118 protein-coding genes, 2 tRNA genes and 1 riboswitch (2 of these 121 running past the window's edge) are annotated in these 110,531 nt (G+C 58.3%); of the genes, 62 read left to right on the top strand and 58 right to left on the bottom strand.

Annotation, left to right across the window (positions count from 1 at the left end):
• A protein-coding gene (locus tag GOV53_RS03625) for a capsule biosynthesis protein (protein ID WP_170464325.1) crosses the window boundary here: on the bottom strand, positions 1-290 show its 5' end (the start). Its footprint begins 1,009 nt before the window's first position; only the first 290 of its 1,299 coding nucleotides appear in the window; the start codon lies at positions 288-290; the stop codon falls past the left edge of the window.
• A 141-nt stretch (positions 291-431) separates the two neighbouring features.
• Here GOV53_RS03625 and GOV53_RS03620 point away from each other — a divergent pair, with 141 nt between their 5' ends.
• The 4 genes from GOV53_RS03620 (at position 432) to nusB (ending at position 3,284) form a co-directional block, all read left to right on the top strand.
• On the top strand, positions 432-1,019 hold the full coding sequence (locus GOV53_RS03620; protein WP_170464324.1) for a riboflavin synthase: 588 nt from the start codon (positions 432-434) through the stop codon (positions 1,017-1,019).
• A 110-nt stretch (positions 1,020-1,129) separates the two neighbouring features.
• A complete protein-coding gene (gene ribB, locus GOV53_RS03615) occupies positions 1,130-2,251 on the top strand; it encodes a 3,4-dihydroxy-2-butanone-4-phosphate synthase (protein WP_170464323.1) in 1,122 nt (373 codons plus the stop codon).
• 2 nt (positions 2,252-2,253) lie between these two features.
• The gene (locus tag GOV53_RS03610; protein ID WP_170464322.1) at positions 2,254-2,805 is read left to right on the top strand and encodes a 6,7-dimethyl-8-ribityllumazine synthase; all 552 of its coding nucleotides are present in this window, start codon (positions 2,254-2,256) and stop codon (positions 2,803-2,805) included.
• Positions 2,802-3,284 carry a transcription antitermination factor NusB gene (gene nusB, locus GOV53_RS03605; protein ID WP_170464321.1) on the top strand — a complete coding sequence of 161 codons (483 nt, stop codon included), beginning with the start codon at positions 2,802-2,804 and terminating at the stop codon, positions 3,282-3,284. Before GOV53_RS03610 ends, nusB begins: the two co-directional genes overlap by 4 nt.
• A 155-nt stretch (positions 3,285-3,439) precedes the next feature.
• On the opposite strand, the gene GOV53_RS03600 is transcribed toward nusB, so the two are convergent.
• Both GOV53_RS03600 and GOV53_RS03595 read right to left on the bottom strand, forming a co-directional pair.
• The gene (locus tag GOV53_RS03600; RefSeq protein ID WP_170464320.1) at positions 3,440-3,775 is read right to left on the bottom strand and encodes a response regulator transcription factor; all 336 of its coding nucleotides are present in this window, start codon (positions 3,773-3,775) and stop codon (positions 3,440-3,442) included.
• Positions 3,776-3,793: 18 nt separating this feature from the next.
• Entirely contained in the window at positions 3,794-4,219 is a 426-nt protein-coding gene (locus GOV53_RS03595) for an autoinducer binding domain-containing protein (RefSeq protein ID WP_170464319.1), read from the bottom strand.
• 92 nt (positions 4,220-4,311) lie between these two features.
• Between GOV53_RS03595 and GOV53_RS03590 the strand changes: the two genes are divergently transcribed.
• Positions 4,312-4,626: a hypothetical protein gene (locus tag GOV53_RS03590; RefSeq protein WP_170464318.1), complete on the top strand. Its 315-nt coding sequence runs from the start codon at positions 4,312-4,314 to the stop codon at positions 4,624-4,626.
• Between the two features lie 16 nt (positions 4,627-4,642).
• On the opposite strand, the gene GOV53_RS03585 is transcribed toward GOV53_RS03590, so the two are convergent.
• Positions 4,643-5,596 carry a hypothetical protein gene (locus tag GOV53_RS03585; protein ID WP_170464317.1) on the bottom strand — a complete coding sequence of 318 codons (954 nt, stop codon included), beginning with the start codon at positions 5,594-5,596 and terminating at the stop codon, positions 4,643-4,645.
• A gap of 361 nt (positions 5,597-5,957) precedes the next feature.
• Between GOV53_RS03585 and GOV53_RS03580 the strand changes: the two genes are divergently transcribed.
• Positions 5,958-6,389, top strand: a complete 432-nt coding sequence (locus GOV53_RS03580; RefSeq protein ID WP_170464316.1) for an MmcB family DNA repair protein — start codon at positions 5,958-5,960, stop codon at positions 6,387-6,389.
• A 3-nt stretch (positions 6,390-6,392) separates the two neighbouring features.
• Here GOV53_RS03580 and GOV53_RS03575 read toward each other — a convergent pair whose 3' ends face one another.
• Entirely contained in the window at positions 6,393-6,581 is a 189-nt protein-coding gene (locus GOV53_RS03575) for a DUF6324 family protein (RefSeq protein WP_170464315.1), read from the bottom strand.
• 77 nt (positions 6,582-6,658) lie between these two features.
• Here GOV53_RS03575 and GOV53_RS03570 point away from each other — a divergent pair, with 77 nt between their 5' ends.
• Positions 6,659-7,141, top strand: coding sequence for a GNAT family N-acetyltransferase (locus GOV53_RS03570; protein ID WP_170464314.1), 483 nt, complete (start codon positions 6,659-6,661; stop codon positions 7,139-7,141).
• A gap of 47 nt (positions 7,142-7,188) precedes the next feature.
• Positions 7,189-7,265, top strand: a tRNA-His gene (locus tag GOV53_RS03565).
• Positions 7,266-7,368: 103 nt separating this feature from the next.
• On the opposite strand, the gene GOV53_RS03560 is transcribed toward GOV53_RS03565, so the two are convergent.
• The 11 genes from GOV53_RS03560 to secG form a co-directional block, all read right to left on the bottom strand.
• Positions 7,369-8,175, bottom strand: coding sequence for an ABC transporter permease (locus GOV53_RS03560; RefSeq protein WP_170464313.1), 807 nt, complete (start codon positions 8,173-8,175; stop codon positions 7,369-7,371).
• Positions 8,172-9,059, bottom strand: coding sequence for an ABC transporter permease (locus tag GOV53_RS03555; RefSeq protein ID WP_170464527.1), 888 nt, complete (start codon positions 9,057-9,059; stop codon positions 8,172-8,174). Before GOV53_RS03555 ends, GOV53_RS03560 begins: the two co-directional genes overlap by 4 nt.
• A 72-nt stretch (positions 9,060-9,131) precedes the next feature.
• Positions 9,132-9,845 carry a transporter substrate-binding domain-containing protein gene (locus GOV53_RS03550; RefSeq protein ID WP_170422028.1) on the bottom strand — a complete coding sequence of 238 codons (714 nt, stop codon included), beginning with the start codon at positions 9,843-9,845 and terminating at the stop codon, positions 9,132-9,134.
• Between the two features lie 32 nt (positions 9,846-9,877).
• Complete coding sequence (locus GOV53_RS03545; protein WP_170422024.1) at positions 9,878-10,654, bottom strand: ABC transporter ATP-binding protein; 777 nt, start codon at positions 10,652-10,654, stop codon at positions 9,878-9,880.
• A 125-nt stretch (positions 10,655-10,779) separates the two neighbouring features.
• Positions 10,780-11,532, bottom strand: a complete 753-nt coding sequence (locus GOV53_RS03540) for a phosphate/phosphite/phosphonate ABC transporter substrate-binding protein (protein WP_170464312.1) — start codon at positions 11,530-11,532, stop codon at positions 10,780-10,782.
• Positions 11,529-11,966, bottom strand: a complete 438-nt coding sequence (locus tag GOV53_RS03535) for a TerB family tellurite resistance protein (RefSeq protein ID WP_170422018.1) — start codon at positions 11,964-11,966, stop codon at positions 11,529-11,531. The genes GOV53_RS03540 and GOV53_RS03535 overlap by 4 nt, the downstream gene beginning before the upstream one ends.
• 20 nt (positions 11,967-11,986) lie before the next feature.
• Positions 11,987-12,436, bottom strand: a complete 450-nt coding sequence (locus GOV53_RS03530) for a TerB family tellurite resistance protein (RefSeq protein ID WP_170464311.1) — start codon at positions 12,434-12,436, stop codon at positions 11,987-11,989.
• Between the two features lie 92 nt (positions 12,437-12,528).
• A complete protein-coding gene (locus GOV53_RS03525; RefSeq protein WP_170464310.1) occupies positions 12,529-13,305 on the bottom strand; it encodes an isocitrate lyase/PEP mutase family protein in 777 nt (258 codons plus the stop codon).
• Positions 13,306-13,462: 157 nt separating this feature from the next.
• Positions 13,463-13,945 (bottom strand): bacterioferritin, encoded by a 483-nt coding sequence (locus tag GOV53_RS03520; RefSeq protein ID WP_170464309.1) that lies wholly within the window; start codon positions 13,943-13,945, stop codon positions 13,463-13,465.
• A 122-nt stretch (positions 13,946-14,067) separates the two neighbouring features.
• On the bottom strand, positions 14,068-15,711 hold the full coding sequence (locus GOV53_RS03515; RefSeq protein WP_170422006.1) for a CTP synthase: 1,644 nt from the start codon (positions 15,709-15,711) through the stop codon (positions 14,068-14,070).
• 158 nt (positions 15,712-15,869) lie between these two features.
• Positions 15,870-16,235, bottom strand: coding sequence for a preprotein translocase subunit SecG (gene secG / locus GOV53_RS03510; RefSeq protein ID WP_170464308.1), 366 nt, complete (start codon positions 16,233-16,235; stop codon positions 15,870-15,872).
• 150 nt (positions 16,236-16,385) lie between these two features.
• Between secG and nthA the strand changes: the two genes are divergently transcribed.
• The 5 genes from nthA to GOV53_RS03485 all read left to right on the top strand — a co-directional run bounded on the left by nthA (position 16,386) and on the right by GOV53_RS03485 (position 19,755).
• Complete coding sequence (gene nthA / locus GOV53_RS03505; protein WP_170464307.1) at positions 16,386-17,000, top strand: nitrile hydratase subunit alpha; 615 nt, start codon at positions 16,386-16,388, stop codon at positions 16,998-17,000.
• Entirely contained in the window at positions 16,997-17,674 is a 678-nt protein-coding gene (gene nthB, locus GOV53_RS03500; RefSeq protein ID WP_170464306.1) for a nitrile hydratase subunit beta, read from the top strand. The genes nthA and nthB overlap by 4 nt, the downstream gene beginning before the upstream one ends.
• Positions 17,671-18,006 carry a nitrile hydratase accessory protein gene (locus tag GOV53_RS03495; RefSeq protein ID WP_170464305.1) on the top strand — a complete coding sequence of 112 codons (336 nt, stop codon included), beginning with the start codon at positions 17,671-17,673 and terminating at the stop codon, positions 18,004-18,006. Before nthB ends, GOV53_RS03495 begins: the two co-directional genes overlap by 4 nt.
• 211 nt (positions 18,007-18,217) lie before the next feature.
• Positions 18,218-19,513, top strand: a complete 1,296-nt coding sequence (locus GOV53_RS03490; RefSeq protein WP_170464304.1) for an adenylosuccinate synthase — start codon at positions 18,218-18,220, stop codon at positions 19,511-19,513.
• Positions 19,513-19,755 (top strand): DUF2842 domain-containing protein, encoded by a 243-nt coding sequence (locus GOV53_RS03485; protein ID WP_170421992.1) that lies wholly within the window; start codon positions 19,513-19,515, stop codon positions 19,753-19,755. Before GOV53_RS03490 ends, GOV53_RS03485 begins: the two co-directional genes overlap by 1 nt.
• A gap of 6 nt (positions 19,756-19,761) precedes the next feature.
• Here GOV53_RS03485 and GOV53_RS03480 read toward each other — a convergent pair whose 3' ends face one another.
• Together GOV53_RS03480 and GOV53_RS03475 are read right to left on the bottom strand one after the other, a co-directional pair.
• A complete protein-coding gene (locus GOV53_RS03480; RefSeq protein ID WP_170464303.1) occupies positions 19,762-20,325 on the bottom strand; it encodes a GNAT family N-acetyltransferase in 564 nt (187 codons plus the stop codon).
• Between the two features lie 184 nt (positions 20,326-20,509).
• A complete protein-coding gene (locus GOV53_RS03475) occupies positions 20,510-22,141 on the bottom strand; it encodes a hypothetical protein (protein ID WP_170464302.1) in 1,632 nt (543 codons plus the stop codon).
• A gap of 101 nt (positions 22,142-22,242) precedes the next feature.
• On the opposite strand from GOV53_RS03475, the gene GOV53_RS03470 reads away from it, so the two are divergent.
• Entirely contained in the window at positions 22,243-22,971 is a 729-nt protein-coding gene (locus GOV53_RS03470) for a thiamine diphosphokinase (protein WP_367648745.1), read from the top strand.
• Here the strand turns inward: GOV53_RS03470 and GOV53_RS03465 are convergent.
• The 4 genes from GOV53_RS03465 to GOV53_RS03450 are packed head-to-tail and all read right to left on the bottom strand — an operon-like array spanning position 22,916 to position 26,381.
• Positions 22,916-23,830: a DMT family transporter gene (locus GOV53_RS03465; protein ID WP_170464300.1), complete on the bottom strand. Its 915-nt coding sequence runs from the start codon at positions 23,828-23,830 to the stop codon at positions 22,916-22,918. The genes GOV53_RS03470 and GOV53_RS03465 overlap by 56 nt on opposite strands.
• 39 nt (positions 23,831-23,869) lie before the next feature.
• The gene (locus GOV53_RS03460; RefSeq protein WP_170421978.1) at positions 23,870-24,280 is read right to left on the bottom strand and encodes a GFA family protein; all 411 of its coding nucleotides are present in this window, start codon (positions 24,278-24,280) and stop codon (positions 23,870-23,872) included.
• A 24-nt stretch (positions 24,281-24,304) separates the two neighbouring features.
• Complete coding sequence (locus GOV53_RS03455; RefSeq protein ID WP_170464299.1) at positions 24,305-25,678, bottom strand: L-serine ammonia-lyase; 1,374 nt, start codon at positions 25,676-25,678, stop codon at positions 24,305-24,307.
• Position 25,679: 1 nt separating this feature from the next.
• On the bottom strand, positions 25,680-26,381 hold the full coding sequence (locus tag GOV53_RS03450) for a glutathione S-transferase family protein (protein WP_170464526.1): 702 nt from the start codon (positions 26,379-26,381) through the stop codon (positions 25,680-25,682).
• 167 nt (positions 26,382-26,548) lie between these two features.
• Here GOV53_RS03450 and rpiA point away from each other — a divergent pair, with 167 nt between their 5' ends.
• From rpiA to GOV53_RS03420, 6 genes are all read left to right on the top strand, one after another.
• The gene (gene rpiA / locus GOV53_RS03445; RefSeq protein WP_170464298.1) at positions 26,549-27,334 is read left to right on the top strand and encodes a ribose-5-phosphate isomerase RpiA; all 786 of its coding nucleotides are present in this window, start codon (positions 26,549-26,551) and stop codon (positions 27,332-27,334) included.
• 275 nt (positions 27,335-27,609) lie between these two features.
• Positions 27,610-28,968, top strand: a complete 1,359-nt coding sequence (gene gor, locus GOV53_RS03440) for a glutathione-disulfide reductase (protein ID WP_170421969.1) — start codon at positions 27,610-27,612, stop codon at positions 28,966-28,968.
• A 72-nt stretch (positions 28,969-29,040) separates the two neighbouring features.
• The gene (gene hflK, locus GOV53_RS03435; protein ID WP_170421965.1) at positions 29,041-30,186 is read left to right on the top strand and encodes an FtsH protease activity modulator HflK; all 1,146 of its coding nucleotides are present in this window, start codon (positions 29,041-29,043) and stop codon (positions 30,184-30,186) included.
• Positions 30,186-31,064 carry a protease modulator HflC gene (gene hflC / locus GOV53_RS03430; protein ID WP_170421963.1) on the top strand — a complete coding sequence of 293 codons (879 nt, stop codon included), beginning with the start codon at positions 30,186-30,188 and terminating at the stop codon, positions 31,062-31,064. The genes hflK and hflC overlap by 1 nt, the downstream gene beginning before the upstream one ends.
• Positions 31,064-31,258, top strand: coding sequence for a DUF2065 domain-containing protein (locus GOV53_RS03425; protein WP_170464297.1), 195 nt, complete (start codon positions 31,064-31,066; stop codon positions 31,256-31,258). The genes hflC and GOV53_RS03425 overlap by 1 nt, the downstream gene beginning before the upstream one ends.
• Before the next feature lie 185 nt (positions 31,259-31,443).
• Positions 31,444-32,883 (top strand): Do family serine endopeptidase, encoded by a 1,440-nt coding sequence (locus GOV53_RS03420; RefSeq protein ID WP_174823347.1) that lies wholly within the window; start codon positions 31,444-31,446, stop codon positions 32,881-32,883.
• A gap of 221 nt (positions 32,884-33,104) precedes the next feature.
• Here GOV53_RS03420 and GOV53_RS03415 read toward each other — a convergent pair whose 3' ends face one another.
• From GOV53_RS03415 to GOV53_RS03395, 5 genes are all read right to left on the bottom strand, one after another.
• Complete coding sequence (locus GOV53_RS03415; protein ID WP_170421954.1) at positions 33,105-33,773, bottom strand: Crp/Fnr family transcriptional regulator; 669 nt, start codon at positions 33,771-33,773, stop codon at positions 33,105-33,107.
• A gap of 159 nt (positions 33,774-33,932) precedes the next feature.
• Entirely contained in the window at positions 33,933-34,538 is a 606-nt protein-coding gene (locus tag GOV53_RS03410) for an inner membrane-spanning protein YciB (protein ID WP_170464295.1), read from the bottom strand.
• A gap of 16 nt (positions 34,539-34,554) precedes the next feature.
• Positions 34,555-35,457: an EamA family transporter gene (locus GOV53_RS03405; protein ID WP_170464294.1), complete on the bottom strand. Its 903-nt coding sequence runs from the start codon at positions 35,455-35,457 to the stop codon at positions 34,555-34,557.
• An 87-nt stretch (positions 35,458-35,544) separates the two neighbouring features.
• Positions 35,545-36,702 (bottom strand): signal recognition particle-docking protein FtsY, encoded by a 1,158-nt coding sequence (ftsY, locus tag GOV53_RS03400; RefSeq protein ID WP_170464293.1) that lies wholly within the window; start codon positions 36,700-36,702, stop codon positions 35,545-35,547.
• Between the two features lie 58 nt (positions 36,703-36,760).
• Positions 36,761-37,399, bottom strand: coding sequence for a lysoplasmalogenase (locus tag GOV53_RS03395; protein WP_170464292.1), 639 nt, complete (start codon positions 37,397-37,399; stop codon positions 36,761-36,763).
• Between the two features lie 126 nt (positions 37,400-37,525).
• Here GOV53_RS03395 and GOV53_RS03390 point away from each other — a divergent pair, with 126 nt between their 5' ends.
• Positions 37,526-37,915 carry a hypothetical protein gene (locus GOV53_RS03390; protein ID WP_437436789.1) on the top strand — a complete coding sequence of 130 codons (390 nt, stop codon included), beginning with the start codon at positions 37,526-37,528 and terminating at the stop codon, positions 37,913-37,915.
• 12 nt (positions 37,916-37,927) lie between these two features.
• Here the strand turns inward: GOV53_RS03390 and xseA are convergent, their stop codons facing one another.
• On the bottom strand, positions 37,928-39,421 hold the full coding sequence (xseA, locus tag GOV53_RS03385) for an exodeoxyribonuclease VII large subunit (protein WP_170464290.1): 1,494 nt from the start codon (positions 39,419-39,421) through the stop codon (positions 37,928-37,930).
• A gap of 74 nt (positions 39,422-39,495) precedes the next feature.
• Here xseA and purD point away from each other — a divergent pair, with 74 nt between their 5' ends.
• Positions 39,496-40,758, top strand: coding sequence for a phosphoribosylamine--glycine ligase (purD, locus tag GOV53_RS03380; RefSeq protein WP_170421936.1), 1,263 nt, complete (start codon positions 39,496-39,498; stop codon positions 40,756-40,758).
• A gap of 80 nt (positions 40,759-40,838) precedes the next feature.
• Here purD and GOV53_RS03375 read toward each other — a convergent pair whose 3' ends face one another.
• Together GOV53_RS03375 and GOV53_RS03370 are read right to left on the bottom strand one after the other, a co-directional pair.
• Positions 40,839-41,624, bottom strand: coding sequence for an FG-GAP repeat domain-containing protein (locus tag GOV53_RS03375; RefSeq protein ID WP_170464289.1), 786 nt, complete (start codon positions 41,622-41,624; stop codon positions 40,839-40,841).
• Positions 41,624-41,947, bottom strand: a complete 324-nt coding sequence (locus GOV53_RS03370; RefSeq protein ID WP_170464288.1) for a 2Fe-2S iron-sulfur cluster-binding protein — start codon at positions 41,945-41,947, stop codon at positions 41,624-41,626. The genes GOV53_RS03375 and GOV53_RS03370 overlap by 1 nt, the downstream gene beginning before the upstream one ends.
• A gap of 127 nt (positions 41,948-42,074) precedes the next feature.
• Between GOV53_RS03370 and GOV53_RS03365 the strand changes: the two genes are divergently transcribed.
• The gene (locus GOV53_RS03365; protein WP_170464287.1) at positions 42,075-42,455 is read left to right on the top strand and encodes an OB-fold nucleic acid binding domain-containing protein; all 381 of its coding nucleotides are present in this window, start codon (positions 42,075-42,077) and stop codon (positions 42,453-42,455) included.
• A gap of 44 nt (positions 42,456-42,499) precedes the next feature.
• Here the strand turns inward: GOV53_RS03365 and GOV53_RS21230 are convergent, their stop codons facing one another.
• From GOV53_RS21230 to GOV53_RS03350, 3 genes are all read right to left on the bottom strand, one after another.
• Positions 42,500-43,057: an ankyrin repeat domain-containing protein gene (locus GOV53_RS21230; protein WP_254439150.1), complete on the bottom strand. Its 558-nt coding sequence runs from the start codon at positions 43,055-43,057 to the stop codon at positions 42,500-42,502.
• Positions 43,058-43,177: 120 nt separating this feature from the next.
• Positions 43,178-43,867 carry a glutathione S-transferase N-terminal domain-containing protein gene (locus GOV53_RS03355; protein ID WP_170464286.1) on the bottom strand — a complete coding sequence of 230 codons (690 nt, stop codon included), beginning with the start codon at positions 43,865-43,867 and terminating at the stop codon, positions 43,178-43,180.
• Positions 43,868-43,890: 23 nt separating this feature from the next.
• Positions 43,891-44,826, bottom strand: coding sequence for an alpha/beta fold hydrolase (locus GOV53_RS03350; protein WP_170464285.1), 936 nt, complete (start codon positions 44,824-44,826; stop codon positions 43,891-43,893).
• A 131-nt stretch (positions 44,827-44,957) separates the two neighbouring features.
• A riboswitch (SAM riboswitch) is annotated at positions 44,958-45,035 on the top strand.
• 65 nt (positions 45,036-45,100) lie between these two features.
• Here GOV53_RS03350 and metZ point away from each other — a divergent pair.
• On the top strand, positions 45,101-46,291 hold the full coding sequence (gene metZ / locus GOV53_RS03345; protein WP_170464284.1) for an O-succinylhomoserine sulfhydrylase: 1,191 nt from the start codon (positions 45,101-45,103) through the stop codon (positions 46,289-46,291).
• A 40-nt stretch (positions 46,292-46,331) separates the two neighbouring features.
• Here the strand turns inward: metZ and GOV53_RS03340 are convergent, their stop codons facing one another.
• Entirely contained in the window at positions 46,332-47,114 is a 783-nt protein-coding gene (locus tag GOV53_RS03340) for a HalD/BesD family halogenase (RefSeq protein WP_170464283.1), read from the bottom strand.
• A gap of 244 nt (positions 47,115-47,358) precedes the next feature.
• Between GOV53_RS03340 and folE2 the strand changes: the two genes are divergently transcribed.
• On the top strand, positions 47,359-48,462 hold the full coding sequence (gene folE2 / locus GOV53_RS03335) for a GTP cyclohydrolase FolE2 (protein WP_170464282.1): 1,104 nt from the start codon (positions 47,359-47,361) through the stop codon (positions 48,460-48,462).
• Between the two features lie 336 nt (positions 48,463-48,798).
• On the opposite strand, the gene GOV53_RS03330 is transcribed toward folE2, so the two are convergent.
• Complete coding sequence (locus GOV53_RS03330) at positions 48,799-49,545, bottom strand: hypothetical protein (RefSeq protein WP_170464281.1); 747 nt, start codon at positions 49,543-49,545, stop codon at positions 48,799-48,801.
• Positions 49,546-49,591: 46 nt separating this feature from the next.
• Here GOV53_RS03330 and GOV53_RS03325 point away from each other — a divergent pair, with 46 nt between their 5' ends.
• The gene (locus tag GOV53_RS03325; protein WP_170464280.1) at positions 49,592-51,040 is read left to right on the top strand and encodes a TrkH family potassium uptake protein; all 1,449 of its coding nucleotides are present in this window, start codon (positions 49,592-49,594) and stop codon (positions 51,038-51,040) included.
• Complete coding sequence (locus tag GOV53_RS03320) at positions 51,040-52,614, top strand: thiamine pyrophosphate-binding protein (protein ID WP_170464279.1); 1,575 nt, start codon at positions 51,040-51,042, stop codon at positions 52,612-52,614. The genes GOV53_RS03325 and GOV53_RS03320 overlap by 1 nt, the downstream gene beginning before the upstream one ends.
• A gap of 52 nt (positions 52,615-52,666) precedes the next feature.
• Here the strand turns inward: GOV53_RS03320 and GOV53_RS03315 are convergent, their stop codons facing one another.
• Entirely contained in the window at positions 52,667-54,400 is a 1,734-nt protein-coding gene (locus GOV53_RS03315; protein ID WP_170464278.1) for a serine protease, read from the bottom strand.
• Between the two features lie 205 nt (positions 54,401-54,605).
• Between GOV53_RS03315 and GOV53_RS03310 the strand changes: the two genes are divergently transcribed.
• Positions 54,606-55,535, top strand: a complete 930-nt coding sequence (locus tag GOV53_RS03310) for a glycine--tRNA ligase subunit alpha (RefSeq protein WP_170421899.1) — start codon at positions 54,606-54,608, stop codon at positions 55,533-55,535.
• A gap of 8 nt (positions 55,536-55,543) precedes the next feature.
• Here the strand turns inward: GOV53_RS03310 and GOV53_RS03305 are convergent, their stop codons facing one another.
• On the bottom strand, positions 55,544-56,176 hold the full coding sequence (locus GOV53_RS03305; protein ID WP_170464277.1) for a MarC family protein: 633 nt from the start codon (positions 56,174-56,176) through the stop codon (positions 55,544-55,546).
• A gap of 91 nt (positions 56,177-56,267) precedes the next feature.
• Between GOV53_RS03305 and GOV53_RS03300 the strand changes: the two genes are divergently transcribed.
• The 9 genes from GOV53_RS03300 (at position 56,268) to glmM (ending at position 68,517) form a co-directional block, all read left to right on the top strand.
• The gene (locus GOV53_RS03300) at positions 56,268-56,792 is read left to right on the top strand and encodes a DUF6446 family protein (RefSeq protein WP_170421893.1); all 525 of its coding nucleotides are present in this window, start codon (positions 56,268-56,270) and stop codon (positions 56,790-56,792) included.
• A 10-nt stretch (positions 56,793-56,802) separates the two neighbouring features.
• Complete coding sequence (gene gltS, locus GOV53_RS03295) at positions 56,803-58,011, top strand: sodium/glutamate symporter (RefSeq protein WP_170464276.1); 1,209 nt, start codon at positions 56,803-56,805, stop codon at positions 58,009-58,011.
• Between the two features lie 9 nt (positions 58,012-58,020).
• A complete protein-coding gene (gene glyS, locus GOV53_RS03290; RefSeq protein ID WP_170464275.1) occupies positions 58,021-60,240 on the top strand; it encodes a glycine--tRNA ligase subunit beta in 2,220 nt (739 codons plus the stop codon).
• Between the two features lie 64 nt (positions 60,241-60,304).
• A complete protein-coding gene (locus GOV53_RS03285; RefSeq protein ID WP_170464274.1) occupies positions 60,305-62,845 on the top strand; it encodes a putative PEP-binding protein in 2,541 nt (846 codons plus the stop codon).
• Between the two features lie 186 nt (positions 62,846-63,031).
• The gene (locus GOV53_RS03280; protein WP_170464273.1) at positions 63,032-63,673 is read left to right on the top strand and encodes a cell wall hydrolase; all 642 of its coding nucleotides are present in this window, start codon (positions 63,032-63,034) and stop codon (positions 63,671-63,673) included.
• A 73-nt stretch (positions 63,674-63,746) separates the two neighbouring features.
• Entirely contained in the window at positions 63,747-65,120 is a 1,374-nt protein-coding gene (locus GOV53_RS03275) for a multicopper oxidase family protein (protein ID WP_170464272.1), read from the top strand.
• A 103-nt stretch (positions 65,121-65,223) separates the two neighbouring features.
• Complete coding sequence (locus GOV53_RS03270; RefSeq protein WP_170464271.1) at positions 65,224-66,144, top strand: dihydroneopterin aldolase; 921 nt, start codon at positions 65,224-65,226, stop codon at positions 66,142-66,144.
• A complete protein-coding gene (gene folP, locus GOV53_RS03265) occupies positions 66,141-67,139 on the top strand; it encodes a dihydropteroate synthase (protein ID WP_170464270.1) in 999 nt (332 codons plus the stop codon). Before GOV53_RS03270 ends, folP begins: the two co-directional genes overlap by 4 nt.
• A 34-nt stretch (positions 67,140-67,173) precedes the next feature.
• Positions 67,174-68,517 (top strand): phosphoglucosamine mutase, encoded by a 1,344-nt coding sequence (gene glmM / locus GOV53_RS03260; protein ID WP_170464269.1) that lies wholly within the window; start codon positions 67,174-67,176, stop codon positions 68,515-68,517.
• Here the strand turns inward: glmM and GOV53_RS03255 are convergent.
• Together GOV53_RS03255 and ilvC are read right to left on the bottom strand one after the other, a co-directional pair.
• Entirely contained in the window at positions 68,514-69,416 is a 903-nt protein-coding gene (locus GOV53_RS03255; protein WP_170464268.1) for a DMT family transporter, read from the bottom strand. The two genes, glmM and GOV53_RS03255, sit on opposite strands and share 4 nt — an antisense overlap.
• 72 nt (positions 69,417-69,488) lie before the next feature.
• Complete coding sequence (gene ilvC, locus GOV53_RS03250; RefSeq protein WP_170421863.1) at positions 69,489-70,511, bottom strand: ketol-acid reductoisomerase; 1,023 nt, start codon at positions 70,509-70,511, stop codon at positions 69,489-69,491.
• Positions 70,512-70,643: 132 nt separating this feature from the next.
• Here ilvC and GOV53_RS03245 point away from each other — a divergent pair, with 132 nt between their 5' ends.
• Both GOV53_RS03245 and GOV53_RS03240 read left to right on the top strand, forming a co-directional pair.
• The gene (locus GOV53_RS03245; RefSeq protein ID WP_170464267.1) at positions 70,644-71,099 is read left to right on the top strand and encodes an Lrp/AsnC family transcriptional regulator; all 456 of its coding nucleotides are present in this window, start codon (positions 70,644-70,646) and stop codon (positions 71,097-71,099) included.
• Positions 71,096-71,554, top strand: a complete 459-nt coding sequence (locus tag GOV53_RS03240; protein WP_170421857.1) for an Lrp/AsnC family transcriptional regulator — start codon at positions 71,096-71,098, stop codon at positions 71,552-71,554. The genes GOV53_RS03245 and GOV53_RS03240 overlap by 4 nt, the downstream gene beginning before the upstream one ends.
• 6 nt (positions 71,555-71,560) lie before the next feature.
• Here the strand turns inward: GOV53_RS03240 and GOV53_RS03235 are convergent, their stop codons facing one another.
• Positions 71,561-72,262 (bottom strand): GntR family transcriptional regulator, encoded by a 702-nt coding sequence (locus tag GOV53_RS03235; protein ID WP_170464266.1) that lies wholly within the window; start codon positions 72,260-72,262, stop codon positions 71,561-71,563.
• A 232-nt stretch (positions 72,263-72,494) separates the two neighbouring features.
• Here GOV53_RS03235 and GOV53_RS03230 point away from each other — a divergent pair, with 232 nt between their 5' ends.
• On the top strand, positions 72,495-73,622 hold the full coding sequence (locus GOV53_RS03230) for an aminotransferase class V-fold PLP-dependent enzyme (RefSeq protein ID WP_170464265.1): 1,128 nt from the start codon (positions 72,495-72,497) through the stop codon (positions 73,620-73,622).
• A 10-nt stretch (positions 73,623-73,632) separates the two neighbouring features.
• Here the strand turns inward: GOV53_RS03230 and GOV53_RS03225 are convergent, their stop codons facing one another.
• From GOV53_RS03225 to GOV53_RS03215, 3 genes are all read right to left on the bottom strand, one after another.
• Entirely contained in the window at positions 73,633-74,829 is a 1,197-nt protein-coding gene (locus GOV53_RS03225) for a UbiH/UbiF family hydroxylase (protein ID WP_170464264.1), read from the bottom strand.
• Positions 74,830-74,905: 76 nt separating this feature from the next.
• Positions 74,906-75,154 carry a hypothetical protein gene (locus tag GOV53_RS03220; protein WP_170421843.1) on the bottom strand — a complete coding sequence of 83 codons (249 nt, stop codon included), beginning with the start codon at positions 75,152-75,154 and terminating at the stop codon, positions 74,906-74,908.
• 86 nt (positions 75,155-75,240) lie between these two features.
• Complete coding sequence (locus GOV53_RS03215) at positions 75,241-75,885, bottom strand: pyrimidine 5'-nucleotidase (RefSeq protein ID WP_170421840.1); 645 nt, start codon at positions 75,883-75,885, stop codon at positions 75,241-75,243.
• 100 nt (positions 75,886-75,985) lie between these two features.
• Between GOV53_RS03215 and GOV53_RS03210 the strand changes: the two genes are divergently transcribed.
• Positions 75,986-76,633: a GntR family transcriptional regulator gene (locus tag GOV53_RS03210; RefSeq protein WP_170421837.1), complete on the top strand. Its 648-nt coding sequence runs from the start codon at positions 75,986-75,988 to the stop codon at positions 76,631-76,633.
• Positions 76,634-76,636: 3 nt separating this feature from the next.
• Here the strand turns inward: GOV53_RS03210 and GOV53_RS03205 are convergent, their stop codons facing one another.
• Together GOV53_RS03205 and carA are read right to left on the bottom strand one after the other, a co-directional pair.
• Positions 76,637-78,505, bottom strand: a complete 1,869-nt coding sequence (locus tag GOV53_RS03205) for a glycosyltransferase (protein ID WP_170464263.1) — start codon at positions 78,503-78,505, stop codon at positions 76,637-76,639.
• 81 nt (positions 78,506-78,586) lie between these two features.
• Positions 78,587-79,753 carry a glutamine-hydrolyzing carbamoyl-phosphate synthase small subunit gene (carA, locus tag GOV53_RS03200; RefSeq protein ID WP_170464262.1) on the bottom strand — a complete coding sequence of 389 codons (1,167 nt, stop codon included), beginning with the start codon at positions 79,751-79,753 and terminating at the stop codon, positions 78,587-78,589.
• Between the two features lie 183 nt (positions 79,754-79,936).
• Between carA and GOV53_RS03195 the strand changes: the two genes are divergently transcribed.
• Positions 79,937-80,422, top strand: coding sequence for a GatB/YqeY domain-containing protein (locus GOV53_RS03195; RefSeq protein WP_170421829.1), 486 nt, complete (start codon positions 79,937-79,939; stop codon positions 80,420-80,422).
• A gap of 20 nt (positions 80,423-80,442) precedes the next feature.
• Here the strand turns inward: GOV53_RS03195 and GOV53_RS03190 are convergent, their stop codons facing one another.
• The 3 genes from GOV53_RS03190 to ctaD all read right to left on the bottom strand — a co-directional run bounded on the left by GOV53_RS03190 (position 80,443) and on the right by ctaD (position 83,404).
• Positions 80,443-80,937: a DUF2244 domain-containing protein gene (locus tag GOV53_RS03190; RefSeq protein ID WP_170464261.1), complete on the bottom strand. Its 495-nt coding sequence runs from the start codon at positions 80,935-80,937 to the stop codon at positions 80,443-80,445.
• A 44-nt stretch (positions 80,938-80,981) separates the two neighbouring features.
• Positions 80,982-81,581: a 2-hydroxychromene-2-carboxylate isomerase gene (locus GOV53_RS03185; protein WP_170421823.1), complete on the bottom strand. Its 600-nt coding sequence runs from the start codon at positions 81,579-81,581 to the stop codon at positions 80,982-80,984.
• A gap of 164 nt (positions 81,582-81,745) precedes the next feature.
• The gene (gene ctaD / locus GOV53_RS03180; RefSeq protein ID WP_170421821.1) at positions 81,746-83,404 is read right to left on the bottom strand and encodes a cytochrome c oxidase subunit I; all 1,659 of its coding nucleotides are present in this window, start codon (positions 83,402-83,404) and stop codon (positions 81,746-81,748) included.
• Between the two features lie 290 nt (positions 83,405-83,694).
• On the opposite strand from ctaD, the gene GOV53_RS03175 reads away from it, so the two are divergent.
• Positions 83,695-84,114, top strand: coding sequence for an HIT family protein (locus GOV53_RS03175; protein ID WP_170464260.1), 420 nt, complete (start codon positions 83,695-83,697; stop codon positions 84,112-84,114).
• 11 nt (positions 84,115-84,125) lie between these two features.
• Here the strand turns inward: GOV53_RS03175 and GOV53_RS03170 are convergent, their stop codons facing one another.
• Positions 84,126-84,551, bottom strand: a complete 426-nt coding sequence (locus GOV53_RS03170; protein WP_170464259.1) for a MerR family transcriptional regulator — start codon at positions 84,549-84,551, stop codon at positions 84,126-84,128.
• A 279-nt stretch (positions 84,552-84,830) separates the two neighbouring features.
• Between GOV53_RS03170 and GOV53_RS03165 the strand changes: the two genes are divergently transcribed.
• Entirely contained in the window at positions 84,831-85,772 is a 942-nt protein-coding gene (locus tag GOV53_RS03165) for a cation diffusion facilitator family transporter (RefSeq protein ID WP_170464258.1), read from the top strand.
• 306 nt (positions 85,773-86,078) lie between these two features.
• On the opposite strand, the gene lipB is transcribed toward GOV53_RS03165, so the two are convergent.
• Both lipB and GOV53_RS03155 read right to left on the bottom strand, forming a co-directional pair.
• Complete coding sequence (lipB, locus tag GOV53_RS03160; RefSeq protein ID WP_170464257.1) at positions 86,079-86,735, bottom strand: lipoyl(octanoyl) transferase LipB; 657 nt, start codon at positions 86,733-86,735, stop codon at positions 86,079-86,081.
• A gap of 39 nt (positions 86,736-86,774) precedes the next feature.
• Positions 86,775-87,434 (bottom strand): DsbA family oxidoreductase, encoded by a 660-nt coding sequence (locus GOV53_RS03155; protein ID WP_170464256.1) that lies wholly within the window; start codon positions 87,432-87,434, stop codon positions 86,775-86,777.
• 142 nt (positions 87,435-87,576) lie between these two features.
• On the opposite strand from GOV53_RS03155, the gene GOV53_RS03150 reads away from it, so the two are divergent.
• The 6 genes from GOV53_RS03150 (at position 87,577) to GOV53_RS03125 (ending at position 93,879) form a co-directional block, all read left to right on the top strand.
• A tRNA-Leu gene (locus GOV53_RS03150) sits at positions 87,577-87,663 on the top strand.
• A 149-nt stretch (positions 87,664-87,812) separates the two neighbouring features.
• Positions 87,813-88,796, top strand: a complete 984-nt coding sequence (locus tag GOV53_RS03145; protein ID WP_170464255.1) for a glycosyltransferase family 2 protein — start codon at positions 87,813-87,815, stop codon at positions 88,794-88,796.
• A gap of 5 nt (positions 88,797-88,801) precedes the next feature.
• A complete protein-coding gene (locus tag GOV53_RS03140; RefSeq protein ID WP_170464254.1) occupies positions 88,802-89,746 on the top strand; it encodes a hypothetical protein in 945 nt (314 codons plus the stop codon).
• 41 nt (positions 89,747-89,787) lie between these two features.
• On the top strand, positions 89,788-91,758 hold the full coding sequence (locus tag GOV53_RS03135) for a hypothetical protein (protein WP_254439148.1): 1,971 nt from the start codon (positions 89,788-89,790) through the stop codon (positions 91,756-91,758).
• A 107-nt stretch (positions 91,759-91,865) separates the two neighbouring features.
• Positions 91,866-92,864: a glycosyltransferase family 2 protein gene (locus tag GOV53_RS03130; protein WP_170464252.1), complete on the top strand. Its 999-nt coding sequence runs from the start codon at positions 91,866-91,868 to the stop codon at positions 92,862-92,864.
• A 31-nt stretch (positions 92,865-92,895) separates the two neighbouring features.
• On the top strand, positions 92,896-93,879 hold the full coding sequence (locus GOV53_RS03125) for a hypothetical protein (RefSeq protein WP_170464251.1): 984 nt from the start codon (positions 92,896-92,898) through the stop codon (positions 93,877-93,879).
• Between the two features lie 3 nt (positions 93,880-93,882).
• Here the strand turns inward: GOV53_RS03125 and GOV53_RS03120 are convergent, their stop codons facing one another.
• Positions 93,883-94,188: a DUF6476 family protein gene (locus GOV53_RS03120; protein WP_170464250.1), complete on the bottom strand. Its 306-nt coding sequence runs from the start codon at positions 94,186-94,188 to the stop codon at positions 93,883-93,885.
• Here GOV53_RS03120 and GOV53_RS03115 point away from each other — a divergent pair.
• The gene (locus tag GOV53_RS03115; protein ID WP_170464249.1) at positions 94,187-95,221 is read left to right on the top strand and encodes an RluA family pseudouridine synthase; all 1,035 of its coding nucleotides are present in this window, start codon (positions 94,187-94,189) and stop codon (positions 95,219-95,221) included. The genes GOV53_RS03120 and GOV53_RS03115 overlap by 2 nt on opposite strands.
• A 146-nt stretch (positions 95,222-95,367) precedes the next feature.
• Positions 95,368-96,264, top strand: a complete 897-nt coding sequence (gene rpoH / locus GOV53_RS03110; protein ID WP_170421709.1) for an RNA polymerase sigma factor RpoH — start codon at positions 95,368-95,370, stop codon at positions 96,262-96,264.
• A 20-nt stretch (positions 96,265-96,284) separates the two neighbouring features.
• Here rpoH and GOV53_RS03105 read toward each other — a convergent pair whose 3' ends face one another.
• Positions 96,285-96,425, bottom strand: coding sequence for a hypothetical protein (locus tag GOV53_RS03105; protein ID WP_170464247.1), 141 nt, complete (start codon positions 96,423-96,425; stop codon positions 96,285-96,287).
• Positions 96,426-96,528: 103 nt separating this feature from the next.
• Here GOV53_RS03105 and GOV53_RS03100 point away from each other — a divergent pair, with 103 nt between their 5' ends.
• The 3 genes from GOV53_RS03100 to GOV53_RS03090 are packed head-to-tail and all read left to right on the top strand — an operon-like array spanning position 96,529 to position 98,734.
• Positions 96,529-97,503, top strand: a complete 975-nt coding sequence (locus GOV53_RS03100; RefSeq protein ID WP_170464245.1) for a Gfo/Idh/MocA family protein — start codon at positions 96,529-96,531, stop codon at positions 97,501-97,503.
• Positions 97,504-97,560: 57 nt separating this feature from the next.
• On the top strand, positions 97,561-97,830 hold the full coding sequence (locus GOV53_RS03095; protein WP_170421703.1) for a DksA/TraR family C4-type zinc finger protein: 270 nt from the start codon (positions 97,561-97,563) through the stop codon (positions 97,828-97,830).
• A 13-nt stretch (positions 97,831-97,843) separates the two neighbouring features.
• Positions 97,844-98,734, top strand: a complete 891-nt coding sequence (locus GOV53_RS03090; RefSeq protein ID WP_170421700.1) for a DMT family transporter — start codon at positions 97,844-97,846, stop codon at positions 98,732-98,734.
• Here GOV53_RS03090 and GOV53_RS03085 read toward each other — a convergent pair.
• From GOV53_RS03085 to GOV53_RS03075, 3 genes are all read right to left on the bottom strand, one after another.
• Positions 98,731-100,551 (bottom strand): M3 family oligoendopeptidase, encoded by a 1,821-nt coding sequence (locus GOV53_RS03085; protein WP_170464243.1) that lies wholly within the window; start codon positions 100,549-100,551, stop codon positions 98,731-98,733. The two genes, GOV53_RS03090 and GOV53_RS03085, sit on opposite strands and share 4 nt — an antisense overlap.
• A 70-nt stretch (positions 100,552-100,621) precedes the next feature.
• Positions 100,622-101,599 (bottom strand): alpha/beta fold hydrolase, encoded by a 978-nt coding sequence (locus tag GOV53_RS03080; RefSeq protein WP_170464241.1) that lies wholly within the window; start codon positions 101,597-101,599, stop codon positions 100,622-100,624.
• The gene (locus GOV53_RS03075) at positions 101,599-101,889 is read right to left on the bottom strand and encodes an SCP2 sterol-binding domain-containing protein (RefSeq protein ID WP_170421691.1); all 291 of its coding nucleotides are present in this window, start codon (positions 101,887-101,889) and stop codon (positions 101,599-101,601) included. The genes GOV53_RS03080 and GOV53_RS03075 overlap by 1 nt, the downstream gene beginning before the upstream one ends.
• A 70-nt stretch (positions 101,890-101,959) precedes the next feature.
• Between GOV53_RS03075 and GOV53_RS03070 the strand changes: the two genes are divergently transcribed.
• The 6 genes from GOV53_RS03070 (at position 101,960) to GOV53_RS03045 (ending at position 107,833) form a co-directional block, all read left to right on the top strand.
• Positions 101,960-102,529, top strand: a complete 570-nt coding sequence (locus tag GOV53_RS03070; RefSeq protein ID WP_254439147.1) for a tetratricopeptide repeat protein — start codon at positions 101,960-101,962, stop codon at positions 102,527-102,529.
• A 22-nt stretch (positions 102,530-102,551) separates the two neighbouring features.
• Positions 102,552-105,371, top strand: coding sequence for a helicase-related protein (locus GOV53_RS03065; RefSeq protein WP_170464239.1), 2,820 nt, complete (start codon positions 102,552-102,554; stop codon positions 105,369-105,371).
• Between the two features lie 6 nt (positions 105,372-105,377).
• A complete protein-coding gene (locus GOV53_RS03060) occupies positions 105,378-105,743 on the top strand; it encodes an RNA-binding S4 domain-containing protein (protein ID WP_170464237.1) in 366 nt (121 codons plus the stop codon).
• A 66-nt stretch (positions 105,744-105,809) separates the two neighbouring features.
• Positions 105,810-106,148, top strand: coding sequence for a ferredoxin FdxA (gene fdxA, locus GOV53_RS03055; protein ID WP_170464235.1), 339 nt, complete (start codon positions 105,810-105,812; stop codon positions 106,146-106,148).
• Positions 106,149-106,432: 284 nt separating this feature from the next.
• A complete protein-coding gene (locus tag GOV53_RS03050) occupies positions 106,433-106,948 on the top strand; it encodes a CarD family transcriptional regulator (RefSeq protein ID WP_170348382.1) in 516 nt (171 codons plus the stop codon).
• Between the two features lie 114 nt (positions 106,949-107,062).
• A complete protein-coding gene (locus tag GOV53_RS03045) occupies positions 107,063-107,833 on the top strand; it encodes a potassium channel family protein (protein ID WP_170464233.1) in 771 nt (256 codons plus the stop codon).
• Here the strand turns inward: GOV53_RS03045 and cobS are convergent.
• Positions 107,830-108,594 carry an adenosylcobinamide-GDP ribazoletransferase gene (cobS, locus tag GOV53_RS03040; RefSeq protein WP_170464231.1) on the bottom strand — a complete coding sequence of 255 codons (765 nt, stop codon included), beginning with the start codon at positions 108,592-108,594 and terminating at the stop codon, positions 107,830-107,832. The genes GOV53_RS03045 and cobS overlap by 4 nt on opposite strands.
• Before the next feature lie 79 nt (positions 108,595-108,673).
• On the opposite strand from cobS, the gene cobT reads away from it, so the two are divergent.
• The gene (gene cobT, locus GOV53_RS03035; RefSeq protein ID WP_170464229.1) at positions 108,674-109,687 is read left to right on the top strand and encodes a nicotinate-nucleotide--dimethylbenzimidazole phosphoribosyltransferase; all 1,014 of its coding nucleotides are present in this window, start codon (positions 108,674-108,676) and stop codon (positions 109,685-109,687) included.
• A gap of 25 nt (positions 109,688-109,712) precedes the next feature.
• On the opposite strand, the gene GOV53_RS03030 is transcribed toward cobT, so the two are convergent.
• A protein-coding gene (locus tag GOV53_RS03030; protein WP_170464227.1) for a monovalent cation:proton antiporter-2 (CPA2) family protein crosses the window boundary here: on the bottom strand, positions 109,713-110,531 show its 3' end. The gene runs 1,065 nt beyond the window's last position; only the last 819 of its 1,884 coding nucleotides appear in the window; its start codon lies beyond the right edge, outside the window; the stop codon is at positions 109,713-109,715.

The raw sequence follows: 110,531 nt of genomic DNA, 5'->3' as shown, positions 1-110,531 counted from the left end.
ATTGCCCGAGCGTGATTTGGGCGGGTATCCCCGTACAACACGATGTCCGTCACGCCGCGCGACCGGATCAACTCTTGCAGCGTGTTCGGCCATGTCTCGGGATCTTTTAAAAACGGGATAAAGCTGCGCCGATCGAACCAAAAAGCCTGATCACCCGCATTGAAGCCCACACGCAAAACGTCAGCTCCGGCCGCGCGCAATGCGCGCGCCAACGCACTGAAGAAAGGGCCGTGCGGTCCTTGCAGAAACAGGAACAAGCGGCGATGCGGGCCTGCGGTGAGTGATGGCATCCGTGCTGCTCTTTTTTTGTTTGGTTCTGAAATTATGCCCTTTTGCGCCAATCCCGGCAAGGCAGGGCTTGCCCGCAGGGCTGCATGGGCTTACCTCGATGTGGAAAACTAGGCACAGGTTAAAGACAAAGGGTAAAGGCAATGTTCACAGGGATCATCACCGATGTCGGAACGGTCACCGAGTTGGACCAGCAGGGCGATTTGCGGGCTCGGATCAAAACGGATTATGACACTGCGGGTATCGACATTGGCGCATCCATTGCCAGCGACGGTGTATGCCTGACCGTGATCGCCCTGGGCGATGATTGGTATGACGTGCAGATCAGCGCCGAGACGGTTTCGAAAACCAATCTGGACAGCTGGGCGGTCGGCAAACGTGTCAATCTTGAGCGTGCCCTGAAGGTCGGGGATGAGTTGGGTGGCCATATTGTGTCGGGCCATGTCGACGGCGTGGCCGATGTGGTCGCGGTTAAGGATGAAGGCGACAGCACTCGCGTGACCCTGAAGGCACCCGAAGACCTCGCGCGGTTCATCGCCCCCAAGGGGTCCGTTGCACTGAACGGCACGTCTTTGACCGTCAACGACGTCGACGGCCGCGATTTCGGCATCAACTTCATTCCACACACCAAAGAAGTGACGACCTGGGGCGATGTCTCGGTCGGTGATCGGGTGAACCTCGAGATTGATACTCTGGCCCGCTATGTCGCGCGCCTGAACGAGATGGCCTGACCGCAAGTTTCGACGCCGCGTTTTGGCAATCCGCCCCACCAAGTGCTCTGGCTTTTGAGCGCTTGGTGGTCTATCAGCCCTTCAAACATGCTCTTTCGAAAGGCTGCTCTATGAGCTTTGAAACACCCGGCCCGGTCGAGGCCCAGCTGCGCGATGCGATCAGCCCGATTGAAGATATCATTGAAGAGGCGCGCCAGGGCCGGATGTATATTCTGGTCGACCACGAAGACCGTGAGAACGAAGGCGATCTGGTTATCGCCGCCGAGTTCGCGGATGCGGCTGCGATCAACTTCATGGCCACCTACGGGCGCGGCTTGATCTGCCTGCCGATGACCGCAGAACGCGTCGAAGCGCTTGGCCTGCCGATGATGGCCGTCAACAACTCTTCACGTCACGAAACCGCGTTCACCGTGTCGATCGAGGCACGCGAAGGTGTGTCGACCGGGATCTCTGCCGAAGACCGTGCGCTGACCGTGGCCACTGCGATCAACGAACAGAACACCATGGCTCAAATCGCGACGCCGGGCCATGTTTTCCCCCTTCGCGCAAAACGGGGCGGGGTGCTGGTACGCGCCGGTCATACCGAGGCAGCCGTGGATATCTCTCGTTTGGCTGGGCTGAATCCGGCGGGTGTGATCTGCGAGATCATGAAGCCTGACGGAACCATGGCCCGCCTGCCTGATCTGGTCGAGTTCGCCAAAGAGCACGACATGAAAATCGGCACGATCAGCGACTTAATCGCCTACCGGTCGCGAAATGACAATCTGGTCGTCGAAACCTCGCGCCAGACAGTGACTTCAGAATATGGTGGCGTGTGGGAGATGCGCCTGTTCACCGATCAGACCCATGGGATCGAGCATGTCGTTCTGGTGAAGGGAGACATCACCACGCCCGAGCCGGTCCTGACCCGCACCCATGCATTGCACGAAGCCCCTGACATTCTGGGACTCGGCCCGAAATCACCGATGGAATTGCCGTGGGCGATGAAAAAGATCGCTGCGGAAGGGCGCGGGGTCGTCTGCCTGTTCCGCGAACCGCGCAATGCGCTGTATGCGGCCGAGGACGAAGGTCCCCGGACCATCAAGCAAACTGGTCTGGGCGCGCAGATCTTGTCCAAGATGGGCATTCAGGAACTGGTTTTGCTGACCAATACACCGGAAACGAAATACCTGGGGCTGGACGCATATGGTCTGTCCATCGTCGGTACCCGTTCGATACTTGAGGACAAATAATCGTGGCTGAACAAGACAAACACGGCGTATTGCCGACCCCGACCTTCGACAAGCCGGTTAAACTGCTGATCGTGGTGGCTCCGTTCTATCGCGCGATCGCGGATAACCTTGTCGCGGGGGCCAAGGCCGAGATCGAGGGCGCAGGTGGAACCTGTGAGGTCGTCGAGGTCCCGGGCGCGCTTGAGGTTCCCACGGCCATCGCAATGGCAGATCGTCAGTGCAACTTTGATGGCTATGTCGCGCTGGGTTGCGTTATCCGGGGTGAGACCACGCATTACGAAACGGTGTGCAACGATTCCAGCCGGGCCATCCAGTTGATGGGCCTGCAGGGCCTTTGCATCGGAAATGGCATCCTGACTGTCGAAAACGACGATCAGGCAGAAGTTCGCGCAAATCCCGAAAAGATGAATAAAGGTGGCGGAGCGGCCGCTGCGGCCTTGCATCTGATCGCGCTCAGCCGTAAGTGGGGCTCTTCCAAAAAGGGCGTCGGATTCAAGCCGCCGTCCGAGTCCATCCTTGTGGCGGGCGACAGCAACGGACCCACGACAGCATGACCCAGACCGACGCGCCGAAACCGGCCAACCAGAAACGCCTGATGAAATCCGCCGCCCGGCTTTATGCCGTGCAGGCGCTGTTCCAGATGGAGCAATCGGGCCAGACGACCGAACAGGTTGTGAACGAGTTTCTGGATCACCGGTTCGGCGCTGTCTATGAGGGCGAGGAAATGCTGGACGGCGACATTCTCCTGTTCCGCAAGCTGGTCGAAGATGCGGTGAACTATCAGGCCCCCATCGACCAGATGACCGACCGCGCGCTGGTGGCCAAATGGCCCATCGCACGGATCGACCCGACCTTGCGTGCTGTATTCCGTGCTGCCGGGGCTGAACTGACCCAAAGCGACACGCCGCCCAAGGTCGTGATCAACGAATTCGTCGACGTGGCCCGCGCATTTTTCCCGGAAGGCAAAGAGCCGAAATTCGTCAACGCTGTTCTGGATCACATGGCGCGTGAGGCCCAGCCAGAGGCGTTCTGATCAATTCAGTCAGGCGAGTTGAATAAGGCTCAGTCTCAAATTGAGCTGCGCCTGAACTTTAGCAATAAACGTTTACAAACAAGCCTTCGGCCTCCACTACTCACAGTTTTATCCCAAGACACCAGAAGTCTAACGAAACGCCAAGCGGGTGCCAGCTATCGATTCCGATAACCCGGCGGGTTGATCAGCCCAAGTTGCATGGCACGCACAAGTGCCGACTCGCGGGTTGGGGCCCGCAGTTTGTCGCGTGCGTTCTTCAAATGCGTACGCACGGTAATTTCAGACAGGTTCAACAATTCGGCAATCTTGTCATTGCGGTGCCCAAGTGCCAGCAGGTTCATGACCTGTAATTCCCGCGGAGTCAGGTCCGGTGCGGCGGGCGCGATACTGGCGATGTCGTAAACCCGGCCATGGTTGCTGGGAATATCCGCCCCCAGAATTGTCGCCAACACGGTGGCTAAAACGCGCATCTCGCGTTGCCGGTCTGTCATCTGGACCTGTGCGTCCGGTTAGTTCGATGACAACACAACCAGCTTGGCTTCGTTGTTGGGGCAGTGCACCACCAACGAGTAGAGGTGAATGTACCCGGCTTTCTCAAGGTCATAGTTCAGACCCAGCGCCTTGTCCGAATGGCCATCTGCCGGGTTCAGGCTGGCGGCCTGCACGTACAAGCTTTCCTTCCCATTCTGAACCTGCGCAAGCATTGGGTCCGCTTCGGCGTAACCTTCGGAGTCGTACCGGTTCAGCCACCCCTTGGACATCGAGCTGCGTACCCAATGGATCGTTCCGGTGTCAGGCGTAAAGCACAGCATGTTCAGGGCGTTAAATCCGATCTCTGCCAACCGGTCTAACGTGAACTCCCACCGTTCCTGATCATCGTGGCGTAGCGAAAGCTGTTCGAGAAGATCAAGTGTGAACAGGCTGAGGGCATTCATAAAACTCCGAAAAAAATGTCGCACCCGGGGGGCTGCGGTTTACTCTGAAAGACCATGCGCTATCATGATCGTATCAGACAAGGAGCTTTGTCATGCCCAAACTGATCCGTCTCTACATTACGCAAGTTGCCTGGGGCTTTGTGATCTCAGCCGTGTTCGTCGGTGTGCTGCTAGGTCTGAATGTGGCCAACCTGCGCGGTCTGATTCTGGGATCGGAAATCGGCTTAATTGCACTTGTTATGATCTGGTTCATGAACGGGATTGTCTTTGCGGGTGTACAATTTGCCTATGCGATCATGAGCATGGCTGAGAAACCCAAGGGCCCACGTGGTGGAACACCGATTGCGCATGGTTTCCAGGCAGCGTTGGTTCAGCAGGAAGTCAAAAAGAAAAGCCGTGCGGTTTGACCCCAGCAAAGCGTCTTCAGAACACGGATCTGAACCGCTCAGGGATTACAAATGTGTTCTGACCGCTGAATTTTGCGTGTCTCCAGATTTGGCGTCTCTCTTCCAATCTCCATTTCCGCCTCATTAGCTTGCGCAAACGATCAAACGAAAAACCATCTTGTTCCGGTGGGCCAAATTTCGCGAAGCCTTGAAGTTCCGCGTCTACCTGCTCGACAGGCTGCATCCAGCCTGCACCCGCCACCCCTCTGACAATGTCTGAGTCCGTGTTGGTAACGTGCAGATAGCGTTGTTTTTGGCGCTCTAGGAGGGTGTCGCGATCAAAGAACCGCAAGTGAAACAAAAAGAGGTCCGAGGATAAATTCAGACGGGGATAGTCTGAGTAGTGTTGACCAAGGCTCCAACGTAAGGGCCTTCGGGTGATGCACGGTTTACAATAGACTGCATTGGCCCGCCCGTGAATGCGTTGTTCCAAAACAGGGCGACTAGGGTCTAGCGCGGGTTCCAGATCGACGCGGTGTATGACTTCTATAGCGAATGGGGTAATCACCTCTTCGCTGGTACGCTGTTGGATGTATTCCACCGGATTGTCACCAACCAGCGGGTCCAGAACGACTAATTCATCGACGTCCCCGCCCATGACCACATCAAAGCGGTAGGTCAGAGAGCTGACGAAGTGAGAAAGAAAACTCCAGCGCCTTTTGTCCCATCCTCGACCGGGCTGGCTTTTGGGTAACGTGACCACCTGACAGCCTTGTAGACAATCGGGCAATGAACTGTCCGCGCCGTCGACCAAAATAAACAGGTTTTCACGCGGTACGAACCGCTCATAATAGGCGACCCAAAGTGCGAGAAAGAACTCTTCATTTCGGACCATCGTCCAGATCGCTACGTTTTGGGGCACGATTTTCCGTTCGAATTCAAACCACTTCCTATGGGGTTTTAAGTACATGACAGGGATATTTTGGTCCACCCAAGTCTGCATTTAGGGTGGTTTGGTCCGTGTGGGAAATGTGGCGGGACCACCAGTCAACCGTGCGGTGTGATTCCCGAGGACCTGTATGTACAGGTGGGCGCCAGGTAATCAGGCCAGGACCTGAACAGAGCCAGCCCCCTCGGAATTGCTTAAGGCCACCAGAATGCTACCAATCACAAGAAGGGCAGAACCCGCCAAGGGCTTAACTAGGGTGCGTCGGGGCTTTGCGCAAGGGGGCTGGCCCTACAGTTTCCATTCAATCCGGCGACGATGTTGTATTGCGCGCTAGTTGAACCTTGGATTTTGTGGAACTCTTGTTCCGCTTGCTTTTTGTTCATGAATTGTTCACATTTCCCATATGACACTGGATCTGCAACCCGGACAGAGGCTCGCGCGCGGGGTCTCGCGCCACCTATTAACGCATGGCTTTGTATCTGTTGAGGAATTTGTCCCGGCACGCGGTTTGCGCGTGGATGTGATGGGCCTGGGGCCAAAGGGCGAGCTTTGGGTGATCGAGTGTAAATCAAGCCGGGCCGATTATCTGTCGGATTCCAAGTGGCAGGGCTATTTGGAGTGGTGTGACCGTTTTTTTTGGGCGGTCGATACCGAGTTCCCGACCGAGCTGCTGCCGACGGAAACCGGCCTTATCATTGCCGATGCATATGACGCGGAAATTGTCCGCATGGCGCCCGAGGACAAGGTTGCTCCGGCGCGGCGGAAGAAGATGATCCAGAAGTTCGCAATAGACACCGCTCGCAGGCTGCAGGCGTTGCGCGATCCCAGACTGTAAGGGTCAGCTTTTGACGGCCCGAGCAGCTTGCGCGGCAGCGCGGATTTCGTCCGCAATCTCTTCGGCTTCTTCGGGGTCGAAATCCATCGGTATCTCGATATTTTCGGCCTCGATGAACAGGCGCACCATTCCATGATCGGTCGGGCCGATCTGCAGGTTTGCCTGAATGTCACGTTCGGTGTTGATGCCCATGTTCGCCTCCGGGACTGAGCGTTCGTGCTAGCGCGCAAAAGGTTGAGAATCAAGCCGCCTTTGCGGTCTGCTATGGCATGGAAGAGATTCGGATCAGAGCTTTCCGCGCGACAGATGCACCTTGGCTGGTTGAACAGCATGGCCGCCTGTACCAAAGGGACGAGGGGTTTGATGACACCTTTGCGCCTCTGGTGGAGCGGATCCTGGCCGAGTTCGTAGCCTCGCATGACCCACAGCGTGAACGCGGATGGATTGCCGAACAGGCAGGTGCGCGGCTGGGCAGTATATTCTGCGTTGCGCTGGACGATCACACCGCGAAACTGAGGTTGTTTCTGCTGCTGCCCGAGGCGCGAGGGCAGGGGCTGGGCAAATGGTTGTTGCAGACCTGCATGGCGTTTGCGCGCAGCGTGGGATACCAGGAAATGGCGCTCTGGACCCATGAAAGCCACCGGGCGGCGTGTGGGTTGTACAGGGCGTCTGGCTGGCAGCTAACGGGCAGCAAAAAGGTTCACTCGTTCGGGGTCGATCTTGTCGAACAAAGCTGGAAAATTCGTCTTTAATCCTCTTGCATTCCCCTGGCGCGTTCGGTACATCGCCCCTCACGAGTGCCGCCTTAGCTCAGTTGGTTAGAGCGCTGGATTGTGGATCCAGAGGTCCCCTGTTCAAGCCAGGGAGGCGGTACCATCTCCCTCAAATCGTCAGCGTGTTTCGGACTTTGACCAAGCCGATTTTTGCGCAAAAAAACCGGACCCAAAGGCCCGGTTTAGAAAAGACGTGAGTGCCGTTCTTAACGTGCCAGGTTCAGACGGAACCGCATCTTGGCTTTTCTGGCTGTGGGTAGGTGCCGGTTCAGCCGTTTGTTGATCAGCCCAAACACACCAACGATCACCAGCGTCAACAGGATGAAGTAGAAGGCGAGAATCGGGTAAGGGATGAACGGATTGAAGGTCTTGTCCGCGAAATAGCTGGCATAGTACAGCGCGTCACCACGCTGTTGCCAAGCCGGGAACGCCGAGAAGAACACCAGCGTGGTGGCGTGGAACAGGAAGATTGCCTCGTTCGTGTAGGCAGGCCACGCAAGGCGCAGCATCGTGGGCCAGATGATCCGGCGGAACCGCGACCAACCGGACATGCCATAGGCATCAGCGGCCTCGATATCGCCTTTGGGGATCGATCGTAGTGCGCCATAGAAGATCTCGCCCGAATAGGCCGCGGTGTTCAGGAACAGAACGATCAGCGCCCCCAGCCAGGCCGACGTCAGCGCGTCGAACATGGGGTAGGACTTCTTCAGCGACAGGAAGAAGAAGTAGGCAAAGAAGAACTGGATGAACAGCGGCGAGCCGCGGAAGATAAAGATGAACCACTCGGACGGCTTGCGTAGCCATTTGTTGGTGGATGCTTTGCCCAAGGCCACGGCGGTGGCCAGAAAGAACCCGGTCGCCAGCGCCATGATGCCGAAATAGATATTCCAGATCATGCCTGACCCGATCAGGGTGAACTGCTCACACAGAGTGAAATCATTGCGCGGTAGCAGACGTTCGCCGAGGCCGATGGAGCGCAGCCCATAGTCCTGGATGGTTTGGATGCAGCTCATGCGGTTGTCTCCTTACGCAGAAGCTCTCCACCCGATGTGGCCTGACCGTGAGACAAGCGACGCATCAGCTTTTCAAGTCCGATTTCCGAGACACGGGTCATACCAAGATAGAAGATCAACAGCGCCAGGAAGTACCACATGCGCCAGTCGCCATGGGGGTATTGCGTGAATTTCGAGGTCTTTGTGCCGCCCAATTCCCGGGCCCAATAGACGATGTCTTCGATACCCAGTAGGAACAACAAGGGCGTGGCTTTGATCAGCACCATCCACAGGTTCGACAGGCCGGGCAGGGCATAGACCCACATCTGCGGCACAAGAATGCGCCAGAAAGTCTGGCGCGGGGACAAGCCATAGGCGGCGGCCGTTTCCAACTGTGCATGCGGTACTGCCCGCATACCGCCAAATAGCACATTGGCCGCAAAGGCTCCGAACACGATCGAGAATGTGATTACCGCCAGGAAAAACCCATAGGTTTCATGCACCCATTCCGGTGCTGTGCTCAGCGGCAGTTTTGCCGATTGGCAGACGATAAAGTCATTGCCCTGACGGATCGGGTCCGTCCAGTCGGGGCAAAGAACCTTGTGACGCATCCATTCAAAGGCCTGATCCAGGGCGATCACAAAGAACATGAAGAAGGCGATGTCTGGCACGCCGCGCACGATGGCGATGTAACCTTTACCCAGCCAACTGACAGGCGGGATATGTGATCGGGCGGCCATCGCACCCACGAACCCGAACCCCAGCGCAACAGGCGCCGTGACGGCCAGCAACAGCAAGACCTTCAGGAACGAAAGGTAAAACGACCAGTGGACGCCGTTGGTCAGATAGCAGGAAAACCAACGTAACGTTCCCAGCGTATCGGGATCAGTGCAGAACGAGAAAATGGCGGGCCTCTTGAGGTGCTAAGGCTCAGGGGCGGCGCGCCCCGATATTGGGGGCGCGCAACCTGGTTCAAATCAGAAGGTCGAGGACACTTCCCACTTGGTGATCAGCTCGTTCAGGCTGCCGTCGTCCTTCATGGACTGGATAGCCGTGTTGAACTTTTCTTTCAGCTCGCCATCCGACTCGCGGACACCAATGCCGACACCACCGCCCAGCGGAACGTCTTCGGCAACAAAGCGCAGGTCTGCGTCTTCATCGGCGATCGGAGCCAGGAACGACTTGTCGGCCAGTACAGCGTCGGCTTCGCCATTGCGAACAGCCGCGATGGTTTCCTCGGGGCTTGCGAACTCGACCAGAGTTGCACCCGATTCCGCGATGTATGCGGCCTGAATGGTGCCGGTCTGCGCAGCGACAACGCCGTTGGCGACGTCAACATCGTCCGAAACGGCGACGTAAGCGGACGGATCCGGCGGCGTGTAGTTCTGGGTGAAGTCGATCACCTCGTCGCGCTCGTCGGTGATAGACATGCCCGCGATGATGACGTCATAGTTGCCCGAGACCAGGTTCGGAATGATCGAATCCCAGTCATTCTTGACCCATTCGCATTCCAGGTTGGCGCGCTTGCACAGCTCATCGCCCAGCTCACGCTCGAAACCGTCGATCTCGCCGGCGTCATTGATGAAGTTCCACGGAGGGTAGGCGCCCTCGGTGCCCATGCGGACGGTATCGGCCATCGCCATACCAGCGCTCAGCGCCAGTGCAGCTGTGGTCAGAACTAGTTTTTTCATTGGATACTCCCCTAGTTAATTCTGTCCTGATTTTATGCCGCCTTGGTGGCGGATAGGAAGCCCTGAAGTCGCGCAGATTCAGGGGTCGTGAAGATGTCTTCCGGCAGGCCTTCCTCTTCGATCAGGCCCTGGTGCAGGAACACCACGTGGCTTGAAATATCGGCGGCCATTTTCATGTCATGCGTCACGATGATCATGGTGCGGCCTTCGGCAGCCAGATCCTTGATCACCTTGATAACTTCCTGTTCCAGCTCAGGGTCCAGCGCCGAGGTCGGTTCGTCGAACAAAAGCGCCTCAGGCTCCATGCACAGGCCGCGCGCAATCGCGGCTCGCTGCTGCTGACCGCCAGAAAGTTGCGCCGGGTAGACGTCGCATTTGTCACCGATGCCGACCTTTTCCAGATACCTGCGCGCGCTGTCCTCAACCTCGGCCTTGTCGCGGCCCATGACGGTCACCGGGGCCTCCATCACGTTCTGAAGGATGGTCATGTGGGCCCACAGGTTGAACTGCTGAAACACCATCGACAGGTTGGTGCGGATGCGCAGAACTTGTTTCGGATCGGCTGGGCGACGGTTGTGCGCGTTTCCGGTCCAGCGGACCGGTTCGCCCTTAAACAGGATCTCGCCCTGTTGGCTGTCTTCCAGCAGGTTGCAGCATCGCAGCAACGTCGATTTACCCGACCCCGACGAGCCGATCAACGATACGACATCGCCGCGTCTGGCGGTGATATCCACACCTTTGAGCACCTCAAGATTGCCAAAGCTCTTGTGTAGGTTCTTGATCTCGATGACCGGAGTGGAATCTGTCACGGGTGGTCCAGCTGTTGTTGGTGTTGGTGCGGTACTAGGGCTTAAAAATCAGCGCAATGCAATGCGCAAATGACAGAGAACGGGCTATTAACTGTCAAATTGACCAGACGTTCTGATCAAATTGGCTAGGGATCAAGCAATCTGTCTGCGTCGGGTGCAGGATTGGGAACCGCAAGGTAGCGTTCAGCTGGAATTTCGATCAGGTCACGCACACGCAGCAGGCCTTGATCTGCGGGGGAAAGATCTTGAATGGCGGCCCGAACCGCCCTTGCGATTTCTGCTGCGTCCTGGCCCTTGGCGGTGATATAGGGCAGGGTCGGGGTCGGTTCGGTGGCTGCGACCTCTCTCAGCGTCTCGCCAAGCTTCGAATGGTCTTTCAGAAGTTCCCAGGTCAGCGCATCCAGCGCTGCATAGTCTGCCGGTCCGTCCGCGACGGCGGCGGCCGAAGCCGCATGGCCGCCGGTTTCCAGCACTTCCTTTGGCAGGCGGCTGTGGCGTGACAAATGAACTATCGGAGCAGCCCAACCGGACTGAGACAGGCGCTCATTGTATGCAAAGGTGCCCTCGGCCAACTGATTCAGGTCGCGGGAATCATCTTTTCTGGCCACGAATATGGATCGATAAAAGCCCGGCGGGCACCCGGCCAAGCCGTAATCCGGCGTGCCCACAAGATGAACTTTGCCGTGCAAACAGGTGCGATAGGGCATGCCGCAGGTTTGCGAAAAGACAAGATCGGGGCTGTTCCAAACTTCCCAGACATCCGCCCCTCGGGTGAGGTGCGAAGGGCCAAAGCCCAGATGAGCCCGAATCAATGACCAAAATCGGTCATTGGCGGGCTGCAGCGCGGGCATGTCATACATGCCCAGCGTTGCGATCACGATTTGGCCGCCTTTTGGCGTGCCAGTGCCGAATCCACGTCGCTGACCCCCAGAAGGCTAACCACCAGACGCAGCAGCGAATCTTCTTCGCCCGTGCGGTGTCCATCGGCGAGGGCAACCGACCACATCGCCTGAACGACCGCCAAGCGATCATCATAGGGGACGGCCTCTTTGATCGCGCGGGTAAAGCGAACGGTATCAGGGGCCTCGGCCTCAAGGTCTTCGGCGCGGGCGCGCAGGCCTGCTGCTTCGAAAGGGGATAGACCATAACGTTCGCCAGAAATCCGGTCGATTCGTGCCATCTCGCTGTCGGCATAGTCATTGTCGGATCGGGCGATGCGCACAAGAAGGGCCGTCAGGGCCAAGCGAGCGTCATCATCGGCAAGTGGATCGGGCTGAGGCTGCGTGAGCCGGGACAGAAAATCGCTAAACATGAGCTAGATATAGAAGCGGATTAGGTCTGTTCCAAGCGCGATTGCACCCGCTCGCGCGCTTGCTGGCTGTCGTTAAAACTCAGCCCCATCGCGATGCGGGCTTCCTCTACGATCTTCATCTCACCCTCGTCCGAGTTGCCATCCGCCAGGACGACCTCCCACAGCGCATCCAGCGCGGCCAGACGCTCTTGCAAGTCGGTGGTCTCGCGGATCAGCTTGCCGAATGTGTCGGTCTCGGGCGCGGCGGCATGCAGTTTTTCGCAGGTTGCGCGAACCTTTGCGGCTTCGATCGCGTTATGCTGATAAAGCCGCGCAAGAATGCGGTCGATCAGGCTGATTTCCTCTAGCTTATAGTCCCGATCTGCCTGCGCGACGCGCACCATCAGGGCACCCAATGCCAATTCGGCATCCGGATCGGGCAATTGGTTGTGTTGGGGCGGGCGGAAAGCCTGAAGAAATTTTTTTAACATGGCACGAGGTTATTCCATATTTTGTAGTCCGCCAAGCGCTGACTACCCGTCATAGCCTTGAATGGTCGCTTCCTTGCCGTTAACCGCGCAGATCACGAGCCCTGTTGCAGGGCCAGTTTGGCCTGTTCTTGCAGCCATGCCAGCATATGGCGATAGGGAACAGGCCCGTAGCTGATCCGGGCTACGCCCAATGACGCAAGGGTTGCGGTATCCGGTGTTCCGGGCAGGGCGATGATATTCACGGGCAAATCGGTCGAATCGCATAGCTTTGCGATCATGCCTTCATCCTTTAGCCCCGGCGCAAAGAACCCGCTGGCACCTGCATCTGCGTAGGCTTCGGCGCGGGCCATGGCATCATCCAGCATCGCCGTATCATGCGTTTCGGGAGCAGCCTTCAGGAAAATGTCAGTGCGCGCATTGATGAACGCCGGGATGCCTGCCACATCGCACCCTTCGCGCAGGGCAGCAACGCGAGCGGCCTGCGTCTCGATGTCATACAAATCTTTGCTGCCAACAATCTGATCTTCGAAGTTAAAGCCGACCACGCCGGTCTGCAGCGCGGCTTGGGCGTTGGCGATTATGCCCATGGGGCTTTCGGCATAGCCCCCTTCGAAATCCAGCGAAACGGGCAGGTCAACGGCACCAACGATCCTGCCGGCATTGTCCAGGGCGACCTCCATCGGGATGTTCTGACCGTCTGCAAAGCCCTGCGCCATTGCAACAGGGGCACTGCCGGTTGCCAAGGCCTTGGCGCCTGCGTCCCGCACGGCCCCGGCGCTGCCTGCGTCCCATATATTGTAAAGGATGACCGGATCGCCTTTCTTGTGAAGGCTGGCAAAGGTTTCCACGCGCTGGATTTGATCGGTCATTTGTGAGGCTCCTGTCGTGATCTGCCCAACATTAACCACCACGGGGCAAACCCGCGTAGCGTTTTTTGACCTAGCAACGTCACTTTGAGGTGACGAACGGAAAAGGGCCAGCGGTTGCTGGCCCTGCTATAGCGACTTTTCCATGTTGGCTGAATACTCAGCCCTCGTTGGCCGTGCCAGAAACATACCGGGCACTGAATGCTGACTCGCCCAACCGCTTGAGCAGCGACAGCTCGGTCTCCAACCACGCCTTGTGGCCTTCTTCCTCAAGCAAGATGCGCTCGAAAAGAGTGCGGGAGCCAACATCACCGACCTCGGCCGCTTGTGCCGCAGCTTTGGTATAGAAGTCGATTGCTTCCATCTCGTCTTTCAGGTCGGTGGAAAACATCTCTTCCAGATTGTCCGCAGCTTTGGGACTTTTCTGTAGCTCAAGCTCGGGCGTGCCGCTGAGAAACAGGATGCGTTCGATAAAGGCATCCGAATGGCCCAGCTCTTCCTGCATCTCGCCGCGCATCTTTTCGGCCAGAATATCCAAACCCCAGTCGTTCAGCACATGCGCGTGCAACTGGTACTGATGCGCCGCAGTCATTTCCATATGAAGCGCTTGTTGAAGGTTCGTGATCGTTGTCGCGTTGCTCATCGGAAAAACTCCTGAATCTTTGAACTGCATTCAATCTGCATGGCAGGTGGCCTGCCTGTTCAAATAGTTAGGAGGTTACACCCCGCAACACAATGCGGGGTGACAGTCCGACACAGACAACCTCAGACGAGGCGCGAGGTGTCTTTCGCCGCGCGCACAAAGTCGCGGAACAGGGGGTGCGGATCAAACGGTTTGGATTTCAGTTCCGGGTGATACTGAACGCCGATGAACCACGGATGATCCGACCATTCAACGATTTCCGGCAAGCGGCCATCGGGCGACATGCCCGAGAAGTTGAGACCGGCTTTTTCAAGCTGCTCGCGGTATTTGATATCCACCTCATAGCGGTGACGGTGACGTTCTTCGATATTGGTGCCGCCATAGACTTCGGCCACTTTCGACCCTTCGGCCAGCACCGCATCATAGGCACCCAAACGCATGGTGCCGCCTTTGTCGTCGCCGACTTTACGTTCGACCTTGTGGTTGCCCTGTACCCATTCCTTCAGGTGATAAACAACGGGCTCGAAGCGTTTTTTACCGGCTTCGTGATCGAATTCTTCAGACCCGGCCTCTTTGATTCCAGCCGCATTTCGAGCCGCTTCGATCACGGCCATCTGCATGCCGAGACAAATACCCAGATATGGCACCTTATGCTCGCGCGCATATTGCGCGGCCTTGATCTTGCCTTCGGTGCCACGTTCGCCAAAGCCGCCGGGAACGAGGATCGCATGGAACCCTTCCAGATGCGGGGCCGCGTCTTCGGTGTCGAATACTTCGGCATCAACCCATTCGACTTTGACCTTGACCCGGTTGGCCATGCCGCCATGGGTCAGGGCCTCGGCAATCGACTTATAGGCGTCTTCCAACTGGGTGTATTTGCCGACAATGGCGACTTTGACTTCGCCTTCGGCGTTGTGAATCCGGTCGCTGACATCTTCCCACTTGGCCAGATCGGGTTTGGGGGCAGGGCTGATCTGGAACGCATCCAGAACCGCCTGATCCAGACCTTCGCGGTGATAGGCCAGAGGGGCGTCGTAGATTGTAGACAGGTCCTGAGCCGCGATCACGCTGTCGGGGCGCACGTTGCAGAATAGTGCCAGTTTTTCACGTTCTTTAGCCGGGATCGGACCTTCGGACCGACAGACCAGAATGTCGGGGGCCAAACCAATCGAACGAAGTTCCTTCACAGAGTGCTGGGTCGGCTTGGTTTTCAGTTCGCCCGAGGCCTTAATGTAGGGCAGCAGCGTCAGGTGCATGAAAATACACTGACCGCGTGGCTTGTCCTGGCTGAATTGGCGAATAGCCTCAAAGAAGGGCAGGCCTTCGATATCGCCTACGGTGCCGCCGATCTCACACAGCATGAAATCAACCTCATCCTCGCCGATGGAGATGAAGTCTTTAATTTCGTTGGTGACGTGCGGGATCACCTGAATGGTCTTGCCGAGGTAATCCCCACGGCGTTCCTTCTCGAGCACGTTGGAATAAATCCGGCCCGAGCTGACCGAGTCGGTCTTGCGTGCAGCCACTCCGGTGAAGCGCTCATAATGGCCGAGGTCCAGATCAGTTTCAGCCCCGTCATCGGTCACGAACACTTCGCCATGTTCAAACGGCGACATCGTACCCGGATCGACGTTCAGATAGGGGTCCAGCTTACGCAGACGCACCGAATATCCCCGAGCCTGCAACAGCGCGCCCAACGCCGCCGAAGCCAGTCCTTTGCCCAAGGATGAAACCACACCACCAGTGATGAAAATAAAACGCGCCATGTTTTCGGCTGCTCCCGTGAGACGTCAAAATCAGCTGCCCGACGGTTCCGAAAAACCGCTGCATCACGGGACTTCACGTATAAAGGATTCGCGCCAATAGCGCAAGAGAACCGCAAGATGCTGTTGCAGTCCTCTTTCAGGTTTCTAGGTTTTGTGGATCAGTTGGCCTGCGGGATCAGCGGCGCGTTGTCGCCCTGTGCCGGAGGCAACAGATCATCAGCCGACGGAACCGCCGGTGTGCTTTCTTCGGTCGGAGCCGGGGCCGGAACGCCCAAACGGTCAATCACGGAGCTGCCCGAAGATTTCTGAGCGGCCAGAATGGTCAGCGTGATCGAGGTCACGATAAAACAAGCGGCCAGAATCCACGTTACCTTGCCCAAAGCGGTCGCTGCAGCGCGTCCGGTCATGGCACCGCCGCCACCGCCGCCCATGCCAAGGCCACCGCCTTCGGACCGCTGCATCAGAACAACGGCAATCAGGCCAAGGGCCAAGAGGAGGTGGATGATGAGAACGACGTTTTCCATGGTCTTCCTGTGCGGCGTGACGTGTATCGCGTGGTACTTATGCAAGTTTGGTTCCGGGGGCAAGGGAGGAGTTGGCATCAAGATTGGTGATGCGTCAGATCACGTCAAAGGGACTGGACAGAAAGGCCGCGCCTCGCGCAGGCTGCGGCCATGCCACATGACGATCACGACCACCCGCACGCCCTTTTGCCGCCTGAACCCGCCTTGCGCGTCAAAGCCCTGGAAACGATTCTGACCCGCAAAGGGCTGATCGATCCGGCTGCTTTGGATGAGATCATTGATACCTATCAGAACAAGATCGGTCCGCAGAACGGCGCGCGGGTCGTTGCCAAGGCCTGGCGCGACCCTGATTTCAAATCTGCGCTGCTCAAAGACGCGACATCGGTTGTAGCCGATCTGTGTTATTACGGTCGGCAGGGCGAGCATATGGTTGTTGTCGAGAATACACCCGAGCAACACAACATGGTCGTCTGCACACTGTGCAGCTGTTACCCGTGGCCCCTGCTGGGCATCCCGCCCGGTTGGTACAAGTCCGACGCCTATCGCGCCCGAGCCGTTCGGGAACCGCGCAAGGTTCTGGCCGAGTTTGGGGTCAGTTTGCCTGCAACGAGCTCTGTTCGCGTGTGGGATTCGACGGCCGAGATTCGGTACCTCGTTCTGCCTATGCGTCCGGACGGAACAGATGGTCTGTCGGAAGATGAACTGGCAGCGTTGGTGACCCGGGACAGCATGATTGGCACCGGACTGCCAAAGGTGCCATCATGACCCGCGTACACGACATGGGGGGGCGGTTCGGTGATGGGCCCGTGCACCCTGACCCCGACGACGCCCCGGTTTTCGCCGAAGAGTGGCACGGTCGGGCACTGGCGGTGACTCTGGCCGCTGGATCGCTTGGTCAGTGGAACATTGACATATCCCGCCATGCACGCGAGCGCCTGTCTCCAAAGGATTATTCTCGGTTTTCCTATTATGAGAAATGGATTTCGGCTTTGGCCGACCTGTTGGTCGAAACCGGGGTGCTCTCCGAAGAGGACTTGCGCGGCCAAACGAGTGACGAAGCGCACCCATTGGCAAACCGAGCGCTGAAGGCCGAGGCTGTTGCAGGCGTTTTGGCCAATGGCGGGCCAGCGGATCGCCCGTCGAACGTCCCTGTCAAATTTGAGATCGGGCAAGAGGTGGTGACCGCCCGCCCCGCTGCAAACCGCCTTGTTGATGGCGGGCATACACGGTTGCCAATCTACGCTGCAGGGGCCAAAGGGCGCATCCTCATGGTGCATGGTACACACGTGCTGCCCGATTCAAGCGCACATCAACTGGGCGAAGCCCCGGAACCGCTTTATGCCGTAGTCTTTCCCGCGTCCCAGCTTTGGGCGAACCCGGAGCATCCGGAAGATGAGGTGGTTCTGGACCTCTGGCAAAGTTACCTGGAGCCGCTATGAGCGAATGCCTATCGTACGATGCCCCGGAACCAGTCTTTGCCGAGCCCTGGCACGCTCAGGTATTTGCTGTGACAGTCGCTTTGAACGAAGCTGGGCGATTTGCCTGGTCAGATTGGGCCGCGCGCTTCTCCGCCACTCTGAAACGCAACGGACTGCACCGTGAATTGAATGGCGGCGATGACTACTTTGGCGCATGGCTCGAAACGCTCGAGGCGCTTTTGGTCGAGCAGGGATCCGCAGCCCTTGGTGACGTGAGCCAATTGCGCGACAAGTGGGAAGAGGCTTACCTGACCACGCCCCACGGGCAGCCGGTGCGGTTGGCAGGCGAGTAGGGGGCTCTGCCCCCGCCGCCCTTCGGGCGACTCCCCCGAGGTATTTTCAGCCAAATGAACAAGGGATCCGAGGCTTCATCTGGCTAAAAATACCTCCGCCGGAGGCATCGTGCAGAGCACGATTGCTGCATGCGTCGAATTACCGGTTTCCCTACAGCTTGCGCGCCGCTATATGAGCCGAGTTTGATAACTCAGCGCAAAAGGACCGGATATGGCCAACGTGGTTGTTGTCGGCGCCCAATGGGGTGACGAAGGAAAAGGCAAGATCGTCGACTGGCTCAGCGAGCGGGCAGACGTGATTGCACGTTTTCAGGGCGGACATAACGCCGGCCATACACTGGTCATCGATGGCGAGGTCTACAAGCTGCACGCGTTGCCTTCGGGCGTGGTGCGCGGCGGCAAGCTGAGCGTTATTGGCAACGGTGTAGTTCTGGACCCTTGGCACCTGATCAAAGAGATCGCAACGATCCGGGCGCAGGGCGTCGATATCTCGCCTGAGACGCTGATGATTGCGGAAAACACACCCCTGATCCTGCCGATTCATGGCGAGCTTGACCGTGCGCGTGAAGAAGCCGCAAGCAAAGGCACCAAGATCGGAACCACTGGTCGTGGCATCGGCCCGGCTTATGAAGACAAGGTTGGTCGCCGTTCGGTCCGCGTTGCCGATCTGGCGGACGAAGCGACGCTGGAGGCGCGCGTCGATCGGGCGCTGCAGCACCACGACCCGCTGCGTAAGGGCCTGGGGATCGAGCCGGTCGACCGGGATGCGCTGATCGCTCAGCTGAAAGAAATCGCCGGGGAAATCCTGCCGTTTGCCGCCCCTGTATGGAAGGTCCTGAACGAAAAGCGCAAGGCCGGTAAGCGCATCCTTTTCGAGGGTGCTCAGGGTGCGCTGCTGGACATCGACTTTGGCACCTATCCCTTTGTGACGTCATCGAACGTGATCGCGGGCCAAGCGGCCACTGGGGTTGGTATCGGTCCGGGGTCGATCGACTTCGTTCTGGGCATTGTGAAGGCTTACACAACCCGCGTGGGTGAGGGGCCGTTCCCGACTGAACTTGACGATGACGACGGTCAGCGTCTGGGTGAGCGCGGTCATGAGTTCGGTACGACCACGGGCCGCAAGCGCCGCTGTGGTTGGTTTGACGCCTGCCTGGTGCGCCAGACCTGCGCGACCAGCGGTGTGAACGGTATTTCCTTGACCAAGTTGGACGTACTGGACGGGTTCGAGACCCTGAAGATTTGCGTAGGTTACGAACTGGATGGCGAACGTCTGGACTATCTGCCCACAGCTGCGGATCAGCAGGCACGTTGCGCGCCGATCTACGAAGAAATGCCGGGTTGGAGCGAATCCACCGAGGGCGCGCGCAGCTGGGCGGATCTGCCTGCCAATGCGATCAAATATGTGCGCCGGGTGGAAGAGCTGATCGAATGCCCTGTCGCCCTTCTGTCCACCAGCCCGGAGCGGGACGACACCATTCTGGTGACCGACCCGTTTGCTGACTGATGGCTGAAGAGCAAAAAAAGGGCCTGAGCTACAAGGCGCGCCGCCGCTGGTCTCTGGTGCTGTTGCTGGTTGGGCTGCCGCTTTACATCGTGGCGGTTGTGACGGTTGTAAACTGGTTGGACCGGCCGCCAATCTGGCTTGAGCTGCTGGTCTATATCGGCCTCGGTATCGTTTGGGCCTTGCCCTTTAAGTTCGTGTTCAAGGGCGTTGGGCAAGCCGACCCGGACCAGTCGCAGGACTGACCCAGTTTATCCGGCGTCTCGTTCCTGATCGAGGGGCCAACTGAGTATCGCGCGCGCGATCGCGTGATACTCGCCAGATATCTCCTCGGCCAGGCTGAACGGAGTTGGCCAAGGCGCGGCCAAGGTGGCCTCGACCTGTCCGGTGATCAGGTTCAAATCCGCTTTGTGTTTCATCGCCAGACGGCGCATTTTTTGGTTCGTCGCGAGACACAGCATGTGTACCTCGCGAATGCCACGGTTGCGGGCGGCGGTGATGATCCGGGACAACAGAGCATCCCCTACACCCAAGTCCTGCCAGGCTGGTTCAACTGTAAAAGCAGCTTCCGCCACATAGTTCTGGCTTTCCGGGACGATGTGCAGCTCTGCAACGCCGCGTAGCTGGGAATCCGGAAAGGCACCAAAGACCAGGGCGGCGGTATCAAACAGTTCGGCCAGATAGCGCTCGATGAATTCTGCACTGACCGGGGCACTGAACCGCGATCTGAGAGTGTCGCTGTCCAGGCTGTTGAAATGACTGACAACCTTGGCTTTGTCGTAAATTCGTAGACGTCGGATCGGTAGTTCATACATGGCGCAGCCTCTGTTTGAACAAGTGACGGGCAAGATCGTCCCCTTGTGATCCTAGCATCTTTCTGCGCTGCAGCATAGCTGCGGTTTGAACCGATCTAATGTCGCGTCTGTTATTCGTGCGCTACGCACAAAAAAGGGGCCGAAGACTACCTTCGGCCCCTTTAACTTAGAGTGACGTGTGCGTTTATCCTGCGGCGCGCTCGTCATCGGGGCGGAACCCGATCTGGTTCGATGCCGCGAAACGTCCACCACCTGCTTTTTCGATTTTTCCGTCGCGCAGCAACTGACCGAACGACCGCAGGCTTTCTTCGCGGTTGAATTCATCCTGCTTGAGCGAGCGGATCTTGTTCATCAACTGCGGACGCGAGAACTGCTCCTGGCCTTCGATGAACGAGAGGTAGGCTGCGGCGGCTTCCAGCAAGTCGGGCAGCGACTGCGCGCCTTGCTCTTGCGCGAACAGGGCAAAGCCGCCTTCTTCGTTGTTCTCGTCCTCAGATTGCGCGGTCACGCGGCGAGGGGTAACCGGTCCGGCTTCCTGATCCAGCGTGTCGATACGCTGTTCCGCGACCAGCTTGAGCGGTGCCGAAGTGTCCGACTGCGGGCGCATGCTGGTGACCTGAATCTCGGGGCGGCGTGGGCTAACGACCGAAGTCAGGTCGCCGCGGTAACCGCTTTCTTCGGATTCTTCGTCCTTGGACTGACTCGCGCGTTCCGCTTCGGTTGCCGCAACGGCTGTGCGCAAATGCGAATAGGTCTCGCGCTGCGTGCTGGTTGCCGGATCGTCCATCTGGCTGTCCGCCTTGTCCATCAGGCGCGACATGTCCTGATCCAGCGCAGTCTCATCCGGCGCGTCGCCCGACATAATGGCTTCGACTTTCGAGATCTCGCTCAGCACGTTCGCTTCGTCTGCTGCGGTCAGATAGCCTTCTTTGGCTTCATCGGCCTGATCTTCTTCGGCCTCTTCACCCAGGATATTGACCGGTTCGTCCGCTTCGGCAGTGTCCTCAAGATCAGTAAACAGGGCCGATGGCGCAGGCGCTTCTTCCTCGTCTTCGTACTCTTGATCCAGCGAGAGGGGCTGGGCCTGTTCTTCAGCTTCCTCTGCGTCTGTCTCTGCGACGGCGGTTTCTTCCGAGCTATCCTCGGTGAACTCTGCAGGGGTCTCCTCGACCTTTTCTGCGTCGGTTTCAACAGGCGCGGCTTCTTCTGCGGTTTCCGGTTCGACCTTCTCGGCCAGATCCGTCTCGTTCAACGAACCTGCTTCGAACGCAGCCGCTACCGCATCCATAGGGCCAGCTGACTGGTTCATCAGGCTGGTGTCTTCATCCTCGGCATACACAACCGAGTTCTCTTCGGAATGAGAAACAACGGCGCGAATGCGCTGCAGCTTGGCCGCGATGCTGTCTGCCGCCGGGGCGGGGGTCTCGTCGACCGGTTCGGCATCAGCGAAGAACGCTTCAGAGCTTTGGGCAGGAGGCGTGGTATTCAGCGGCGATTGCGCAGGTTCAGCTGCGGACGGTGTCGATGCGGCGACGGCAGCAGGTGCCGGTGCTTCGGCTTGCTGGGTTGCGCGCAGCAGCAGGCCGGATTCGTTCTGGCTGGCCTCTACATGTCTGGAAGCGTCGCGTTTGGCGATCCGCGCCAACATCTCAGCGTCAGGTTGTGGTGGTTCAGAACCGAAGTACCGATCATCGGCAGCAAGATCGCGGAAGTATTCTGCGATTGCTTTCATCGTTTCGAATGAATCGTCAAACCCTTCCAAAGTGCAGGAGAAGGTTCCATAAGAAACGGTCAATACCTTGTTGTTCTGTACCATCAGACGCACGTCCTCTACAAACTACGAGAGCCAACCAGAAATGTGCAGGCACACCCATTGGCTCGGAACTCTCTGCATGAACCTATCATTTTGTGGTCTCAATGTGTCCAAATCCGGGAAAAATGATCAATCTTCGAAAAAACCGCCCAATTGTACGGTCATTTGAGCCAATTGCGTTGGTCGGAGGGGGGCAAATTGGCCCGGACGACCTGAATCTGATGTTGATTCGCGCCAAAACGGTTGTGGCGGCCGACGGTGGCGCTGCGCCCTTGCTGGAATCAGGTCGTATCCCGGACGCGGTGATCGGCGATTTTGATTCGTTGCACAGCCGGTACAAAGACATGATCCCTGAAGATCGTTTGTATCCCATACGAGAACAAAACAGTACGGATTTTGACAAAGCGCTGCGCAGTATCGATGCACCCTTGGTTTTGGGTGCCGGATTTTTGGGGGGACGGCTGGACCATCAGCTTGCTGTGCTTAACGCTTTGGTTCAGCGGCAGGATCGCCCCTGTATTCTGATCGGAGAAACGGAGGTCGTCTTTCATGCGCCCCCCCGGATATCGTTCAGCCTGACTGCTGGCGATGTGGTTTCATTGTTTCCCTTTCAGCACGTCACGGGCACCAGCAAGGGGTTGGAATGGCCCATCGATGACCTTGTTCTGGAACCGGGCGCGCAGGTGGGTACGTCAAACCGCGCGCTTGCGGATCTGGAGCTTTCGGTGGACGGGCCGGGTCTGCTGGTGATGGTGCCCCGTTATGCGCTGGATCAGGTCATGCAGGCGTTTCTGTCGGAGCAGACCGGGCGCTGGCCCGCTCGCGTAGAATGACGTAAAGTCCCGCTGCGACGGTGATGGCGATGCCCGCTGCGGCGACGCCGTTTGGCAGGTCGTGAAATATCAGCCAGCCGAACAAGGTCGCCACCGGGATTTCAAGATATTGCATAGGCGCCAATGTGGCCGACGGCGCATAGCGCAGGGACCATGTCATGAAAAGGTGCGCGACGGTCCCCAGAACGCCGATCCCGATCAGCAACAGGTGGCTTTCGCTTGGCGGGACAATGAAGGACAGCGCCCAGACCTCACCCAGAGTTCCCAGTGCCAAAACAGGTAACAGCAGGACGGTGGCCATAACTCCGGACACTGCCTGCAGTGCGATCGGGTCGGTCTCCTTGGCGATTTGCCGGGTCACCAGCATGAACAGAGAAAAGACCACGGCCACAACCAGTGGCAATAGCGCCGCTGCGCCGACTTGAACAAAGCTCGGTTGGATGACCAGCAGGGTTCCGATGAAACCAACAAGGCAGGCTGTCAGGCGGCGCAGTCCGACCTCTTCGCCCAGTACGTACCGGCCAAGCAACAGCATGATGAAGGGCATCACAAAGGCGATCGCGACTGCGTCGGCCAGTGGCAGGAATTGCAGTGCGCTGAACATTGCAGCAATGCCAATGATGTGGAGGACGGTTCGGATGAATGCCAGCCGCAGGATACGCCCGCGCATGCGCCACGGCCGCCCGGTCAGGGTCACCAGTGGGATTAGGATCAGCGCCTGAACGGCAAAGCGGATGAAAACCAGAACGCCCACCGGCATCGTCTCGCCCAGCAGCTTGGCGATGGAGTCGCCCAGCGGAGCAAGCACACAGAAACCAAGCATCAAGATGATGCCAAAGACGGGACGATCCTGAGTCATACTGCGACGCTAGGGCTTTTGACGCCCGGTTGAAAGCACCTAAGGCAGCGGTTGTACCTTTGTGTAATCTGGTCCGATGCACACGGGCAGGTCATCGTCCAGTTTCAGCCAATCCAGCCTCTCTTCGTGTGCGACGTGCAGTGTGGGCTGCAACTGGTTGGGATCGTCCAGTGTGGCGACATACAGGTGCAGTACATCAGACATGGATTGCGACCGGAACGAAATCGGAGTGCCGCAATGTGGGCAAAAGCTGCGTTCGACACCGGGGGAAGAGTTGAAGACCTTTGGGGCTTCGCCAGTCCAGCGCCATTGTCCGTCGCGCACACCGAAATAGGTGGTCATCGGCGCGGCGCATTGCCTGCGGCAACTGTCGCAGTGACAGCTCACGCAGGACAGGACCGGAGGATCAACTTCGTACCTGATGGTACCGCACAGGCAGTGTCCTTGCATCGCTGTCCTCCGTTTTGCTGTCTGTCAGCAGTTTGGCACGTTCACAGCCAATCCGCCCAGCGAAGTTTCTTTATACTTCTCGTGCATATCGTGGCCGGTCTGGCGCATGGTCTCGATAACGGCGTCAAGAGGCACAAAATGCTGCCCGTCACCGCGCAGCGCCAGCGACGCTGCCGAGACCGCCTTGATTGCCGCCAACCCGTTACGTTCGATACAAGGTACCTGCACCAACCCTTTGACCGGATCGCAGGTCATGCCCAGGTGATGTTCAAGCGCGATCTCGGCGGCATTTTCCACCTGCTCGGGCGTGCCGCCCATCACCGCGCACAGTCCAGCCGCCGCCATGGCAGAGGCGCTTCCGACCTCAGCTTGGCAGCCCGCTTCAGCCCCCGAGATCGAGGCGTTGTACTTGACCAGTCCACCGATGGCGGCAGCGGTCAGCAGGAAATCCTCGATATGGCTTTCCGATGCGCCCGGCACGTGGTCGAGGTAATAGCGCAGAACCGCTGGCAGCGTGCCTGCAGCCCCATTGGTTGGTGCGGTGACAACCTGACCGCCCGCCGCGTTTTCCTCATTCACGGCCATGGCGTAAACGCTCATCCAATCGTTGATGGTGTGCGGCGCGTTCAGGTTCATGCCGCGCTCGGCCAGCAATGCGTCATAGATACCCTTGGCACGGCGGCGGACGTTCAGACCGCCCGGAAGTATTCCGTCCGTTTTCAGTCCGCGTTCGATGCAGTTGTTCATGACTTCCCAAAGGCGGGCGGAGCCCTTGGCGAAACTGTCAGCACAGCCGCGCGCGATCTCGTTCTCGCGCTTCATCTGGGCGACGCTTTTACCGCTGGCCTTTGACATCTCCAGCATCTCTGCGGCCGAATGGAAGGGGAAGGGCACCGGCGGTCCGTCATTGGTGGCTTTGCCCTCGGCCAGTTCTTCTTCTGTCAACACAAAGCCGCCGCCGACGGAATAGTAGACCTGCCGCAGGATCACGTCGCCTTGCGCGTCGGTGGCCATCAGGATCATCCCGTTGGCGTGGCCGGGCAGATTGTGATCGTAGTCAAAGATCATATCGGCCTTGGGATCGAAATGCAGTGTCGGCAGACCCTCAGGCGAGACCGAATGCGTTTCAGCAATGGCGGCCAGCGCAGCCTCGGCCTTGTCATTGTCATAGGTGTCCGGCACGAAACCGGCCAGCCCAAGGATCGTGGCGCGGTCGGTCGCATGGCCCACACCGGTAAACGCCAATGAGCCGTGCAGGGAAGCACGCAGTCCTGCAAATTCGAATGGCGAGACACGCATCAGGTCCAGGAATCGCGCAGCGGCCACCATCGGCCCCATTGTGTGTGACGAAGACGGGCCGATGCCCACTTTGAACATATCGAAGACAGACAGAAACATATCAGGTAGCAGAGCCTTCTGAGGGGTTAGCGTAAGTCGGGCTGGTGAAGGGAGTGGTCCCCAAACCCTCGGCTGTCATGGCAGCACGAGTTGCGGGACGGTTTTCGAGGTGCGTCAGAATTGATTGCAGATGGGGCGTGTCCGCCAACTTGAACCAACTGCGATCAGCCCGGGCGGGGTAAAGGGCCATCCATCGCATCTGACATGCCAGGTAGTAGCTTAGGACCGAGGGGCGATCGCCGCTCAGCCATTCAGGCGCAGTCGCCGCCAGATCATCCAGATTCTTAAGGTGCTGACACAGGCGCGGGCGGATGCCTTGCCGCAACGTGTCACCCTGCGCCTTATCGATGTATTTTTCGGCATAGAACAGGATGCGCATGTCCGCGTGAAGGGTGTTCGACGCAAAGAACAGCCATTTCAGAAATGCCGCCCGGTCCGGGCTGTCTGGGGCTGGGGCAAGTTGCCCGTGTGTGTCGGCCAGCCACAACAGGATCGCCGCGGTCTCAAAGATCGGCCCATTCGGCGTTTCCAGAACCGGGATCAAACCGTTGGGGTTCAGCGCCCGATAAGCTTCACCGTCCTGTTCGTTCCGGCGACGGTCCACCAGGCGCGTTTCATACGGCAGGCCCATCTCTTCCAACGCCAGTCTGATCACCAGCGAGGCGTTGTCGGGGGCATAGTGGAGTGTATAGGGCGCGTTCATGCGCCGTATGTATACACCAGCGGCAGTTTCGTAAGCTTCGATTGCGACGTTTCCAATAGGAAACGCGTAGTTTTGCGACAGGCCTGCCGTCGGGGTTGGCGAATTGGCGCTCGCAGTCTGTCCGGACATTCCGTATAAATTCCGTAATACCAAGGGGGAATGCTGCAATGACCGGAGATATGTCGCCTATCGACAAGGCGAAGTTCGCCGCTGCGTGCCGGGCCGCGGATATGGTCGAAAACGGGATGCGCGTGGGGCTTGGCACCGGGTCGACCGCCGCTTGGATGGTCCGTCGATTGGGCGAGCGGGTCAAGCAGGAAGGGTTGCGGATTAAGGCGGTGCCGACCTCGACCCGTACTGCGCAGCTGGCCCGGGAACTGGGGATCGAGGTCGTTTCGCTGGATCAGGCCGGATGGCTGGACTTGACCATTGACGGCGCGGATGAGTTTGACGGCGAGCTGAACCTGATCAAAGGCGGCGGCGGTGCGCATCTGCAGGAAAAGATCGTTGCCACCGCCAGTGACCAGATGATCGTCATAGCCGACGCCGGGAAAGAGGTGGAAACGCTGGGCGCTTTCCCTCTGCCGGTCGAGGTGATCCCTTTTGGCTGGCAAACAACGCGCACGCTGATCCAGGAGGCGCTGGATACGATGGACGTTTTGGGTAACTCTGCTGCGCTGCGCATGAACGGTGAGGCACCGTTCGTGACGGATGAGGGAAACCATATTCTGGACCTGAATCTTCAGCGTATCGGGAATCCAAGACAACTCGCGCTGGTACTGAACCAAGTGCCGGGTGTTGTCGAAAACGGATTGTTCATCGACATCTGTGACAAAGTTGTGATCGGCCACGGCGACGGTCGGGTCGAACTGCGGGACATTAACGACGGAACAATCGAACTGGACCAATTGGTCGAAGGTGGCGAAAACCTGTTTTCGGACTTGGCGGATTGAGCGGCGCTGACGCCGAAGTTGGAACCACCGGCGATTTCCATCTGCTTTGTTTCCGAACCGATAAGGTAGGTCAAAGACCGCCCGGCTGCCGTTGAATTTGCTGGAACCTACCATATCTGGGCGTTTGAATTCGGCGCTGCTGCTATTTCCGGTGCGAGTTCGCGAGATCCAAGATGTTTAGGACTTTGTGATCACTCTGGACAGCGGCGCGAGATCGGGTACACCCCTAGCAACGCCGGTATGGCGAGTGCGGAAGTTTGGAAAAGGCAGGACAAATGAGCTTTGACTATGATCTGTTCGTTATCGGTGGAGGCTCGGGCGGGGTTCGTGCCGCGCGTGTAGCCGCTGGCGAGAACGGCGCCAAGGTGGCACTGGCGGAAGAGGATCGCTATGGCGGAACCTGCGTTATCCGGGGCTGTGTGCCTAAAAAGCTGATGGTTTTTGCCAGTGAGTTCTCAGGAATGGTCGGCGATGCGCAAGCCTACGGCTGGGACATTCAGCCCGGCGCGCTGAACTGGAAGACCTTCCATGGCAAGCTGGTGACCGAACTGGACCGGCTGGAAGGCATCTACCGCAATATCCTGAAGAACAACGGTGTCGAAAGCTTTGACCAACGCGCTACCGTGGTCGATCCCCATACGGTCGAACTGGCCGACGGGACGCGCAAGACGGCCAAGCACATCCTCGTGGCCACCGGGGGTCGTCCGGTCGTGCCCCAATTCCCGGGGTCTGAGCTGGCGATCACTTCCAATGAGATTTTCCATCTGGACCAACTGCCGGAAAGCATTCTGATCGTCGGCGGCGGTTACATCGCCAGCGAGTTTGCCGGGATCATGAACGGCATGGGTGTGAAGACCACTCAATTCTACCGCGGAGCGCAGATTCTCCGTGGTTTCGACGAAGAGGCGCGCGGTCTGATCTGCGAAGAAATGCGCCAAAATGGCATTGATGTTCGTTTGGGTACGAACGTGCTTGAGATGACAAAAGAGGGCGACAAGATCCGCGTTAAAGCCACCGATGGCACCGAGGATCAGTTCGACGTGGTCATGTTTGCAACGGGCCGGGTGCCCAATGCGGACAATCTGGGCCTTGAGGCGCTGGGCGTGGAACGTGGTCGCAAAGGCGAGATCGTTGTCGATGAATACAGCCAGACAGCCGTTCCTTCGATCTATGCCATCGGCGACGTGACCGACCGTGTGAACCTGACACCTGTCGCGATCCGCGAAGGCATGGCCTTTGTCGAAACCGTATTCAAAGGCAACCCGACACCCGTGGATCACGAATTGATCCCGACCGCCATTTTCACCCAGCCCGAATTCGGCACGGTGGGCCTCAGCGAAGAAGAGGCAGCGGCGCAGGAACCGATCGAGGTCTATGCAACCTCGTTCAAGCCTATGCAAAAGGCCTTTGCCGGAGGAACGCAGCGCGTCCTGATGAAACTGATCGTCAGCCAGGCCACCCGCAAGGTGCTGGGCTGTCACATCGTCGCGCCGGGTGCTGGAGAGATGATCCAGCTGGCCGGTATTGCTGTAAAGATGGGCGCAACCAAGGAAGATTTTGACCGCACGGTTGCTGTTCACCCGGTTATGGCCGAAGAACTGGTGACAATGCGGCAACCTGTGCGCACTGCTTGATTTGCAAGCAGGCGCACACAAGTTACAAGGGAACCCGTGATCACACGGTCCAACACAAGGGAATAGATACATATGGCGGGCAACAGCGGTGGCCCCTGGGGGGGCGGAGGCTCATCCGGTGGCGGAGGAAACAGGGGCAATAACGGTAACGGGCAACGCCCGCCCGAAGGCGATGGCCCGCAGATCCCCGAGATCGATGAGCTGATGAAGAAAGGTCAAGAGCAACTGCGCGTCCTGATGGGCGGTCGTGGCGGCTCGGGCCGTGGTGGCAGCGGCGGCGGTCAAGGTGGCGGTGGCCCTCTGTTCACCAAAGGTACGGTCCTGATTGGTGTCGTCGTAGCGGCGGTACTGTGGGGCGCGGCCAGCTTCTACACGGTCAAGCCCGAAGAACAGTCGGTTGAGCTGTTTTTGGGTGAGTTCTCGGCCGTCGGAAATCCGGGTCTGAACTTTGCGCCGTGGCCTTTCGTGACCGCTGAGGTTATCCCGGTAACCCGCGAACAGAACGAAGACATGGGCGGCGCGCGTGGCAGCGACGATGGACTGATGCTGACCGGCGATGAAAACGTCGTCGATATCGACTATCAAGTTGTTTGGAACATCAACGACCCGGCCAAGTACCTGTTTAACCTGCGCGATCCGCGCCAGACGATCCGAGCAGTGTCGGAATCAGCGATGCGCGAAATCATTGCGCAAAGCGAGCTTGCACCAATTCTGAACCGGGATCGTGGCATCATCGCGGACCGTCTTCAGGAACTTATTCAGGCGACAATGGACAGCTACGACTCAGGTGTGAACATTGTCCGCGTGAACTTTGACAAGGCCGACCCGCCGCAGGACGTGATTGCGGCGTTCCGCGATGTTCAGGCTGCCGCTCAGGAACGTGACCGTTTGCAGAACGTTGCTGACGCCTATGCCAACCGTGTGTTGGCGGAAGCCCGCGGTGAAGCGGCTCAGGTTCTGGAAGAAGCCGAAGCCTATCGCGCCCAGCAGATCAATGGCGCTCAAGGTGAGGCCAGCCGTTTTAGCGCGGTTCTGGAAGAATACTCCAAAGCGCCTGACGTGACCCGCAAACGCCTCTATCTGGAACGGATGGAACAGGTTCTGGGTGATGTCGACAAGATCATTCTGGACGAAAACTCGACCGGTTCGGGGCAAGGCGTCGTGCCGTATCTGCCGCTGAACGAATTGCGCCGCAATCAGGCCGAGGAGAGCAACTGATGCGTAAATCACCGATTATTCTCATTCTGGTCGTGATCCTTGGTGTTGTTGGCCTGTCTTCGATCTTTATCGTGGACGAGCGTGAACGCGCGCTGGTGCTGCAGTTTGGTCGTGTCGTCGCGGTCAAGGAAGAGCCAGGTCTGGCGTTCAAGATTCCTTTGATTCAGGAAGTCGTGCGCTACGACGACCGTATCCTGTCCATTGACGTGCAGCCGCTGGAGGTTACGCCTTTGGATGACCGTCGTCTGGTTGTCGACGCCTTTGCACGCTACCGGATCTCCGATCTGAATCAGTTCCGTCAGGCTGTTGGTGTCGGCGGTATCCCCGTTGCCGAGGATCGTCTTGACCGTATCCTGCGCGCTGAAACGCGTGAGGTTCTGGGTTCGGTTTCGTCCCGCGATATCCTCAGCTCGGACCGTGCGGCTTTGATGCTGCGTATCCGGAACAGCGCGATTGCCGAAGCACAAGCGCTGGGCGTGAACGTGATCGACGTGCGTCTGAAGGCAACTGACCTCCCGCAAGCAAACCTTGAGGCGACATTTGACCGGATGAAAGCCGAGCGGGAACGTGAAGCGACCGACGAACGCGCCCGTGGTAACGAAGCCGCGCAGCGTGTCCGCGCGCAGGCCGACCGTACTGTGGTCGAGTTGGTGTCGGACGCCAACCGCGAGGCTGAGATCATCCGCGGTGAAGCCGACGCCGAGCGTAACGCGATCTTCGCCGAGGCTTTTGGCAAGGACCCCGAGTTCTTCGAGTTCTACCGTTCACTCTCGGCTTACGAGCGCGCGCTGCAAGGTGGTAACAGCTCGATGGTGCTCAGCCCGGATTCTGATTTCTTCAACTATCTGAAGTCGCCCACCGGGCAATCGGCCCAGTAATGGGTATGATCCTTCTGGCCTTCGGGCTGGTACTGATTGTCGAGGGGCTGGCCTACGCGCTGGCCCCTTCGCTTATTGAACGTATGCTCGAGGCGCTGCGATCCATCCCCGAACAGGCGCGGCGGTTGGCAGGATTGCTGTGCGTCGTTAGCGGTCTGGTGCTGCTTTGGGGCGCATATCAGGTCGGATTTTAGGATTGTGACCTCAATTGCCGGTGAATTCCCCGCGATCCCGAGTTGCGGGCTTGGACAAACCGACTACATTGGTTCGTGAGAACGGCCACCCGCAGGTGGTAAGACAAGACTTGTTGACAAGGAGTTCCCAAGTGCAGGCACAAGCACGCAGTATTTCGGTCCGGCAGGACGAGGGGGTTGGTTTTATGCGGCTGATGTGGCTGGTGTTCGCGGGGATGATGCTGGTTCTGGCACAAACCGTTGCGGCGCATGCACGGGGCGAGAGCCTGGCACCGCTGGCCGAAAAGATCAGCCCGGCGGTGGTCAACATCACCACTTCTACCTTAATCGAAGGTCAGACCGGTCCGCAGGGCATTGTCCCCGAAGGATCGCCGTTCGAAGACTTCTTTCGCGAATTTCAGGATCGCAACAACGGCGATGACGGCAACCGTCCGCGTCGCAGCAACGCCCTGGGGTCGGGCTTTGTGATCTCTGAGGACGGCTATATCGTTACCAACAACCACGTCATCGCCGAAGCTGATGAAATTCTGGTCGAATTCTTCCCGGGTGACGGACAGCCCGTGAAAGAGCTGCCCGCAAAGGTGATCGGTACTGACGACAAGACGGACATTGCGTTGCTCAAGGTCGAGGCCTCGGGCCCGTTGCAATATGTCACCTTCGGCGACAGCGACATCGCGCGTGTTGGTGACTGGGTGATCGCGATGGGCAACCCACTGGGGCAGGGGTTCTCTGTTTCGGCCGGGATTGTATCCGCCCGTAACCGCGCGCTGAGCGGATCATATGACGACTACATTCAGACCGACGCGGCGATTAACCGAGGCAACTCTGGTGGGCCGCTGTTCAACATGGATGGCGAAGTGATCGGTGTGAACACCGCGATCCTGTCCCCAAACGGCGGCTCGATCGGGATTGGCTTCTCGATGGCGTCGAACGTTGTGGTCAAAGTGGTCGACCAGCTGCGTGAATTCGGTGAAACCCGCCGCGGCTGGCTGGGCGTGCGCATCCAGGACGTCACCGAGGACATGGCCGAGGCGATGGGTCTGGACAAACCGGGTGGTGCGTTGATCAGTGACGTGCCGGACGGACCGGCCAAGGACGCCGGTCTGCTGGCCGGGGACGTGATCCTCAGCTTTGATGGTGTCGAAGTCGAAGATACACGTGGTCTCGTCCGTCAGGTGGGCGAAACTACCGTTGGTAAATCCGTCCGTGTCGTTGTGCATCGCGACGGTGGCACTCAGACTGTACTGGTGACGCTGGGACGCCGTGAGGATGCCGAGCGCACCGATGACGGGGGCGAGGAAACCTCGGAAGCGCCAACGGAAGAGAACGCAGATATTCTGGGTCTGTCGATCTCTCCGCTGACGGACACTCTGCGCACAGACCTTGGTCTGGAAGAGGACGCCGAGGGTCTGTTCGTGACCGAGGTTGATGAAGCGTCCGAGGCATTTTCGAAAGGGCTGCGTGCGGGTGATCTGATCACCGAGGCAGGTCAGCAGAAGGTTACCTCGATTGCCGACCTTGAGGCGCGCATGGAAGAGGCCCGCGAGGCGGGACGCAAGTCCTTGCTGCTGCTTGTGCGTCGGGGTGGCGATCCTCGTTTTGTGGCGCTGAGCCTGGGCGAGTAACAAACCATAGCAAATCAACGGAAAAGGCCGGGGCATGTGCTCCGGCCTTTTTCTGTTTTCTGCCCCCAAAAAGGAGGTGAGCCACACGCCGGGGAGGCGCATGGCTCTGGTACAGGGAGAGACCAGTGGACAGATATCGGGGATGATTCTCTGGCCTCTTACGGTAACACTTAGGACGATAGCTTTTTCAGCGCGGCTCGTATGTGAAGGAGATCACAAGGTCAGATCAGATCTGACTCGGCCAGCTCTTTCAGCGCGTTGAAGTCCTGGATCATCAATCCGCCCCGAGAGGCTTCGACGACCTTGTCGCGTTTCCACGTGGAAATGGTCTTGGAGACCGCCTCGCGCGTGGCACCGACGAACTCGGCCAGTTCGCTCTGAGACAGCGTAATGCGCGTCGCCGGATCGTCCTGAAGGGCAGAGAGGTGCAGCAGTTTCCGCGCCAGACGTATGGGCATCGGCAAGAACACCTGCTCGTTCAATTGCGAGCCCATCCAACGCATGCGCAAGCCTGCCAGACGGATCATGTCGACGGCGAGGTCGGGATGCTGGCGAATCTGGTCCATCACATCGCTGCGCCTTACACGCAGAACCCGCGATGGCTCGGCAGCCGCAATCGTTGCTGTGCGGGGGCCGCTGTCGAACAATGCGATCTCGCCAAACACTTCGCCCGGCTTCATCAGGGTCAACGACAGCTTGCGTCCGCTCATCGCAAGGAACGACACCTCAAGCGTGCCCTCGGTGATTGCATAAAGCGCGTCGCCCTCATCCCCTTGTTCGAACAGAACCTGACCCTGGTCCAGCGAAATCTCGGTCGCCAAGGCGGACAGCATCGCCCTAAGACGATCCGATGCCTCGGACAGAAATCCGCTGTTGGGTAGAGCCGTCATGAGAGTGGCGGTACTCCGGCGTCAGGTGTTGAGTGGTGACTCAATGTTCCATAGCCGGGCGATTATGCCAAGTTTTTTATCAACTTGCCTGATCCGGGCACCAAATAACGACCAATTTCATAGCAATCGTATGAGATGAGTACGTTTGGCGGGTTTCGCCTAGTTTTGGTCCGGGTCGTCCATATAGCGTTGCAGCATGCTGAACTGAATCATCAGAAAGGCCATTAGTGCGATCGGGAACGCGAAGGTTTCGATCTTGACCCAAAGATCCGTGGACATGGTGCGCCATACGAATTCATTGGCAATTGCCAGAACCGCAAAGCAGCCGCACAAACGGCGTGTCAGGATCATCCAGCCTTCGTGGCGCATGGGCAGCATCTCTTCGAGGACATAGGCGAGATAGGATTTGCCCTGTAACAGGCCAATTCCCAGGACCACCGAGAAAAAGCCGTACACAAGCGTGGTTTTCATCTTGAAGAACCGCTCGTCATTGAACCAGGCGGTCAGGCCACCAAAGAAGATCACCATGAATGCGGTGAAAATCTGCATTCGGCTCAGCTTACCGGTCAGATACCAAAGGATGCCCATCGCGGCCAGCATCAGGGGTACGAAGATGATCGTGGCGATGATGAACCCTGAATATTCAATGCCGCCGATCAGGAAGCTGTCATCGCGCAGGCGCAGGTAGATGAAAAAGAAGGCCAGCGGGGGGCCAAGCTCGAGCGCCTGTTTGATAAAGGGGTTGATGTCTTTTTTCTCTGCCATGATTCCGACCTGCTGCTTACCCGCCCATTTCAACTATTACTGCGCCCAATGCAATCAATGCCATCAGCGCGATCCGCCGTGGCCCCACGGTTTCTTTTAGGACCAGCCACCCGATCAGAGCGGCAAACACCGTGGACGTCTCGCGCAGGACCGCTGCTTCGCCGACCTTGTCCAGACGTGTGGCGAGCATAATGGCTCCGAAAGACATAGGGGCGATGATGCCTCCGACCAACCCCCGCACCATGAGGGGGCCGATTGCAGGGCGGTCGATCATCGCGCGCCATCTGAGGAAGGCATAGAAAGGCATTGCGGCCCCATCGATCATGAAGAACCAGGCCAGAAAGGTGAAAGGGTCCGTGGTGGCGCGGATGCCGTAGGCGTCATAGGTGGTGTAGAGCGCAACGAAGAGGCCCGTTGCAACAGCCAGTATCAAAGCGATGCCCAGCGTTTCCCGGTTGGTTTCGAGAAACCGGAAGTTATAGGCGGCCAGTCCGAAGATACCTGCCAGCAGGACGAGGACTCCGAACCATTGCATGCCGGTAAAGGTCTCACCGAACAGAAGGTAGGCTCCAATGACTGTGAACAGCGGGCCGGTACCGCGCACAACCGGGTAGACGACGGTGTAGGAACCCTTGGTATAGGCCATGGCCTGCAGGGTCTTGTAGGCGATGTGGATCAGCCAGACGACCGCAAAGATCGGCCACATATAGGGCTCGGGCCAGGGAACGACGAAAAAGGCGAAAGGGGCGGCCATCAGGCAATAGCTGGCGTCGATTGCCCCACGTGACAGCCACGGATCGTGGCGGCCTTTTTGCAGGGCGCCGAAGACCGCGTGCAAAAAGGCGGCCATCAAGGCCAGCCCAAGGGCCAGTTGGTGTCCAGCTTCGGTGCCTTCGAGTGAGATCAGCCAGTCGCTCAAATGTCAGTCTTTTTGTTGGGTTGAGAGGCTGGGGGTTTTCCACCCCCAGATCCCCGGAAGGTATTTTTGGCCAGATGAAGGGGCGGATCAGCCTTGGTCGAGGCCGGTGAGGGCAGCGGCGAACTCTTCTGGGTCGAAGGGGGCCAGATCGTCGATTTGCTCTCCGACACCGATGGCATGGATCGGCAGGCCGAACTTGTCGGCAAGCGCAACCAGCACGCCGCCTTTGGCGGTGCCGTCCAGCTTAGTCATGACAAGACCCGAGACGTCGGCCAGTTTGCGGAAGGTTTCGACCTGGCTCAGCGCGTTCTGTCCGGTGGTGGCATCCAGCACAAGCAAGGTGTTGTGCGGGGCGGTGTCGTCGACCTTGCGGATGACACGGACGATTTTGGCCAGCTCTTCCATCAGGTCGGCCCGGTTCTGCAAGCGGCCTGCGGTGTCGATCATCAGCAGGTCTGCACCGTCTCGCTGCGCGCGCGTCAGTGCGTCGAAGGCCAGAGAGGCCGGGTCGGACCCTTCGGGTGCGGTCAGCACGGGCACACCGGCGCGATCGCCCCAGACCTGCAACTGTTCGACGGCGGCGGCGCGGAATGTGTCACCGGCGGCGATCACCACCTTTTTGCCAGCGGCTTTGAACTGGCTGGCCAGTTTGCCGATGGTCGTTGTCTTACCAGACCCATTCACGCCGACGACCAGAACCACCTGCGGGCGCTTGGCGTAGATTGGCAGCGGTTTGGCGACGGGCTCCATGACGCGGGCAACTTCTTGCGCCAGCAATTGCTTGATCTCTTGGGTCGATAGTTTTCGGCCCAGCCGACCTTCGGCCATGTTGGAAGTAACGCGCAGTGCAGTGTCGACGCCCATATCGGAGGCGATCAGCAACTCTTCCAACTGTTCGAGCATGTCGTCGTCCAGAGTGCGGCGCACGACGGCCTTGGCTTCGCTACGACCAAACAGGCGGCCCAGCATGCCCTTTTGCGGTGCGGCCTCGGGCGGGGGCGGGGCGGGCGTTGGATCAACCGGCATAGGCTCGGGTGTCTCAGCCGGCTGGGGCGCCGGTGCCGGCGTTTCCGGCGCGGGCTGGGGAACTTCGGGGACCGGTTCGGGCTGCGGATCCGGCTCGGGGATGATGGGATCAGGAGCCGAAGTTTCCTCGCCCCCGTCTTCGACAATGGCGTCAAGCCCCTGTTCGAGGCGGGACGAGGATTTGAACAGCTTGTCCTTGAGCTTTGAGAAAAACGCCATTTTTGGTCTCCGCAGGTGTTCCCCTCACCTAATGCGGATTTGCGGCAGTTGCAAAGGGTCAGAGGAACGCAATCAGCAACCCGGCTTGCGCGCCCCAGTAGAGGATCCAGATCATGTAGGGTGTGAAGCGCAACGCAGGATGATCTTGGGGCAGCAGAAACTTTTCCGTGGCCAGGATCAGGTCTGAGGCGATGAAGGCCAAGGCCGCGGGCAGCGCCCATCGCAACGCGCCAGTCTCGGGCAGGGCGAGGACTGTGACACCCATCCCAAGAATGATGGGGATATAGGCCAGTACAGGCCCTTTCAAATCACCGGCGCGCGGGGCCAGCATGGTCGCGGCCACGATGCCCAGAATAATCAACGACCAGAAGTAGCCGGGTTTGTCGAGGATCAACGCGGCGTCGCTGTACGGGTGGGTCAGGAATAATGCGATGTAGGCCAGGTGGCCCGCTGCGAATGCGCCAATCCCTGCCATGAAGGTCGAGTCTGTCTCATGCGAGAGCAGGGCGTCACCCACGGCGCACAAGGCGAGCGCCAAGGTCAGGAGAAGGGGGCCTCCGCTGAGTAACGCGACGAATGCCAGCAGCGCGACCGAGGCTGTTTTGAACACGGATCTTACAGCGCTTGCGGGGCGCGGTGACAGCGGCAGATAGGCCACGGCACTTGCGGCAGCGATCCAGAACAAGGCGGTTGTCATAAAATGTCTCCCGTGCTTTTTCCAACGACTTCACCGGGATCACAGGAATAACTCAACCGGTGACGTTAAGGCATCCCTGTGATGGTGGCGCGGTTCAGGCGCATCTGACAGAATGAAGCCATGCTGATGAGAATTGCGATTCCCTTAACACTGGCTGCGAACATGGCCGCGGCTCAACCGGTGCTGTCCGGGTCAGAATTCGACAGCTACACGCAAGGAAAGACGCTGTTCTATGGATTTCAGGGGCAGGTCTATGGGGTCGAGCGGTATCTGCCCAATCGACGCGTAATCTGGTCGTTTATGGATGGCAATTGCAAAGAGGGCCTCTGGTACGAGCAGGGCGAACAAATCTGTTTCATCTACGAAGATCGGCTTGATCCGCAGTGTTGGGTTTTCACCCAGTCCGATCGGGGCCTGATTGCCCAGTTTGAGGGCAACCCGGACACGACAGAGTTATATGAGGCCGAGGATATCAACGAAGAAATGGTCTGCCTTGGCCCCGAGGTCGGCGTCTGAATCCGAAATTGGCTAGAACAAAGACCCCTGATCGGGTGCGTCAGGCTTGGCCTGTTTCTTCGCGGCAGGTCGAGCGGGCGAGGATTGGCCCGTGGTGATCTGACCATCTGCGAACTCGATCTCGAACGCGTTGTGTTTTGAGGCCTGTTCTTTTGTGGTTAGAACCTGACCCTCAGCCCGCACCACGGCGTATCCGCGCTGCAGCGTGGCTTTGTAACTCAGCGTTTCCCTAAGCCGGTCAGCCGCGTCCAGCTGTTGCCGCATGCGATCCAGGCGTGTGGTCTGCGCCGCGTTCGTTCGGTCGGCCAACCTGTTGATATTCTGCCGCTGTTGCTCGATCTCGCGCTGGATCGGGCGCAACGAAAGGCGGGACGACATATTCCGCAGTGCCTCATTTCTGGACGATACGAGATTGCGTAAAGTAGACGGGCGCAGATGGGCCGACAACTCGACCACCTGAATACGCCTGTTCTGCACACCGCGACTGAGGGCGGGGGCAAGCCGATCTGCAATCAAATCAAGCCGTTGTCGGGGGGTGTTCAACAAGCTGTCCGGGCGCGGCAGCGCGCGGGACAGGTCGCGCAACCGTTGAGCACGCCGTTGAACCGCGTCTGTTGCCGCTCGGGACAGACGCGCGCCTTGCTCACCGGTCCAAGCCAACAGCTCCATGCGAACGGGTACTGCCAGTTCGGCGGCAGCGGTCGGTGTTGGCGCGCGGCGGTCCGAGACAAAGTCGATCAGGGTCGTATCGGTCTCGTGCCCTACGGCGGAGATCAGCGGGATGTCCGACGCGGCGGTGGCCCGCGCCACGATTTCTTCGTTGAACCCCCAGAGGTCTTCAATCGAGCCGCCACCGCGCGCGACGATAATCAGATCGGGACGGGGTAGCGCTCCGCCCGGGGTCAGCTTGTTGAAGCCCTCAATTGCCCGCGCAACCTCGGGGGCGCAGTTCGCACCTTGGACGGCGACGGGCCAGATCAGAACTTTTCGCGGGAATCGGTCCCGCAAGCGGTGCAGGATATCGCGGATCACCGCACCAGAGGGCGAGGTTACAACGCCAATAATCTGCGGCAGATAGGGGAGGGGCTTTTTGCGCTCGGGCGCAAACAGGCCTTCGGCCTCCAGCTGCTTCTTGCGCTTTTCCAACAGCGCCATCAGCGCGCCTTGGCCCGCAACGGCGACCTCATCGACGTTCAGGTTGTATTTGGACTGCGCGCCAAAAGCGGTCAGACGACCGGTGACGACAACCTCCAGCCCTTCTTCGGGCACCACGGAAAGGCCCGAGATCTGGCCTTTCCAGGTGGTGCAGGCCAACACGTTCCGATCATCCTTGATGTCGTAGTATAGATGGCCGGACCGTGCTTTGAACACCCTGCCAACTTCACCGCGGACACGGATTCGCCCGAACGCGCCCTCGAGTGTGCGTTTCACCTCGCCCGAGATGTCCGAAACGGTGTATTCAGGGGTATTTTGACCGGGAATGGGGTCGTCTAGCAGGTCGGACATTTCAGCGCCTTGTGTCAAATGCCTGCCCAGCTTAGAACGCCCGGAAGGCGAGGCCAAGCAGATCGGAGACCTTCATGAACATCCTCATTCTCGGCAGCGGCGGGCGCGAACACAGCCTCGCCTGGGCGGTGATGCAGAACCCCAAATGTGACCGCCTGATCGTGGCGCCGGGAAATGCCGGGATTGCGCAGATCGCGGACTGCGCAACGCTGGATATCGAGAACGGTGGCGCGGTTGTCAGCTTTGCCGAAGAGAACGCGATTGATTTCGTGATCGTCGGTCCCGAGGCCCCTCTGGCCGCCGGTGTCGCGGATCGGCTGCGTGAGGCGGGCGTGCTGGTCTTTGGTCCGTCCGCAGATGCGGCGCAGTTGGAAGCCTCGAAAAGCTTTACCAAAGAGATCTGTGACGCTTCGAACGCGCCCACAGCGGCTTATGCCCGGTTCACCGAGGCCGAGGCCGCCAAGGCCTATATCCGCGAGCAGGGCGCGCCGATCGTCGTTAAGGCCGATGGTCTGGCCGCCGGCAAAGGCGTGATCGTCGCTATGGACGATCAGACTGCGCTGGACGCCATTGACGACATGTTCGGAGGTGCATTTGGTGGTGCTGGGGCCGAGGTTGTTATCGAAGAGTTCATGGAAGGCGAAGAGGCCTCTTTGTTCGTGCTCTGCGACGGTGAGGACATTCTGTCCATCGGCACCGCGCAGGATCACAAGCGCGTCGGAGAAGGCGATACGGGTTTGAACACCGGCGGAATGGGAGCCTATTCCCCTGCGCCGGTTTTGAGCGCCGAAATCGAAGCGCGTGCTATGGAAGAGATCGTGCGACCGACCATGGCCGAAATGAAACGTCGTGGGATGCCGTTTCAGGGCGTGCTGTATGCGGGTTTGATGATCAAGGACGGCCAGCCAAGGTTGGTGGAATACAACGTCCGCTTTGGCGATCCGGAATGCCAGGTTCTGATGATGCGTCTAGGCGCTCAGGTGCTGGACCTTTTGCACGCGGCCGCGCAGGGCCGGTTGAGCGAGACACAGGTGAATTGGGCGGACGACCATGCAATGACCGTTGTGATGGCCGCCCAGGGTTATCCTGGGTCCTATGAAAAAGGGACTGTGATCAAGGGACTGGATGCGCTTCCTGAAGATAGCAGCAACATGGTCTTTCACGCTGGCACCAAAGCTGTCGACGGGCAGGTGCAGGCTGCAGGTGGGCGTGTGCTAAATGTGACTGCGCGCGGGAAGAGTTTGCAAGAGGCGCGTGATCGGGCTTATGCGATGGTCAACGGTGTTGACTGGCCGGCGGGTTTTTATCGACGCGACATTGGCTGGCGGGCTCTTTGAACGGATAGGGGGCAGGGGGCTTTGCCCCCTCGGCCTTTGGCCTCACCCCCAAGGTCTTATTAGCCAGATGAAGGGGCGGATCAGCATTCTAAGGCGCGGGTCAGGCTTTTGGGGCCTTTGAACGGGCCGAGATCAGTGGTGGTCCAATCGGTTTGGGGTGAAACGCTGATGATGCGCGTCCAGTTGCCGTTGACGAGGATCAATTCCGGAGTGTTGCCACACTCGCGCAGGCCGCCTGATATGAAATCCTCACCTATGCGATGATTTGTGAGGTTCGGCAGCGAGGCGATTTCAGTTAGCTCGCCGTTATCGAAGCGCCAGATGCGCAAGGTTTTGGCCAGATGTGGGCGGTCGACATAGGCGATTTCGACATTCCCATCGCCATCCAGGTCGGCGGCACCGACCGGAGCAAGCCAGCGGAAACGGGTGCCGATATGGGGCGTTGCGGCGATTTTTTCGCCGCGTGAGTCGTAAATTGCCAGTTGCGCGCCTTCGTGGACGCTGGATTCGACGACGATGACTTCGTTTGTGCCGTCCAAATCGACATCGACAATGCGTGGTTCAAGGTCTTCGAAAACGCGGTTCGGTGGCAGTTTGATCGTTACTGTTGAACACTTGTTCGTTGGCTGGACCGATAATGTTCCAGTTGTGGCGTGGGACGTTTTGATTTCCAGCGCACCATATTCGATGTTGTCGCCCAAAACGCCATGAGCGTACCGAGTTGTTGGTTCGGTAAAACGTGCGCTTACGGCAGTTTCTGCAATCGCCGGAGCCACTCCGGCCAGCCACGTGCACACGGCCAACAGCGCGCCGCGTGCCCGGTGGTGCCAAAGGCGGGCGGGCAGGCGCGGCGCTTTGGTTGGCATCAGATCTGTTTTTCCGGCATCTGAACGACCAGACCGTCCAGCTCATCGGTGACCTTGATCTGGCAGGTCAGGCGCGAGCGGGCCGGATCGGGCTCAAAGGCGAAGTCCAGCATGTCCTCTTCCATGTCGTCCTTGGCCGGGATTTTTTCGACCCAGTCGGGGTGGATATAGACATGGCAGGTCGAACAGGCGCAGGCGCCGCCGCAGTCGGCTTCGATGCCGGGGATATTGTTGTCACGGGCCCCTTCCATGACGGTCAGGCCGTTGGCGACGTCGACTGTATGTTCGGTACCGCCGTGCTCGACATAGGTGATCTTTGCCATTGCGTGCGTCTTCCTCTTTCGCTTGTCGATTTCTTCCTTAGTGAAGGCATTTAAGTCTTTCCAGTATCATTTGCGACTTGTCGCGCCGCCTCTGGACTTTCCTTACGTATGTTCTATCTTTGTTCTCATGATTGTGTTGCCTGCTCACCCTGCGGCCTCAAGCCGAGACTGGCCGCGCCCGCCCGCCTGTCTGCCTGCCAACCGGCTGAACGAGCCGCTTGAGGGGCACAGGGTGGCTGTTGCGGGGCTGGTGATCCTACGGCAGAGGCCGGGTACGGCCAAGGGCGTGATCTTTATCACGCTTGAGGATGAGACCGGCATCGTGAACGTGGTGGTCTGGCGCAAGATCTACGAACAATTCCGCCGGGCGGTGATTTCAGGCCGGTTGCTGCGGGTGACCGGGCGAATGCAACGGGCGCATTCGGTAACCCATGTGATCGCGGAAGAGATCGAGGATATCTCGGGGATGTTGGATGTGCTGGTGCGGGGCGGAGGGGTAGGCTGCTAAGCGGACGAAGCCGTCAAACAAGGCAAGCACACTAATGGCCGCTGTCAGCTCGGCCGGAAATTAGCAATAAATTCGGCGGACTTTAGATGGCCCAGATTGCGAGCTTCTTCCTCTGCGGTTGTGTCGTCATCGATCAGGGTCGTGACCGAACGATCTGCGCCTGCCGTGAGTAGCATATGCATCGATCTTTCATCTTCTCTTATCGCAGCCATGTGTAAAGGGGTCCAACCATTGATACCTCGCTGATTGATGTCAACGCCAGCTGCGATCAATGCTTCGAGCATTTGATACTTTTCCTTGCCCTCATGTTCAATACAGGCAAGCACCGGAGGATATCCGTCAGCCGTACAAGGTTGCAAGTTAATCCCTTGTTCGATCATCCAGTTAACTGACTTCAAGCAACCACATTCGACGGCATGCACGATCCAAGGAGAGCCGAAGCACCCATCATTCTCGCGCGGGAAACTGTCCACCAACTGCGTAGCGAATTCAAGTTGATCTAGGTCGCCATTAGCGAGCCATTCCTGAATTTCACATAGCTCTTTATAGGCAGGATTCTCGGACAACTTGTACCCGTGATCGATCCAGTCATTTCTAGCCATACTCTTGGATCCGCTAGATTTGTTCAGAAACGCCAACTACCACTTAAGCAATAGCAGACCTTTAGCAGAAGCGCAGCATCCGTAGCCATGGGCCCAAAGAAGTCATTCGTACGAGGTGAATTACCGCCGAAACAAAATCCCCTGCGCCTGCTTGTCTCGATGATCACCGCGCAAATCTGCGTGTAACGCACGCCCTGCCTGAACGCCGGGGCGGGCGCTGACGGTTTCAAGCCAGCGGGTGAAATGCGGTTTGTCGTCCAAAACCTGCTGCTGACCTTCCCATAAGCTCGCCCACCCCCAGATCGACATATCTGCGATAGAGTAGAAATCGCCTGCCACGTACTCATTCTCGGCCAGTCGTCGATCCAGAACGCTGTACAGGCGCCCGACCTCGGCGCGGTAGCGATCCTTGGCATAGGGTAGGTCCTGCGGTGGTTCGAGGTTGGGGGCGTATTTCAGGAAATGGTGCGCCTGACCGGCCATCGGGCCGACGCCGCCCATCTGCCACATCAGCCATTCCTCGACTGCGATCCGGTCCCGCTCGGTTTTCCCATAGAAGCGCCCGGTTTTGCGAGCCAGATACATCAGGATCGCGCCGCTTTCGAACACCGAGATCGGTTTGCCGTCCGGGCCGTCGGGGTCGACGATGGCGGGCATGCGGTTGTTAGGGGCGATCTTCAGGAACTCGGGGTCGAACTGATCACCTTTGCCGATGTTGATCAGGTGAGTGGTGTAAGGCAGCTCCATCTCTTCCAAAGCGATGGATACCTTCCAGCCGTTTGGCGTGGGCCAGAAATACAGGTCGATCATGGCGTCTCCTCAGGTTGAGGAGATCATGAGGCTTTCTGCGCAAACGGCAAGAGGTCGTTCGGACGGGGCAGAGCAAAAAGCCGTGACCAGCGGCGGGCAGGCTGGTCCGGGACGCCATTGCGCAGGATCGGCAGACTTAGCCGGTCATGTTGGCGCAGCAGGGCGTTATAGGCGCGCAGAACACCCGGTCGGGTATAGCTGGACCAATGGCAAATCCGGCGTTGCGGATCGCCGATCGGGAACACAACGCGGGACAGATGTTCCAGCGTGTCGTTGCAATCAAGCTGCAGTGTCACCGCATTCGGCGCGACAAGGCCGAGGCTGATGCTGCGATCGCCCGGTTTGGGTGGTTGGATCAGCCATTCAAACATGAAGTCGAACAGGTCGTTCTCGCGGCTCGTCACGTTGATGAACTCGGCCTGACGTCCGGCCGGGGTTTCCAACGCGCTGAGGGCGCGGCTTTGATAGGCGGCTCCGGTCATCGAGATGATGCGGTTCAACGATCCTGGCTGAATGTGGTGCAGCGCTTCCAGTGCCAGTTCCGTGCCCATCGAATGGCCGATGAAATGGATCGGTCGGGCAGGGTTAAGCCGGCGCAGATACCGAATAAGGTCCGCAAGCGCACGGCCAGCTTCAATTGCTCTGCGGCGCGCGGCCCATAACGGCCCCTGCGCATCCCAGCCAAAGGCAATGCCCAGACCTTCATCCTTGAAGCCAGAGCCAAAGCCCAACTGCTGTGGCCAGCTGGGACAGTGCCAAGGCATGGCTGTTGGATGCAGCGACAGGATGTGCCGATGCGGGCAGGTCTTGTCGTCTTCGGGGCGGTACTTGTAGCCGTGTGTCATGATGATGACAGGTCCTTGCGTGTCGCGGGTTTGCCGCAAAACGCTGCGTGGCGACCGCGGGCTGCGGTGCAGGGCGACGGTGTCACCTATGGCGTTGATCCTGACGACTGGCATGGGGTGCCTCACACAAGATATTGTGGTGTCGATTTCGCACAACGCTATGACGCTTTGGTGAAAGGGCGGTTACAGATCCGTGACGTTGCCTCTGTCAGGGTTGACGAGTTCGCAACTGCGGCGTAAACGCCACATCACCACGTGGCGATTTGTTACCGGATTGCGGGCCACGCTAAACAAAACCGCTAAAAGGTCAGGATGAAAGGCCCCTTTCGCTTGACCGCGTCTGGGGTTTTTTTGATGCCCTTGCCAGGCAAGGGTCGAGAGGAATGAGATGAGCGAGAGCTGGAACAAACGCACCCAAGCCGTACATGGCGGCACCCGTCGCAGCCAGTATAATGAGGTCAGCGAAGCGATCTTTCTGACCCAGGGTTTTGTCTACGAAAATGCCGAGCAGGCCGAGGCGCGGTTCATTGAAACCGGCCCGGACGAGTTCATCTATGCCCGTTATGGCAACCCAACCGTGTCGATGTTTGAACAGCGCATTGCTGCGTTGGAAGGTGGCGAAGATGCGTTTGCAACCGCCTCTGGCATGGCGGCGGTCAACGCCGCGCTGACCTCGATGTTGAAAGCGGGCGACCATGTGGTTTCGGCCAAGGCGTTGTTCGGCTCGTGCCTTTATATCCTCGAAAATATCCTGACGCGCTTTGGTGTCGAGGTGACGTTTGTCGATGGAACCGATCTGGACGCATGGCAGGCGGCGATCCGTCCTGACACCAAGGCTGTGTTCTTCGAATCCATGTCGAACCCAACGCTTGAGGTCATCGACATCTCGGCAGTCGCACAACTGGCCCACGCGGTCGGAGCGCTGGTGATCGTGGACAATGTGTTCTCGACCCCTGTCTTCTCGCGCGCGATCGAGCAGGGTGCGGACGTAGTCGTCTACTCGGCCACCAAACATATCGACGGGCAGGGGCGTGCTCTGGGCGGCGTGATCATCGGAACCAAGGATTTCATCCGCGGGACCGTTGAGCCGTATCTCAAGCACACCGGTGGCGCGCTGAGCCCGTTCAACGCATGGGTGATGCTGAAGGGATTGGAGACAATGTCGCTGCGGGTCAATGCGCAGGCCGAGACAGCACAGTCCATTGCCGAGGCGCTTGAGGGGCACCCGGCGCTGGAGCGGACATTGTACCCGGGTCTGAAAACCCACGCCCAGAACGCATTGGTACAAACCCAGCTGGGCGGCAAAGGTGGAACGGTTCTGTCGCTGGACATCAAGGGTGGCAAGGACGGGGCGTTCGCGTTCCTGAACGCGCTGACGATCCCGGTGATCTCGAACAACCTGGGAGATGCCAAGTCCATCGCGACGCATCCGGCCACAACCACGCATCAGCGTCTGAGCGACGACCAGAAAGACGAACTGGGTATCACGCCCGGCCTGATCCGGTTTTCCGTCGGGTTGGAAGATGCAGGCGATCTGCTGAAAGACATCGAGAACGCGCTGACGATCTCTCAGAAGTAATCAAAAGCGCCCCGCAGCTCAGGTCTGCGGGGGTCTGATTTCAAGCCCGGCCGTAGAACCCTAATCTCTCTTCGCTGGTGAAAGAGACGCCCGGCTGTTCGTAATATGAAAACACGGCAATCACCCGCGCCTCTTCTCCGACAATCGGTGTGACGCGGTGGGCGGTGTTCTTGCCCTTGAAAACATTCAGCGTTCCGGGGCTGAGCGTGATCGTCTTGCTCTGGTCATCTTCACTGTTCAGCAACCGCGCGACGCCGTCATAGTTCGGGTCGGTATCGCTGCGCAGATTGGTGCGATACTCAAACTGACCGCCTTGTGCCGGGGCCTGCAGCAGCAGCGTCGTCGTGAATTCCGAGCGGTCGAAATGCCAATTGAGGGCTTGCCCCTCTTGATAGGACATGACGTTCACGGACGCCATTGGATCGTCCATCACGTGCAGGGCCGGTTTGTCCATAGTTGCGGCAAGAAACTGAGCGAATTCAGGCCATTCATACAAACGCAGAAGGGCAGAACCCGCGATCTGATCCGCGCATAGCGTACGGTTGGATGTGTCGAATTCCTGCAGGGCTGGGTGATCGTCTGGCAGGTCTGCAATCTTCTTGAAGTAGATATTGTGGCGGCGTTGATGCAGGAACGCTTCGGTATCAAATCGTGGCCTCATATCCGCAACGGCCCGGCGGGCGACATCCCGGTGCAGCAAACCTTCGAGGTTGAACATCCCTTCCTGCGCAAGGTCACGACGGCAGGTTTCTACAAGGTCTTTCCATGCCTCGCTGCCGGGTTGGTCCAGAGGAAACCGCTCAAGATCAAGTATGTCGCGCATGTCAGGTCCACCTCACTGATAAGCCTCAGGGAATTTCACTAGCATCCTGTGATCCCGCAGCTGCGAATGCTATTCTGTTTGCGACAGCGCGGGCCCAGGCCGGACCCCAGGCCGCGTTCCGCTGGAAAATGACGGTTTCACGCAGATTTATTCAATCCGATCCGGTATCTTGTGCGTATCCGGGAGGACTGGAAAAGAACCTGAACCTGCTATATCTCTGCGTCGACAAAAGGAACCCTTGCGTATGAACGTATATCCCCGTGACCTTGACAACAGTCCTGACCGTGATGAAGCCGAGGCAGCGCTGAACGTCCTGCGGCGATGGGCGTCATCCGCGACTGAAGCAGAGATCAGCCAGATTGACCCGGCGGTTGCACGTCTGATCCCGGGCATGGTGCCGGTGAACTATCCGTCGCTGTCGCGTACATTCCCCGAGGACTTCAAAGTTGATGAGGCGTACAAAGCCTCGCTGCCGGATTTGCAGAATGGTCCGTCCAGCCTGATCCGGGGGGCCAAGCAGCAAATCCAGCATGTCGGGATCTCGAATTTCCGCCTGCCGATCCGTTTCCACCGCAAACACGGTGAAGACGTGATGCTGGAAACGTCGGTCACCGGAACGGTCAGCCTCGAAGCCGAGAAGAAGGGCATCAACATGTCCCGGATAATGCGGTCCTTCTACAAGCACGCCGAACGCACCTTCAGCTTTGAGGTGATGGAGGCCGCGCTGGATGACTATATGTCCGACCTCGACAGCTTTGATGCACGGATTCAGATGCGCTTTGCCTACCCGGACAAGGTCCAAAGTTTGCGTTCTGGTTTGGAGGGGTACCAATATTACGACATCGCGCTGGAACTGGTGGAACAGAACGGCGTGCGTCAGAAGATTATGCACCTGGACTACGTCTATTCGTCGACATGCCCCTGTTCGCTGGAGCTGAGCGAACATGCTCGGGCGACCCGTGGGCAACTGGCGACGCCGCATTCGCAGCGCTCGGTGGCGCGAATTTCGGTCGTGGTCGATTGCGACGCCGATTGCCTGTGGTTCGAGGATTTGATCGCCATCTGCCGTCGTGCGGTTCCGACCGAGACGCAGGTTATGGTCAAGCGCGAAGACGAGCAGGCCTTTGCCGAACTGAATGCCGCGAACCCGATTTTCGTCGAAGACGCGGCCCGCTCGTTCTGCGCCGAGCTTTTGGCCGATCATCACGTGGGCGACTTCCGTGTTGTCGCAAGCCATCAGGAAAGCCTTCACAGTCACGATGCGGTCTCCGTTCTGACCGAAGGCCCAACCTTTGTGTCGTCCAGCCTGGACCCTCGACTGTTTACCACTCTGTTCCACGTCGGCTGATTGTTTAAATCAGGGGTGGATAAGTCTCAAAATTAGACAAAAGGCGATTTTCCGCCGCAGCGCAGCAGAAAATGCTGCGCTAGCATACTCGTTCGCGCTACACTGTGACGGAATGCAGCCGTGGCAGGCGGACTTCTGTTCGTGCGTCTGTCGCCCTTAAAGGAAGCTGAGACGTGCAACGCTCAGGACTGCGTGACTGCTTGAACCGCCCGAGATTTCGGGACGGGCAGGGCCCTTCACTCTTTTGCAGGCTGCATCGCTTTCAGAGGAGAACTAACGAATGAATCCGATTTCCCAACCGCTGGAATTTCAGGCTGCGGCCATTCGAATGGCCGGCTATGCGGTTAGCAACCAAATGAAAATTATGCAGATTTTGACCCGATCGGCGATGGAGCTGCCGTTTGTGTCCGTCAGTGCCCTGCACGCGTCTGCGTCGGCTCCGGCCCCGGTTGCACCATCGGCAAAACCGGCACCCAAGGCCAAGCCGGTCGCAAAGGCGAAGCCCGCAGTCGTCGCCAAGCCCAAGCCCGCTGCCCGACGGAAAACGGCGACAAAGCCAAAGGTCGAATCACCTAAACCTGCGGCACCAAAATCCGTGCCAGTAGCAGCCAAAACAGCGGTGGTTGCCGAGAAACCCACCGCAAAGCCCGCTGTGGCCAAGAAACAACCCGTGGCAAAGCCCGCAACGGCGGTAAAACCGAAACCCGCTGCCAGAAAAGCTTCGACACCAAAGCCAGCGGCAGTGGCCAAGCCTAAACCAGTGACTGTAACACCTGCAGCACCTAAGGCGGCAGTTGCGCAAACGCCAAAACCGCAGGCTGCGACCAAGACCACGGCTCCGAAGGCCGCTGCAAAACCTACCGTCAAGCCTGCCGCGCCTAAGCCTGTCGCGGCAAAGACAGCGGCACCCAAGCCCGTTGCAGCGAAACCTGCCCCGGCCAAGCCCGCGGCTGAGAAACCCGCCACGGTCAAGCCTGCAGCCGCGAAACCGGCGGCACAACCAGCCCCGGCGCGACGGACACGTGCTCCGTCCAAGCCGCCCGCGATGCCAACGCCCGGGGTCAAAACCGAAGGGTAAAACACGACACCGGCTTGACACGGTCATGCAGGCGCGCCAACGCTGCGCCTCATGACGGATATGCGCCCGGTTGGATATGTGATTGGCCTGTTGGTCGCCATTCTTGGGGCGACCATGATGCTGCCAATGGCTGCGGACTTCATCGAAGGCCGGGGAGAATGGCACGTTTTCCTCGAAAGCGGCATTATCACGATCCTGACCGGTGTTATTCTTGCGATGAGCTGCTCGAACGGGGTTGGCGAAGGCCTGACGATCCGTCAGACCTTTTTGCTGACCACCGGAGTTTGGGTCGCTTTGCCGTTTTTCGGCGCGATCCCATTTCTGTTTGGTGAGACCGAACTGCGTTTTGTCGATGCGTATTTCGAGGCGATGTCGGGTTTGACAACGACCGGCTCAACCGTGATCTCGGGGCTTGATGACCTGCCGCAGGGCCTGTTGCTTTGGCGCGGCCTGCTGCAATGGTTGGGCGGCATTGGGATCATCGTTGTAGCGATGGTGTTTCTGCCCGAACTGCGGGTTGGCGGGATGCAAATTTTCCGTTCGGAAGGCTTTGAAACCATGGGTAAAATCCTGCCTCGTGCGCAGGAGATCGCGGGCCAGATATCCCTGATCTACGTCTTCCTGACAGTTGTATGTGCGCTGGTCTATGCTGCTCTGGGGATGGGCTTTTTCGATGCTGTGGTACACGCGCTCACAACCATCTCAACCGGAGGGTTCTCCAACTACGACGCCTCGTTCGGCACGTTTTCTGGACCCGCGGAATATGCAGCCGCGGTCTTCATGATCCTCGCGGCTTTGCCGTTTGTACGCTACGTGCAATTCGCGAATGGCAACACCAGTTCGATCTGGAAGGACAGCCAGATCCAGGCATTTCTGGGGACGATAGCCGTATTGGTGATCATCATGGCCGTGTACCTGACGTCGGTTTTCCCGCACCACTGGGAACAGGCAGTCCGGGAGTCCCTGTTCAACATCACCTCGATCATTTCGGGCACCGGCTATGCCAGCGTCGATTACATGGGGTGGGGCAGTTTCCCGATCATGATGTTCTTCCTGATCGGTCTGATCGGAGGCTGCGCGGGCTCGACGGCCTGCTCGATCAAGATTTTCCGGTACCAGCTTCTGTTTGCGTCGATCAAAACTCAGATCCGCCGTATCCGATCACCCCACGGGGTCTTTACGCCGCAATATGATGGTCGCTCGATCGGTCCGGACGTTCTGACGTCGGTCATGAGCTTTTTCATGTTCTTCGTTGTTTCGTTGGGCGTGCTGGCTTGGGCATTGGCTCTGACCGGGTTGGACTTCATCACGGCAGTCTCGGGGGCCGCAACAGCTTTGGCCAACGTGGGGCCGGGTCTGGGGGATCAGATCGGACCGGCCGGAAACTTTGCCGGGCTCAGCGATACTGCGAAATGGCTGCTGTCGATTGGCATGTTGGTTGGCAGGCTTGAGTTGCTGGCCGTTTACGCTCTGTTCACTGTCCAATTCTGGAGAAACTAATGAAAAGACCCCTTGGTGCGCAGATCTCGCACATGCTCCGGGATCGCGGAGTCGATGTGATCTTTGGTATTCCCGGCGTGCACAATCAAGAAATGTACCGTGGGATCGAAGAGGCGGGGATCACCCACGTACTGGCCCGGCACGAGCAGGGGGCCGGTTTTATGGCTGACGGCTATGCCCGTGCAACCGGCAAGCCGGGCGTTGCCTATGTCATCACCGGGCCCGGGCTGTGCAACATCATGACGCCGATGGGGCAGGCTTATACGGATTCCGTTCCGATGTTGGTGATGTCTTCGTGCCTGGACGAAACCCAGGGCGTGCACGGCCAATTGCACCAAATGAAGGATCAAAGGGCCGCGGCTGAAACCGTGACCGACTGGTCGCATCAGGCGAACACAGCACAGGCAGCATACAATCTGGTGGAACGCGCGTTTGAAGAATTCGAGCTTAGCCGCCCGCGTCCAAAACACATTCAGGTGCCCATTGCCCAGCTTGAGGCTGATGCAGACCCTGCACCGTTTCCGAACCAACCGGGCTTGCGCACAAAAGTGCTGCCGCCGGACGTAGCGCCAGTAATGTCTATGCTGAACATCGCGAAACGGCCCTTGTTCATTCTGGGCGGGGGCGCGCGTTCGAACCTGTGGCGACAGATTCTGACCCAACTGGGGGCAGCTTGTTTCACCACCTATGCAGGGCGCGGAATGGCCGGGCTGGGTTATGCTTTGGATTTCGGTGCTATGTTGCCGCGACCGGGCAGTGCCGACGTGATCGCTTCGGCGGACCTTGTGGTCGTCGTCGGCGCGGAGCTGGGCGAGGTGGATCTGTGGCGCGAAGCTCTGGGTCATTCCGCAAATCTGGTGCGAGTCGATCTGGACCCGAAGGTTCTATCCGATCATCACCGGGCGGCTATCAAGCTGCAGGCCGATGGTGAGAGCTTTGCGCATGCCTTGTGGGCGGCGGCCGAGCAGATAAAACCGGCAACGGGATGGTCGGCAGATGAAGTCGCCGATGCGCGCACCCGTTGGCGCGCTGAGGTGGATGCGGAACGCCCCGGGATTGTTCCGGTGATCGACGCTCTGCGCGAGTTGATGCCCGGTGACACGATGATCTATTCGGACATGACCCAGTTCGCCTATGTTGCGAAAGAGGTCTGGGATATGGCCTATCCCTATCACTGGCACCACCCGACCGGGTTCGGCACTTTGGGCTATGCCTTGCCCGCCGGGATTGGCGGGGCCGTGGCGCGCCGGGGTAAGCCAACGGCGGTGATAGCCGGGGATTACGGGTTTCACTACACGATGCAAGAGCTTGGCGTTGCAGTCGAATTGGGACTGTCGCTGCCAATCATCCTTTGGGACAACGGAAAACTGAAAGAGATCGAAGACAGCATGGTCCGCGGGCAAATCGCCCCGAACGCTGTCGTCGCACGTAACCCGGATTTCTGCAAATTGGCCGAGGCCTTTGGTGCCTTGTCAGCTGCGCCGTCAAGTTTGGCCGAGATGCAAGAGGCCGTTCGATCGGCGTTCTCTGCCCCGGTCCCGACGCTGATCAGAGTCACGCCAGACATCCTCTAGGCAAAGAAAAACGCCGCCCGAATTGGGCGGCGTTTTCGTCAATGTGGTGTGCTTAATCCCAGCAATGGACCAGAACGGTCATCCCGGTTGCGCGACGGTTCAATTCATTGGGTGAGATTTGCGCCGTAGGCGTGCCCGACTGCCCCGAGATACCCGCCTTGGCCAGAACCTCGTTCAGACTGTTCGCAGTTGCTGCAAGGCTGACAGAAGCGGGCAGGGTGCGCCCTTCGGTCGGGGTCGGCAACAGCATCCCCACGACCTGACCATTATCGTCAAAGATCGGACCGCCCGCGTCACCCGGCTGCGCCGCCAGTGCCAGGCGTTTCACGCCGTCCTCTCCGTTCAGGCCGCGCAGATCAGCGATCTGACCGTAAGTCAGCGTCGGAGCGCCCAGAGCGCCCTGATAGGAGAACCCGGACACCGCGACCTCGGATTGAAGGCGTGGAGTGTTCGCGCTGAACTCGGCCACGCTGACCGGCACCAGATTTTGGCTGGGGCGCAGAACCGCGACACCCAGATCCGCATCGGATGCGGCAACCTGAAGCTCTTGATCGCCGTCTAGAGTGATGCGTGTGCAGCTGTCAGCAGCCTCGGCCACGGTCAGGACCGTACCGCTGGCATCGGCAAAGAAACCCGAGCGCGACAGGCGAGGGGTGCGGATCTGGAGCCCCGAAACCAGATTAATTCGCTGGTCGGCGTTTGCACCGGCAGCTGCATCCAGCACCGCACCAGTCGCATTATAGCTGGCCTGCATCGCCGCCAACACGCGGGCGCGACGGGCGTCGTCACCTTCGGGCCAGACCAGCATGAAGCCTTTGATCTGACCGTTTTCCAGACGCGCTTCGCCATAGGTCACAATTCCTTTGCCACGCCCTTCAAGCGTAAAGCGATCACCACGCAGTTGACGGGGACCATCCAACGGAACGATTTCAAGAGACTGCAGAACTTCGTACAGCGCGCGCAGCGTGGCCTGATCGCCTTTCTGACTGATCAACAGTGCCTTGGCATCCAGATCGGTTGTGCTGTTGAAGTGAACAAATGGGGCTTCGTACCGGTCGAAGGCCATGACACCCAATGGCAGGTCCATGTTGATACCCGCTTGAGGGTCCGCGTAACGCTCCATCCCGACGCTCAGCAGAGGGGCGTTGAAGTCGTCCATCAACGCCTTTCGTTGCGCAGTCGTCAGAACGCCGGTCGCCTCAAAGCCGTTGAACCGCTGCCAGTCGCCCATCGACCGGCGTGTGCCTTGACCAAACGCGCCGTCGATTGTGGAATTGTAGAAACCCGCGGCCTGCAGGGCGGTCTGCAGATCCAAACGGTCCTGCGTGCTCAGCAAGCGTTCGCTTTGCAGGGCTTGGGACCGGGTTTCGTCCGATGCTTGCGGCGTCAGTCCGACAACCGGTTGCTCGGGCTGAGGCTCAACCGGCGGTGTGACAACGCCGCGGTCCAGAATGTTCGCACCAACTGGCCAGAATTGCTGCCCCAGCGCGCTGGTGAACGTGATGTAACTGTCGGCAGGAATTTGTCCCTCGGCCCGGTAGACGCGCAAGACCTGCTCGGCATCGCCGCGCAAATAGGGCCCGATAACAATAGCATACCAGCCAGAGTTCAGGCGGAAACCGTTCACGTCAGGTAAGTTGTTGGCATAGTCCTGCGCGCGCTCCTGCGCCTCGCGCAGCGATGGCTGCGCCTCGACCTGCACCCAGACGCCTGCGTCCTGCTGTGCAAAAACAGCGCGCGCGCTGATGAGAAAAAGAAACAAAATTGCCGTAAATATGCGAGTCATTGTCTGCCCGTGTCCGCAGTGTTTTATCTTTGCCGGACAGTATGCGAATTCATGTGTCGAAAGCTATGCCCGGAATACGGGGAATTTCCAGTGTGGCTGCGCAGTGACAGCGTAAGGCCAACGGCCCGTTGACGCCCGTTGGCCCCTTGCATAGGAAGGACGAAACCCAACGGAACCGGGCGCAGAGGCGTCCAAAGGGAATGTCATGACCGAACAGTCCAGCGCACCACGTTCATTTCAGGAGATTATCCTGCGACTTCAGACCTATTGGGCGTCGAAGGGCTGCGCCATTCTGCAGCCCTATGACATGGAGGTCGGTGCGGGGACGTTCCACCCGGCGACAACTCTGCGCGCGCTGGGATCAAAAGCTTGGGCCGCCGCCTATGTGCAACCGTCACGCCGTCCGACCGATGGCCGCTATGGTGAAAACCCTAACCGGTTGCAGCACTACTATCAATATCAAGTGCTGATCAAACCCAGCCCGCCGGATCTGCAGGAGCTGTATCTGGGGTCGCTCGAAGCCATCGGCATCGACATGGACCTGCATGACATCCGGTTTGTCGAGGACGACTGGGAAAGCCCAACGCTGGGCGCCTGGGGTTTGGGTTGGGAGGTCTGGTGTGACGGGATGGAAGTCAGCCAGTTTACCTATTTCCAACAGGTTGGTGGCCACGACTGCGCGCCGGTTTCCGGCGAGTTGACCTATGGTCTGGAGCGTCTGGCCATGTACGTGCTGGGTATCGACCACGTGATGGACATGCCGTTCAACGACCCGCAATCCCCCAGCCCGCTGACCTATGGTGACATCTTTAAGCAGACCGAAGAGGAATATGCCCGTTGGAACTTTGACGTGGCCAACACCGAGGTTTTGCTGCGCCATTTCGAAGAGGCTGAGGCAGAGTGCGCCGCGATTCTGGCGCAGGAACACGACGACCCGAAAACAGGCAAGCGCATTGTTATGGCGCACCCAGCTTACGATCAGTGCATCAAGGCCAGCCATGTGTTCAACCTGCTGGATGCGCGTGGTGTGATTTCGGTGACTGAACGACAGGCCTATATCGGCCGTGTACGGGCACTGGCCAAACAATGCGCGGATGCGTTCCTTCTGACCGAGGCCGCCGGGTTCGAGGCCTGATGGCCTACTCAGGCCAGTCCGGGCAACAAAACCTTGAGGCCAGCCGCGATCATGCCGATTGCGATGGCCGACAGGATCATGCCCATGAACCGGCTCATGATCACGCGCGCATTGTCGGACAGGCGTTTGGCAATCGCGGATGCATTCCAGAACGTGACGAACAGCGACAGCAGAACGGCCAGAAAAACAGCTGCATAAACAGTAGCATCGAAGGCGCTTTTGATATGGCTGGCGTACAGGATCAGCGTCGTGATCGTACCGGGGCCGACCAGAATCGGGAAAGCCAGCGGATAGAACGCGACGGTGTCGGGCTCGGGGTAAGACTCACGCTCTCCTTCGGTGCCATGGTGCGAGCTGCTCGGCTTGCCGTTCAGCATGTTCAGGCCGATCATCAGGACGACCAGACCGCCCGCAACGCGCAGATCGTCGACGCTGATGCCAAACAGGCCAAGCGTTTGGTTGCCGACGGCCGCAAAAGCTGCGCCGAGGATCAGGCAGTACAGCGCCGTTTTGGTTGCAACCTTGCGCTGTTCCGCCGGGGGCAGGCCGTCGGTAACGCTCAGAAAAACCGGCAGGTTGGTAATCGGATTCATAATCGCAAAAAGCGCTCCGAAGAATCCTACGGCAAGGGTGCTGTCCATCTAAAACGTCTCATTTCGGCCTGTAAACAATTGGAACTTGTCCTATTTTTACCGTTCGTGAAAGAGGCATCGTGAGCAGAAGGGAATTACGATGACAGGAAAGTTGCTTGCGATCATCTTGCTGGTCTCCGCCGTCGTGGCCGGTGCGGGCATGTATTACTTGCAGATCTACGGCTTCTACTACGATGTCGAGCCCACGCCCGGGCAAGACATCGTCTTGCTTGTTGAAGGTGCACAGCAGCCAACGCCTATCGAGTATACCAGCTTTCAGGCGATCGATGCCGACAGTTCTCCCATCCGGTATCGCGCTTGTTTCGAAACAAATCTGACGCCGGACGAGATTGCGCAAACCCATGTCGCGGTCGATCAGGCTGAGCCGCTCACCGCGCCGGGCTGGTTCGACTGCTATGACGCAGTAGCCCTGGCCGACGCTTTGAAATCCGGTCAGGCCCGCGCCTTTATGGGGGTCAAGAATGTCCACTACGGCGTGGATCGGATTGTGGCGATCACACAGGATGGCAAGGGCTATGTCTGGCATGCACTGAACAATTGCGGTGAAAAGGCCTATGACGGTACGGTGGTGGGCGAAGAATGCCCGCCGCGACCCCAGAACTGAGTGACCCGCCATGACTGAGAGCCTGCTCATCCCGGATTTCATTACGGCAACTCTGGGATTTGCGGTCTATCTGTTCGGCGCACTAATAAACGCCAAAGTTCCGCTCTTGCGGCAGTTCAATATTCCTGAACCGGTGACGGGCGGGCTTTTGGCCTCGCTCTTTGTTCTGTTCCTGTACCTTGCCTTCGATATCGAGCTTTCGTTCGAGTTGGAAACCCGGGACGCATTGCTGGTGTTGTTCTTTGCCGGGATCGGTTTGAATGCCAGATTCTCGGATTTAATAGCTGGCGGTAAGCCGTTGTTGATCCTTCTGGTTTTGACGCTGGTTACAATAATAGCGCAGAACGTGATTGGTGCGGCAGGGGCGTCAATTTTTGGCTATCCGGCGCAGGCTGGCGTGTTGTTCGGCTCGGCGGCTCTGATCGGCGGGCATGGAACAGCAATCGCCTGGGCGCCCGAGGTAGCAAATGCGACGGGGCTGGATGGCGCAACGGAATTGGGCGTCGCGGTCGCAACTTTGGGATTGGTTCTGGCTGCGTTGGTCGGCGGTCCCATAGCGCGGTTGCTTGTCGAATCCCGCGGCCTCACACCGGACCGCCCGGACGAAGAGCACACGGTGGGATTGCCCGAAGAAGAATCCGCCATGACAGCGATTGACCACATGACGATCATGCGCGTCCTGCTGCATCTGAACCTCGCAATCATATTGGGTTACGCTCTGGGTGAGGCGATCACGGCGGCGGGCCTGAAACTGCCGCTTTTTGTGCCCTGTCTCATCATGGGGATCGTGATTTCCAACATCCGTTCCCTTGTGGCCCCGTCTGCGCCGCCGGTGGCCCGAACGCCATCGCTTGCGTTGATCTCAGAATTTGCGCTGGGTGCGTTTCTGGCGATGTCCCTGATGAGCCTTCAACTGTGGACCATTGCCGAGCTTGGTATGGCGATTGCGGTTATCATGTCGGCCCAAACGCTGTTCACGGTGGCCTTTGTGATCTGGGTTTTGTTCCCAATGATGGGTTCGAATTACCGCGCCGCCGTTCTGGCTGCGGGTTTCGGAGGGTTCGCTTTGGGTGCGACTCCGACCGCAATTGCAAATATGACAGCCGTCACCAAGAGATATGGCCCATCACCTATTGCCTTTATCGTGTTGCCCCTTGTATCCGCATTCTTTGTGGATATCGCTAATGCCATCGTCATTCAGACGATCGTCAATTTCTAAGGACCGAATATGCCCGACCTGCTGATCGAATTGTTTTCCGAGGAAATCCCCGCGCGCATGCAAACCCGTGCCGGCGAAGACCTGAAAAAGCGGATTACCGATGGTTTGGTCGAGGGTGGTCTGACCTATTCCTCTGCCGCCGCGCTGACGACGCCGCGCCGCCTGACGCTGGCCATCGAAGGGCTTTTGGCCGAAAGCCCGACAACCCGCGAGGAACGTAAAGGTCCCAAAGTCGGCGCGCCCGACAAGGCAATCGAAGGGTTCCTGCGCGGTGCTGGCCTGACACGAGATCAGTTGGAAGAGCGCGACACGCCCAAAGGTGCGGTTTATTTCGCCACCATTGAAAAGGCCGGTCGCCCCGCCGCCGAGATTATTGCCGAAGTGCTTGAGGCGACGATCCGCAATTTTCCCTGGCCGAAATCCATGCGCTGGGGCAGTGGGGGGCTGCGCTGGGTGCGCCCGCTGCACTCGATCCTGTGCATCCTGACCGATGAGACCGGCGCGCAGGTCGTGCCGATGGAGGTCGACGGCATCAAGACCGGCGACACCACCGAAGGCCACCGCTTCATGGCGCCGGGTCGCTTTGCCGTGTCGTCCTTCGAGGATTATGCCACCAAGTTGAAACGCGCCTTTGTAGTGCTGTCGCCCGAAGAGCGTGCCGAGCATATCTGGAACGATGCCCAGAACCTTGCCTTTGCGGCCGGGTTGGAAGTGGTCGATGACAAGGGACTGCTGGCCGAGGTCGCCGGTCTGGTTGAATGGCCCGTCGCGCTGATGGGGCAGATCGACGACGAATTCCTCGGCCTTCCGCCCGAGGTGCTGCAAACCTCGATGAAGGAACACCAGAAATTCTTCTCGGTCCGTAACCCCAAAACGGGCCGGATCGAACGGTTCATCACAGTGGCCAACCGCGAAACCGCTGACAATGGCGCGACCATTCTGGCGGGGAACCAAAAGGTGCTGTCTGCCCGTCTGGCCGATGCGAAATTCTTCTGGGAAAACGACCTACGCGTCGCCAAATCGGACATCGCTCAATGGACCCGCGCGCTGGAGAATGTGACCTTCCATAACAAGCTTGGCACGCAGGCCGAGCGGATCGACCGTATTGCCGCGTTGGCCCGAGAGTTGGCCTCGGTAACGGGCGCAGATGCCGATCAGGCCGAGAAAGCCGCACTTCTGGCCAAGGCCGATCTGAGTTCAGAGATGGTTTATGAATTCCCCGAACTTCAGGGGCTTATGGGGCGGTACTACGTTGAAGCCGCAGGCGAGGACGCCGCCGTGGCCGCTGTGGCGCAAGAGCATTACTCGCCGCTTGGCCCCTCAGATGACGTGCCGACTGCTCCGCTGTCGGTGACCGTCGCATTGGCTGACAAGTTGGATACGCTAACCGGTTTCTGGGCGATAGATGAGAAGCCGACCGGGTCGAAAGACCCGTTTGCACTGCGTCGCGCGGCATTGGGTGTTACGCGTTTGATCCTTGAAAACGACTTGCGACTGTCTCTGGATCGGTTCTTTGACAGCCAGCTTGTACGGGCAGAAAGTGCGATCAATGACTCATTGCCGAAATCAAGCGTTGAGGATTTGTTGGAAGAGATCGCTGATCACGGTGTGTTCGGTGCAGCCTTTCAGACAGTAAAAGAAAAGCTGGGTGATGGTCCAACCGCTGACTTTTTGAAGCTGGAAAACAAGGTGCCGGACGCGTCCGACGATCTGCTGTCCTTCTTCCACGACCGCCTGAAAGTCTTCCTCCGCGATGAGGGCATCCGCCATGACATCATCGACGCCTGTATCGCGATGGACGGCAATGACGACCTCAACCTGCTGGTCAAACGTGCCCGCGCGCTGAACGCGGTGATCGCGACTGAAGATGGCGAGAACCTCGTGCAGGGCTTCAAGCGTGCCAACAATATTCTCACCCAAGCCGAGGAAAAGGACGGGGTCGAGTACTCTTATGGCGCGGATATCAAGTTTGCTGAGACCGACAGCGAAAAGGCTCTGTTCGGGGCGCTGGAGGTCGCGCAGGCCAAGATCGATCCGGCGCTGAAGGCCGAGGATTTCCCTGCCGCCATGTCCGCCATGGCTGATCTGCGCGGCCCGGTGGATGCGTTTTTCGAGGATGTTCAGGTCAATACCGACAATGACATCCTGCGCCGCAACCGTCTGAACCTGCTGAGCCAGATCCGTCAGGTCTGCTCCAGTGTTGCTGATCTGAGCCGTATCGAAGGCTGATCCAGAACGCCCTTGCGCCGTTGGTGCAGGGGCTTATGCTGCGTGCAAACCAAAAGGTGCCGCAGTGCAGAATAATCCGAATACCACACTGATCACGTCCGAAGCCCCGGTTGCCGCCAACACCCATGGCGGCCGGGCGAAGTGCTTGCAACGTCTGGTCCGGCTGGACCTGCCGGTACCGCGAACGGTTGCGTTGTCGTTCGATGCTGTTCAGCAGATTTCCAACGGACAGGTGCCGGATATCGGCGCCATTCTGGAACAGTTCGATCCAGCCGCTCTGCTGTGCGTGCGGCCCAGTTCGGAAGACCCGGATTGGGGTGGGCCCGGAGCCATTCTGAACATCGGCATGAATGACTCGCGATATGTGGATCTTTCGGATTCCATGGGGGCCGAGGCCGCCGCCGCGCTGTATCTGCGATTTGTGCAAAGCTATGCCGTCCATGTGGCGCGTCTGGACCCTGACGTTTTTGACGAGATCGAAGCGGATGGGCGCGAAGGTCTGCAGGAGTCACTGCGGGCATATGAGGACGAAACCGACGAGGTGTTCCCGCAGGATCGGGGTGAACAACTGGTCGCCGTTCTGCGCTCGATGGCCCGGGCATGGGATGGCACCTCGGCGCGGCTGTTGCGTCAGGCGAAAGGGGCCCCGGCGGATGCTGGTCTGGGGCTGGTGATCCAAGAGATGATCCCGGGCGTCGGGCAGGGGGAATGCGGATCGGGTGTTCTGCAGCTCATCGATCCGGCGACCGGTCTGCCCCAAATCACCGGCCGGTATCTGAGCCAAAGCCAGGGGCGTGATGCGTTGGGCGAGGGCGTTGCCGCGCTTTATCTGGAAAAAGACCCGCGTGGGCCTTCGTTGGAAGATGTTGCGCCCGAAGCTTTTGCCGCGCTCAAGGCGCACGCAGCACTGATGCGGGTCAAGCTGCGCGAAGAAATGCAGGTCGAATTCGTGATTGAAAACGGCCATGTCCACATTCTGGACGGTGTGCGCGTGCAGCGCAGCGCCCGGGCCGCGATGCGGATTGCGGTACGACTGGCCGAGGACGGTATCATCCCTCCGCAAGAGGCCGTGATGCGTGTCGATCCGCACTCGTTGAACGAATTGCTGCACCGACAGGTTCATCCCGATGCGCGCAGGGACACTCTGACCACCGGTATCGCCGCCAGTCCCGGCGCTGCGACCGGCAAGATCGTATTTACATCGGCAGAAGCGCAGGCAAGCGCCGCGCGCGGAGAGCCCTGTATTTTGGTGCGCCGCGAAACCTCGCCCGAAGATGTTCGGGGCATGCATGCCGCGGTTGCGGTTCTGACCGAAAAAGGCGGTATGACAAGCCACGCCGCCGTAATTGGTCGCGGATTGGGTTTGCCCTGTATTGTCGGCGCATCCGAAATGCGATTCCAGACCAAGAAAAAGCAGCTGACCGCTCCGGACGGGCGTGTGTTCAAAACGGGCGACACGCTGACAATTGATGGCACGTCGGGACAGGTGCTGGCCGGGCAACCCACCATGCTGGAAGCGGCGCTGGACGACTGTTTCCAAACGCTGATGGGTTGGGCCGACCAAGAACGTGACATCGCGATCCGAGCAAACGCGGATACGCCGGCTGACGCGCAAACGGCGCGGAACTTCATGGCCCAGGGAATTGGGTTGTGCCGGACCGAACATATGTTCTTTGATCCAGGCCGATTGATCGTGATGCGCGAGATGATCTTTGCGCAGACCTCCTCGGGCCGTGCGGCTGTGTTGGAACGTCTGTTGCCGATGCAGCGCGATGATTTCGTTCAGCTGTTCCGGATCATGGAAGGACAGCCGGTTTGCATCCGTCTGTTCGACCCGCCGCTTCACGAGTTCCTGCCGACAACCCGCAGCGGTCAGCGTGAATTGGCCGAGGCGCTGGATCTTCCGGTGTCCGATGTTGAGCGTCGTGTCGCTGCGATGACCGAGTACAACCCGATGCTGGGCCTGCGCGGCGTGCGTTTGGGTGTGACGGTTCCCGAGATCTATGACATGCAGGCCCGCGCGATTTTCGAAGCGACGCTTGAGGCCAGCAAAGACGGCGCTCCGGTCGTGCCTGAGGTGATGATCCCCTTGGTCTCGGCCAAGCGTGAGGTTGAGTTGGTCAAGGCCCGCATCGACTCGGTTGCTGCGTCGGTCGCAGCCGAGCGCGGGCAAGAGTTCGAATACCGCCTTGGCGTGATGGTTGAGACACCGCGCGCCTGTCTGCGTGCCGACGAGATCGCACCGCAGACCGCGTTTCTGAGTTTTGGTACCAACGACCTGACGCAGATGACCTATGGCCTGTCTCGTGACGATGCAGGCAGGTTCATGTCGGCTTATGTAAGACAAGGCGTTTTTGTCGAGGACCCATTTCACGTGCTGGACCCCGATGGCGTTGGCGAATTGCTTAAACTCGGGGCTGAACGGGGACGCCAAGCGCAACCGGATGTAACCCTGTCGGTCTGCGGTGAGCACGGCGGTAACCCCGAATCAATCGCCATTTGTCGCGATCTGGGGTTCGACTACGTGTCCTGCTCACCCTTCCGGGTGCCGGTCGCTCGGCTGGCTGCCGCTCAACTGGCGATTTCGTCCAGACTTGGGGGTTGACAGAAGGCGGTCACTCAAGAATTAGTAGGTAACAGAAAGCGCCGTCGTCAGATATTGTTGACGAAACGGCGATTTTCCACTTGCTTTTTCGTCAGAACTGGACGTCGCCGTTTGAATTCGGTATGAGCCTCGTCGCGCCCGCCGGGGGAGGGTATGGCGCAGAATGTGCCTGTGCGAGGTTATCTGATGCTACGATACATACTGGCTGTTGCCACGTTGGCAGCAACCATGCTGCCGAGTGTTTCCGTCGCTGAGAGGGAAGCCACCGAATCTGCCAAACGCGAACTTGTCACCCGAAGCGAACTGCCCGGGCAAAAGTTCCGCGACTATCTGGGTTTGTTCAAGCCGCGTAAATCGCCCGTTTTGGAAAAGGTCTCTTATTCCAAGGCTTGGTTGGACAAACTGCCGACCGCAAAAGGGGACGAGCATTTCAAATGCCTGGCCGAAGCGCTGTACTTTGAAGCGCGCGGCGAAAGTGTTCGCGGTCAATTCGCTGTTGCCGAAGTGATCCTGAACCGCGTCGAAAGCAGCCGTTTCCCGAATTCGCTCTGCGGCGTGATCAAGCAGGGAACCGGTAAGAAGTACCAGTGCCAGTTCACTTACACCTGTGACGGTCAGAAGGAAGTGATCCGCGAGAAAAAGGCCTATGAGCGTGTGTCCAAGGTTGCCCGTGCGGCAATCGACGGAATCGGCGTGGGCCTGACCGAAGGGGCGACCCACTATCACACCAAGGCTGTGCGCCCTTCGTGGTCGCGCGTCTACAAAGAAACGGCCCGGATCGGCGTTCACATTTTCTATCGCCACAACTATCGGACCGCGAGCAACTGATTGACGCACCCGCGCTGGAACCTTGATGGCGCGGGTCGTTTTCTGTCCTATGTAGCGGACCAGGAGGTCCGCCATGATGCTATCCCGCAGACGGTTTCTGCAAACGTCGACTGCAATGCTGCTTGTTCCGGTCGGGGTGCGCGCAGCAAGTTCTGATCTGGTTGCACAAGAAGCCGTGCAGCAGATTGCGCCCGATGGCTATCCGAAAACCCCTGTTTGGACCTATGGCGGCAGCGTTCCCGGATTTGATATTCGGGTCCGGCAGGGCGAGCGCGTCCAACGTAAGCTGGTCAACAACTTGCCTCAGCCAACTGCTGTTCATTGGCATGGAATTCGGATTGCCAATCCCATGGATGGCGTGCCGGGGCTGACCCAGGATGCGGTCGAGGCGGGCGCCAGTTTTGACTACGATTTCGTGGCGCCAGATGCCGGAACATACTGGTACCATTCGCACAATCGCTCGATGGAGCAAGTCGCACGCGGATTGTATGGCCCGTTGATTGTTGAGGAGGCCAGCCCACCGGATGTCGATCGCGATCTGACGTTGATGCTGGACGACTGGCGGCTTGACCCCGACACTGCGCATATCGTCAACGATTTCGACAATGGCCACGACCTGAGCCATGCAGGAAGGCTTGGTAACCTTGTGACTGTCAATGGTCGGTTTGACCCGGACTATCCTGTCGGAACCGCAGAGCGCCTGCGGCTTCGGCTGCTCAATGCTTCTAACGCGCGGATCTATGACCTGAGTTTGGACGGGCTGTCTGGCTGGATCGTAGCGCTGGACGGTATGCCGCTCGAGCAGCCTTTGCCCGTTGAGGAAACATTCCCGCTTGCTCCGGCGCAGAGGGTTGATCTGATCGTTGACGTGACCGCTAAGGCGCAAGGGATCGCAAGCCTTGTGAGCGTCGAAAGGGACGGTGGGTTCGGTCTTGTGCGGTTCCCGGTTTCTGAGGGAGCAGCAGCGACACCCCGGCAGGGGATTGATCCGTTGCCACCCAATGGCATGCCCGAAGTTCAGTATGATGATGCACCGCTGCACCGGATGGTTTTGCAAGGCGGCGCCATGCGGTGGCTTGAGGCAGCGAAGATTGGCGATACCGAACTGACCGGGCGGGAACTGGCGCAGCTTGGCAGATTCTGGGCACTGAACGGATATGCCGAACGCCCCAAAGACCCATTTCTGGATGCCCGTCTGGGGCAGACGCATCGGATCGAGTTTGTGAACGAAACGGCCTTTCCGCATGCGATGCACCTGCATGGTCATCATTTCCGGATTATCCTTTCGGATGGCAGCCTTGGTCCGTGGCGCGATACGGTGTTGGTCGAACGCGGCCAGACCCGGCAAATCGCGCTTATGGCGGATAATCCGGGCGATTGGCTGTTGCATTGCCATATGCTTGGGCACGCCGCATCGGGCATGATGAGCTGGTTTCGCGTCAGCTGACGCCGTTTTCTGTGGCTGGAAAGACGCATGTCGCGGTGTTATACGCCCCGGCATCGTTTAATTTGGGCAACACGTCCAAGACAGTCCGAAAAGGTCCGCCCTTATGAGCTCTGAAATCCGCCTTGCCTTTGCGCACCCGTCCGAGCGGTCCGAGGCGACTGCCGCAAGGGGGCCGCTGGACCGTATCTCGCTGCGAGACCATATCGTCGAAGTTGAAATCGGCGCGTTTCAGGCGGAACGGGGGACGACTCAGCGCATCTGCTTCAACATCGTGGTGGAAGTGCGCCCGCTGACCGATCCAATCGACGACGACGTGGATCGTATCCTGTCCTATGACCGAGTGACCGAGGCGATTGCCTATGAGCTGGCTGCGGAGCGCCTGAACCTGCTGGAGACTCTGGCAGATCGAGTGGCTGAGCGTATTTTGCTTGAGCCTCAGGCCGTAAGGGCTTTTGTAAGAATAGAAAAACTGGATCGAGGCCCCGGTGCCCTTGGGGTTGAGATCGTGCGTGGCAAGGACGCCATTCAGCACGATGTAGTCGAGGAAGAACGCCCGCATCCGCGGTTGGTTTTCCTATCAAACGAAGCTATCACGTCATCCAACCTGACCGGTTGGATCGACCAGTTGGAAAACCGCCAACGCCCGCTGATCCTGTGTGTTGGTGCGGCTGATATGCCCGTCTCGCAAACTGGTCACGCGATGACGCAACGCCGGATTGACCTGCTTGCGATCGAACAAAACGCGTGGGTGCTGGCCTCCCGCGATCACCGCTGTGTGGTCGTTTCAACGCGGACAGAGCTGGATTGGGCCATGAAGAACGGCCAGATCTGCGTCTGGGCCCCGTCGAAAATCGTTCTGGATGCCGTTGACGGGCCATCTGCTGCACCTTCCGATGCCGTCGCATTGGCGGCGTGGTTTGCAGCAACCTTCGAGGCGAGCGAGATGATGGTGATCGGTGGCGCGCTGCCCGACGCCCCTAAAACGCCGCTGCGCGCGATCCCGGTGGATCAGGCACAACTGTGACCGCCTATTTTCGTCCACTTGTTCAGCATGGACCTAACCGTCCAGCTGGTGCAGTTCCGCTTGCGGGGCAGTCCTTGTGGTTCACGCATGTCGAACGGCTAAGTCGTGAAGAGCAGGCCAGCGTGATTACGGCATCAGAGGTGCCTGACGAAGCATTGGACCGACTGACACGCCCGCGCGCCGAAATCTCGGGCCTTGCAATGGATCGCCCCCATATCATGGGCATTCTGAACGCTACACCGGACAGTTTTTCGGACGGTGGGGTACATAACTCGGTTCACACTGCGCAGACAGCTGCCGAGAGGATGGCGGCTGAGGATGCCACCATTCTGGATATTGGCGGCGAATCGACCCGGCCCGGAGCCTCTTTCGTACCGGAAGACGAGGAAATCGCGCGCACGCAGCCCTTGATCGAGGCGATCCGTGCACGAACGGATGCACTAATTTCCATTGATACGCGCAAATCCGCTGTCGCGAAGGCGGCTTGGGAGGTCGGAGCGGGGCTGATCAACGATGTCTCTGGCTTTACCTTCGATCCGCAACTGGCACCTTTTTGCGCCGAATTCGGCGTTCCGGTCTGTGTGATGCATATGCAGGGTGATCCGGCAACGATGCAGGACGACCCCAGTTATGATGATGTTCTGCTGGACGTCTACGATTTCCTAGTCGGGCAGGTGACCTATCTGGAAAAGCTCGGGCTAAAACGGGATCATATTATTGTTGATCCGGGCATCGGGTTCGGCAAGACCGAGGCTCATAATCTGGCCCTGCTGCAGGGCCTCAGCTTGTTCCACGGGCTGGGCTGCCCGATTCTGCTAGGCGTGTCCCGCAAAGGCATTATCGGCCAGATTGGCAAAGAGCCGCGTAAAGACGCTCGCGCTCCGGGATCAATTGCTGTTGGGCTGGCTGGATTGTCACAAGGCGTGCAAATTCTGCGGGTGCATGACGTGGCCGAGACGGCTCAGGCCTTGCGTCTTTGGGCTGCCGTCCGGTAATCCCAACGCAGGCAAGAAATGACGGAGTAATACCATGCGCAAGCTGTTCGGGACCGACGGGGTGCGGGGCACCGCGAACACCCATCCGATCACGGCCGAGATGGCCCTGCGTATAGGTGCTGCGGCTGGCCGTTACTTCCGTCGCGATCAATCTGATGTGCACCGCGTTGTGATCGGCAAAGACACCCGTCTGTCTGGTTACATGCTGGAAAACGCTCTGACAGCCGGACTGACCTCGACCGGGATGAATGTGCTGTTGCTGGGGCCGGTGCCGACGCCTGCAGTTGGGCTGATGACCCGATCAATGCGTGCGGATGTGGGGATCATGATCTCGGCCAGTCACAATCCGGCCGAAGATAACGGTATCAAGTTCTTTGGCCCCGACGGTTATAAACTGTCGGACCAGGCCGAGATCGAGATTGAGCGCTTAATTGAAGAAGGTGTAAACCCAGCGCAGGCAAAGAACATCGGTCGCGCTCGCCGGGTCGACGATGCGCGTTTTCGATATGGCGAGCGGGTGAAGTCCTCGCTGCCGCGCGACCTGCGCCTTGACGGGTTGAAAGTGGTTGTCGATTGCGCCAATGGCGCCGCGCACCGCACAGCGCCCGAGGTTCTGTGGGAACTGGGTGCCGATGTGATCCCCGTGGGCATCGCGCCGAACGGCAAGAATATCAACCTCAATTGCGGATCGACCAAACCGGAACTGGCAGCAGAAACCGTTGTCGCGCATGGCGCCGACGTTGGGATCTGTTTGGACGGGGACGCCGATCGCGCCGTTGTCGTCGATGAGCATGGCCAGGTCGCAGATGGCGATCAGTTGATGGCCTTGCTGGCAACCAGTTGGGCCAAGGCAGAGCGCCTGAAGGGCGGTGCTCTGGTCGCAACGGTGATGTCCAACCTCGGTCTGGAGCGTCATCTGGAAAGCCGGGGACTGCGTCTGGAACGTACCGGCGTAGGCGATCGTTATGTCGTCGAGCGGATGCGAGAAGGTGGGTTCAATCTGGGCGGCGAACAGTCCGGGCATATCGTCATGAGCGATTTCGCAACCACCGGCGATGGTCTTATGGCGGGCCTCCATTTCCTGGCTGAGATGGTACTTTCGGGCCGCAAAGCCTCGGAGCTGTCTGTGCAGTTTGAAACCGTACCGCAATTGTTGAAGAACGTGCGTTACGGCGAGGGGCAAACCCCGCTTGAGGTGGCCAGCGTCCAGGCAGCGATTGCGGATGCTGAAACGCGGCTGAACGGGCAGGGGCGCTTGCTGATCCGCAAATCGGGAACGGAACCTCTAATCCGCGTCATGGCGGAATGTGAGGATGACGCGTTGTTGACCCAGGTCGTCGACGGGATCGTCGCCGAGGTCGAGGCCGTCGCGGGTTAACGCCCTAGCAGCATTTTTCGCAGGCTGAACCACTGGCTGATGGCAAGTCCCGTCAGGATCAGGGTCAGTGCTGCGTAAAACCGAAGGGGCAGGGACTCAGACAGAACCCAGGCCCCGAACACCATCGACCAAATCGGCACTTGATAGTTGACGAGGGTCATGAACACAGATCCCGCGCTGCGGATGACGGACACGCGTAGCAGGGTTGCCAGCGCTGTGGGCACCAGTCCAAGCACGATGATGGCGATGCTGGGACGCGTACCCTGCCAAGTGGGCAGCCCTTCTGTGGCCAGCATGATCGGGACCAGGATCACCGCGCCGACAACGAGGGTGAGGGCCGCCAACACGACCGGATCAATAGGTGGGCATTGACGGGTGAAAATCGAGGCAAAGGAATAGCATAAGGCAGCCCCGATGCAGGCCAGCTGAGCCAGCGGTTCGGCCCCTTGACCAAGGTTCGCAAGACCGGGGCCAATCAAAACCAATGCGCCGCAGAACCCAAGAGATACGCCCACAAATCGCCGCAGGTTCAACGGCTCGTCCGAGAAGAAATGCGCCAATGGCAATACCATGAGCGGAATTGCGGCCATGGACAGCCCAGCAAAGGCCGAGGGCACATATTGCTGGCCCCAGCTCAGCAGCACAAAGGGCAGGGCTGACGATAAGATGCCGATCACGACGACCGAGGTCCAAAGCGCAGTAGACCCGGTCGGCATTTTCCGGTTCGTGACCGCCATCAAACCCAGCAACATCACCGCGCCCAGCGTTGTGCGCGCAGTCGCAACGGTGATCGGCCCGTACCCCTCTAGCGCCATGGCGACGACCATGAAGGTGCCGCCCCAGATCAGGCCCAGGGCAATAACGCCGCTCCAGTCACGCGATGTGGGTTGCTGGACCATATTCGTCTCGACTTTGGCTAGTGACAAAAAAGGGCGGCCTTGGGGCCGCCCTTTCGCATTCGCTTGGTGGGATCAGTTCTTTTCCTGATCGACCAGCTTGCCGGCGGAAATCCACGGCATCATGTCGCGCAGTTTCTTACCAACCTGCTCGATCTGATGCTCGTCGTTGTGACGGCGTGCTGCTTTGATGGTCGGCTGACCAACAGCGTTTTCCAGCATGAAGTCACGTACGAACTTGCCAGTCTGGATGTCGGCCAGCGTCTCTTTCATCGCCTTCTTGGTCTGCTCATACGGCAGGATCCGCGGGCCGGTGACGTACTGGCCATACTCGGCTGTGTTCGAGATCGAGTAATCCATGTTCGCGATGCCGCCTTCATAGATCAGGTCGACGATCAGCTTGGTCTCGTGCAGACACTCGAAGTAAGCCATTTCAGGCGCGTAGCCTGCTTCGACCAGCGTCTCAAAACCGCAACGGATCAGTTCGACGATGCCGCCGCACAGAACCGCCTGCTCACCGAACAGGTCGGTTTCGCATTCCTCGCGGAAGTTGGTTTCGATGATGCCCGAGCGGCCGCCACCGATGGCCGAGCAGTAGGACAGACCGATTTCCAGCGCTTTGCCGGTTGCGTCGCTGTCTACTGCGACCAGGCAAGGAACGCCGCCGCCTTTGACATATTCGCCACGCACGGTGTGGCCGGGGCCCTTGGGGGCCATCATGATGACGTCGACGCCTTCTTTCGGCTCGATCAGGCCAAAGTGGACATTCAGGCCGTGAGCGAAGGCAATGGCCGAGCCCGGCTTGATGTTGTCATGTACGTATTTCTTGTAGGTTTCGGCCTGTAGTTCGTCGGGCATGGTGAACATGATAACGTCGCACCAGGCCGCTGCTTCGGCGATGCCCATGACTTGCAGACCTTCGGCTTCGGCTTTCTTGGCCGATGCGGAGCCCTCGCGCAGAGCGACGACAAGGTTCTTCGCGCCCGAGTCGCGCAGGTTCAGTGCGTGAGCGTGGCCTTGGCTACCATAGCCCAGGATCGCTACTTTCTTGTCTTTGATCAGGTTGATGTCGCAATCGCGATCGTAATAAACGCGCATGTCGCCGGTCCTTTTTGGTTAGATTGCCGAGGGTTCTACCCGCCTTTCGTGGCATTGGCGATAGCGCCCTGCTTGCGAATTTGCAATAAAGGTGAAGAATAATTCGCCTAGTGACCAAAAGACGGAAAAATCATGCTTGATGATATCGACCGCCGAATCCTGCGCCACTTTCAGGCCGATCCAAGTCTGTCGGCGGCTGAACTGGCCGAACGGTGCCGGATCAGTCAGGGCGTTTGTTGGCGCCGGGTTGAAAAGATGCAGGCCGCAGGGATCATCCAGGGGCAGGAGGCCGTGATCGATTGGGCCGCCTTGGGATATGCGGTCGAAGTTTCGTTACGCGTGACGCTGGACAAAACACAATCGCGCGCCTTTGACGAATTCACTGCTGCCGCCCGGCAAGTGCCCGAGGTGATCGAATTGCAGACTTTTCTGGGCCGTGTTGATGTGCGCTTATCGGTTCTTGCACGGGACATGTCTCATTACCAGCAGCTGTATCGCGACCGTATCCTGACCTTGCCGCATATCGCGGATATCGAGGCCCTGATGCATATCGCCCGGGTCAAAAGCGAAGAGGTCTTGCCAGTATGACTGACTTGGATGATCTGGATCGCAAAATTCTGTGTGCCTTGGCGCAGGATGCGTCGCAAAGTGCGGGGGCACTGGGTCGCAAACTGGGTTTGTCGCAACCGGCGACATGGCGGCGCATTCGCCGCCTAGAGACTTCGGGCATCATCAAGGGTCGTCGGCTGCGCCTGAATGCCGAGGCTTTGGGTTTCGGGGTAACGGTGTTCCTAGGCGTGAAACTGGCGCGCAAAGGGCAAGTCAGTCTGGAAGACTTTGAGCGCGCCGTCAGCGCCATTCCTGAAGTTCAGACGGTTGAGCACGTATTGGGCCTTTACGACTATCGTCTGCGGGTTGTGGCGCGTGACCTGTCCGATTTCGAGCGCGTCTTGCGCCGAAGAATTATGACCCTGCCCGGAGCAGGGGATGTCGAAGCCAACGTACTTTTGAGCGAAGAGCGACTGCCCGGCCCAATCGGATAGGCGGTTTTAGTACCGTGTGCGAATGCAATAGCCGGGGTGGTGCGTCATTCGCGCGAAGGTCAGCGGCTTACTGTCTTTCCAGGTGGTCCGCTCCAACTGAATCATCGAGGTACCAGCGGTCGTCCCCATGAATTCGGCCAGGCGCCCATCGGCAGAGATCGCGCAAAAGGCGACTTCGGCTTCGGTAAACGGGGCGGCGTTCAATAGCCACTCATGTGGTCCGTGGCTGCTGAGGTCCGCATGTTCGACCTCGGGCACGGCGTCAATATTGATCCAGCGTTCTTCCAATTGGAAAGGCCGGTTATTCGCATAGTGCATGCAGATCACATGCAGGACACGAATATCGGGGTTCACTCCGATCTGCGAGGCCAACCAGCTGGGGCTTGCGACCACATTGCGCTCGACCAGCGCATACCGGTAGGTTGCGTTTTGGTTCTCAACGGTTTGGCGCGCAAGCGAAAATTCAAGTTTCGCATGCTTGCTAGGTTCTTTCTTGACCCGCGTCCCGCTTTTTCGCTTTCGCTCGACAAAGCCTTGTTCGGCCAATTCGCGCAGCGCTCGATTCACCGTCGCACGGGCGCAATTGAACTCTTCTGCGAGCTGCGTTTCCGTCGGCAGCAAAGACCCTTGGGGCCAAACTCGACTTTCGATTCGGCGTTTGACTTCGTCTCTTACAACTTGAAAGCTGATCCGCTTATGCGCATTCACGTGCTGAAATACCTTTTCTTCCGCAAAGTGAACTCATCTGGTCAGAAACACGTCAGAGTGTAAAGGGTGCTGACACTAATTGGCGTCATTTGTTGTCAAAAGCGAGCATAAAAATGACTCTTCAGTGCAAATTTTCAGGGTTCCTTTAGGTCAATTTTTGACGTTCAGTACGAAGCTCGACACAGTGATCCCGGTCGTTTAGCCCTTTGTGAAAATTTGAAAGGACATAAGAATGCCTGCGCTTTTGGATACCGTTGATCCCTCAGGGCTCGAAGAGTTCTCGGTCGTTTTCACGGATCGGTCGCTGAACCATATGTCAGTGCAATTTCAGCAAGTGATGCGCGACATCTCAGAGTTGCTGAGGGACGTGTACAATGCCGTCGGCGTGGCGGTCATCCCGGGCGGCGGCACTTATGGGATGGAAGCCGTCGCACGGCAGTTCGCACGCAACGCGAACGTTTTGGTCGTGCGGAACGGGTGGTTTTCTTACCGGTGGAGCCAAATCATCGAAACTGGCGGCCTTACGGCGTTCGCCACGGTTCTCAAGGCCCGCCAAACCGGCAATTCCAGTCCGTCGCCTTTTGCACCAGCTCCGATCCAAGAGGTCGTGGCCACAATTCGGGAACAACGCCCGGATGTTGTGTTTGCCCCTCACGTGGAAACCTCGGCCGGAGTTATTTTGCCTGACGACTACGTCACCGCGATGGCTGACGCAGCCCATGAGGTCGGCGCATTGATGGTTCTGGATTGTATTGCGTCCGGATGTGCTTGGGTCGATATGAAGGCCACCGGCGTGGATGTCCTGATCTCGGCCCCGCAAAAGGGGTGGAGCGCGTTGCCCTGCGCGGGTCTGGTCATGCTGTCCGAAAGGGCTGAGGCTCGGCTGCAGGAAACCGAGTCGGACAGCTTTGCGGTCGACCTGAAGAAATGGCGTCAGATCATGCAAGCCTACGAAAACGGCGGGCATGCGTATCACGCGACCATGCCTACAGATGCGTTGAAGGCCTTCCGGGATACGATGATTGAGACGCGCGATTATGGGTTCGAAACGCTGCGCGAGGCCCAGTGGGCACTGGGGGATGGCGTTCGGTCCATGCTGAAAGACAAGGGAATTATCTCGGTCGCCGCAGACGGGTTTGGCGCACCTGGCGTGGTGGTCAGCTACACGGCAGACCCCGACATCCAGAACGGCAAGAAATTCGCGGCCCTGGGCATGCAGATCGCCGCAGGCGTGCCGTTGCAGTGTGATGAGCCCGAGGGCTTCAGCACCTTCCGTCTTGGCCTGTTCGGGCTGGACAAGCTGTATGACGTGGAAGGCACGATCGCGCGGCTAAAGCGCGTATTGGATCAGGTTCTGTAATCCTAGGGCCTCAACGAACGCCGAGGCCAATCTGCATCAGCGTCTTGCGCACGGGCGGCAAGGAATACAGGGCGTTCAGTCCCATTGCCCTCACATCCCGCAGAGGTCGTGCCTCGATCATCGAGGCGCGGTTCAGCAGGTCGATACCTTTGACGCGCATCTCGATCTCGGCGTGGCGGGCTTTGTGATAGGCATCCAGCATTTGCGCATCGCCCAGACCTTCGGGCCGTGCCTGCGCCAGATCCAGCAGAGTGCGCAGATCACCCAGCGACATATTCAGGCCTTGCGCGCCGATGGGAGGCACAACATGCGCAGCCTCGGCCATCAGGGCGATCCGCTCACCCAAAAGGTGGTCCGCCGACTGGCTGATGATCGGCCAGATGGTCCGTCGCGAGGCCAGTTTCAATGGCCCGAACAACCCACAGGACCGTTCGGTCATCAATGCTTCGAACGCTTCTGGTTCAGTGTTCAGCAGTTCCACCGCACGGGGGCCGCGTTCCATCCAGACGATCGCCGAGGACGGCTGCCCTTGCCAGTCAGGCAGGGGAACCAAAGTGAATGGCCCGCCCGAACGGTGGATCTCGGTCGAGACGTTGTCATGCGGGATTGGATGCGTAACCGCAAAGGCCAGCGCCTTTTGGCCGTATCGGGTGGTATGAACATTTATCCCCGCCGCCTCGCGCATGGGCGAGTTGCGCCCGTCTGCGGCCACCACCAGTTTGCAGCGGATGCGGCTGCCGTCACTCAGGCCCACGCGGGCCTCGGCGGTTCGGGTGAACAGGCTGACGGTTGCGGTGCCGGGCCGGAAATCCACGTTGGGCAACTCGGCCAACCGCGCCACCATCTCGCGCCGCAGCAACCAGTTGGGCAGGTTCCAGCCAAACGGTTGATCCGAGATATCCGCTGCATTGAAATCGCGCACGACACGGGGCTCAGGCACATCGCCGCCTGCATCCACAATGCGCATGATCTGCAGCGGGGCCGCGTGTTCGTCCAGCCGTTGCCACAAGCCACACTGCTCCAACAGGCTGTGTGCAGGTTGCAAAAAGGCCGTGGTCCGCAAGTCGGACCCGTCAACGTCACGCTCTGTAATCGGTGGGGTCGGATCGACGCAGACGACGTCGAATCCGGCCGTTCCAAAGGCCGCCGCAGCAGTCAGTCCGGCGATTCCGCCGCCGGAAATAAGGATGTCACAGCTGTCTTTCATGACCTTGGCCTCCGCGTGTTGGGCAGAACCTAGTGCGGTTCCGCCACCGGTGCCAAGTGACATCCTGTCCCGTGCGTCAGCCGCGCGAAATCAGGATGAGGATCAGGAACATCACCGGCACCATCATCACGGCAGGGATGTACAGACCCGGCAAGCCGAACAGAAGGGCCGAACAGCCCCACATGCTGAAAATTGCCGCCGCAGTGTAACCCCAATCCTCGCCCTTAGCTTCGGCGGCATCACGGGCCATCCATCCAAACAGAGGGATTGCAAACAAAAGACGCTGCCAAATGGGCAGGCGTCCGGGCATCTCGATCGCGCTCATGGGTCTCTCCGATTCTGTTCGTCGCAAGGCGCATATAGGGACGATGCTGCACCCGCAGAATGTGCAGATCGTCGCAGTGTGACAGCCTATCGCAGGCGGGCCAGAAACGCAGTCAGATCGTCGGTGTGATGGTGGATGTGATCGGCCTCATGCGGCTCGGGCGCGACGTGAACCGTGCGCATTCCCATCTCATGAGGGGCGGCCAGATTTCGCGGCTCGTCCTCGAACATTGCGGCTTGGGCAGTGTCGATTCCATCCTGTGCAAAAATGGCCTCGAACGCGGCTTTCTCAGGTTTGGGGCGGTATCCTGCGTGTTCCACACCGTAGATGGCATCGAACAGGCCTGTTAACCCGCGCGCCGCAAGCACCCGTTCGGCATAGGGCGCGCTTCCGTTAGTATAGACGATGCGACGACCGGGTAGGGACCGTATGTGATCAGCAAGGGCAGCGTCAGGGTCCATGTGGCTCATGTCCACCTGATGCACGGCGTGCAGATAGGGATCGGGGTCCAGGTCATGTTCGGCCATCAACCCGGCCAGGGTGGTGCCGTATTCCCGCCAGTAGTGCGTGCGCAAGCGATCCGCTTCGGCCCGGTCCACACCAATGGCCTGCACCACGTAATCCGTCATCAGAACCTCGATCTGATCGAACAGGCGCATGTGAGGTGGATAGAGCGTGTTGTCGAGGTCGAACACCCATTGGGTGACGTGCGAAAAGGAAGGTTTGACCATGATGTGGGTTTAGGGCGCTGAGCGGCGGTTTTCAATGCTGCACTTGATTGCGGGGCACTGAGGCGGATAGACATATCCGAACGAGGAGAACAAACACCCCATGCCGCAGTCCCGACAGACCAACAAAGACGCCTATAGCCTTATACTCGAAGCAATTGACGTAGGTGTTTACAAGCCCGGCGATCGGCTGGTCGAAAGCGAGCTGGCAGAGCGCTTTGGCGTCTCGCGTACACCGATCCGTGAAGCCCTGCAGCGGTTGGAGACGCAATCCCTGCTGGAACGGGATGGTCGGTCACTGATCGTGGCCTCATTGGATCACAACCAGATGGCCGAACTTTATGTGGTTCGGCGCGAGCTTGAGGGTCTGGCAGCTAAGCTTGCGGCAAAACACGCCACGGAAGAAGAGATCAAGGTTTTGCAGGACATGGTCGCCGCTGATGATGCGCTGGTAGATGACCCGACAGCGCTGTCACGAGCCAACCGGCGCTTTCACGAGCAGATTCATCTAGCCTCGCATAACCGGTACTTGGTGCAGCAGTTGGATCTTGTCCACCGCACGATGGCGTTGATGGCCACGACCTCGCTTGCGGTGCAGGGGCGTGGTGAGATTGCGCAGAGCGAACACAAGGGCATCGTTGAGGCGATTGCTGCGCGGGATGAAGCTGCTGCCGAGCGTGCGCTGAAGGATCATATCTCAGTCGCGTTCATGACCCGCCTGAAACAGGACGCAGTACTGCGCGAAAATTGAGCGTCAGTGCATATGCATCTCTTCACTGGCCTGACCATGCTGTGTCTTGTCCCAATAAAATGGGTTGCTTGCCAGTTCCCACAGGGCTTTGTACGCGGCCAACACACCCAGCGGAAAGTACAATGGCATGGTGGGCACCCACGGCATCAGAAACCGTCTTTCGCGGGCTGACACCGCCAGCACCCCGACAACCAGATTGGTGATCTCGGCCGCCAGAAAAAGACCGATCAGCGCATAGAAAGCCCAATTGGGTATGATTGGATCAAAGGGGCCGGGTAAGCCCAGCGTCGCCAACCAGAACAGCCATAGAACCGGGGCCAACAGAAACTGTCCGATAGTGCCCAGAAAGAATGCCTGAACACCCAGAAACCGCTTTGGTCCAAGGTCTCGCAGCAAGCGCAATGGCGCGCGCATGTGCACCAGATAGGTCACCATGAACCCTTTGAGCCAGCGTGAGCGTTGTTTGACCCATGGCCAGGCGCGAAAGTTCGCCTCTTCATAAGTGGTGGTATCGACCATTTCTGTCCGATATCCGGCGCGACTGAGGCGCACGCCCAGATCTGCATCTTCGGTGACGTTGTGGGCATCCCAGCCGCCTAGTTCCAGCAGCTTGTCCCTGCGAAAAAAGAATGTCGTTCCGCCCAATGGAACGACCAGGCCCATGCGCGCAATGCCCTGTAGGACGACCCGAAACCAACTGTTGTATTCAATGGTGAAACAACGCGACCTCCAGTTGGTGCGCGGATTGTAATAGTCGAGTACGCCTTGAAGGCAGACAACATCGTCACCGACCCGTGCGAAATGTCGGACCACGCGTTCGATCTGATCAGGCTGGGGCGCGTCTTCTGCATCCCAGACACCCAGAATGTCGCCTCGGCAAAAATCCAGCGCGTAGTTCATCGCGCGAGGTTTGGTGGTCAGCCCGTTCAACTCGGGCACCTCAATGGTTCGCATCCAACTGGGCAACGAGACCTGCTTTAACGTGGCGCGTGTGACCGCGTCCGCTTCCTCCAGCACCAGAATGATGTCCAACAAAGCCCTGGGATAAGTCAGACGTTGCAGCCGCTTTATCAGCGCTCCGGCGATTTCCCGTTCCTTGTACAGGGGCACAAGGATCGACACGCGGGGCAGGCGGAGCGGAACAGGAGCAGCGGCATGTGGGCTTGGATCTCTGCGCAACACGTATGAAATCAGACCGGCCAAACGCAGTGCCATGAACAAGATCAGTGACGAAACCGCGGTAAACAGAAGAACAGTCAATCCAGCTGTCGGAACAGCCGCAAAAAAACAAGCAAGCCCCAAAAGAGCAACAACCGGCCCTTTGCGCGCATTAGAGGTCCAGGACCGGCAGCTTTGATCCGAGTCCACCCGCTCCTCTGCCGCTCTCACTAGTGTGTCCGAAAACACGTGTTCAATGGCCCGATCAATCTGGCTCGGATGGGCCAGCACCGGTGTAACAGTAAACTCGGTCCCAGAAAGGGCTGCGCGTACTGCCGTGAAATGATCTGGGTCTGCCGTTGCGATCAGTAAGATCGGACCAATGCGCTGCCACGGGATCACGTTGTGCTTTAACCAGAATTCAACCGGTTTTAGATCACTCAAGTCGCGTTCGGGTGGAATACTGTCCAGGTCGGCGCTTTGCAGGGTGGTCTGCTCTGCCAGAGTATCCATCACCTCGGCGCGATCGATCCACCCTTCGCCAACAAGGATTTCACCCAATGGTGCCTGTTGGCTTAACTGAAAGTTTAGTGCTTTTTCCAGCTGTTCCGGGGTAATGTATCCCCGTTCGACCAAGCAAGCGCCAAGAGGTTTTCGCACCCGAACAGAAATCGGCGCGGCGCGCGCGAAATGCTGTAATTTATGTTCAGCCATAAATAAACCCTGACGCAGTAATCCGGCGTCAGGGTTGCTCAATCAGAGTTAACAGCAGGTTAACTCTGAACGATGAGGTGATTAAGCCTGTGCCTTTTTGCCTGCCATGGCCTCGGCAAAACGTTCGAACAGGTAAAAGCTGTCCTGCGGGCCGGGCGAGGCTTCGGGGTGGTATTGAACCGAGTACACCGGGCGATCGGTCATGCGGATGCCGCAGTTCGACCCGTCAAACAACGAGCGATGTGTTTCCTTCACACCTTCGGGCAGCGATTGAGCGTCCACGGCGAAACCATGGTTCATCGAGGTGATCTCGACCTTGCCGGTCTCAAGGTCTTTGACCGGGTGGTTCGCACCGTGGTGGCCGTGGTTCATTTTGACGGTCTGACCGCCCAACGCCAGTGCCAGCATCTGGTGACCCAGGCAGATTCCAAAGACGGGCAGGTCGGTGGTATCCAGAACCTCTTTGATCATCGGGACGGCATATTCACCTGTGGCAGCCGGGTCGCCGGGGCCGTTGGACAGGAACACGCCATCGGGATTGTGGGCCAACACTTCGGCAGCGGTGGCCGTCGCGGGCAGGACCGTAACATCGCAGCCTGCCGAGGCGAGGCAACGTAGGATGTTGCGCTTGGCACCGAAATCGACAGCGACAACCTTGTGCACCGGAGCTTCTTGGCGCTGGTAGCCATCGGGCCATGCCCAACGCATTTCATCCCAGCGGTAGCTTTGGGAGCACGTAACATCCTTGGCTAGGTCCATGCCTTCCAGGCCAGCAAAGCCACGGGCGGCGGCAACCAGCGCCTCGATATCGAAATTGCCTTCGGGGTCATGAGCGAGTGCCACATGCGGCGCGCCTTGCTGACGGATCGCACGGGTCAGGCGGCGGGTGTCGATGCCGCCGATGGCGATCCGTCCGCGGCGTTCAAGCCATGTTTTCAGTTCTTCGGCCGAGCGCCAGTTCGAGGCCTCGGTTGGGTCCCATTTGACCACCATGCCTGCCGCAACCGGATCGCCGGTTTCGTCATCCTCGGGGTTCACGCCAACATTGCCGATATGAGGGAAGGTGAAGGTTACGATCTGGCCGGCGTAAGAGGGGTCAGTCATGATTTCCTGATAACCAGTCATCGCGGTGTTAAAGCACAGCTCGGCGACTGTCTGACCGGTAGCGCCGAAGCCCATTCCGTAGAACAATGTACCGTCGGCCAATGCCAGACATGCGGTGGGCTTGGACGGGGCGTTCTGGGCCATTGCGCGACTCTCCTGCAGGGTAAATCGGCGCATACCTAAGGGGGTTATCGCGCTGGGTCAAGTGTGTTCAATTTTTGGGCTATCGTTATATTTCAATAACTTAGCCACATGCGGCCCCTGTTGTATCGCGCTTTTTGTTTCGATATGTTCAGGGTTCCTTTGCCATGGGGATGGACAGAACATATGGATATGCGATCAAGGGTGAACACAGCCCTTAAGCAAGCAATGAAAGACAAGGATGCCGAGCGTTTGTCGACGCTGCGTCTTATCAATGCTGCAATCAAGGACCGTGACATCGCTTCGCGCGCGTCGAACAACGAAGAGGCCAAGGGCTGCGGCGATGCCGAGGTACTTGAAATCCTTGGGAAAATGACAAAGCAGCGTAAAGAGAGCGCTCGCGCCTATGAAGAGGGCGGACGCCTGGATCTGGCCGAGCGCGAGCTGCGCGAGGTTGAGGTCATCGAGGAATTCCTGCCCAAACAACTGGACGAGGACGAGGTGTCCAAGGCCATTCAGACCGCGATCACGGCCACCGGCGCCGGGTCGATCCGCGATATGGGCAAAGTAATGGGCGAGTTGAAAACCCGTTACACTGGCCAGATGGATTTCGGCAAAGTCGGGCCGATGGTCAAAGATCAGCTCTGCGCTGCTACAAACGGCGGCTGCTGATCCGTTTCACTGATTGAAGCTTAAAGCTGCGCGACGGGTTCGCGCAGTTTTTTTGTGAGCTCATCGTAAAGCGCGATCCGCTCCTCTTCGGACAGGAAAGCGCCGATCTCGACCTCCCGACCGCCACCGTTCAGCGTGACGTAGTGAGGGACGGGACCACCGTGCTCGTGCATTTCAGGGCGCGCCCAGTGGCGATTGCAGGTCCATTCCTGCGGTCCGCGCCGCGGGTGGTGCTGAACAAGATGGGCCTGTGTGCCGGTCAGGGTCAGCACTTCGAACACACTCCGTGCCTTGTAGTTCGACTGGATCGCCAGCCAGAGGCCCAAAACGGTCACAAGCATGAATGGCAGCAGCCCCCAAAGTAGTACCGAGCCAAGCACCGCCATCAGGGGGATCAGGCCAAAAAGGAACACCGAAAACACCACACGCATGGCCCAGCGTGGGGGCAGAGAGTTATGGGGCCAAAGGCGTAACTCCTGCTCGGAACTTGAGGTGTGATTCCATCGGTATGGCATGGGGCGAAATTAGCGCAACAGGTGCACGTGTCTAACAGGAAAAATCAGGTGACGTGGCCAACTCTGGCCCAGGACAACGCATCGTCCAGACGATCATCACCCCAGAAGACTTCGCCACGCACAACCATGCTGGGGGCACCGAATACGCCCAGCCGCGTCGCCTGTTCAGTTTCGGCCTCAAGCAATGCGATCGTGTCAGGGCTACGCGCGCGGGCAAGCGTCAGGCGCGGGTCTTGCTGGCATCGGTGCAAAGCTTCCGATACGGCGTTTTCGCTGCCGGCTTCGATGCCTTCTTCGAACCAGATGCGGTACAGGTTCTGGGTAAACGACTTGCCCCAGCCATCCATCATGCCCAGCACGGCCACCTGATTGGCTAGCGCGAGATCCGAGATCGGGTAGGGCGCCGGCAGCTTGGCATGCAGGTGATACTTGGCCGCACGCCGTTCGATGTCTCGCCACATGTATGCGGATTTGACCGGCTTGCCCGCAAAGGGAATGTTCTGTTGTTCGGACATTACGGTGCGCACGTTGAACGGTCGCCAGTGGACCGTAGCGTCATGTTCCTTGCACCAGTCATCCAGCCGCATGATGGTCAGGAAGCTGTACGTGCTGCCGATGGAATACCAAAAATCAATTTCGGGCATCTGTTCACTCCGATCTCAGAGTTTCCATGAGCATGATACCCTAAAATGGCCAAATTGCCGAATGAGCTTGCTGTTTGGTAAGCGCCGAACTTTCGTGATCATTGCGTTCCAAGAAAAAAGCCCCGCACTTGGCGGGGCTTTGATTTGTTTTGCGTGCGACGGGATCAGTGCGCGTGGCCTTTGTCCCAGTCTTCCTGCTTTGGCAGCTGCTCGAACGTGTGCTCTGGCGGCGGGGTGGGCAGGGTCCATTCCAGCGTGTCCGCGTATTCGTTCCACGGGTTCGGACGCGTCTCTTTCGCACCGCGAAGCAGGGCGTAGATCACGATACCGAAGAACAGCAGGAACGAGGCGAACGAGATGAACGCACCGATCGACGAGACGAAGTTCCACTGAGCGAACGCTTCGGGATAGTCGATGTAACGGCGCGGCATGCCCTGACGGCCCAGGAAGTGCTGCGGGAAGAAGGTCAGGTTGGCGCCGATGAAGAACAGCCAGAAGTGAACTTTGCCCCAGAATTCCGAGTACTGACGACCCGTCATCTTCGAGAAGTAGAAGTACACGCCCGCGAAGATCGCAAAGACCGCACCCAAGCTCATCACGTAGTGGAAGTGCGCAACCACGTAGTAGGTGTCGTGGTAAGCACGGTCCACACCTGCCTGCGACAGCACAACGCCGGTCACACCGCCAACGGTGAACAGGAACAGGAAGCCAAAGGCGAACAGCATCGGAGTTTTGAACTCGATCGAACCGCCCCACATGGTCGCGATCCACGAGAAGACCTTAACACCGGTCGGAACCGCAATAACCATCGTGGCCAGCATGAAGTAGGCCTGCTGACGCAGCGACATGCCAACGGTGTACATGTGGTGCGCCCACACGACAAAGCCCAGAACACCAATCGCGATGATCGCCCAAACCATCGGCAGGTAGCCAAAGACGGGCTTGCGCGAGAAGGTCGCGATGACGTGGCTGATGATACCAAAACCAGGCAGGATCACGATGTACACTTCGGGGTGACCGAAGAACCACAGGATGTGCTGGTACAGGATCGGGTCACCGCCACCGGCCGGATCAAAGAAGGTGAAACCAAAGTTGCGGTCCATCAGCAGCATGGTGATTGCGCCCGCCAGAACCGGCAGGGACAGCAGAATCAGCCACGAAGTGACGAAGATCGACCAGCTGAACAGCGGCACCTTGAACAGGGTCATGCCTGGGGCACGCATGTTCAGGAAGGTGGTGATCATGTTGATCGCGCCGAGGATCGAGGAGGCGCCCGATACGTGCACGGCAAAGATCGCAAGGTCCATCGACATGCCGCCTTCGGTCGTCGACAGCGGTGGGTATAGAACCCAGCCTACGCCTGAACCAAGCTGGTCGTTGCCACCGGGGCTCAGCAGCGAGGCCACACCCAGCGACGTACCAGCGACGTACAGCCAGAAGGACAGGTTGTTCATCCGCGGGAACGCCATATCCGGCGCGCCGATCTGCAACGGCATGAAATAGTTGCCAAATCCGCCGAAGAGGGCAGGGATGACCACGAAGAACATCATTAGAACACCGTGATAGGTGATCATAACGTTCCAAAGATGTCCGTTAGGGGTACAAGGATCGGCCATGAAGCCTTCAAGGCACATGTACTGAACACCGGGGTGCATCAGTTCAAGCCGCATGTAGACAGTCATCAGAACCGAGATCAGACCGGCAAGTGCCGAGAAGATCAGGTATAGAATCCCGATATCCTTGTGGTTGGTCGACATGAACCAGCGCTGGAAAAAACTGCGCTGGTCTTCATGGTCGTGACCATGAATGGCTGCGTCTGCCATTATAGGTGCCTCCTGTTGCAACTGCACCGCGCAGCCAGACCTCTCCAGCGCGCGGGATTCCTGCTGGTTTTAGAATGCGAAAGAGACGCCTGCAATGATCGAGTTTGATCTGGATCAAGAATAATTGTCGCGGGCAGGAGGGTGACGCGCAAAAAACAGATCAAATCCGGCATTCATCTGGGTATCAGTGCTCGGATTTCAAGAGGGCGGGCAATAGGATGCCTTCCTTGCTTGACCCACGCCCGGTCGCGCCGCAGAACTGTCGGCAACATTCCAATCGGAGAACTGATATGACCGCCTACGATTCCGAAAACATCTTTGCCAAAATTCTTCGCGGCGAAATCCCCTCGACCCGCGTGTACGAAGATGACGATACGCTGGCGTTCATGGACATCATGCCACGCGCGGACGGCCATCTGCTGGTGATCCCCAAAACGCCATGCCGCAACATTCTGGATGCCTCGCCCGAGCAGCTGGCTGCGGTTATGGCGACGGTTCAGAAAATGGCCAAGGCCGTTGTCGCGGCATTCGACGCGGACGGTGTAACGATTCAGCAGTTCAACGAAGCCGCGGGCGGGCAGGAGGTTTTCCACCTGCACTTCCACGTGCTGCCGCGCCACGACGGTGTTGCAGTCCGAGCGCCGGGAACGATGGGTGATTTTGATCTGATCGCCGAACACGCAGAAAAGATCAAAGCCGCGTTGAATTAGTCAACCGGGGTCTATTTCTTATGCGAGTGCGTGCCCATGCACTCGCTATGATCTCCAAACGCGTGAAGCACGGCGCAGACATGGTCGTGCTTTCCGTCGCAAGCCACTGAAATTCGCGTCAGTTCAGCCTCAAGGTTTTGCAGGCGCGCAATACGGTCCCGGACGTCGGCCAGTTGCTTCTCAGCAATCTCGTGCGCCCGGTTTAGGTCGCTGCCCGCCGCACCCTCAAGGGACAGCAAGCCCACGACATCGATCAGTGGCAATCCCAAATCACGGCAATGACGAATAAAGAGCAGCCGCTTTAACGCTGCTTCGTCGTACCGGCGTTGATTGCCCGCCGTTCGCTCGGGCTTGGGCAACAGGCCTTTACCTTCGTAAAAACGGATGGTCGGGACCTTTACCTGTGTTCGGCGCGACAGATCTCCAATCGAATACATGGCTCTAGTGCTTTCTGTTCTTGATGAACCAAATCAATGTTTCACCCAAAAAAGTCAGTAACAGCACACCAATAACAAAAAACTGCATCCACGGGCTTTCCCAAAATTTCTCGCTCCTGAGTGTAAAAAACCACCGGGACGGAAAAGATCAGCTTGGGCACTATTCCGTTCAGAAGGGATCGCTTTAGTGACAACAGTTTTTTCCTCGGGGCTCTTGAACCTCTAGTTACTAGAGGAATTACATGCGGTGTGCAGGCATAACAAGGGACACGCCGACCGATGGCACATGATCATTCTCACAAGGGGCACAGCCACGCGCACACTCACATTGATCCCGAGACTGGGGATGCTCGAGTGGTTTGGGCAATTGCCGTCAATATGTTCCTGACACTGGCGCAGGTAATCGGGGGCATCTTCTCAGGGTCGCTGGCGCTGATCGCGGATGCCCTGCACAATTTCTCGGACGCCATTGCGCTGGTCATCGCCTTTTTTGCGCGCAAGATTGCCCGGCGGCCGGCAGATCCCCGAATGAGCTTTGGCTATGGTCGTGCCGAGGTCGTTGCCGCGTTGGTCAACTACACAACATTGATCGTGCTTTCGGTGTACCTGTTCTACGAAGGCGTTATGCGGTTTTTCGAGCCAGAGCCGATCAACGGCTGGATTGTCGTCTGGATCGCAGCCCTGGCCTTGATCGTGGACCTCATCACTGCTGCGCTGACCTATACCATGGCCAAGGAAAGCATGAACATTCGGGCGGCCTTTCTACACAACGTGGCCGATGCCCTGGGATCCGTTGCCGTCATCGTAGCTGGCAGCGCGGTGATCCTGTTCAACTGGACATGGGTAGACCCGGCCGTCACGATCCTGATTTCTGTCTACATCCTGTGGCATGTCAAAAGCGAGATCGGCGAAACGATCCGTGTTTTGATGCTGGCCGCGCCGCCCGATCTTGACCCCGAAGAAGTCGCGTCTGCCATTGAGGACATCCCGGGCGTTGCCCAAGTTCATCATGTCCACCTTTGGAGTATGCAGGAGCGCGAAACTGCCCTGACCGCGCACCTGGTTATCGAAGCGTCGGCATGGTCCGAAGCGGAAGGGGTCAGATCCGGCGTCAGACAGGCTCTGAGTGACCAGTTTGGAATTGGGCACGCCACATTAGAGATTGAACAGGAGGATCACGCCTGTGTCGGGTCATCTCGATTTGGGCATGGAGAAAGCTAAGAGTGATTTTGGATACGAATTGCCGCTCCGATTTGGGGTCGGAACGGCAGACTCGTTAACAAAAACTTTTTCCGACTACATGGGTTCCCCCAAGATCACCGGTTAACACACCACTCACTCTAAGAACGGTGAAATCATATTAACCGCAAACGAACGCCATGTATCTATTTGAGTGAGTTTTTCCTTAATTTTGCCCAGTTCTGCCGTAGCCGTTGGGAAATTTTGGCGCGCTATGGAAACAGAACGGCGAGTCGCGTCGGGATTGTTAACGTACTGTTAATCATGGAACGATTCGTCCGTAGGGTTTTAGGCGCCCACAGGGGCAAAAACTTCGGAAAATGTCTTTTGTAAGGCGGCATCGACATCGGCCAGAGTCACCGGCAAACCCAGATCGACCAGCGAGGTCACCCCATGTTCGGTGATGCCGCAGGGAACGATACCCGAAAAATGCTCGAGGTCCGGTTCCACGTTAATCGAGATGCCGTGAAAGCTGACCCACTTGCGCAAGCGCAAGCCGATGGCGGCCACTTTATCTTCGGCTGTTTGGCCGGACGCGGTCAGTGGCTTGTCGTTACGTTTGACCCAGACGCCCACGCGTCCTTCGCGGATTTCGCCATGGACATTGAACTCGGCCAGGGCGGCGATCACCCATTCCTCAAGCTGTTTGACAAACCGGCGCACGTCCTTGCCGCGCTTGTTGAGATCCAGCATCACATAGGCAACGCGCTGACCGGGGCCGTGATACGTGTACTCACCCCCGCGCTTGGCCTCGTAGACCGGAAAGCGATCGGGATCAGTCAAATCCTCGATCCGTGCCGACGTGCCAGCAGTGTAAAGCGGTGGATGCTCCAGCAGCCAGACGCACTCATCGGCTTCGCCAGCCGCAATTGCGGCCACGCGTGCCTCCATAAAGGCCACGGCGTCGGTATAGTCTGTCAGCCCGTCAGTGATCTTCCATTCCATGGTGGTTCCTTAGCGTCAGGGCAGGGCGATGAAAAGAGGTCACGCAGCCTCGGCCAGGCACCGCCGGATGATCTCGGCATATGTCTCTGACCCTTGCGCACCGGTGACCAGGTACTTGCCACCGAACACCATGGACGGAACGCCAGAGATGCCGTGTCCGGACCAAAACCGCTGCCGTTCACGTACCGGTGCCACGTGATCGCCCGAGGCCAATGCAGTGCGGGCGGCGTCTGGATCTAGCCCGGCCGCGTGGGCAGCATCCAACAGAACGTCGGTCTGCGACACATCGAGCTGGTTCGTAAAGTACGCCTCGAACAACGCCATCTTAAAAGGATGCTGGCGGCCCTGAGTTTCCGCCCAATCCAACAATTGATGCGCAGCAAAGGTATTCACGATGCGACTGTCATCATCAAAGTTGAAGACAAATCCCAGCTCATCTCCGATCTGAGTGAGGCGGTCGCGCGCCTGTTGGCTCTGCTCGGCGGTCGAGCCATACTTTTCCATGATGTGCTCGCGCAGGTTTTGCCCCTTGGGCGGCATCTCGGGGTTCAGCTCGAAAGGATGCCATCTGAGCTGGGCAAGTACACCCTCTTCACGCAACGCCTGATCCAGCTGGCGAAAACCCACGATGCACCACGGGCAGACAACGTCCGACACGATGTCGATTTGAATGACGGGGCGAGTATTTTGCGCGCTCATGATAGGGCTCCGGGAAGAGGTAACAGGTTCGGTCTGTGGTACAGATATGAACGGCGAAAAGGAATTCAAACGGACGTGTTTTTTGCCTCTTCACATCCTGAACGTCACCGTCTATACGCCCCTTTACCAAGTCATTGGCAGTGCGGTCGTGGCGGAATTGGTAGACGCGCAGCGTTGAGGTCGCTGTGGGGTAACTCCCGTGGAAGTTCGAGTCTTCTCGACCGCACCATTACCAACTACAAATTCACGGTTTTTTGATTTCTCTACAGTGTAGAGTTGCACCAATCCCGTCCCGAGTCTCCAGAACGCGAATTCCAGTCTCGCCCACGTTGACGGGGATGTGTATGAGTAGGGCAATACCAATCGGGAAGAGTGTTAATGTCTCAGACCATTACCGTGTTCACGACGATGAAGAACGAAGGCCCATACATGCTGGAATGGGTCGCGTTCCATAAGACGCTTGGCGTAGATCACTTTGTGATTTTCACCAACGATTGTGACGACGGAACCGATCAGATCGCCGCCAGGTTACAAGAGCTTGGCCTTGCCACTCATGTCAGCAACGAGGTGAAAGAGGGCGGCAACCCCCAGCACCAGATGCTACGCCGCGCGCGACGTCAGCCCAAGGTGAAAGAAGCCGACTGGCTGCTGTGTCTGGATGTTGACGAGTTCTGGAACATCCGCTGCGGCGACAACAGTTTCCACGACCTGATCGCCGAGGTGGAAGGCCGGGCAGGGAAGCCCGTTGACGCGATTTCATTCGCGTGGAAACTGTTCGGCAGCTCCGGCAATATCAGTTTCGAAGACAAACCGGTGACCGAGGCCTTTTTGATGGGGGATCAGGAATTCCCATATCATTCAGGACGCGCCTACGGCCTGAAGACACTGTTCCGGAACAACGGCAAATTCACCCGTTTTGGACCGCATCGCCCAAAAGGGTTTGACGATGAGCAAGCGGCAGACGTCGCGTGGTCGGACGCCGGGGGCAACCTGTTTCCAGCGGACAAAGTCGGTTGGCGGGCGTGGCGAAACTTCGATCATTCCCTGGGGCGAATCCACCATTACTCGGTCCGGTCCATGGACGGATTTCTGGTGAAACGGGATCGTGGTCGGACGAACCACATCCGGGTGGATCAGGGGCAGTCCTATTGGCAGGATATGAATGCCAACAAGGAAACGGATCAAACGATTTTGCCGGCGGCCCGCCGTGCAGCACCCTTGTTGGAAGAGTTGAAGGCCGATCCCCAGTTGCGCGAACTGCACGGCCAGGCCTGCGCGTGGCATCGTGACAAGGTGTCGGAAATAAAAATGCGCCCCGAATGGGTCGAGTTTCGCGCCTGGCTGGCTGACAACCTGATCTGATTGATATGGCCGACGATCTTTCGAAAGAACAACTGAAGCCCGAACATCCCGATCGCAAGACAGGGTACGAGCGGATTCTGACAGATCCTGCGCCGCCCTGGTTTGTCGAGCTTTATCCGGGGGGGGATGGCACAGGTTTTCTGCAAAAACTGGACCGCCACTCGATCCTCTTCCATCAGCGCAGTGCCAAGCGGCTGGTGGTCAGCTTCGACAACATCGCAAACGCGAATGACCTCTCGTTTGCGCGCGAGCCGTGGGGGTGGAAGTTTTTTCGCGACGAAGGGTGGTCTCATATGGGGGTCTTTGCCCGCACCAAGGCGTGGTATCGCGATCCCGAAATACTGTCCTATTTCGATGGCAAAGTGGCCGAGGGGTTCTTTGACCGGTTCGATCAGGTCGTTTTCGCTGGTGCGTCGATGGGCGGCTTTGGTGCGCTGACCTTTTCGGCCCATGTCCCCGGGGCGAATGTGATCGCCTTCAACCCACAGACAACGCTGGATGAACGGCTTGTCCCGTGGGAGACGCGCTATCGCTTTGGCCGCGTTCAGAATTGGGATCTGCCCGCAAGCGACGCGGCACAGACCGTGCAGGTCGCGGGGAAGGCCTATGTGTTCTATGACCCGTTCTTTGATCTGGACAGGCAACAGGTCCAGCGCCTGCAAGGCGACAACGTTGTTTTGCTCAAGACCTGGTTTTCGAACCACTTTGCTGCGCCAATGCTGCGCAAGCTTGATATTCTCAAGCCCGTGATGCTGGGCGCGATGGACGGTACGCTGGAAGCGTCCGAGTTCTACCGTTTGATGCGCGCCCGTCGACGCCTGCCGCTTTTAATTCGCGGGATCGAGGCTATGGGCAGTGAACGGCACCCGGCATTGGTTCAAAGGGCACGACAGAGGTTTCGCAGGTTAAGGCGTCAAGCCGCGGCCGAGGCTGCGAAGGACAGCCAATGACACCCAAAAAGGGCGTATTCATTGGTCAGCGCAAGGACCGCATGGGCGCGCGGTTGCTGATGATGCTGACCTGTATCCGCCTTGCCGAGGATTTCGGGACGACCTACCGGGTGAATTGGTTCCCTCAGGGCGCTGATGCGCCCGAGCTGGATCAACCGCAAGAATTGTTCACCCAAGGCTGGATGGACGATCACTTTCTGAGCCAGAAAGAGTTCGGCAAACTGACGCAGAATGCCCTGCCGATCTGGTCCTTTCAAAACGACGCCTCGCCGGACCGTCTGATCGCCCATTTGAACGCTGGCAGGTCAGTGGTGGTGGAAGAGGGGTTCGAGGTTCTGGCCTTTGCGTGGGAAGACATCGAAGCCATCCGTCCGAGGTATCGGGACTTTATCCATCGGATCGGGTTCACGGACGAAATCCGCGCTATCATGGAGCGTGCGGATGCCAAGCTGTCCGGGCAGGGCGTTTCGGCCTATCACATCCGGCGTGGCGACATCCTGAACGGGTTGCCATGGAAGCACACGACATGGCCTGCCAAAATCGAACCTGAAGAACTGTATGAGGCGCACTTAGAAAAAAACGCCGATACGACAGCTATCATGTTCTCGGACCAGCCTGAGTTGATCGCACGGTTTCAGAAGCGGTTTCCTAACATGTTACAAATGGCTGATATCGTCGATGTGTCGGGGATGACCCGCGCAAAACGTGACTTTCTGGAGCTTTACACGATGTCGCGCGCAGATCAGGTAATCGCGCCTTCGGTTTCCGCGTTCTCAATGGCAGCGTCGCAAATAGCTGGCTACCAAAGCAAGATGTTTCGGGAAGTATTGTCGGAAGAAGAAGTAAGCAACGCGAACGAGAAAGTCGTGGATAGATTGACCAAAGGGGTATCGGGTTTTCTCAACCCTTCGGAGGCAGCACACATTTACGCGAAAGCGACATTTCATTTACTAGATTTCCGCTCTGAAGATCGCACTGTGTCAGCCACCGAAATTGCTAGCCAAATACTAAATGCTGGGGCAGACAACGCATTTTTGCCGTTATTGCAAGCAATCAACCTATTCTATTTGGGGCGCGGTGAAGACGCTTTGCAAATGGTGGACCGTGCATTGAATGACGCAAACATCTGGCCTGAAGATCATGCTGTCGCGCGTGCTTTGAGGGCAGCAATTCTAGGAGCGCGAAAAAAGCGGTGGTTGGCAGCCCGCGAGTTTAGCTTAGCATTCTGGGCTAAGCCGCTACGACCCGATGTAATTGTATTTGGATCTCGCTTGTTGTTTCGCGACCAACTCGCGTTTCGTGCCCTGCCGCCATTAGACTGGTCAGTTCAAAAATCAGTTCGTAGGCCATGGTTCAATTTCAACGCGCACGTGGCTCAACGAAAAGTCATAGCAAAGCGTCCTTGCAATTTTGACCTTGTTCTTTTGGATTGGTCCATTTTGTCGCTCGACCAACGCGCACGGCGCTTGGACTCAGACAGGGAACGCCTCCTTTCATTGCTGGACGGGCTTGAGACGATGAAAAACCTTGCTCCTGAAGCACAGTTCCCAGAAGAAAGCCCAGAACACAGAAGTCTGAAGTCAATCCTGCATGTCCGACTGGGGCAGATGTCAAATGTCAATGCTATCGACATTGCAAAATGGGTTTGCTCTCAACGAAAAGACAACCCACTTTATCTAAAGCGTTTGGCAGAATTGTATGAAGCAGAAGGAGATTTCTCGCGGGCAAGGCTGGCAATGGCAGACGCGATGGCCAGCGATCCGGGCAATCCGTTTTTGGTTTTTGCAATGGGTTGTTTGCTTGCGCGCATTGGCGCCGAAGGCCAATCTGATAGACTGCTCTTAGAAGCTGCGGATTTGGATGACAACACGGCAGCAATTCAAGGCGCGGCCGGTCAGTTGCTATTACAAAGAGGCCAAAAAGGCAAGGCTCGGGGCTACCTGTCTCGCGCCCACGAGCTATGTCCTAAATTTCAGCGGTTCTCAAATCAGCTAAAACGCGCAGGTGGGTGAGTTCCGTGGATTTCCCCTTGGTAGTTCCACCAAATCAACGTAATTTGCGCGTAAATTTTAAATAATCCCGATCAGTTCCGGGCAACAAAAAGACAGGGCAGTCTCTCATGGCCGATCAGGACCCCCGATACATCAGTGTCACTCCGATGAAGAATGAAGGTCCGTTTGTTCTGGAGTGGGTGGCGCACAATCGTGCGATCGGCATCGACCATATGGTTGTGATGACCAATGATTGTACGGATGGCACCGACGCTCTGCTGCAGCGGTTGGAAGAGAAAGGCGTACTGACCCATGTCGACAATAATTCACGCCGTAAAACCAGCCCTCAGAAACGCGCTTACAATACATTCCTGCGGATGGAGGTGGCGCGCCCGCAAGATTGGGTCGTGGTGATCGATGCCGACGAACACATCAATGTCAAAACCGGGGATCACACACTGCGGGCTTTGACTGACGCCATTCCTGACGCCAAGACAGTCTCGATGACGTGGCGTTTGTTCGGAAATGCAGGTGTCGTAAGGTACGAGGACCGGTTTTTGTCCGACCAGTTCCGATTGGCCGCGCCCGAGAGGATTTTCCGACCACCTCAGGCGTGGGGTTTCAAAACGATGTTCCAGCGTGAAATTTGGGATGGTCTAGGGGTTCATCGTCCCAAGCGGCCGACAGTTGAAACCATAGAAGAATGCCACTGGTATAACGGATCAGGCCAGCTGATGCCCGAGCGCTATTTCGAAAAAAGCTGGCGTTCGGCACGTGACTCGGTCGGGTATGAGTTCGTGCAGGTCAACCATTATGCGCTGAAGTCCTGCGAAAGTTATCTGGTCAAAAAGATGCGCGGTCGCGCCCACCATCTGGGTGAAAGCCTTGGCTTGGAATACTGGAACATGATGAACCACAACGCCGAGACGAACACCTCTATCGATGCGGTTCTGGAGCGTAAGCGCGAGTACTTTTACGATATGCTCCGTGATGCCGAGGTCGCCCGTCTGCACCACGCCTCGTGCGATCTGCACCGTCAACAGATCGAACAGTTGCGCGAACTGCCCGAGATGCAGGATTTGATGCAACAGATGACTGCTGGTTTCACAACTAGCCAACGGGCATAGCGCGGCGCTACTCAGCTTTAGGAGCAATCAGATGCTTTGGCTGCATATCGGAATGCCAAAAACCGGCACAACGGCCCTGCAGGGGTTTCTGCGCAGCAACGGCGCGGTTCTGGACGAAATCGGGTTGCGCTATATGGAGGCGGGCCGACGCCGGTTGGAGGGCAGTCAACGTCTGGCCCTGAGCCATAATATCGTGGCCTTTCACATTAACCGAAACGCCGGGCCCATGGACCCGTTTCGCGCGGCAATGACCAGCGAGTTTGATGAGTTTTCGGATCGAACCTGTCTGGTCTCATCCGAAATGTTCTACTCCTGCGATCTGGCCCGTTTGGCCGAAATGTTCGCCGACATCCCGTCGCGGGCGCTCAGGATCACGTTTTACTGCCGTCGCTATTCGGACTTTTTTGAAGCGGATTACAAGCAGCGCGCCAAGAATGGGCGTGTGCCGAGCGGTGCCAGCGAATTTATTCGCTACCAGCTTGACCAGATCCGGGAACACCCCGAAAAGCTGAGCTTTTCCGCAAAACTGGCGCAGATACGAACAGCTTTTCCCGGGGTTACGGTTGTGCCACTATTGTATGAACGCTCGGATATGGTGCGGGGCAATGTGATTGATGATGTTCTGTCTCGGATCGGCACGCCCTTAGCGAACGGGCAGTCCCCGGACGCTACGTCAAACCCTTCTCAATCCCGCGCAGCCAGCGAAGCCTTTGGAATCGTCGCACGTGCGCTTGGGCGGCAAAAATCCCGCCAATTGCGCCGCATGGTCGTGGACGATCCGGCAATGTTGCGTCGCAATGACGTTCTGGAACCGGACGAGCGCGCCTGGATGGATGAATGCCTGGCCAAGCGTGACGTGGCATTCCAGCAAGAGTTCTTTCCCGACCGGGCTGAACTGTTCACTCCGAAAGAGCTAAGCGAAGAAGACAAGCTGTTCCGCAGGGATACCGCCGAAGAATATGAAGCTCTGCGTAAGGCCTCCGAGATTGTGTTTCGGATGGCGTTAAGCCAATAGGCGCTATTGCTGTACTGTGATTTCCTGTCGCTGCTTCCCGGTCGTTTTGTCAAAGATCAGAATGCGGTTGTCGTCGGTTACCACGGCATACCAGTTGTTTCCGATCGTCACAGCCTGCGCTTTTGCACCATTGGGCAGATCAATTTGATCGGGCAGCGTGGGCGTTCTGTCCGATAGCCGGATGACAATCAGTGCGAATGTCACTAGAACCCCGCCAATCATCACCGCGGTCAGCAGCATGACCATGCGTCGCAACAGGCGAAGTTGCGGCGTTTCCTGCGGTTCTTGGGGTTCGGAAGGGACAGTCATGGGCACCCGTCAGATTGAATTTCAGATCGCGGCCGATCCGCCGCCCCGCCTTGATAAGGCGCTTTCGCGGGATGTGCCAGCGGATGAAAACCTGTCGCGCACCCGGCTGACCCGATTGATCGAAGATGGTGCCGTTGTCATCAGTGGCGCAATCATCCGCGACCCCAAGGCGAAGGTGACCGAGGGTGCCTCGGTCGCGATCACCGTCGCCGAGGCCGAGGAAAGCCATATAGGCCCCGAGGATATCCCGCTGGATGTCGTGTTTGAGGACGAAGACCTGATCGTCATCAACAAACCTGCAGGCATGGTCGTACACCCTGCGCCCGGATCGCCGAACGGCACTTTGGTGAATGCGCTGCTGCATCACTGCGGTGAGGACCTGTCGGGGGTAGGGGGCGTCAAACGCCCCGGCATCGTGCACCGCATCGACAAGGAAACCAGCGGATTGCTGGTCGTCGCAAAGTCGGACGCGGCCCATCACGGTCTGGCCGCTCAGTTCGAGGCGCACAGCGTCGAGCGCTATTACCGCGCGATCTGTTATGGTGTGCCGGATGCGAATGATCCGCGTCTGCGCGGGATAAAGGGCGTCAGTTTTGAGCCCGGCAACATCATGCGCTTGACCACGCTACTGGCGCGGCACAAGACGGACAGACAAAAACAAGCGGTTCTGTTTCACGGCGGTCGCCATGCTGTGACACGCGCGCGGCTTGTGGAAACCTTCGGTAACCCGGCAGGCATCGCTCTGGTGGAATGCTGGCTCGAAACCGGACGCACACACCAAATCCGCGTGCATATGGCCCATGCCGGGCACGGACTGGTCGGAGACCCAGTCTACGGGGGCAAGCGAAAACTCGCCGCAAAAGCGTTCAGTCCAGTTGCCGCAGAAGCCGTACGCAACTTTCCACGTCAGGCGCTGCACGCAGCCGTTTTGGGCTTTGAGCACCCTGTAACGGGCGAAACCCTGCGGTTTGAGGCCGATTTGCCCGCAGATATGGAAAATCTGATTGAACAGCTGCGCGCACCGCTGACATAATACACAAACCTATGTGAGTAACGCGTTCTTAGCTTTCCTTTATCAATCGTTAATTTCAAACTGTTAACGGTACCTCTTGAACGAGATGGGAGCTGTTCCCATATCCCATGTTAACAATGTAAACATTTGTCGGAGGGACATGAATTATGGCAAATTACGCAAATCTCCCCGCGCCGACGCCCGAGGGCGGCCTGAACCGCTATATGCAGGAAATTCGCAAATTTCCTCTGCTTGAGCCGGAAGAAGAGTACATGCTGGCCAAGCGCTGGGTCGAAGAGCAAGACACTGAGGCCGCACATAAAATGGTTACGTCGCACCTGCGTCTGGCAGCCAAGATTGCGATGGGCTATCGCGGCTATGGACTGCCGCAGGCCGAAGTGATTTCCGAGGCCAATGTGGGCCTAATGCAAGCCGTCAAGCGGTTTGACCCGGAAAAAGGTTTCCGTCTGGCGACCTATGCCATGTGGTGGATCCGCGCCTCGATCCAGGAGTATATCCTGCGGTCCTGGTCATTGGTGAAACTGGGTACAACCTCGGCGCAGAAAAAGCTGTTCTTTAACCTGCGCAAGGCCAAGGCTCGTATCGGTGCTCTGGAAGAGGGCGACCTGCGCCCCGAGAACGTCAAACAGATCGCCAATGATCTGGGCGTGACCGAGGAAGAAGTCATCAGCATGAACCGCCGGATGTCCGGTGGTGATGCCTCGCTGAACGCGACCGTCGGGTCCGAGGGTGAGGGCACCATGCAGTGGCAGGACTGGCTTGAGGACGAAGATGCCGACCAGGCTGGCGATTACGAAGCACGTGACGAGCTGGACGCCCGGCGCGAGCTTCTGGCGGCTGCGCTGGACGTTCTGAATGATCGGGAAAAAGACATCCTGACTCAGCGTCGATTGATGGATCAACCCGTCACGCTGGAAGAGCTGAGTACGCAGTACAACGTCAGCCGCGAGCGTATCCGGCAGATCGAGGTTCGAGCTTTTGAAAAGCTGCAAAAGAAGATGCGCGAACTTGCGCGTGAAAAGGGTATGCTGGGTACAGTGTGACACCGAAAACTCAGCCCGCCTTAATGGCGGGCTGTTTCCAACTGCAACATCATAATAATTCTCCCAATCTGCATGAGGCACACGCCCAGCAGGCCGAGGAAATCTCCAAGACTTGAGCCGAATTCTGTTGCAATGGACATTGCGACAAAGACAAACTTCATCTGCATCGCTCGTCTTCACGGCTGGATTTCATATTCTCGCTGATCCCGCATCCAGTCGATGGTAGACAGAGCAAAAGCCAACCAACAAACGACGAGGGGCCACATGCAGCAACCGGTTCAATGGGGCGTTTTGGGCGCCGCAAAATTCGCACGTCAATTTATGGCCCCGGCCATTCACGCCGCAGAAGGGGCCCGGCTGGCGGGTCTGGCGACGTCCGATCCCGCCAAGGCGGAGCCTTTCCAGCGGTATTGCCCGGACCTGACGCTCTATGGCAGCTACGAGGCGTTGCTGGCGGACCCTAAGATCGAAGCGGTCTACATCCCGCTGCCCAATCACCTGCATGTCGACTGGAGCCTGAAGGCGTTGGATGCCGGGAAACACGTGCTGTGCGAAAAGCCGATGACCATGCAGGCGTCCGAGTTCGATACTCTGATCGAAAAGAGGGATCAGACCGGCTTGCTGGCGGCCGAGGCTTACATGATCGTGCACCATCCTCAGTGGCAGTTCGTGCGGCAGCTGATCGCGGACGGAGCAATCGGTAAGCTGGTGCATGTGACGGGCGCGTTTAGCTTTGATAACCGCGCAGATACCGGGAACATCCGCAACCGTGCCGAGACCGGGGGCGGTGGGCTGCGAGACATCGGCGTTTACGTCATCGGCAGCGCGCGGTTTGCGACAGGGCAGGAACCCGTTTCAGTACAATCCGCAATTCGGTGGGAAGACGGAATTGACGCTTTCACTGAAATCCGCGCACAGTTCCCGGATTTCACCTATTCCAGCTATGTCTCGATCCGTATGCATCCGCATCAGGAAATGGTGTTCCACGGCGAAGGCGGCGTGATCCGCCTGACTGCGCCCTTCAACGCGCGTGTATTTGGTGAAGCGCGTGTCGAACTCCACCGACCGGGCCTTGAGGTCCAAGTCACCCGTTTTCCCGGCGATGATCACTATAAGCTGCAGGTCGAGGCATTCAGCAGGTCCGTCCGGGATGGTGTGGACTATCCCTGTCCTCTGGAGTTCTCGCGCGGAACGCAGGTGATGATTGACCAGGTGTTTGAAGGGGCTGTCTCGCTCTGACTTGCCACGTCGCGCCCGGCTCGGATATTCTGGTCGCCACCTGATCAGGAGGAGACCATGGCAGGCGGTTGGGCGCGCGATGGCGCGGTGAGTGAACAGATCGAAGCGTCTATCTCGGACGAACTCGCCAGAATGCAGGCGCAAAAGCGCCCCGTCGGCGAAAGCCTGACCCATTGCGCTGAATGCGAAGAGCCGATCCCGGAAAAGAGGCGATTGGCTCTGCCCGGCGTCAAATTGTGTCTGGACTGCCAGCAAGAGAGGGATGGCAGTTACAAGGCGCGCTCTGGGATCAATCGGCGTGGGTCAAAAGACAGCCAACTGAAGTAAACAGGGCCGCGAAATGTCAGAGCCCTCGTCAAAACAACCACTTCTACAAAACGGGTTGGTCCTTGGGTTTCTGGCCGCGTTCTTGTGGGGCACTCACAGCGTCATTGTCCGATACCTGACAAGCGATCTGGGCGGATTGCAGATCGCGGTGACTCGTTTGTTCATCGCCGCCTTGGCCATCTATTGCATGCTGCGGATCATGCGGGTGTCGGTGTCGATCCGGCTGAGAGATTGGAACTTTCGACTGGCCGTTCTGTCGACGGTAGTAAACTACATTCTGTTCCATATCGGGCTTGAACATACCGGTGCAGCCAACGCCATGGTGCTCGAGAATACAGCACCGTTCTTTGTTTTGGTGTTCCTCTACTTCTTTGCAGACACGCCTGTCACGCGTACGGATGTACTTGCCACCGGGTTGGCGATTTTGGGCGTTTTCCTAACGGTTTATCAGGATTTTCAAGGCGGTGGAGAGCCGCTGTTCGGTGACCTTCTGGAGATTGGCGCGGGTCTCAGCTGGGCCGTGTTTCTGATCTCCAGCAGCAGGGCGATGCAGAATTCGGAATCGACAGGCGAGCGTCTGAATTTCCTATTCGGGATCTTCCTGTGCTCTGGAGTGTTGCTGTTACCTCTGGCCGCCTTTTCGCTGCAGGTGCCAACGACCAATGACGTTGTGTTCCTGATCTTGCTGGGGGTGCTGCCGACCGCTTTGGCCTACTACCTTTGGTACGAAGCTGCGGCGCGGGTTTCTACACTGACGGCCACGTTGATGTTTGCCGCATCCGTGGTGTTCACATTCATCAATTCGGCCTTGTTCCTAGGGGCCGCAATCACACCGATCGCGGCCCTTGGGGCAGTGCTTATCGTGGCCGCCGTGTTCCTGACGACCAAAGCCAAAAGTGACTAGTCTTCCATCGCTTCCAGTTCGTCGATGAAGCCCGAGATCATCGACAGGCCTTTGTCCCAGAACTTCGGATCGCTCGCGTCCAGCCCAAACGGGGCCAGAAGTTCCTTGTGGTGCTTCGACCCACCGGCGCGCAACATTTCGAAATACTTGCCCTCGAACCCTTCCGAGCCGCTTGCGTAGACCGAGTAGAGCGCGTTCACCAAACCGTCGCCAAACGCATAGGCGTAAACGTAGAAGGGCGAGTGGACGAAATGCGGGATATAGGCCCAGAAGGTCTCATACCCATCCATAAATTCGAATGCCGGGCCAAGGCTTTCGGCCTGGACGCTCATCCACAGTGCGTTGATGTCGTCCGGGGTCAGCTCGCCCTCGCGGCGTGCCGCGTGTAGCTTGCATTCGAAGTCGTAGAAGGCAATCTGGCGGACGACCGTGTTGATCATATCCTCGACCTTGCCGGCCAGAAGTACCTTGCGCTGCTCCTTCGTTTCGGCTTTGTCCAGCATCTTGCGGAAGGTCAACATCTCGCCAAAGACCGAGGCGGTCTCGGCCAGTGTAAGCGGGGTTGAGGACAGCATCTCACCCTGATCGGCGGCCAGCACCTGATGGACACCGTGGCCCAGCTCATGCGCCAAGGTCATCACGTCGCGCGGCTTGCCCAAATAGTTGAGCATCACGTAGGGGTGAACTTCGGTCACCGTGGGATGCGCAAATGCGCCCGGAGCCTTGCCGGGTTTTACCGCCGCGTCGATCCAGCCTTTCGAAAAGAACGGGGCCGCGATCTCACCCATGCGCGGGTCGAACGCGTTATAGGCGTCCATCACGGTTTTCTCGGCCTCGTCCCAGCCAACGATGCGGGTGTCTTCCATCGGAAGCGGCGCGTTGCGATCCCAGACCTGCATGACGTCCAAACCCATCCATTTGCGTTTGAGTTCGTAATACCGGTGGCTCAGCTTGGGATAGGCGGCCACGACCGCTTCGCGCAGGGCTTCGACCACCTCGGGTTCGACATCGTTGGACAGGTGTCGGCCGGTCTGAGCGGTCGGCATGTTGCGCCAGCGGTCGATGATTTCTTTTTCCTTGGCCTGCGTGTTGTGAACACGGGCAAAAGTTTTGATGTTGTCCTGAAACACGTTGGCCAGCTCGCGCGACGCTGCCTCGCGTTTTGCGCGATCCTGCTCGGTCAGCAGGTTCAGGGTACCTTCGATGTTCAGCTCTTCGCCGTCGACGGTGAAGGTCAGACCGGCGATGGTTTCGTCGAACAGACGTTCCCAGGCATCGCCGACGACGCCGAGGTCGTGGAGGAATTTCTCAAGTTCGTCCGACAGTTGGTAGGGCTTCATCGCGCGGATACGGCGGAACACCGGCTCGTAACGAGCCAGATCGGCATTCGCCTCGAAATGCGCTTTCAGCACGTCATCGTCGATGCGGTTGATTTCCAGCGTGAAGAAGACCAGCGGGGTGGTGAAAATGGTGATCTTTTCCTGCATGTCCGACAGGAACTTGGCGCGCTCGGCATCGGTGGTCAGCTGGTAATAGCGCAGACCGGCGAAAGACATGATCCGGCCTGCGATGGCGTTGATCTTTTCGTTACGCTGGACGCAGGTCAGCAGACCCTCAGCATCCAGTTCAGCCAGCTTGCCTTCATAGTCGGCGGCAAAAGCGGCGCATTCGCCTTCCAGCCAGTCCAGATCGCGGGACAGTTCCGGTGCGTCCTCTGAGGTATAGAGATCGGTCAGATCCCACTCCGGCAGATTGCCCAGATTGTCGGCACCCCCGACGGCGTTTGCGTCACGGACGGGAAAGGGAAGGTCGCGCATGGATCACCTCGAATAACAGCTTTCGCCAACATCTAGGCGCGCGGCGCGGGGATCACAAGCAGTGCTTGGCTTAAGTTGACAACGCTGGTTCTGGTGCGGTGTCCGGCTGCGCGGCTTTGAAATGCGCGGCCAACTGGTCAAAGACCGGTCCACGCACATCGGGCGCCTCCATCAGCACTTCATGCTCGCCATCCGGGATTTCGACCAGAGTGCCATTGGGCCAATTGGCCATACGGGCGCGGATGGCCTTGCGGTCAACAATCTGTTCGTGACTGCCAAGGAAGGTCAGGCAAGGTGTGTCGGGTGCGGTTTGATCCATCAACCAGGCGCATTCATCCAGCGCTTCGCGCAGCCAGATCGTCGAGGGCGCGCCGAGGGCCAGTTCGGGATGCGCGGTCAGTTGGTCCTTCATCATCTGGAACATGGCAGGATCGCGGGTCAGAACGTTCCCTTCGAAAGGCTGTGACGCCACATAGCTTTCCAGAGAAGTGGTAGGTGGGGTTTTTTCCCCCAATCCAATCCGTGGCCCCCAATAGGCGGTCAAGCGGCTGAGCGGTTTCATAAGTGGTGTAAAGAAAATACCCCACATTGGTCCGGTAAACGCGCAGGCAGCGAAACAGTCTTTTTCCAGCGTTGCCCGCAAACCAATCGCGCCGCCCATGGAATGGCCAATCACGAACCACGGTTTGGGCAGATCCAGTTCCGCCGCCAGATCCAACGTGGCCTGAACGTCATGCTGATAGTCGGTGAACTGATCCACGTGTCCTACGCGCACGTCATCCAGTAACCGGTCGGCCAAGCCCTGACCGCGCCAGTCAACCGCCAGAAAGGCAAAGCCGCGGCCGGTGAATTCGGCGGCGCAATCGCCGTATTTTTCGATGTATTCCGTACGGCCGGGGAACATCATCACCGTACCGCAGGCGTCGCCTTCGGGCAGCCAGTGGCCGACCCGAATGCGTGTGTTATCCGCCGTGTTCAGCCAATGGGCCTTACCACCGGCGGGGACGCCGGCCATGTCTGCAAAGAAAGGGGCCGGCGACAGATCCATCAGGCCAACGCCGATGCCAGTTGCATGGCAACGCCCATGTCGCCGTCCACGGTCAGTTTGCCCGACATGAACGCACCAGTGGGGTTCAACTCACCGCTGAGGATTTGTTCGAACGTATCTGCATCCGCGCTCATGGTGACGTCCGCGTCTTCGTCGCTGACGCGGGCACCGCTGGCGTCCAGGACGATCGAGCCCAGATCGGCAATGGCAAATTTTGCCGACGCGCTAAAATCGCCACCCGACAGTTTTTCGTTCAATGCGGCTGCGGCTTTTTCCAGAGTGTCGCTCATGATTCTCCTCACTATGTTTTGTGCGCCGGGAATGGACATCCACGGGCGCTGCGCTACACTGAACGTTGTTATGAGCATTGCAAGCACCAATCTCAAAGGTATCGTTGCGGCAACAGCGCTTCTAGTCACGTTTTCCCTGCCTTTGTCTGCTCAGACAGCGGATTCCCGGGATGAAACAGAGCTATTGCAGCAATTGTCACAGGCAACCCCCGAACAGGCCGTCAACATAGACCGCCAGCTCAAGGCCTTGTGGGCGCAGTCGGGTTCGGCTTCGGCGGATCTGTTGTTGGAACGCGGGCGCGAGGCTCTGGATGATGGCGACACGCGGGCTGCAATCGAACACCTGACGGCGCTGACGGACCATGCACCGCAGTTTGCCGAAGGCTGGCACGTGCGCGCCTCGGCCTTTTTCGGGATGGATCGCTTTGGTATGGCCGCTGCTGATCTGGAGCATGCGTTGACGCTGAATCCGAACAATTACGAGGCGATCTACGGATTGGGGCTGATTTTTGAGATCATCGATCAGCCCGACAAGGCGCTGCAAGCTTATGAACGCGCTTTGGCTATACATCCCCATCACGAAGAAGTAACCAATGCCGTGAATCGACTGAAGCCTCGGGTCGAGGGCTCGGCCCTCTGAAAAACCGGGGCAGGGGGCAAAGGTGAGCGGGTCATCCCGAATCGTGGCCGTACTTGGCCCGACCAACACAGGTAAAACTCATTACGCGATCGAGCGGATGCTGGGCCACCGAACGGGTGTGATCGGCCTGCCGCTGCGTCTGCTGGCGCGCGAGGTTTATGACAAGATCGTCGCGATCCGAGGGCCGTCGGTTGTGGCGCTGGTAACGGGCGAAGAACGGATCGTGCCGCCACGCGCCCAGTATTGGGTCTGCACCGTCGAAGCGATGCCCGAAGGCATGGGCGCGGATTTCGTCGCCATCGACGAAATTCAGCTTTGCGCGGATCCTGAACGGGGCCATGTGTTCACCGATCGTCTACTGCGGGCGCGGGGAACCAACGAGACGTTGTTCCTGGGTTCTGACACGATGCGCGGCCCAATCGCGGCGCTTGTCCCCGAAGCGCAGTTTGTCCGGCGTGAACGCATGTCCCAGCTGGTCTATGCGGGCTCCAAAAAGATCAGCCGCATGCCAGCGCGCAGTGCCATCGTCGGGTTCTCGGTGGACAATGTCTATGCCATTGCGGAATTGCTGCGCCGCCAGAAAGGCGGGGCAGCGGTTGTTATGGGCGCGCTCAGCCCGCGTACGCGGAACGCTCAGGTGGACCTCTATCAGAATGGTGAGGTCGACTATCTGGTCGCCACAGATGCTATCGGGATGGGTCTGAATCTGGATGTGAACCATGTCGCGTTTTCCTCGCTGAGCAAGTTTGACGGCCGTCGGATGCGCCCTCTGGCCCCGAATGAGCTGGCTCAGATCGCCGGTCGGGCAGGGCGTGGCATGTCGGATGGCACTTTTGGTGTGACCGGAGAGGCCCCGCCTTTGGACGAAGGCGTCGCGCAGGCGATCATGGACAGCCGGTTCACGCCGATGAAAAAGCTGAACTGGCGGAATGCCGCCCTTCGCTTCGGTTCGATTGAGGCGCTGATCGACTCTCTGGAAGTCAGCCCAGGCAGCGAACATCTGATCAAGGCGCGCCCCGCGGACGACTTGAACGCGTTGAAATCGCTGTCGCAAGTAACCGAGGTCATGGCCCGAGCCAGCGACGGCCAATCCGTCCGTTTGCTGTGGGATGTGTGCCGAATCCCGGACTTTCGCGGCATCAGCCACGCTGAACACGCAAGCCTGCTCGAGGTGATCTATGGCCACCTGCATGAGCGCGGCTCGATCCCCGATGACTTCATGGCGCGGCAGATCCGTCGAATCGACAAGGTCGACGGGGATATTGATGCGCTGTCCAAAAGGTTGGCATATATTCGCACGTGGACATATGTTGCGCAACGAAACGGCTGGGTCCGTGACGAATCGCATTGGCGCGCGGAAACGCGCACTGTAGAAGACAGGCTGTCAGACGCTCTTCACGAACGTTTGACTCAAAGATTTGTGGACCGGCGCACGTCAGTGTTGTTGCGCCGGCTCAAACAGAAGGAGGCCCTTTTGGCCGAAGTAAATGACAAGGGTGAAGTGACCGTCGAAGGCGAATTTGTCGGTCGTCTGGAAGGGTTCCGGTTTATTCCGGACAAAGCCGCGCAAGGAACCGAGGCGAAAGCGCTCAAATCGGCGTCCCTGCAAGCACTCGCACCGCAATTCCATCTGCGTGCAGATCGCTTCTACAATGCGCCCGATACCGAAATTGATTTCACCGATCAGGGTGGTTTGATGTGGGGCGAGTACGCCGTCGGCAAGTTGGTTGCCGGGGCAGAGCCTCTCAAACCCATGGTTGAGGTTTTTGTGGATGAGGCCGCAGGGCCGGATGTCGAACAGAAAGTTCAGCGCCGCCTGCAGCACTTCATCGACCGCAAGGTCGCCGCGCTGTTCGAGCCGCTGCTGAACCTGTCCCGTGACGAAGAGCTGTCTGGTCTGGCCAAGGGCTTTGCCTTCCGCATGGTCGAAGCGCTGGGGGTTTTGCCCCGCGCTGGAGTCGCACAAGAGGTTAAAGATCTGGATCAGGACGCCCGTGGCGCATTGCGCAAGCACGGCATCCGGTTCGGCCAATTCACCATATTCATGCCGCTGCTGCTGAAACCCGCCCCAACGCGTCTGCGTTTGGTTCTTTGGGCTCTGGCGCAAGGTCTGCAGGAATTCCCCGAAGCACCGCCTCCGGGTCTGGTCACCGTGCCCGTCGCTAAGGACGCACCGCAAGGCTATGACACCATGTGCGGCTACCGCGATGCGGGCGAGCGTTCGATCCGTATCGATATGCTGGAGCGTCTAGCCGACATGCTGCGCGCCGAGGACAGCCGGGGTGGTTTCGAAGCCAAACCGGACATGCTGTCTATCACCGGTATGACGCTGGACCAGTTCGCAGACCTGATGCAGGGCCTGGGCTACAAGGCCGAACGCGGCGAGCGGGAAAAAGTCAAACCGGCCCCCGTTGAACAGCCAGTTGCAGAGGCAGAAGCGGTTGAGCAACCTGCCGCCGAAGGCGCACCGGCATCGGAAGACGCAGCGCAAGAGATCTCAACACCCGCCGAGGTGTCAGCCGAGGCCACCGACAGCACCGAGGCGGCAGTCGAGGCCCCTGCGGCTGATGCGGCACCGGAAGAACCCGAGATTGAGGTTTTCTATACCTTTACCTGGGGCCGCCAGCGCCAACAAAACCGTGGCCCACGACGCGAACAAGGTCCGGGCAAGGGCAAACCGCGTGGCAAGCCGCAGGACGGCCGCGGCAAGCCGCAGGGCAAGAAAGGCGGTAAACCGCAAGACGCCAAGAGCTTCTCTTCGCGTCCGCCCCGCAAAGAAAAGGCGATCGATCCCGATAACCCGTTTGCAGCAGCGCTGATGGGTTTGAAAGAAGGCAACTGATCGCGCATGGCTGACGCCAAGCTGCGGATCGACAAGTGGTTGTGGCAGGCGCGGTTCTTCAAGACCCGTAGCCTCGCCGCCAAGCAGGTCAGCGGCGGCCATGTGCGTTTGAACGGAAACCGGGTTCTGAAACCGGCTCAGGCCGTGGGGCCCGGTGACGTTCTGACGTTCCCTCAGGGGCGGCTTGTACGCGTTGTGCGGGTCGAAGCACTGGGGGAGCGGCGCGGTCCGGCGACCGAAGCGCAAACACTATTCGCGGATTTGACCGAGAAAAAGGACGCGCCTCCCAAGAATCCGGGATTCGAGGGAAAAGGTCGTCCAACTAAGAAAGATCGGCGCGCACTTGATCTTTCTCGCTCTCAGGATGGTTGATCCTATCTTGAAGAGAAGGCCAGACTGAATTAGCTAAACGCCCAAACCGAGAATGGGAATCCAACAATGACCTATGTCGTCACCGAGAACTGCATTGGCTGCAAATTTACCGACTGCGTCGAAGTGTGCCCGGTGGACTGTTTTTACGAAGGTGAGAACACACTGGTCATTCACCCCGACGAATGCATCGATTGCGGCGTTTGTGAACCTGAATGCCCGGCGGACGCCATCCGTCCTGACACCGAGCCTGGTATGGAGCCATGGGTTGAGTTCAACCGCAAATACTCGGAACTCTGGCCGGTGATCGTGACCAAGAAAGACCCGCTGCCCGAGGCCGAAGAACGCGATGGCGAAGAGGGCAAGATGGAGAAGTATTTCTCGGAAGCCCCCGGTGAAGGTGGCTAAGCGATTCGCGTATTGAACCTGTCGGTTTAATCGCTCGCATATGCTGTATCTGTCTGAAAAAAGACAGGTTTCCCGGTTCGGCCGGGTGCAAGCCTTTCGGGCGTCGCAATTTTGTGATATACTCGATAGCTGAATGATGAATGAGATGGGGATGTACTCCGTAAGTATGCACGCTTTGGAGTTCTGAATTTTTGACAATCGTATCGCCTGACCGGGCCGTAGCGTGGCGCGGGGTGGGTCGTTTTGTTGTCTGTGCCTCGCTCGATAACCAAGGATGAACCTGTATGTCTAAGTCGAAAAAGCTTGAGTTCCGCCCGAACGATTACGTTGTCTACCCCGCCCATGGTGTGGGCCAGATCATCTCGATCGAAGAGCAGGAAGTCGCGGGATACTCGCTCGAGCTGTTCGTCATTTCTTTTGAAAAAGACAAGATGACCCTGCGTGTGCCGACCAACAAAGTCACCGAATCCGGTCTGCGTTCGCTCAGCTCGCCCGACGTTATCAGTCAGGCAATGAAGACGCTGAAGGGCAAAGCCAAGGTGAAACGCGCCATGTGGTCGCGTCGGGCTCAGGAATATGAGCAAAAGATCAACTCGGGCGACCTGATCTCGATCGCCGAAGTTGTGCGCGACCTGCACCGCACCGATGATCAGCGCGAGCAAAGCTATTCCGAGCGTCAGCTGTACGAAGCTGCGCTGGAACGTCTGACCCGCGAAGTTGCAGCTGTTTCTGGCGCGGGCGAGGTGTCGGCCGCCAAGCAGGTAGATGAGGTTCTGACCTCGCGCGCAGCCGCAGCCTGATCCAAAACTAGTCCGCTTTAAGAGCCGCTCCTGTAAGGGGGCGGCTTTTTCATTTGCATGGGCTTGGTGAATGACCTCTTTGCGGCTAATTTCCCAATAGCAAGAGGCATGTAGATGGCGAACATAAAGCAAACCGTAAAGTATCTGTATATCGGACACGACCCGATTTCGGTTTGGTTCCGCTATCTGCTGATCCTGTTTGACGCGATCACGATCATCTTCTTTGTCTCGACCGCAAACGGAGCACACGGCCCGGCGTTTACCGTCGCCAGCCTGATCATCGGCTTTTTCATCGTGCTGGATTTTTCAGCCCGGCTGTGGATTGCGAAGGACCGTTGGAAACTCTTGCGTCAGATTTACACGCTTGCGGATATTGTCGTCATCGTCTCTCTGGTGGTCGATCTGTTCCTGCCCTGGAACCTGGCGTTCCTGCGAATATTGCGCGCATTGCGCTTGATCCATTCTTACCATTTGCTCAGAGACTTGCGGCGCGACAGTCACTTTTTTCGGACGCATGAAGACGCGGTAATCGCAGCAATCAATCTGCTGGTTTTTGTCTTCGCCACATCGACCGCCGTATTGGTGTTTTTCATTCCTGAAAACAGCCCACACGCGTACATCGATGCGCTCTATTTCACCATGGCGACGCTGACCACAACGGGGTTCGGGGATATCACGCTGGCCACGCCGGGGGGCAAGTTGTTCTCGGTGTTCATCATGATCGTTGGGGTAGCGCTGTTCGTGCGGCTGGCGCAGGCGATCTTCATGCCGCAGAAAGTACGTCACAAATGCTCGAACTGTGGGCTTTACAGGCATGATCCGGACGCGGTGCACTGCAAACACTGCGGAGAAACCTTGCGGATCGAAACCGGCGGAACGAGTTAAACCGCTGCCGCCAGAGTCATCAGAAACGCCAGTTCCGCCAATTGCTGTGATGCCCCTAGCACGTCGCCCGTTTGTCCATTGATCTTAGCTTTGGCGATCAGGGCCAGCCCTGTGACGCTCAGAGCGGCGACCACAGTAGGGGTCAGTGCGGCGGATCCGATCAAAAGCAGGGACAAAGCGACCGCAAGACCCAAACCAATCGCCGCTGTGGCTGTCTTTGGGTCGCCAACAGAATGGCTCAATCCACTGTGTCTGGCATTGGGCAAAGCGCTCATGAGAACGGGCATGAATGCGCGTGATACAACACAAGCGGCCAGAATGCCCGCGAATTGGTCTGCTGACAGAAGCGCCGCGATCAAGGTGACGCGCAGCAGCTGGGTCAGGATCAGCGTCAAAACACCATAGGCACCGATATGGCTGTCCTTCATGATTTCCAGCCGTCGTTCCCGGGTAAAGCCACCCCAAAACCCATCGACCGTGTCCGCCAGCCCGTCTTCGTGCATTGCGCCCGTCGTCATGATCAGGACTGCAACCACGATCACCGCACTGGCCAGCGATGGCAGCTCAGAAGCGGTGGAGACCCAGCCAAACCCACAGGCCAGTAGGCCAACGACCAGCCCGACCAGAGGGAAGGCCCAGGCCGCATTCGCTTGTCTTGCGAAGACGTGATCGGGCAGGCGCGGTATCGGCAGTCGCGTCAACAGCACCAGCGACAGCGGAAAATCCCACTGGGAAAAGGGTTTGTTGTCGTTTTTGTTCACTCCCGCGCCTTTCCGGGTCTTGTTGGATCGGACGCTTCGGTTAAACACACAGGACCACTCTGATGCAACGAGGCTTTGGATGCTGCCCGAACTAAATGACCTGAACACCCTTCGCGAGGCCCTGACAAATGCTCCGGCGCCGGATGGTGACGCACTGCAAGGTGCCGCCGATCGCAACGGCCAACTGACCAAACCCCCCGGCGCTTTGGGTCGGCTTGAGGATCTGGCGATTTGGTATGCGGGCTGGCGTGGGGACGCACGGCCGCAGATCGCAGCCCCCCAGGTTATCGTATTTGCCGGAAACCATGGCGTTACAGCACAGGGCGTTTCGGCCTTTCCGCCCGAAGTGACTGTTCAGATGGTCATGAACTTTGAGCACGGCGGTGCGGCCATCAACCAGTTGGCCAAGGCCGCAGGCGCGACCATGGATGTGCATGCGCTTGAGTTAGACCGACCGACTGCAGATTTCACTGCGGGTCCAGCCATGACCGAAGATGAACTGCTTTCGGCGCTGCGCGTCGGCTGGAACGCCGTGGATCCCAAGGCTGACCTGCTGGTCGTGGGTGAGATGGGTATTGGAAACACAACCCCGGCAGCGGCCATCGCTTGTGCCTTGTTCGGCGGCGAGGCGGCCGAATGGACAGGGCGGGGCACCGGCGTAGATGATGCCGGGTTGGTCAACAAGACGCGCGTCGTAGCCGAAGGGGTGGCGCAGCATGTCGGATCCGGCGACGGGCTGGAAATCCTGCGCCGTCTGGGAGGGCGCGAGATCGCGGCCATGGCCGGGGCCATTGCTGCTGCGCGTACCCTGCGCATTCCGGTCATTCTGGACGGCTTTATTTGCTCGGCAGCTGCGGCCTGTTTGGCGGATGTGTCCAAAGGTGCCTTGGATCATGCCGTGGCCGGTCACCAAAGCGCCGAAGGCGCGCATGGGGCAGTGTTGGCCAAGCTTGGCAAAGAGCCCCTGCTGAGCCTTGGGTTGCGTCTGGGCGAAGGTTCGGGCGGCGCGCTGGCGATCAATATCTTGAAAAGCGCAGTGGCCTGCCATTCCGGCATGGCAACCTTCGCCGAAGCAGGCGTGTCTGACGGCTAAACGGTCAAGGCCTGACCGTTCAAGGTCAGGCCGATTTCTTGGCGTGCTTCTCGGCCAGTTCTAACAGTTCGGTCTCGAGGTCTTTTTCAAGCGCCTGCGCCCGTTCGATGTATTTCTTGTTTTCAGCGGTCGGCATTCCGGGAATCCACAGCTCGGCCAGATCGCGGACAGCTGTCCGGTCATGGTGGTAGAAGGTTTGCTCGGCCTGCGCGGCTTCGTATTCGCTGAGGCCAATATTTTCCAGCACATACCGACCCGCACGCAGTGAACCGTCAAACATCTCGCGGACAATATCATCAGCTCCGGCTTGGTAGAGTTCGTACACATGGGTCCGGTCGCGTGCGCGGGCCACGATATGCAAATCCGGGCGCTGGCGGCGGGCATAGCCGACCAGTCGCGTGACCTGTTTGGGATCGTCCATTGCCGCGACCAGGACAGAGGCTTTTTCGATCCCGGCTGCCCGCAGCAGTTCCGGGCGCGTGGGATCCCCTAAAAAGCCTTTGACCCCGAAACGGCGCATCAGTTGGATCGTGTCGATATCGTGATCCAGCACCACGGTCTTGAACCCGCTGGCACGCACCAGACGGTTCACGATCTGACCAAAGCGCCCGATGCCGGCGATGATGACAGGGCCTTTTTCGTCGATCTCATCAGGTTCGGCCTGCGGCGTGCCATCGCCCATGCGACGCGAGAGCAGATCATAGATGATGAACAGAAGCGGAGTGATCAGCATCGTCAGCGCGATGATCATCAACAGTTTCTGTGAAAGATCGGGCGGGATGACGTTCTGCTGCGTGGAAAAGGCTAGCAGGACAAAACCGAACTCACCGGCTTGTGCCAGCCC

Origin of the sequence: Ruegeria arenilitoris (genome assembly GCF_013035315.1) — a bacterium.
Classification (GTDB): domain Bacteria; phylum Pseudomonadota; class Alphaproteobacteria; order Rhodobacterales; family Rhodobacteraceae; genus Ruegeria; species Ruegeria arenilitoris_D.
The sequence above is the reverse complement of the archived record's forward strand: the minus strand, read 5'-3'. Positions and strand labels throughout refer to the sequence as shown.

Bases quoted from the DNA above. Each gene is read 5' to 3' on its own strand.
- fdxA (WP_170464235.1), top strand. From the start codon at position 105,810: ATGACCTATGTCGTCACCGAGAACTGCATTGGCTGCAAATTTACCGAC.
- GOV53_RS03580 (WP_170464316.1), top strand. From the start codon at position 5,958: ATGACACTGGATCTGCAACCCGGACAGAGGCTCGCGCGCGGGGTCTCG.
- purD (WP_170421936.1), top strand. From the start codon at position 39,496: ATGAACATCCTCATTCTCGGCAGCGGCGGGCGCGAACACAGCCTCGCC.
- ctaD (WP_170421821.1), bottom strand. From the start codon at position 83,404: ATGGCAGACGCAGCCATTCATGGTCACGACCATGAAGACCAGCGCAGT.
- glyS (WP_170464275.1), top strand. From the start codon at position 58,021: ATGCCCGACCTGCTGATCGAATTGTTTTCCGAGGAAATCCCCGCGCGC.
- secG (WP_170464308.1), bottom strand. From the start codon at position 16,235: ATGGAAAACGTCGTTCTCATCATCCACCTCCTCTTGGCCCTTGGCCTG.
- ribB (WP_170464323.1), top strand. From the start codon at position 1,130: ATGAGCTTTGAAACACCCGGCCCGGTCGAGGCCCAGCTGCGCGATGCG.
- GOV53_RS03240 (WP_170421857.1), top strand. From the start codon at position 71,096: ATGACTGACTTGGATGATCTGGATCGCAAAATTCTGTGTGCCTTGGCG.
- GOV53_RS03305 (WP_170464277.1), bottom strand. From the start codon at position 56,176: ATGGACAGCACCCTTGCCGTAGGATTCTTCGGAGCGCTTTTTGCGATT.
- GOV53_RS03170 (WP_170464259.1), bottom strand. From the start codon at position 84,551: ATGTATTCGATTGGAGATCTGTCGCGCCGAACACAGGTAAAGGTCCCG.
- gor (WP_170421969.1), top strand. From the start codon at position 27,610: ATGAGCTTTGACTATGATCTGTTCGTTATCGGTGGAGGCTCGGGCGGG.
- GOV53_RS03340 (WP_170464283.1), bottom strand. From the start codon at position 47,114: ATGCGCGACATACTTGATCTTGAGCGGTTTCCTCTGGACCAACCCGGC.
- GOV53_RS03275 (WP_170464272.1), top strand. From the start codon at position 63,747: ATGATGCTATCCCGCAGACGGTTTCTGCAAACGTCGACTGCAATGCTG.
- metZ (WP_170464284.1), top strand. From the start codon at position 45,101: ATGAGCGAGAGCTGGAACAAACGCACCCAAGCCGTACATGGCGGCACC.
- GOV53_RS03480 (WP_170464303.1), bottom strand. From the start codon at position 20,325: ATGTATGAACTACCGATCCGACGTCTACGAATTTACGACAAAGCCAAG.
- GOV53_RS03070 (WP_254439147.1), top strand. From the start codon at position 101,960: ATGAGCATTGCAAGCACCAATCTCAAAGGTATCGTTGCGGCAACAGCG.
- xseA (WP_170464290.1), bottom strand. From the start codon at position 39,421: ATGTCCGACCTGCTAGACGACCCCATTCCCGGTCAAAATACCCCTGAA.
- GOV53_RS03230 (WP_170464265.1), top strand. From the start codon at position 72,495: ATGCCTGCGCTTTTGGATACCGTTGATCCCTCAGGGCTCGAAGAGTTC.
- GOV53_RS03185 (WP_170421823.1), bottom strand. From the start codon at position 81,581: ATGCCCGAAATTGATTTTTGGTATTCCATCGGCAGCACGTACAGCTTC.
- GOV53_RS03375 (WP_170464289.1), bottom strand. From the start codon at position 41,624: ATGCCAACCAAAGCGCCGCGCCTGCCCGCCCGCCTTTGGCACCACCGG.
- GOV53_RS03490 (WP_170464304.1), top strand. From the start codon at position 18,218: ATGGCCAACGTGGTTGTTGTCGGCGCCCAATGGGGTGACGAAGGAAAA.
- GOV53_RS03365 (WP_170464287.1), top strand. From the start codon at position 42,075: ATGATTGTGTTGCCTGCTCACCCTGCGGCCTCAAGCCGAGACTGGCCG.
- GOV53_RS03460 (WP_170421978.1), bottom strand. From the start codon at position 24,280: ATGCAAGGACACTGCCTGTGCGGTACCATCAGGTACGAAGTTGATCCT.
- GOV53_RS03590 (WP_170464318.1), top strand. From the start codon at position 4,312: ATGCCCAAACTGATCCGTCTCTACATTACGCAAGTTGCCTGGGGCTTT.
- GOV53_RS03135 (WP_254439148.1), top strand. From the start codon at position 89,788: ATGGGCGCGCGGTTGCTGATGATGCTGACCTGTATCCGCCTTGCCGAG.
- GOV53_RS03045 (WP_170464233.1), top strand. From the start codon at position 107,063: ATGGCGAACATAAAGCAAACCGTAAAGTATCTGTATATCGGACACGAC.
- GOV53_RS03190 (WP_170464261.1), bottom strand. From the start codon at position 80,937: ATGCCATACCGATGGAATCACACCTCAAGTTCCGAGCAGGAGTTACGC.
- GOV53_RS03085 (WP_170464243.1), bottom strand. From the start codon at position 100,551: ATGCGCGACCTTCCCTTTCCCGTCCGTGACGCAAACGCCGTCGGGGGT.
- GOV53_RS03550 (WP_170422028.1), bottom strand. From the start codon at position 9,845: ATGAAAAAACTAGTTCTGACCACAGCTGCACTGGCGCTGAGCGCTGGT.
- GOV53_RS03050 (WP_170348382.1), top strand. From the start codon at position 106,433: ATGTCTAAGTCGAAAAAGCTTGAGTTCCGCCCGAACGATTACGTTGTC.
- GOV53_RS03115 (WP_170464249.1), top strand. From the start codon at position 94,187: ATGGGCACCCGTCAGATTGAATTTCAGATCGCGGCCGATCCGCCGCCC.
- GOV53_RS03155 (WP_170464256.1), bottom strand. From the start codon at position 87,434: ATGAGCGCGCAAAATACTCGCCCCGTCATTCAAATCGACATCGTGTCG.
- GOV53_RS03270 (WP_170464271.1), top strand. From the start codon at position 65,224: ATGAGCTCTGAAATCCGCCTTGCCTTTGCGCACCCGTCCGAGCGGTCC.
- GOV53_RS03300 (WP_170421893.1), top strand. From the start codon at position 56,268: ATGACAGGAAAGTTGCTTGCGATCATCTTGCTGGTCTCCGCCGTCGTG.
- GOV53_RS03100 (WP_170464245.1), top strand. From the start codon at position 96,529: ATGCAGCAACCGGTTCAATGGGGCGTTTTGGGCGCCGCAAAATTCGCA.
- GOV53_RS03075 (WP_170421691.1), bottom strand. From the start codon at position 101,889: ATGAGCGACACTCTGGAAAAAGCCGCAGCCGCATTGAACGAAAAACTG.
- GOV53_RS03225 (WP_170464264.1), bottom strand. From the start codon at position 74,829: ATGAAAGACAGCTGTGACATCCTTATTTCCGGCGGCGGAATCGCCGGA.
- GOV53_RS03130 (WP_170464252.1), top strand. From the start codon at position 91,866: ATGGCCGATCAGGACCCCCGATACATCAGTGTCACTCCGATGAAGAAT.
- GOV53_RS03595 (WP_170464319.1), bottom strand. From the start codon at position 4,219: ATGAATGCCCTCAGCCTGTTCACACTTGATCTTCTCGAACAGCTTTCG.
- carA (WP_170464262.1), bottom strand. From the start codon at position 79,753: ATGGCCCAGAACGCCCCGTCCAAGCCCACCGCATGTCTGGCATTGGCC.
- GOV53_RS03350 (WP_170464285.1), bottom strand. From the start codon at position 44,826: ATGCCAGTCGTCAGGATCAACGCCATAGGTGACACCGTCGCCCTGCAC.
- GOV53_RS03420 (WP_174823347.1), top strand. From the start codon at position 31,444: ATGCGGCTGATGTGGCTGGTGTTCGCGGGGATGATGCTGGTTCTGGCA.
- GOV53_RS03120 (WP_170464250.1), bottom strand. From the start codon at position 94,188: ATGACTGTCCCTTCCGAACCCCAAGAACCGCAGGAAACGCCGCAACTT.
- GOV53_RS03475 (WP_170464302.1), bottom strand. From the start codon at position 22,141: ATGGTACAGAACAACAAGGTATTGACCGTTTCTTATGGAACCTTCTCC.
- nthB (WP_170464306.1), top strand. From the start codon at position 16,997: ATGACCCGCGTACACGACATGGGGGGGCGGTTCGGTGATGGGCCCGTG.
- rpiA (WP_170464298.1), top strand. From the start codon at position 26,549: ATGACCGGAGATATGTCGCCTATCGACAAGGCGAAGTTCGCCGCTGCG.
- GOV53_RS03060 (WP_170464237.1), top strand. From the start codon at position 105,378: ATGGCTGACGCCAAGCTGCGGATCGACAAGTGGTTGTGGCAGGCGCGG.
- GOV53_RS03220 (WP_170421843.1), bottom strand. From the start codon at position 75,154: ATGAGCGCGATCGAGATGCCCGGACGCCTGCCCATTTGGCAGCGTCTT.
- GOV53_RS03425 (WP_170464297.1), top strand. From the start codon at position 31,064: ATGGGTATGATCCTTCTGGCCTTCGGGCTGGTACTGATTGTCGAGGGG.
- GOV53_RS03355 (WP_170464286.1), bottom strand. From the start codon at position 43,867: ATGATCGACCTGTATTTCTGGCCCACGCCAAACGGCTGGAAGGTATCC.
- GOV53_RS03195 (WP_170421829.1), top strand. From the start codon at position 79,937: ATGGATATGCGATCAAGGGTGAACACAGCCCTTAAGCAAGCAATGAAA.
- GOV53_RS03410 (WP_170464295.1), bottom strand. From the start codon at position 34,538: ATGGCAGAGAAAAAAGACATCAACCCCTTTATCAAACAGGCGCTCGAG.
- ftsY (WP_170464293.1), bottom strand. From the start codon at position 36,702: ATGGCGTTTTTCTCAAAGCTCAAGGACAAGCTGTTCAAATCCTCGTCC.
- GOV53_RS03255 (WP_170464268.1), bottom strand. From the start codon at position 69,416: ATGGTCCAGCAACCCACATCGCGTGACTGGAGCGGCGTTATTGCCCTG.
- GOV53_RS03210 (WP_170421837.1), top strand. From the start codon at position 75,986: ATGCCGCAGTCCCGACAGACCAACAAAGACGCCTATAGCCTTATACTC.
- GOV53_RS03560 (WP_170464313.1), bottom strand. From the start codon at position 8,175: ATGAGCTGCATCCAAACCATCCAGGACTATGGGCTGCGCTCCATCGGC.
- GOV53_RS03280 (WP_170464273.1), top strand. From the start codon at position 63,032: ATGCTACGATACATACTGGCTGTTGCCACGTTGGCAGCAACCATGCTG.
- GOV53_RS03570 (WP_170464314.1), top strand. From the start codon at position 6,659: ATGGAAGAGATTCGGATCAGAGCTTTCCGCGCGACAGATGCACCTTGG.
- GOV53_RS21230 (WP_254439150.1), bottom strand. From the start codon at position 43,057: ATGGCTAGAAATGACTGGATCGATCACGGGTACAAGTTGTCCGAGAAT.
- GOV53_RS03535 (WP_170422018.1), bottom strand. From the start codon at position 11,966: ATGTTTAGCGATTTTCTGTCCCGGCTCACGCAGCCTCAGCCCGATCCA.
- GOV53_RS03450 (WP_170464526.1), bottom strand. From the start codon at position 26,381: ATGAACGCGCCCTATACACTCCACTATGCCCCCGACAACGCCTCGCTG.
- rpoH (WP_170421709.1), top strand. From the start codon at position 95,368: ATGGCAAATTACGCAAATCTCCCCGCGCCGACGCCCGAGGGCGGCCTG.
- GOV53_RS03215 (WP_170421840.1), bottom strand. From the start codon at position 75,885: ATGGTCAAACCTTCCTTTTCGCACGTCACCCAATGGGTGTTCGACCTC.
- GOV53_RS03145 (WP_170464255.1), top strand. From the start codon at position 87,813: ATGTCTCAGACCATTACCGTGTTCACGACGATGAAGAACGAAGGCCCA.
- GOV53_RS03080 (WP_170464241.1), bottom strand. From the start codon at position 101,599: ATGGATCTGTCGCCGGCCCCTTTCTTTGCAGACATGGCCGGCGTCCCC.
- GOV53_RS03620 (WP_170464324.1), top strand. From the start codon at position 432: ATGTTCACAGGGATCATCACCGATGTCGGAACGGTCACCGAGTTGGAC.
- GOV53_RS03140 (WP_170464254.1), top strand. From the start codon at position 88,802: ATGGCCGACGATCTTTCGAAAGAACAACTGAAGCCCGAACATCCCGAT.
- GOV53_RS03175 (WP_170464260.1), top strand. From the start codon at position 83,695: ATGACCGCCTACGATTCCGAAAACATCTTTGCCAAAATTCTTCGCGGC.
- GOV53_RS03325 (WP_170464280.1), top strand. From the start codon at position 49,592: ATGACGGATATGCGCCCGGTTGGATATGTGATTGGCCTGTTGGTCGCC.
- GOV53_RS03515 (WP_170422006.1), bottom strand. From the start codon at position 15,711: ATGGCGCGTTTTATTTTCATCACTGGTGGTGTGGTTTCATCCTTGGGC.
- GOV53_RS03600 (WP_170464320.1), bottom strand. From the start codon at position 3,775: ATGACAGACCGGCAACGCGAGATGCGCGTTTTAGCCACCGTGTTGGCG.
- GOV53_RS03205 (WP_170464263.1), bottom strand. From the start codon at position 78,505: ATGGCTGAACATAAATTACAGCATTTCGCGCGCGCCGCGCCGATTTCT.
- GOV53_RS03095 (WP_170421703.1), top strand. From the start codon at position 97,561: ATGGCAGGCGGTTGGGCGCGCGATGGCGCGGTGAGTGAACAGATCGAA.
- GOV53_RS03465 (WP_170464300.1), bottom strand. From the start codon at position 23,830: ATGACTCAGGATCGTCCCGTCTTTGGCATCATCTTGATGCTTGGTTTC.
- nthA (WP_170464307.1), top strand. From the start codon at position 16,386: ATGCCACATGACGATCACGACCACCCGCACGCCCTTTTGCCGCCTGAA.
- GOV53_RS03415 (WP_170421954.1), bottom strand. From the start codon at position 33,773: ATGACGGCTCTACCCAACAGCGGATTTCTGTCCGAGGCATCGGATCGT.
- folE2 (WP_170464282.1), top strand. From the start codon at position 47,359: ATGAACGTATATCCCCGTGACCTTGACAACAGTCCTGACCGTGATGAA.
- GOV53_RS03470 (WP_367648745.1), top strand. From the start codon at position 22,243: ATGTGTCCAAATCCGGGAAAAATGATCAATCTTCGAAAAAACCGCCCA.
- GOV53_RS03390 (WP_437436789.1), top strand. From the start codon at position 37,526: ATGAGAATTGCGATTCCCTTAACACTGGCTGCGAACATGGCCGCGGCT.
- gltS (WP_170464276.1), top strand. From the start codon at position 56,803: ATGACTGAGAGCCTGCTCATCCCGGATTTCATTACGGCAACTCTGGGA.
- GOV53_RS03320 (WP_170464279.1), top strand. From the start codon at position 51,040: ATGAAAAGACCCCTTGGTGCGCAGATCTCGCACATGCTCCGGGATCGC.
- GOV53_RS03315 (WP_170464278.1), bottom strand. From the start codon at position 54,400: ATGACTCGCATATTTACGGCAATTTTGTTTCTTTTTCTCATCAGCGCG.
- GOV53_RS03575 (WP_170464315.1), bottom strand. From the start codon at position 6,581: ATGGGCATCAACACCGAACGTGACATTCAGGCAAACCTGCAGATCGGC.
- hflC (WP_170421963.1), top strand. From the start codon at position 30,186: ATGCGTAAATCACCGATTATTCTCATTCTGGTCGTGATCCTTGGTGTT.
- lipB (WP_170464257.1), bottom strand. From the start codon at position 86,735: ATGGAATGGAAGATCACTGACGGGCTGACAGACTATACCGACGCCGTG.
- GOV53_RS03485 (WP_170421992.1), top strand. From the start codon at position 19,513: ATGGCTGAAGAGCAAAAAAAGGGCCTGAGCTACAAGGCGCGCCGCCGC.
- GOV53_RS03310 (WP_170421899.1), top strand. From the start codon at position 54,606: ATGACCGAACAGTCCAGCGCACCACGTTCATTTCAGGAGATTATCCTG.
- nusB (WP_170464321.1), top strand. From the start codon at position 2,802: ATGACCCAGACCGACGCGCCGAAACCGGCCAACCAGAAACGCCTGATG.
- GOV53_RS03165 (WP_170464258.1), top strand. From the start codon at position 84,831: ATGGCACATGATCATTCTCACAAGGGGCACAGCCACGCGCACACTCAC.
- glmM (WP_170464269.1), top strand. From the start codon at position 67,174: ATGCGCAAGCTGTTCGGGACCGACGGGGTGCGGGGCACCGCGAACACC.
- cobT (WP_170464229.1), top strand. From the start codon at position 108,674: ATGCTGCCCGAACTAAATGACCTGAACACCCTTCGCGAGGCCCTGACA.
- GOV53_RS03530 (WP_170464311.1), bottom strand. From the start codon at position 12,436: ATGTTAAAAAAATTTCTTCAGGCTTTCCGCCCGCCCCAACACAACCAA.
- GOV53_RS03495 (WP_170464305.1), top strand. From the start codon at position 17,671: ATGAGCGAATGCCTATCGTACGATGCCCCGGAACCAGTCTTTGCCGAG.
- GOV53_RS03105 (WP_170464247.1), bottom strand. From the start codon at position 96,425: ATGAAGTTTGTCTTTGTCGCAATGTCCATTGCAACAGAATTCGGCTCA.
- GOV53_RS03245 (WP_170464267.1), top strand. From the start codon at position 70,644: ATGCTTGATGATATCGACCGCCGAATCCTGCGCCACTTTCAGGCCGAT.
- hflK (WP_170421965.1), top strand. From the start codon at position 29,041: ATGGCGGGCAACAGCGGTGGCCCCTGGGGGGGCGGAGGCTCATCCGGT.
- GOV53_RS03520 (WP_170464309.1), bottom strand. From the start codon at position 13,945: ATGAGCAACGCGACAACGATCACGAACCTTCAACAAGCGCTTCATATG.
- GOV53_RS03455 (WP_170464299.1), bottom strand. From the start codon at position 25,678: ATGTTTCTGTCTGTCTTCGATATGTTCAAAGTGGGCATCGGCCCGTCT.
- GOV53_RS03525 (WP_170464310.1), bottom strand. From the start codon at position 13,305: ATGACCGATCAAATCCAGCGCGTGGAAACCTTTGCCAGCCTTCACAAG.
- GOV53_RS03395 (WP_170464292.1), bottom strand. From the start codon at position 37,399: ATGACAACCGCCTTGTTCTGGATCGCTGCCGCAAGTGCCGTGGCCTAT.
- GOV53_RS03090 (WP_170421700.1), top strand. From the start codon at position 97,844: ATGTCAGAGCCCTCGTCAAAACAACCACTTCTACAAAACGGGTTGGTC.
- ilvC (WP_170421863.1), bottom strand. From the start codon at position 70,511: ATGCGCGTTTATTACGATCGCGATTGCGACATCAACCTGATCAAAGAC.
- GOV53_RS03370 (WP_170464288.1), bottom strand. From the start codon at position 41,947: ATGGCAAAGATCACCTATGTCGAGCACGGCGGTACCGAACATACAGTC.
- GOV53_RS03125 (WP_170464251.1), top strand. From the start codon at position 92,896: ATGCTTTGGCTGCATATCGGAATGCCAAAAACCGGCACAACGGCCCTG.